This is a genomic window from Lysinibacillus fusiformis (genome assembly GCF_016925635.1).
GTDB classification, from domain to species: Bacteria; Bacillota; Bacilli; order Bacillales_A; family Planococcaceae; genus Lysinibacillus; species Lysinibacillus fusiformis_F.
The window spans coordinates 2018500-2133842 of record NZ_CP070490.1; the positions used below are offsets into that span (position 1 = coordinate 2018500).

80 protein-coding genes, 17 tRNA genes, 3 rRNA genes, 1 pseudogene and 4 riboswitches (2 of these 105 only partly in view) are annotated in these 115343 nt (G+C 36.6%); of the genes and pseudogenes, 78 read left to right on the forward strand and 23 right to left on the reverse strand.

Translation table 11 applies throughout. The features are described from left to right. Positions 1-408: the 5' portion of a CaiB/BaiF CoA transferase family protein gene (locus JTI58_RS09990; protein ID WP_205446460.1), read on the reverse strand. The gene continues 777 nt to the left of window position 1, outside the view; only the first 408 of its 1185 coding nucleotides appear in the window; the start codon lies at positions 406-408; its stop codon lies beyond the left edge, outside the window. 509 nt (positions 409-917) lie between these two features. On the opposite strand from JTI58_RS09990, the gene JTI58_RS09995 reads away from it, so the two are divergent. From JTI58_RS09995 to JTI58_RS10025, 7 genes are all read left to right on the forward strand, one after another. Beyond that, positions 918-2486: a sensor domain-containing diguanylate cyclase gene (locus JTI58_RS09995; protein WP_205446461.1), complete on the forward strand. Its 1569-nt coding sequence runs from the start codon at positions 918-920 to the stop codon at positions 2484-2486. A gap of 373 nt (positions 2487-2859) precedes the next feature. Further along, on the forward strand, positions 2860-3114 hold the full coding sequence (locus tag JTI58_RS10000) for a hypothetical protein (RefSeq protein WP_205446462.1): 255 nt from the start codon (positions 2860-2862) through the stop codon (positions 3112-3114). 174 nt (positions 3115-3288) lie between these two features. Beyond that, complete coding sequence (locus tag JTI58_RS10005) at positions 3289-7659, forward strand: S-layer homology domain-containing protein (protein WP_205446463.1); 4371 nt, start codon at positions 3289-3291, stop codon at positions 7657-7659. Between the two features lie 235 nt (positions 7660-7894). After that, on the forward strand, positions 7895-9820 hold the full coding sequence (locus JTI58_RS10010) for an AraC family transcriptional regulator (protein ID WP_205446464.1): 1926 nt from the start codon (positions 7895-7897) through the stop codon (positions 9818-9820). Between the two features lie 114 nt (positions 9821-9934). Continuing rightward, positions 9935-11881, forward strand: a complete 1947-nt coding sequence (locus tag JTI58_RS10015; RefSeq protein WP_205446465.1) for an AraC family transcriptional regulator — start codon at positions 9935-9937, stop codon at positions 11879-11881. Between the two features lie 322 nt (positions 11882-12203). Then, a complete protein-coding gene (locus tag JTI58_RS10020) occupies positions 12204-13769 on the forward strand; it encodes an AraC family transcriptional regulator (RefSeq protein WP_205446466.1) in 1566 nt (521 codons plus the stop codon). A gap of 120 nt (positions 13770-13889) precedes the next feature. Then, the gene (locus JTI58_RS10025; protein WP_205446467.1) at positions 13890-14867 is read left to right on the forward strand and encodes an ABC transporter substrate-binding protein; all 978 of its coding nucleotides are present in this window, start codon (positions 13890-13892) and stop codon (positions 14865-14867) included. A 47-nt stretch (positions 14868-14914) separates the two neighbouring features. Here the strand turns inward: JTI58_RS10025 and JTI58_RS10030 are convergent, their stop codons facing one another. The 5 genes from JTI58_RS10030 to JTI58_RS10050 all read right to left on the reverse strand — a co-directional run bounded on the left by JTI58_RS10030 (position 14915) and on the right by JTI58_RS10050 (position 20678). Further along, complete coding sequence (locus JTI58_RS10030) at positions 14915-15715, reverse strand: alpha/beta hydrolase (protein WP_205446468.1); 801 nt, start codon at positions 15713-15715, stop codon at positions 14915-14917. Further along, complete coding sequence (locus JTI58_RS10035) at positions 15712-16710, reverse strand: ABC transporter substrate-binding protein (protein ID WP_205446469.1); 999 nt, start codon at positions 16708-16710, stop codon at positions 15712-15714. The genes JTI58_RS10030 and JTI58_RS10035 overlap by 4 nt, the downstream gene beginning before the upstream one ends. Before the next feature lie 45 nt (positions 16711-16755). Next, a complete protein-coding gene (locus tag JTI58_RS10040; RefSeq protein WP_205446470.1) occupies positions 16756-17940 on the reverse strand; it encodes a helix-turn-helix domain-containing protein in 1185 nt (394 codons plus the stop codon). Positions 17941-17974: 34 nt separating this feature from the next. Then, positions 17975-19609, reverse strand: a complete 1635-nt coding sequence (locus JTI58_RS10045; protein WP_205446471.1) for a helix-turn-helix domain-containing protein — start codon at positions 19607-19609, stop codon at positions 17975-17977. A 97-nt stretch (positions 19610-19706) separates the two neighbouring features. Then, complete coding sequence (locus JTI58_RS10050) at positions 19707-20678, reverse strand: ABC transporter substrate-binding protein (RefSeq protein ID WP_205446472.1); 972 nt, start codon at positions 20676-20678, stop codon at positions 19707-19709. 220 nt (positions 20679-20898) lie between these two features. On the opposite strand from JTI58_RS10050, the gene JTI58_RS10055 reads away from it, so the two are divergent. Both JTI58_RS10055 and JTI58_RS10060 read left to right on the forward strand, forming a co-directional pair. Next, the gene (locus JTI58_RS10055) at positions 20899-22056 is read left to right on the forward strand and encodes an MFS transporter (RefSeq protein WP_205446473.1); all 1158 of its coding nucleotides are present in this window, start codon (positions 20899-20901) and stop codon (positions 22054-22056) included. 89 nt (positions 22057-22145) lie between these two features. Then, entirely contained in the window at positions 22146-23120 is a 975-nt protein-coding gene (locus JTI58_RS10060; protein WP_205446474.1) for a helix-turn-helix transcriptional regulator, read from the forward strand. Positions 23121-23722: 602 nt separating this feature from the next. Here the strand turns inward: JTI58_RS10060 and JTI58_RS10065 are convergent. Continuing rightward, a complete protein-coding gene (locus JTI58_RS10065) occupies positions 23723-24679 on the reverse strand; it encodes an ABC transporter substrate-binding protein (RefSeq protein ID WP_205446475.1) in 957 nt (318 codons plus the stop codon). 99 nt (positions 24680-24778) lie between these two features. Between JTI58_RS10065 and JTI58_RS10070 the strand changes: the two genes are divergently transcribed. The 4 genes from JTI58_RS10070 to JTI58_RS10085 all read left to right on the forward strand — a co-directional run bounded on the left by JTI58_RS10070 (position 24779) and on the right by JTI58_RS10085 (position 31767). Further along, positions 24779-26359, forward strand: a complete 1581-nt coding sequence (locus JTI58_RS10070; protein WP_205446476.1) for an AraC family transcriptional regulator — start codon at positions 24779-24781, stop codon at positions 26357-26359. A 101-nt stretch (positions 26360-26460) separates the two neighbouring features. Further along, positions 26461-27405, forward strand: coding sequence for an ABC transporter substrate-binding protein (locus JTI58_RS10075; protein WP_205446477.1), 945 nt, complete (start codon positions 26461-26463; stop codon positions 27403-27405). 154 nt (positions 27406-27559) lie between these two features. Further along, positions 27560-29470 (forward strand): AraC family transcriptional regulator, encoded by a 1911-nt coding sequence (locus JTI58_RS10080; protein WP_205446478.1) that lies wholly within the window; start codon positions 27560-27562, stop codon positions 29468-29470. Between the two features lie 374 nt (positions 29471-29844). After that, a complete protein-coding gene (locus JTI58_RS10085; RefSeq protein WP_205446479.1) occupies positions 29845-31767 on the forward strand; it encodes an ABC transporter substrate-binding protein in 1923 nt (640 codons plus the stop codon). Between the two features lie 258 nt (positions 31768-32025). On the opposite strand, the gene JTI58_RS10090 is transcribed toward JTI58_RS10085, so the two are convergent. Next, entirely contained in the window at positions 32026-33303 is a 1278-nt protein-coding gene (locus tag JTI58_RS10090) for a hypothetical protein (protein ID WP_205446480.1), read from the reverse strand. Between the two features lie 493 nt (positions 33304-33796). On the opposite strand from JTI58_RS10090, the gene JTI58_RS10095 reads away from it, so the two are divergent. Together JTI58_RS10095 and JTI58_RS10100 are read left to right on the forward strand one after the other, a co-directional pair. Then, entirely contained in the window at positions 33797-34552 is a 756-nt protein-coding gene (locus JTI58_RS10095; protein ID WP_205446481.1) for a hypothetical protein, read from the forward strand. A gap of 82 nt (positions 34553-34634) precedes the next feature. After that, complete coding sequence (locus tag JTI58_RS10100) at positions 34635-35903, forward strand: polysaccharide deacetylase family protein (RefSeq protein WP_205446482.1); 1269 nt, start codon at positions 34635-34637, stop codon at positions 35901-35903. Between the two features lie 545 nt (positions 35904-36448). On the opposite strand, the gene JTI58_RS10105 is transcribed toward JTI58_RS10100, so the two are convergent. Further along, complete coding sequence (locus JTI58_RS10105; protein WP_205446483.1) at positions 36449-39421, reverse strand: hybrid sensor histidine kinase/response regulator; 2973 nt, start codon at positions 39419-39421, stop codon at positions 36449-36451. Positions 39422-39631: 210 nt separating this feature from the next. Between JTI58_RS10105 and JTI58_RS10110 the strand changes: the two genes are divergently transcribed. Further along, positions 39632-40792: a response regulator gene (locus JTI58_RS10110; protein WP_205446484.1), complete on the forward strand. Its 1161-nt coding sequence runs from the start codon at positions 39632-39634 to the stop codon at positions 40790-40792. A gap of 168 nt (positions 40793-40960) precedes the next feature. On the opposite strand, the gene JTI58_RS10115 is transcribed toward JTI58_RS10110, so the two are convergent. Further along, a complete protein-coding gene (locus JTI58_RS10115) occupies positions 40961-42601 on the reverse strand; it encodes an S-layer protein (protein ID WP_205446485.1) in 1641 nt (546 codons plus the stop codon). Between the two features lie 253 nt (positions 42602-42854). Between JTI58_RS10115 and JTI58_RS10120 the strand changes: the two genes are divergently transcribed. From JTI58_RS10120 to thiC, 3 genes are all read left to right on the forward strand, one after another. Beyond that, positions 42855-44954 carry a methyl-accepting chemotaxis protein gene (locus JTI58_RS10120; protein ID WP_205446486.1) on the forward strand — a complete coding sequence of 700 codons (2100 nt, stop codon included), beginning with the start codon at positions 42855-42857 and terminating at the stop codon, positions 44952-44954. 112 nt (positions 44955-45066) lie between these two features. Then, positions 45067-45996: an AEC family transporter gene (locus JTI58_RS10125; RefSeq protein ID WP_205446487.1), complete on the forward strand. Its 930-nt coding sequence runs from the start codon at positions 45067-45069 to the stop codon at positions 45994-45996. A gap of 70 nt (positions 45997-46066) precedes the next feature. Then, a riboswitch (TPP riboswitch) is annotated at positions 46067-46181 on the forward strand. Between the two features lie 140 nt (positions 46182-46321). Further along, a complete protein-coding gene (gene thiC, locus JTI58_RS10130; RefSeq protein ID WP_205446488.1) occupies positions 46322-48100 on the forward strand; it encodes a phosphomethylpyrimidine synthase ThiC in 1779 nt (592 codons plus the stop codon). 121 nt (positions 48101-48221) lie between these two features. On the opposite strand, the gene JTI58_RS10135 is transcribed toward thiC, so the two are convergent. Together JTI58_RS10135 and JTI58_RS10140 are read right to left on the reverse strand one after the other, a co-directional pair. Further along, positions 48222-49727, reverse strand: a complete 1506-nt coding sequence (locus JTI58_RS10135) for a catalase (RefSeq protein WP_205446489.1) — start codon at positions 49725-49727, stop codon at positions 48222-48224. Between the two features lie 297 nt (positions 49728-50024). Further along, positions 50025-51479, reverse strand: a complete 1455-nt coding sequence (locus JTI58_RS10140) for a helix-turn-helix domain-containing protein (RefSeq protein WP_205446490.1) — start codon at positions 51477-51479, stop codon at positions 50025-50027. 284 nt (positions 51480-51763) lie between these two features. Between JTI58_RS10140 and hutH the strand changes: the two genes are divergently transcribed. From hutH to JTI58_RS10290, 30 genes are all read left to right on the forward strand, one after another. Beyond that, entirely contained in the window at positions 51764-53278 is a 1515-nt protein-coding gene (gene hutH / locus JTI58_RS10145) for a histidine ammonia-lyase (RefSeq protein WP_205446491.1), read from the forward strand. Positions 53279-53443: 165 nt separating this feature from the next. Further along, complete coding sequence (gene hutU, locus JTI58_RS10150) at positions 53444-55114, forward strand: urocanate hydratase (RefSeq protein WP_205446492.1); 1671 nt, start codon at positions 53444-53446, stop codon at positions 55112-55114. Next, complete coding sequence (gene hutI, locus JTI58_RS10155; protein WP_205446493.1) at positions 55111-56388, forward strand: imidazolonepropionase; 1278 nt, start codon at positions 55111-55113, stop codon at positions 56386-56388. Before hutU ends, hutI begins: the two co-directional genes overlap by 4 nt. Before the next feature lie 152 nt (positions 56389-56540). Continuing rightward, the gene (locus JTI58_RS10160; RefSeq protein ID WP_205446494.1) at positions 56541-57341 is read left to right on the forward strand and encodes an NUDIX domain-containing protein; all 801 of its coding nucleotides are present in this window, start codon (positions 56541-56543) and stop codon (positions 57339-57341) included. An 84-nt stretch (positions 57342-57425) separates the two neighbouring features. Continuing rightward, positions 57426-57980, forward strand: a complete 555-nt coding sequence (locus tag JTI58_RS10165; protein WP_205446495.1) for a cysteine hydrolase family protein — start codon at positions 57426-57428, stop codon at positions 57978-57980. Positions 57981-57999: 19 nt separating this feature from the next. Continuing rightward, positions 58000-59469 (forward strand): nicotinate phosphoribosyltransferase, encoded by a 1470-nt coding sequence (locus tag JTI58_RS10170; protein ID WP_205446496.1) that lies wholly within the window; start codon positions 58000-58002, stop codon positions 59467-59469. A gap of 25 nt (positions 59470-59494) precedes the next feature. After that, positions 59495-60109: a nicotinate-nucleotide adenylyltransferase gene (gene nadD / locus JTI58_RS10175; RefSeq protein ID WP_205446497.1), complete on the forward strand. Its 615-nt coding sequence runs from the start codon at positions 59495-59497 to the stop codon at positions 60107-60109. Between the two features lie 164 nt (positions 60110-60273). Next, positions 60274-62127 (forward strand): SLC13 family permease, encoded by a 1854-nt coding sequence (locus JTI58_RS10180; RefSeq protein ID WP_205446498.1) that lies wholly within the window; start codon positions 60274-60276, stop codon positions 62125-62127. A gap of 410 nt (positions 62128-62537) precedes the next feature. After that, positions 62538-64089: ribosomal RNA gene (locus JTI58_RS10185) — 16S ribosomal RNA — on the forward strand. A gap of 181 nt (positions 64090-64270) precedes the next feature. Further along, positions 64271-67198 (forward strand): 23S ribosomal RNA (locus JTI58_RS10190). Between the two features lie 65 nt (positions 67199-67263). Further along, positions 67264-67379, forward strand: a 5S ribosomal RNA gene (rrf, locus tag JTI58_RS10195). The 16S, 23S and 5S rRNA genes sit together here with 17 tRNA genes alongside, the layout of an rRNA operon. 11 nt (positions 67380-67390) lie before the next feature. After that, positions 67391-67466 (forward strand) — tRNA-Val (locus JTI58_RS10200). 4 nt (positions 67467-67470) lie between these two features. After that, positions 67471-67546, forward strand: a tRNA-Asp gene (locus JTI58_RS10205). A gap of 8 nt (positions 67547-67554) precedes the next feature. Continuing rightward, positions 67555-67630: transfer RNA gene (locus JTI58_RS10210), tRNA-Thr, on the forward strand. A 7-nt stretch (positions 67631-67637) separates the two neighbouring features. Further along, a tRNA-Tyr gene (locus tag JTI58_RS10215) sits at positions 67638-67721 on the forward strand. A gap of 4 nt (positions 67722-67725) precedes the next feature. Continuing rightward, positions 67726-67799: transfer RNA gene (locus JTI58_RS10220), tRNA-Trp, on the forward strand. Between the two features lie 43 nt (positions 67800-67842). Continuing rightward, a tRNA-His gene (locus tag JTI58_RS10225) sits at positions 67843-67918 on the forward strand. 9 nt (positions 67919-67927) lie between these two features. After that, a tRNA-Gln gene (locus JTI58_RS10230) sits at positions 67928-68002 on the forward strand. A 13-nt stretch (positions 68003-68015) separates the two neighbouring features. Next, positions 68016-68088: transfer RNA gene (locus tag JTI58_RS10235), tRNA-Lys, on the forward strand. A gap of 18 nt (positions 68089-68106) precedes the next feature. After that, positions 68107-68183, forward strand: a tRNA-Arg gene (locus JTI58_RS10240). A gap of 15 nt (positions 68184-68198) precedes the next feature. Next, positions 68199-68275: transfer RNA gene (locus JTI58_RS10245), tRNA-Pro, on the forward strand. A gap of 16 nt (positions 68276-68291) precedes the next feature. Next, positions 68292-68367 (forward strand) — tRNA-Ala (locus JTI58_RS10250). Between the two features lie 13 nt (positions 68368-68380). Continuing rightward, positions 68381-68473, forward strand: a tRNA-Ser gene (locus JTI58_RS10255). Between the two features lie 6 nt (positions 68474-68479). Further along, positions 68480-68555 (forward strand) — tRNA-Phe (locus tag JTI58_RS10260). Between the two features lie 5 nt (positions 68556-68560). Further along, a tRNA-Gly gene (locus tag JTI58_RS10265) sits at positions 68561-68634 on the forward strand. A 4-nt stretch (positions 68635-68638) separates the two neighbouring features. After that, a tRNA-Ile gene (locus tag JTI58_RS10270) sits at positions 68639-68712 on the forward strand. Positions 68713-68719: 7 nt separating this feature from the next. Next, positions 68720-68796, forward strand: a tRNA-Asn gene (locus JTI58_RS10275). A gap of 1 nt (position 68797) precedes the next feature. Continuing rightward, positions 68798-68869: transfer RNA gene (locus JTI58_RS10280), tRNA-Glu, on the forward strand. A 648-nt stretch (positions 68870-69517) separates the two neighbouring features. After that, positions 69518-70564, forward strand: coding sequence for a nitric oxide synthase oxygenase (locus JTI58_RS10285; protein WP_205446499.1), 1047 nt, complete (start codon positions 69518-69520; stop codon positions 70562-70564). 78 nt (positions 70565-70642) lie between these two features. Further along, entirely contained in the window at positions 70643-71173 is a 531-nt protein-coding gene (locus JTI58_RS10290; protein WP_205446500.1) for a hypothetical protein, read from the forward strand. A gap of 69 nt (positions 71174-71242) precedes the next feature. Here the strand turns inward: JTI58_RS10290 and JTI58_RS10295 are convergent, their stop codons facing one another. Then, positions 71243-72451, reverse strand: a complete 1209-nt coding sequence (locus tag JTI58_RS10295) for a CynX/NimT family MFS transporter (protein ID WP_205446501.1) — start codon at positions 72449-72451, stop codon at positions 71243-71245. A gap of 178 nt (positions 72452-72629) precedes the next feature. Beyond that, positions 72630-72806: riboswitch (Lysine riboswitch) on the forward strand. Positions 72807-72888: 82 nt separating this feature from the next. On the opposite strand from JTI58_RS10295, the gene JTI58_RS10300 reads away from it, so the two are divergent. From JTI58_RS10300 to JTI58_RS10320, 5 genes are all read left to right on the forward strand, one after another. Beyond that, positions 72889-74352 carry an amino acid permease gene (locus JTI58_RS10300; protein ID WP_205446502.1) on the forward strand — a complete coding sequence of 488 codons (1464 nt, stop codon included), beginning with the start codon at positions 72889-72891 and terminating at the stop codon, positions 74350-74352. Between the two features lie 154 nt (positions 74353-74506). Continuing rightward, positions 74507-75199, forward strand: a complete 693-nt coding sequence (locus tag JTI58_RS10305) for a response regulator transcription factor (protein WP_279381329.1) — start codon at positions 74507-74509, stop codon at positions 75197-75199. Positions 75200-75203: 4 nt separating this feature from the next. After that, the gene (locus JTI58_RS10310) at positions 75204-76139 is read left to right on the forward strand and encodes a sensor histidine kinase (RefSeq protein ID WP_205446504.1); all 936 of its coding nucleotides are present in this window, start codon (positions 75204-75206) and stop codon (positions 76137-76139) included. A 130-nt stretch (positions 76140-76269) separates the two neighbouring features. Then, positions 76270-77193 carry an ABC transporter ATP-binding protein gene (locus tag JTI58_RS10315; protein ID WP_205446505.1) on the forward strand — a complete coding sequence of 308 codons (924 nt, stop codon included), beginning with the start codon at positions 76270-76272 and terminating at the stop codon, positions 77191-77193. Beyond that, positions 77186-77875, forward strand: coding sequence for an ABC transporter permease (locus JTI58_RS10320; RefSeq protein ID WP_205446506.1), 690 nt, complete (start codon positions 77186-77188; stop codon positions 77873-77875). The genes JTI58_RS10315 and JTI58_RS10320 overlap by 8 nt, the downstream gene beginning before the upstream one ends. Positions 77876-77921: 46 nt before the next feature. Here the strand turns inward: JTI58_RS10320 and JTI58_RS10325 are convergent, their stop codons facing one another. Next, positions 77922-79187, reverse strand: a complete 1266-nt coding sequence (locus JTI58_RS10325; protein WP_205446507.1) for an Nramp family divalent metal transporter — start codon at positions 79185-79187, stop codon at positions 77922-77924. Between the two features lie 210 nt (positions 79188-79397). Between JTI58_RS10325 and JTI58_RS10330 the strand changes: the two genes are divergently transcribed. The 11 genes from JTI58_RS10330 (at position 79398) to JTI58_RS10380 (ending at position 92874) form a co-directional block, all read left to right on the forward strand. Then, positions 79398-80093 carry a response regulator transcription factor gene (locus JTI58_RS10330; RefSeq protein WP_205446508.1) on the forward strand — a complete coding sequence of 232 codons (696 nt, stop codon included), beginning with the start codon at positions 79398-79400 and terminating at the stop codon, positions 80091-80093. After that, positions 80083-81378, forward strand: coding sequence for a sensor histidine kinase (locus JTI58_RS10335; protein WP_205446509.1), 1296 nt, complete (start codon positions 80083-80085; stop codon positions 81376-81378). The genes JTI58_RS10330 and JTI58_RS10335 overlap by 11 nt, the downstream gene beginning before the upstream one ends. Beyond that, positions 81375-82046: a PepSY domain-containing protein gene (locus JTI58_RS10340; protein WP_205446510.1), complete on the forward strand. Its 672-nt coding sequence runs from the start codon at positions 81375-81377 to the stop codon at positions 82044-82046. The genes JTI58_RS10335 and JTI58_RS10340 overlap by 4 nt, the downstream gene beginning before the upstream one ends. A gap of 90 nt (positions 82047-82136) precedes the next feature. Next, positions 82137-82661 (forward strand): PepSY domain-containing protein, encoded by a 525-nt coding sequence (locus tag JTI58_RS10345; RefSeq protein ID WP_205446511.1) that lies wholly within the window; start codon positions 82137-82139, stop codon positions 82659-82661. A gap of 190 nt (positions 82662-82851) precedes the next feature. Next, positions 82852-83001, forward strand: a riboswitch (cyclic di-AMP (ydaO/yuaA leader). 118 nt (positions 83002-83119) lie between these two features. Continuing rightward, the gene (locus JTI58_RS10350) at positions 83120-84943 is read left to right on the forward strand and encodes an APC family permease (RefSeq protein WP_205446512.1); all 1824 of its coding nucleotides are present in this window, start codon (positions 83120-83122) and stop codon (positions 84941-84943) included. Between the two features lie 164 nt (positions 84944-85107). Beyond that, positions 85108-85209: riboswitch (purine riboswitch) on the forward strand. A 135-nt stretch (positions 85210-85344) separates the two neighbouring features. Next, positions 85345-85929: a xanthine phosphoribosyltransferase gene (locus JTI58_RS10355; protein ID WP_205446513.1), complete on the forward strand. Its 585-nt coding sequence runs from the start codon at positions 85345-85347 to the stop codon at positions 85927-85929. After that, positions 85929-87227 (forward strand): nucleobase:cation symporter-2 family protein, encoded by a 1299-nt coding sequence (locus JTI58_RS10360; protein ID WP_205446514.1) that lies wholly within the window; start codon positions 85929-85931, stop codon positions 87225-87227. Before JTI58_RS10355 ends, JTI58_RS10360 begins: the two co-directional genes overlap by 1 nt. 115 nt (positions 87228-87342) lie before the next feature. Then, positions 87343-88344, forward strand: coding sequence for a tyrosine-type recombinase/integrase (locus tag JTI58_RS10365; protein WP_205446515.1), 1002 nt, complete (start codon positions 87343-87345; stop codon positions 88342-88344). 1319 nt (positions 88345-89663) lie between these two features. After that, entirely contained in the window at positions 89664-90884 is a 1221-nt protein-coding gene (locus tag JTI58_RS10370; protein ID WP_205446516.1) for a hypothetical protein, read from the forward strand. A 220-nt stretch (positions 90885-91104) separates the two neighbouring features. After that, positions 91105-91716: a helix-turn-helix domain-containing protein gene (locus tag JTI58_RS10375; protein WP_197150316.1), complete on the forward strand. Its 612-nt coding sequence runs from the start codon at positions 91105-91107 to the stop codon at positions 91714-91716. A gap of 30 nt (positions 91717-91746) precedes the next feature. Continuing rightward, the gene (locus JTI58_RS10380; protein WP_205446517.1) at positions 91747-92874 is read left to right on the forward strand and encodes a helix-turn-helix domain-containing protein; all 1128 of its coding nucleotides are present in this window, start codon (positions 91747-91749) and stop codon (positions 92872-92874) included. A 192-nt stretch (positions 92875-93066) separates the two neighbouring features. Here the strand turns inward: JTI58_RS10380 and JTI58_RS10385 are convergent, their stop codons facing one another. After that, complete coding sequence (locus JTI58_RS10385; protein ID WP_205446518.1) at positions 93067-93945, reverse strand: hypothetical protein; 879 nt, start codon at positions 93943-93945, stop codon at positions 93067-93069. A 186-nt stretch (positions 93946-94131) separates the two neighbouring features. Between JTI58_RS10385 and JTI58_RS10390 the strand changes: the two genes are divergently transcribed. Next, complete coding sequence (locus JTI58_RS10390) at positions 94132-94389, forward strand: helix-turn-helix domain-containing protein (RefSeq protein WP_206700978.1); 258 nt, start codon at positions 94132-94134, stop codon at positions 94387-94389. Positions 94390-94515: 126 nt separating this feature from the next. On the opposite strand, the gene JTI58_RS10395 is transcribed toward JTI58_RS10390, so the two are convergent. Continuing rightward, positions 94516-95160 (reverse strand): Fic family protein, encoded by a 645-nt coding sequence (locus JTI58_RS10395; protein WP_205446519.1) that lies wholly within the window; start codon positions 95158-95160, stop codon positions 94516-94518. Positions 95161-95425: 265 nt separating this feature from the next. Between JTI58_RS10395 and JTI58_RS10400 the strand changes: the two genes are divergently transcribed. The 5 genes from JTI58_RS10400 to JTI58_RS10420 all read left to right on the forward strand — a co-directional run bounded on the left by JTI58_RS10400 (position 95426) and on the right by JTI58_RS10420 (position 102061). Beyond that, a complete protein-coding gene (locus JTI58_RS10400) occupies positions 95426-97219 on the forward strand; it encodes an NACHT domain-containing protein (RefSeq protein WP_205446520.1) in 1794 nt (597 codons plus the stop codon). A 153-nt stretch (positions 97220-97372) separates the two neighbouring features. Beyond that, a complete protein-coding gene (locus JTI58_RS10405; protein ID WP_205446521.1) occupies positions 97373-97942 on the forward strand; it encodes a recombinase family protein in 570 nt (189 codons plus the stop codon). A gap of 721 nt (positions 97943-98663) precedes the next feature. Next, positions 98664-98936 (forward strand): hypothetical protein, encoded by a 273-nt coding sequence (locus JTI58_RS10410; protein WP_205446522.1) that lies wholly within the window; start codon positions 98664-98666, stop codon positions 98934-98936. Next, entirely contained in the window at positions 98926-99942 is a 1017-nt protein-coding gene (locus tag JTI58_RS10415; RefSeq protein ID WP_205446523.1) for a reverse transcriptase family protein, read from the forward strand. The genes JTI58_RS10410 and JTI58_RS10415 overlap by 11 nt, the downstream gene beginning before the upstream one ends. A 619-nt stretch (positions 99943-100561) precedes the next feature. After that, positions 100562-102061, forward strand: a complete 1500-nt coding sequence (locus JTI58_RS10420) for an HNH endonuclease (protein ID WP_205446524.1) — start codon at positions 100562-100564, stop codon at positions 102059-102061. A gap of 397 nt (positions 102062-102458) precedes the next feature. Here the strand turns inward: JTI58_RS10420 and JTI58_RS10425 are convergent, their stop codons facing one another. Continuing rightward, a complete protein-coding gene (locus JTI58_RS10425; protein ID WP_205446525.1) occupies positions 102459-103754 on the reverse strand; it encodes an S-layer homology domain-containing protein in 1296 nt (431 codons plus the stop codon). A gap of 570 nt (positions 103755-104324) precedes the next feature. Here JTI58_RS10425 and JTI58_RS10430 point away from each other — a divergent pair. Next, positions 104325-104753, forward strand: a pseudogene (locus tag JTI58_RS10430) (solute carrier family 23 protein); the annotation flags it as partial. A gap of 204 nt (positions 104754-104957) precedes the next feature. Further along, complete coding sequence (locus tag JTI58_RS10435; RefSeq protein WP_205446526.1) at positions 104958-105344, forward strand: DUF5071 domain-containing protein; 387 nt, start codon at positions 104958-104960, stop codon at positions 105342-105344. Between the two features lie 22 nt (positions 105345-105366). On the opposite strand, the gene JTI58_RS10440 is transcribed toward JTI58_RS10435, so the two are convergent. Next, positions 105367-106278, reverse strand: a complete 912-nt coding sequence (locus JTI58_RS10440) for a hypothetical protein (protein ID WP_205446527.1) — start codon at positions 106276-106278, stop codon at positions 105367-105369. A 211-nt stretch (positions 106279-106489) separates the two neighbouring features. Between JTI58_RS10440 and JTI58_RS10445 the strand changes: the two genes are divergently transcribed. Further along, positions 106490-107011 (forward strand): DUF2179 domain-containing protein, encoded by a 522-nt coding sequence (locus JTI58_RS10445; RefSeq protein ID WP_004227692.1) that lies wholly within the window; start codon positions 106490-106492, stop codon positions 107009-107011. A gap of 50 nt (positions 107012-107061) precedes the next feature. On the opposite strand, the gene JTI58_RS10450 is transcribed toward JTI58_RS10445, so the two are convergent. After that, the gene (locus JTI58_RS10450; RefSeq protein ID WP_205446528.1) at positions 107062-108351 is read right to left on the reverse strand and encodes a DUF2252 domain-containing protein; all 1290 of its coding nucleotides are present in this window, start codon (positions 108349-108351) and stop codon (positions 107062-107064) included. Positions 108352-108532: 181 nt separating this feature from the next. On the opposite strand from JTI58_RS10450, the gene JTI58_RS10455 reads away from it, so the two are divergent. After that, complete coding sequence (locus JTI58_RS10455) at positions 108533-109102, forward strand: YitT family protein (RefSeq protein WP_205446529.1); 570 nt, start codon at positions 108533-108535, stop codon at positions 109100-109102. 34 nt (positions 109103-109136) lie between these two features. On the opposite strand, the gene JTI58_RS10460 is transcribed toward JTI58_RS10455, so the two are convergent. The 4 genes from JTI58_RS10460 to JTI58_RS10475 all read right to left on the reverse strand — a co-directional run bounded on the left by JTI58_RS10460 (position 109137) and on the right by JTI58_RS10475 (position 113051). Then, positions 109137-110033 (reverse strand): DMT family transporter, encoded by an 897-nt coding sequence (locus tag JTI58_RS10460; RefSeq protein ID WP_205446530.1) that lies wholly within the window; start codon positions 110031-110033, stop codon positions 109137-109139. 103 nt (positions 110034-110136) lie between these two features. Next, on the reverse strand, positions 110137-111297 hold the full coding sequence (locus JTI58_RS10465) for a PucR family transcriptional regulator (RefSeq protein ID WP_205446531.1): 1161 nt from the start codon (positions 111295-111297) through the stop codon (positions 110137-110139). A 160-nt stretch (positions 111298-111457) separates the two neighbouring features. Continuing rightward, positions 111458-112876 (reverse strand): amidase, encoded by a 1419-nt coding sequence (locus JTI58_RS10470; protein ID WP_205446532.1) that lies wholly within the window; start codon positions 112874-112876, stop codon positions 111458-111460. Further along, positions 112866-113051 (reverse strand): hypothetical protein, encoded by a 186-nt coding sequence (locus JTI58_RS10475; RefSeq protein ID WP_205446533.1) that lies wholly within the window; start codon positions 113049-113051, stop codon positions 112866-112868. The genes JTI58_RS10470 and JTI58_RS10475 overlap by 11 nt, the downstream gene beginning before the upstream one ends. Before the next feature lie 295 nt (positions 113052-113346). Here JTI58_RS10475 and JTI58_RS10480 point away from each other — a divergent pair, with 295 nt between their 5' ends. The 3 genes from JTI58_RS10480 to JTI58_RS10490 form a co-directional block, all read left to right on the forward strand. Continuing rightward, positions 113347-114228 carry an EAL domain-containing protein gene (locus JTI58_RS10480; protein ID WP_205446534.1) on the forward strand — a complete coding sequence of 294 codons (882 nt, stop codon included), beginning with the start codon at positions 113347-113349 and terminating at the stop codon, positions 114226-114228. Next, positions 114206-115156, forward strand: a complete 951-nt coding sequence (locus tag JTI58_RS10485; RefSeq protein ID WP_205446535.1) for a GGDEF domain-containing protein — start codon at positions 114206-114208, stop codon at positions 115154-115156. The genes JTI58_RS10480 and JTI58_RS10485 overlap by 23 nt, the downstream gene beginning before the upstream one ends. A 93-nt stretch (positions 115157-115249) precedes the next feature. Next, a protein-coding gene (locus JTI58_RS10490; RefSeq protein WP_205446536.1) for a hypothetical protein crosses the window boundary here: on the forward strand, positions 115250-115343 show its start. It continues 350 nt past the right edge of the window; only the first 94 of its 444 coding nucleotides appear in the window; it begins with the start codon at positions 115250-115252; the stop codon falls past the right edge of the window.

Sequence of the window (115343 nt, forward strand, 5' to 3'; positions counted from 1 at the left end):
AGGTCGATTACTATAAGGCCCTGTTTGTCCATAGCCAGTAATCGCACAATAAATAACCTTAGGATTTATTTCTTTAAGAGCTTCATAGCCAATGCCAAGTCGCTGCATCACTCCAGGTCGAAACCCCTCGATAATAACGTCATATTCCTGTACAAGTGATTTAACAATGTTGATAGCTTCTGGTGATTTTAAATTTAACGTAATTGATTTTTTTGATCGATTTAAATGTTGATGGATATATGCCTCATGATCATCATCATAGGGAGGCATAATTCGTGTTAAATCAACACGCTTTGAAGATTCAACATGGATGACATCTGCTCCTAAATCAGCAAATATCATTGTCGCCATTGGTCCTGGTAGTAATGCAGAAAAATCGAGAATTTTTAACCCCTTTAAAATGCCCAAATCTTCCAACCCCTTTTTGTGTAGGCTACACAACCATCTGTATGATGATGGCAGAGTAGCGCTTTTCTCATAATCCCCATTGTGTGAAAAGCGTATTTTATATACTGTATTATTACAGTTTATTATATTTTAATGAGTATTATAACAGATTGAATCTTAACTTGCCTACGCTAATTTTTATTATAAAATAAACGCTTCAACTTTTATATGTCAGAATAACAATAAAAGTAAAAAAATTTAGAATTTAGATTTTCTATCAAATTTCAGATAATTAGCGTCAGCTGTTGGAATATTTAATCTAAGTAACTAAAATGTTGGAATTTTGTTTACTAGATTCTATATGATATGACCTCTTTTATTGATACAATCCTAGAGGTGTGTCGGATTCTTCTTACACAATTATGAAATGATACTTTTACCTATAGGAGTCTTTGCTTATAATAAGCACTAATTGTTTAAAGAATTTTTCAAAATATACATATAAAAACAACGTAAATAGGAGGGAAGAAATGAAATCGCATCAGTTAAAATTAAAGCATCTTATAATGGGCGTAGCGATGGCCGCATTCTTTTTCACAAGCATTGGTAGTGTTTGGGGCGGCTATAGGATGAACGTTGATTCTATTAAGGAAAATACGCTAGAAACGAATAGAGTTTATGCTCAAAAATTGGCATCAACTGCTGATTCCTATCTACATGAAGCTTTTCAAATCTTAGGATATAGTGCGAATCAGGTCAACACAAAAATGGATGATGAACAAGCATTGAATCAGGAAACGGAGCGTTTGAGATTGCAAAATCAAATGTTCAATTCGGTGGTCATAACAAATGCAAAGGGACTTGTTTTGTCTGTCTCCCCACCATCTATAGAAATTAAAGGAGAGGTTTTAACATCAATTGGTGCTAAAGAGGCATTAGCCAAAAAGACACCACTCATCTCTAAACCCTATGAGGCGATGACAGGACGGCTCATCATTTTTATATCGCATCCTATTTTCTCAGAGTCCAATGAGTATCTGGGAATGATCGCAGGCACTATTTATTTAAAGGAACCTAATGCCTTTAAAACCTTATTGGGAGAGCATTATAGTAAGGATGGTTCTTACGTATATGTAGTTGATTCTGATGGACGAGTTATCTATCATCAAGATCCAAGCCGTATTAATGATGTTGTAACGAAAAATAAAGTCGTTCAAGCTGTTATATCTGGCAAGGATGGTGCCCAACTAGTTGAGAACACAAAAGGGGTAAAAATGCTTGCTGGCTATAGTGCAGTGGCAACGACAGGGTGGGGAGTTGTTGCGCAGAAACCATTAGACGTAGCATTAGCACCTTCATTTGATCGTGTACAGGAAGTCATTATAAAATCTGTACCCCTTATGGTTGTTTCGATTATTATCGTACTTTGGGCTGCAGCACGCATTGCTAATCCCTTACAGCAACTAGCATCTTTGACAGAGGAAAGTCTAGATAAGAAAAATGTAGAAGGATTAAAATCTGTTAGTGGATGGTACTTTGAAGCGTATTCTTTGAAGAATGCATTGGTTCGAAGTTTATCGTTTTTACATGGACAGGTCTCTTTTTTCAAGGATCAATCTACAGTTGATCCACTGACGGGTATTACGAACAGACGAACAATGGATTCAATGCTTGCTGAGTGGTTAACAAATAAGGTACCGCATGCCATTATTTTGCTAGATTTAGATCACTTCAAAAGTGTGAATGATACATATGGTCATGCAATTGGCGATAAAGTTTTACAATTTTTATCTAGACATATGGAATCTGTAGCCCGTAAAGGAGATATATGCTGCCGATACGGGGGCGAGGAATTTGTCATGCTTTTGCCGAATACGACAGCAGAGGAAGCCGTACGAGTGGCTGAACAACTACGAGGAATTTTGGCCGATACAGTCAGCCCATGTGGTAGACCAGTAACATTATCTGCAGGAATAGCGGTCTATCCTGCAATGGCAGATACAACGGAGGCGCTAATTGAAGCGGCTGATGATGCACTTTACCTTGCGAAACAAGAGGGACGCAACCAAGTAAAAGTGGCAGTCTCAAAAACGAATTAAAAAAATATAACAAAAGAGCTTACAACTCAAATTTTTGGGGTAATGATTAATGCAAACATCATTTGGGCAAGCTATGTGTAAGTCATCCGCCATATGACTTTTAAACCATGTTCAAATGATATGTAACTCGGGCCACATCTCTTGATCGACTTGACAAGACGTAAGGTTATCCCCCTTTCCCTTATGACACCCCAAGTACGACTGGATGTATGCCTATATATCGTCAAAAGCCAAGCGAGCATCGATGCTCCTTGGCTTTTTTTGTTGAGTGCTTTAGTGAAGTTCATTTGATATTTGGTGGGGAATACAAATAGGATGGAATCCTTATGAAATGCTTGGGAATAATTGGGTTGTCCTAATGAGGAGTGTGGGAGTGATCACAAAAGTGAGGAATCCGCTCAAAGAGAGTGAGGAGGTGATCACAAAAGTGAGGAATCTGCTCATAAGGAGTAAGAAAGTGATCACAAAAGAGTTGCCCCCGCTCATAAGGAGTAAAGAAGTGATCGAAAAAGAGTTGCCCCCGCTCACAAGGAGTCTGAAAGTGATCGAAAAAGAGCTGCCGCCGCTCATAAGAAGTCTGAAAGTAATCCTTAGAAATCAATCCTACCTGGTTACTAAGGGGAATTGAAACTATTTTTCGACAAAGAGGGTAGCATAGTCTGAAACTATTATACGTATCAAGAATTTTACCTGACTATTTTAGATTTATCTATGAAGGTTCACTAGTCTATGGTCGATATAAAGAGTATGAGGAATATGATATTTGAACGTATCAAAATACATAAGCGAAAGGAAGAGTGGAATGGATAAATCTAAAATCCAAAAAGTAAATAAAGCCTTGATTGCAACAGTATTTGCTTCAAGTGGAATTGCTGTTGTAGTACCTCCACCGAAAGCGGCAGCGGCTACTTCTCCCTTTACGGATATTAACCAATACACAGATCATTATAACGATATTCTAAAATTATATTCTCAAGGGGTAATTAAAGGGTTTGCCGATAATACATTTCGCCCGGATGTAAATGTAACACGAGGACAGGCTGCGAAAATGCTGGCAACTGTTTTAAACTTGGATACGAAAAATGTCCAAGATCCTTACTATAAAGATGTACCTAAGGGTAGCGAATATTATAAATATGTCGCTGCGTTGCAAAATGCGGGTATCATGTCAGGTTATTCAAACGGTACATTTATGCCAAATGAAGTCATTACTCGAGGTGAACTAGCCAAAATAGTAGTGGTCGGATTCCATCTAGAAGTATCTCAAAATTATAATAATGTTTTTAAGGATGTAAATAGCCAAACAAGCAATGCTATCTATATTCAAACAGTTATTGATTTAAATATTACAGAAGGTACAACACCTGTTACTTTCTCTCCATTTGCTCCAGTAACTCGTGGACAGTTTGCTTCATTTGTTGTCGGTTCACAAGAGAAGAAGGGCAATGAAACATCTTTCAAAATTACAGGTGTTGAAGACGATAAAGTTTATGTAAACGGTGAATCTTACACAATTCCAGAAAGCCTTTCTCATATTTTTAACGACTATAATGCACCTGTCTTAAAAGGCGCCTACATTGAGGGTGATCTTTCAGGGAAAGTAATTCGATCCATTTCAAAACTAACGCTCAATGCAAGTGGAACAAGTTCTCGTTCACTTGATTTCGATGGTAATTACGGATCTTTTGGTGCAACGATTGTTGTAAATGGTAATTATATTGAATTCTCTAATATGACATTGACAGGGGCAATGTTTGTCAATGAAACAGTTCGCCCACCTTTGCATATAGGGGCTGCAAACCGTCAACCATTAGCTCTTGGGCGTGTAGCAAGTAACAATATCTCATTTATCAATTGGTCGAATCCAGATAACAATAAAGGAGAAGATTCGTCAAATAACAATTCGAGCGATCTTCAAAATTGGACAAAACCAAATAATGATAATGACAAGCCATTCGTCAACTGGTCTAAAGAAAAAGAGGAAATGAAAAATGTTGAGAAGTACCTAGAATTCTATAACAGCAGTGTTTCTCGACTAGTAGTATCTCAAACAGGTACAAAAATTGAAACAAATACAAAACTACCACGTGTAGACATCATTGGAAATGTGCGAGAGTTTGAAATTCAAGGCAATATTGGTACGTTAAATTTAAATACTGAAACAAAGCTTACAATTTATGGTTCAGGAAATATTGATTGGATTAATTACAATAGCTACACAGATCTTCAGCTGTATATTGATGGGCGAATCGGCACATTATTCGTTGATAATTCATATGGCAAGATTGATATTGGAGATTATACGTATATTGATAAAGTTATTTTACCTAAGGACGTGTCACCAAATGATATCTTTGATGATTTCCTAGATGATAAAGATAATGTTGGGGAAATTACTGATCCAGATGGCAAACCAATCGATAAAGACGATAATGAGAACCAGAATCCTGATGATAAAACAAAACCTCTCATTAGTATTACGGAGCTCAAAATACTAAATGGTAGTGAGATACAAGCAGATTTCACATCAGATGAAGTCGGTACTTACTACTATATTGTGCGTGAAAAGGATGCAGAGGCACCAAATAAAAGTGAAATGGTCAACCGCCTCTCAAATAAGAACGTAGCACATGGAACTGCGGCAGCCATCAAAGGAACCAACTCAATCAAGGTTTCCAATTTAGGTGAGAAAAAAGAATACGTCATCTACATCATGGTTGTGGATGGCTCGAAAAATGCATCAGATATAGCTTCTCAAGAGTTCCAAATGAAAGATGCATCACCACCAGCAGTAAAATCCTTACAAGTTACGCCTTTACATGGTGGAACAAGAGCTGAATTCAAGTTTACTGCAAGTGAACCTGGAGACTATTACTATTATTTACGCCCAAAAACTACAGCGCCTGATCCAACAACAGCAGATATCGTTGCTAATCCAACTGGTAAAGGGAAAGCAAAGGCTGGTGCACTAGGCATAACAGAAATTCTAACAGGCTTACAGGCTGAAACAGGCTATCAGCTTTATGTAGTGATGAAAGATGAGTCTGGCAACTTTTCAGTAGACCCTGCTGTAGCAAAGGATTTTACAACGAAAGAGCTTGATAATATTCATCCGTATGTCGAAAATAAAATTTTAGAACGAAAAGGGCTTAATCAAGTATATGTTTACTTCAACGAAAGGTTAGATAAAGAAACCGCGCAGGATGTTAAAAACTATGAATTATCCGGTACAGGGATAATTAACGTTACAGGGCAAAAAGTAATTAGTCCCGAAGAGGCTATTTATGAAGAATATGGTTCTGGCAAATCAAGAGTATTATTAAAAGTTCCTTCATTAAGCGGGTTTATTAATCATGATACTTTAACTGTAACAGTATTACCTGGAGTTAAAGATTTGGCATTTAATGATTTTGAAAATATAAGTACGGTTCCTTCTGGAGCTATTCCGAATAATTATGCAGAATATATGCACTCAGATATAGATACTCCAAAATTAAAAATTGAAAAGGTAATGAAAAATGCTGAAAAAACTAAGATTGAAGTAGAATTTTCAACAGATAAAGCGGGAACTTTCTACTATATGATTATGCCTCAAAATACAGATATGGATGCTCTAAATATAGACTCCCGTGATTTTATAGATGAGTTCACATCAAAACCAAGTGGCAAATTTGACAATAGTAGTGGTGCGAAAATTTATTTATTCAAGGAAGGTGAAAAGATAGCCAATAGAGGCAACACTAAATTTGATATTGTATTATCAGATTTGGCAGTTGATCCATTTACAAGTTATTCTGTATATATGGTAGTAAAGGATCGTTCCGGAAATTTATCTATCATTGAAGATGCCCTAATTGCTGATGATAGTAAGCCTCCACTAATTGGAGATATTCAAGTAACACCAAAAGGGGAGAAACCGGGGAAACCAGGAGAAGAGACTGCTGATATCACACTTAACTCTGATGAAAAAGGTTTTATATATTATGCTGCATTACCAAAATATAAGAAAAATCCAGTTAGCGGTGTGCTTGAGCTGAATCCAGATATATATGATAATAGTGGCAATTTAAAACCATTACCTGGAACAACTGATTCATCTAAAGATAGTGCTACAAGGAAAGCTGCCTTCTTAAGTGCTGCAACAGGCTATAAGCGTGCGTCATTAGATGCGGGTAATAATAAACTTTCAATTGATGGATTAATACCACATGAAGAATATGTATTATACATTGGAGTTGAAGACACACCTGGGAACTTCACAGTGCAACAAAGGGTAGGTACTACGCAAGAATATGGTGATGTTATGATGAAACCATTCTATGCGGACGGGACAGCACCAAAGATTGATCCGATTATCAAGAAAATTACAGATAAAGAATTCGATATTATTCCTAGAAATGATTCATCTACATTAACTTATAAAGAAGATCAAACATTCGTTATTACATTTTCTGAGGCAATTTCTTTATCAAGTGATACTGACTTGATTCCTGTAAAGGAAAATACTACAGCTACTATTAAGAAGTTAAAAGATGAGTTAGAGAGCTCTAGTTCGATTGGTTCAGGTGCAATTGATAAAATAGAGTGGGAAAAAACTTTAAATACGGCAGAACCACGCAGGTTAATTATTACATTTAATAAGAAAATTTCATCAAACTTTATGATTGATATGAATGCGACGACTCTGAAAGATATTAAGGATTTAGGGAAGCTATCTTTTGTTTCTGATAAATCTGTTGCTAAGTACGAACACCCTGCAGACTTTGAAAATAATACAATTCTAAAAGCAGAGCTTATTGGACCAAGTGGTGCAACTTCATCCCATGATTTGAAAGTAAGTATTGAAATTAACACAGAATTAAACCGAAAACAAAAATACTATTATGTAGTTACAAACAGTAATACAAAAATATTAACAGCTAAAGATATTATTGATACAGTGGATCATAAACAACTAACTCCTGGGGTAGTTGCATCTGATAAAGATGATGTACCTGTCAATACAAATAATGGAACAACAGGAGCAGCACCTTCAATTCTCTTAAAAGTGAGTACAAGTGAATTTAGGGAAGGACAAAAAGTTTACCTATTAACTATTGATCAATATGGTAATATTGTTATGGCTGTAAGTAATGATTTAAAACCTTATGTAACGATCACAAAAGCACCATAAAATTATAAAAAACCAAGTGGTTTTCCCCACTTGGTTTTTTAAGCTTTACATAATTACCGTAATTTTATAAAAAGTATCCAAATGCTGTTAATCTAAATAGTATTGCCTCCTTTCTATCGAAAATAGTATTCCTCATAACTAAAGGCTACCATTCCTTTTTTATTTAATTGATAATAATTATCATTTATAATATAAATACATATAAACCACTCCACCCAAAAAGGAGGACAATTTCATGAACATAGAAGACCACCTTTTACTCTGGAATCACGCTTCTATCAAGGTATTAGATGTACGTCATAGAATACTCAGTATAGGGGAAACATTGCAGCCATATAAATTACCAGCAAGTGTTTTTCTCATAGTCACTCGGGGAGATGCGCAAGTGCATCTGGATCAAACCAATTATCTTGTGCATCAGTTTCAAATTATACATAGTGGTAAAGGGACAGTTTTAGAGATTAATCAAATAAATAATGAACTAGAGTGCTATTTTATCTTTTATAAAGGTTCTGTTTCTTATCCTGTTGGTCAAAGGATTCTTCAGTTGTTTGAAAACAGAAATACATTTCAAGCGCAGTATAGCTTGACACCTAGGTATCCGATAGCTATTTATGAAAAAGTGCAGCTTATGCATGAAAGCTGGCAACAATCACAGTGGCTGGAACGTTTGCAAGTTAAAACATTATTTTATCAGATTGTATTAAGTATATATCAGCAGTTAAGTAGCCAAGAGAGCTATGTAAAACAAACAGGATTGGTAAGTCAAATAAAGGCGTATGTGGAAGAACATTATGCAGATTCGATAAAGCTGGAGCCTCTTGCAGAACGTTTAAATTATAGTGTGTCACATATATCTGCCGTATTTAAGAGAGAGACAAACTATAGCCTAGTTGAATATGTTATGCAATTAAGAATGAAAAAGGCTGTAACGCTATTAAAATCAACAAATGTACCTTTAAAAGAGATTGCGGCAAGTGTTGGCTATACAGATGTTCATTATTTTAATCGCCTTTTTAAAAGACATCTAGGGATATCACCAGGGAAATATAGAAAACTGGTATTGGATCGAGGCATGCTAGAAGATGCTCCACAAAACATCATGGAATCCTCCATTGATGAAAAAACACTCCAACGATATATTGATAGTGATAATCATTATCGATACAAAGAAGGAGGAAAATTTCAGATGGCTCGAAAAAATAAGTCAAATTTTGCAGCTACACTATTGCTGTGTTTGACGCTATTATTAGGTGCTTGCGCAAGTGGTGCCAATACAAATTCAGGCTCACAATCTCAAGCACAAAGTGAAACAAGTGGAGCAACACAGGTGGAAACCATTACATACCAAGCTGCGAGTGGAGAAGTAGAGATTCCAAAAAATCCGAAACGTATTGTAGTTGTAGCAGACAGCTATGCAGGGTATTTATTGGCATTAGGTATTAAACCTATTGGCATGTCGGATTTTGCGTTAAGCCATCCTTATTTTGAGGGTAAAATAGATGGTATTGAAAGTATTGGTGACAACAAATCTGTTGAAAAAATCTTGGAATTGAAACCAGATTTAATTATTGCCTTCGATGGCATGGAAGGCTTTGAAAACTTTGAAAAGATTGCGCCAACCGTTGGCATTAAGTATGGCGACCTGAGTTATCGCGAACAATTAGTGGAGTTCGGTAAGATGCTTAATAGAGAAAAAGAAGCTGCTCAATGGATTAGCAATTGGGATGAGAAAATTGAAAAGTACAAGCCAATTGTTCAAGAAGTTGTTGGAGAACAGACGGTCTCTATCATGGGTGGTACTGATAAAGAGGTTTACATATATGGTGATCATTACTCTAGAGGTGGAGAAATCATGTATGGGGAATTCCAATTAAATGCGCCCGACTTAGTTCAAAAGGAGGCGCTTGATTCAAAAGAATGGGGCGTTTCATTTTCTATTGAACGATTGCCAGATTATGCAGGAGATTTTATTTTTGTAGAAGACACAACGCTTGAATTTCTGAAGGAAAGCACATTATGGAATGAGTTGCCTGCAGTGAATAATAACATGGTTACGATATTGGATAGTAATGCTTCCTACTTTAATGACCCTGTTTCATTAGAGAAGCAGCTTGATTTAGTAGTGGAAGCCTTTAGTAATATGCAAAAAAATAAATAATATGAATAAATCATAAGCCAAACTACCATCAATCGTAGTTTGGCTTTTATTTGAGAATCATTTTCAATTATAATGATAGTAGCAAGAAGGTAGATAGGAGGAGTTAGGTGCATTATGAATGTTGATGACCATATATACCTGTGGGATCATGCTGCTATCAAAGTGCTGGATGTTAGGCATCAAGTTTTGAGAATGGGTGAAACGTTACAGTCTTATAAAATGCCTTCCAATGGTTTTATTTTTGTGTCTCGTGGAAGGGCGCAGGTTCAGCTCAATCAAATTGAGTATATTATTCAGCAGTTTCAAGTCATACATGGTAGTAAAGGAACGATCTTAGATATTTTTCTAACAGAGGATGAGCTGGAGTATTATTTGATTTTTTATAAAGTGACCATGCCTATTCCTACGAGCCAAGAAATAGTGAAACTCATGGATAGGAGTAATCCATTTCTGTTGCAATATAGCTATATACCAAATTACCCGATTTTTATTTATCACAAAGTTAAATTGATGGAGCAGGAATGGAGGAAGGCTGGTGGAATAAATCGCTTTTATGTGAAATCATTATTCTACCAATTTGTTCATAATTTATTACAGCAGCTTCATAGCCAAGGGATAGATATGATTAAGCCAGACCTTGTGAGACAGGTAATGATGTATATACAAGAGAATTATGCACAGAATTTAACACTAGAATCTATTGCGACTCATTTGAATTATAGTGTTCCTCATCTATCTTCCATCTTTAAAAAGAAAACGGGTTATAGTGTAATTGACTATGTAATTCAAACGCGCCTCGATATAGCAGCTAATTTATTAGTAGAGACAGATGCTACATTGAAAGAAATTGCTGAAAATGTAGGCTATAGGGACCCTTATTATTTAAGTCGCCTTTTTAAAAAGTATAAGGGTGTATCGCCATTACGCTTTAGAAAACAAGAAAGAAAAGATGCTATACATCGTCCTCAAAATATCATTGAATCGTCCATTGTGTGGCGGCAAATATGGCGATATATTGATAGTGATAATCATTATCAGTATCAGTATAAAGGAGAGGAAGATATACATATGCCTAGAGGTTCAAGAACTTCATTCACTGCAATAGCGCTACTTTGTATAACATTACTATTGGGCGCGTGTGCGGGAGGGACTACCAGTTCAAACAATGAAGCAACAGGACAGAATCAGCCTGTTGCAGAAAGCCAGTCTGCCAACTCATCTGAGACAAGAGTTTATAAGGATAGTCAAGGAGCAGCGGTAGAAATTCCTACAAATCCAGAACGAATTGTACTTCAGGGCAATTCGATCGGTGATTTACTTGCATTAGGCATAGAGCCTGTTGGGGTAGATCGTCGTTTTATCGAGAGCGGTGTTTTAGAAGATAACGGGAAAGTAAGTTCAACAGATATCGGCTTTCCAACAAACTTAGAGAAGGTTCTGACATTAAAGCCAGATTTGATTATGCTGTCATATGTTATGGATAATGAGGTCGAAGAAGCTTCTAAAATTGCACCAACTATTGTTTTTGATGGTATGCAGCCATTAAAGGATCGTTTACCAATCATTGCTGATATTGTTGGTAAAAAGGAAGAAGGAGAACAGCTACTGAATAAATATAATGAAGATGTCGATGCAATGTGGGAGCAGCTTCGTGCAGATGGTAAGGTAGCTGAGGGTGAAACGGCAGTAGTATTCCAATTTTATTGGAACAAGGCTATGTATGTGATGAAAACAGGTGGGGTAGCAGATTTACTGTATCAACCAAAAGGATTTGCTATGGACGAAAAGGTACAAGCACTGCAACCAAATAGTGGCCCGTATATTGAAATCACTCCAGAAGTGCTGCATGAAACACTTATTGGTGATCACTTATTTGTTGTCCTTTCTGCGGATAAAGAGGCGCAACAAGCTTTTGAGGAACTGAAGCAAGAGCCGCTGTGGAGCTCCTTACCAGCTGTAAAAAACAATAAAGTGCATTTCATAGAGGATAAATGGAATTATGATGATATGACAACAAGTAACATGCTACTAGAGGAATTTCCAAATATGCTAACAAAATAAGTAGATAGGAAAGGCTAGGGGGAAAACCTTAGCCTTTTTTTATTTAATCATCATCAGTGAATGCAACTGCTATATCAATAAGTAACTTAACTTACAAGTCGCCTGGAATTATTCTACAGTGAACTAAAGAGGACTGTTATAAGCTTTCATTAGAAAAACTTCTTAGATTTTCAAAGCTGTTAGAGAAATAGCAGGCTTTTTTGAAGAACTAAAATAAGAATTAGATACCATTAACTATACTTACTTGACTTTTAATGAGAACAATTATCAATTATAATGATTTCTATGATGAATGTTTCAATTATATTGAGGTGGATGTAAAATGTACAGATTAATGGACACAGCAATAATCGAATGGCGGGAAAAGGTTAATACATATACACTTCATACAAAATTTCCAACATTACTAGCTTGTGATGTTTCTATCAAAATTTCTTTAGATGGAGAATGGTTACGTCTAGATAAAAATGAAATGATATATCTTAGTGCAGGGAAAATCGTAAGGCTAGAAAAAGCACATCACCAAGTTGTTCATTTAAATATTGTATCTTTTCAAATGTACAGTCTTACTGAAGAAAATGCGGATTTGTTACTTTATCGTGTCGATCATAAGCATTTGCCTGCCCATGGCTCAATTGCTAGTGTAGAAACATTGTCGTATCGTGCTGTTACTCTCCTTCAAGATCTTATAGGTGAACAGCACTTTCATAGCAGACAAAATTACTTGTTGGAGGAATTACTACATTTATTTATCCAAGCTTTAAAGCCATCTAAAGAGAAAGTAGATTTGATTATGCGAGAAGCGCTAGTGTATATCAATCGCCATTACGATCAAAATCTAAATCGTTCACAATTGGCAGCGCTTATGGGCTTTAATACAAGTTATTTTTCAAGATTGTTTCAACAACAAATAGGGCGTAGTTTCTCCAAGCATTTGATGAGAGTGAGAATAGATAAAGCTAAAATGTATCTACTTTCAACGGATGCCACATTGAACGAGATTGCAAGAAAAGTTGGCTATACAGATGGACTCTATCTAAGCCGAAAGTTTAAACAAATTGTTGGCGTATCGCCAAGTGAGTATCGGCACAGACCAAAGCCAAGACGTATTGTAGCATTACAATATAGTGGTGATTTACTTGCTTTAGGTATACAGCCAATTGCTGCTCCTTTTGCACCATGGGAAGTATCCCCGCTTATACATCGTGAACTAAGTGGTACGATTGATCTGGAGCAAGATGGACTTCATCAACTAGAGAAAATGGACATTGACCTAATCATTGTGCCTGAATATTTATATTATTGGCCAGGCAAGTTAGAAAAACTAGAGCAGCTTGCACCCGTTTTGGTTTTACCATGGAATCAATTAGATCGACTGGAAGAAGTTCAACTTATAGGGAAAATTCTTGGATGTGAGGCAGAGGCAACGATGTGGGTTGAACAATATCAAACCATTACACATACAGCGGCTACTAAGCTTGAATTCATTATACAACCTCATGAAACAGTAGGCTTATATGAAGTTTGGGAGGATCATACAATATGTATTTGGAATACCACTGCAAGAGCTACTTATAATTTATATATTGGTTTAAAGTTAACGCCTCATCCACGTATTCAGCAAGAGGTGCTAGAGGTAGATAGTCATCTTTTTATAGAAGAAGATATATTGTCTGAATACGCTGCTAACCATATGTTTGTTGTCCTCCCAGAAGACTATTATAACGATTTTCCAAAGATGCTATTAAAGCGTAAAGCTTGGCAACAGTTACTTGAAGACCCCACAAGAAAACTTTACCCAATTAAGCTCAATGAATTTTGGTGCAACGACGGGTTAACGCTAGAAAAACAACTTAGTATTATGCTAGAAAAACTATTTAATCATTAACCAATGTCACGTTTGTCCATATGTAAGTTGTCACATTTTGAAATAGACGATTGGCGAAGGGACCATTACGATAAGGATATCAATTGAGAAAGATTATCATTATTGATAGGAGCGGAAAAAATGGTCAAGGTTAAACAAAGAAGTTGGATAGGATTAATTATACTATTGTTGTTTTTGATTGTTTTAGGTGGTTGTGGGAATGCAGCAGAGAGCGAATCAACAAAACAGTCTGTGTCAAATAACCAGGCAACTGCAGATACAAAAATCATTAAAACTGTTGATGGAGATGTAGAAATACCTGCCAATCCACAACGAATTGTTACGCAAGGATATTTAGCAAACTTTTTAGTTTTCGATGTTAAACCAGTCGGTGCACCCTATTGGGAAATAGAAAGTCCTTATACTATGGAATTAAGTGAGGGAATTACAGACATTGGTCAAATTGATGGAGGCTCGGTTGAAAAAATTTTGTCACTTAAACCCGATTTAATCGTAACGGTTGGAGGGGATGAAAAATTAAATGAACAATACCGTAAGATTGCCCCAACACTAGTCATTCCGTATGGTACATATCATGAAGTTCATGAGGAAATGAGAGCTTTTGGTGAGATATTAGGAAAAGAGAAGGAAGCAGAGGAATGGCTACAAAAATTTGATGAAAAAGTAGTGAAAGCAAAAGATTCTATAAAAGGATTAATTAAAGAAGGAACTACTTTCTCTCTTATGGGTCCGTTTGGAAAAGAGTTTTATGTCTATGGTGATGGTGTGAATCGTGGTGGACAAGCAATTTATCAGCAGCTAGGTTTAACACCACCAGAAATAGTACGTAAGGATTTAATTGAGCCAAACATTAATGCACTTAGTATTTCACAGGAAAAGATTGCAGATTATGCAGGTGATTATATCTTTTTAGACATCTCAGGAGAAGCGGAATTTGATGAGAAAGACCCTGTATGGTCAACGATTGATGCTGTTAAAAATAATAGAGTATTCAACTTAAACCCAGAACGTTTCTGGCCTTATGATCCAATTGCTGTAGAATCACAGGTTGAGGAAATCGCTAGCATACTCAAGAATCGTTTAGAGAAAGAGAAGTAAATAGTATAAAAATGCCCAAGTGGAATGATTACCACTTGGGCTTTCTGCTAGGAATCTAAAAAACGGGGAAGGCGACTAAGCATACAAGGTAGGACGCTCACATGGTCCTCCTCATCAAACTTCACATAATTAGTATGAATGTTTTGGTTGCTTAAACGCTTCATTTGTTCCGCCGCTTGATCAGCTCCTTCGAGCATATCTGGCAGCTCGTTAGCACCGATTGTGAGTAGGAGATTAATAGTATGCTGACTTATCCAAGCTTCAGCAAATCGATCTATTTCTTTTAGTACGGCATTGTTAGCCCACCAAACAGAGGGACTTCCGACTACTACATGACTAAATAAATGGGGTCTTGCACATAAAGCATATAGTGTGAAAAGACCGCCTAAGGAATGACCAACAATCGCTTGTTTCTTTTTATTAATAGGCCATTCCTTTGCGACAGCGGGCATGAGCTCATCTTCAATAAAGTCTAGAAACTCATTGGCTTTGCCGTTTGGAGGCCAAGGCGTTCCATCTGGACGTGGTGGCAGATGTTCTTCACTAACAGGTAGTGTAAAATCGTGACAGCGTCGCTCCATATCAAAAGGTTCCTTTGAGGGATAGCCGATGCCAATAACAAGAATGGGATCATAGCCTTTTGGTTTACGTGTTTGTAATTTCACTGCCTCTGCAAGCGTTGGAAAAAGGGCATCCCCATCTAAGGCGTAAATAACAGTATAACCATCTGCTGGTGGTTCATCTGTTGGGGCTGCAATTAAAATGCGATAGTCTAGCTGTTGACGAGACGTCATGGCATATTCAAAGTAGTTTTCGGATGTATATGGTTTCTTAGTCATTATTGTCATGGCGCTAGAAACTCCAATACATCCTCTATCACTTTACCTTGTGCATGAATACCACCATTTAGCCAATAATCCTCGGATGTTTCAAATACTTGATTGTTTTTGAATGCCGACGTACTTTGCCAAATTTGACTGTTCTTCAACTCATTTAAAAATTCATCCCCAAGGTTACCATCATTAATTAAGAAAATATAATCTGCATCTAGTTCAGGTAGAATCTCTAATGATACCTCGAAGGCACCATTTTTCACGTAGCTGCTTTGTTCAAATCCTAATTCATGTGTTAAGACATACCCACTGAAATACTCATCCGTCATAAAAAACATACCCTTTGCATTAAAGCGAATTAACGCAACCTTTTTACCTTCTGTTATGGAAGTCAGCTTTGTTTTTGCTGCATCCAACTTTTCTTGATAACCCTGTAAAGCTTGCTCAGCTTTGTCTGTTTCATCAAGTAGTTGCCCTAAAACTTTAATAGAGCCTTGTAAATCACTTGCCGCATTATTGAAAACATAGGTTGGTGCGATTTTTGCGTATTTTTCATATGTGCCATTTTCCACATAAAATGAATTGTGCAAAATAATTAAGTCTGGTTTCTCTGCCATAATTGCTTCGGCTGATGGGGGACCACTTGCAAAGCTAATTTCAGGTACACCCTGTAGCTGATCTTGTAAATAGAGCTGTGGTTTAACACCGTTGGACCATTGCATAGTAGGCTTGATACCAAGAGCTAATAACGAATCCTCCATGACAGGTGCAAAAATTTTAGTAGGCTTAGCTGGTAGTGTTACCTCATTACCTACCTCATCTTTTAGTGTTAACGGATAAACACTTTGCTCCTTTGTACTTTCGGAGGTTGCCTGCGTTTCTACCTGTTCCTCTTTATTGCTTGATTGGGTATTGCAGGCCGTTAGTATGCCAATAGTTAGCAAAAACATCGCTAATAAATAGGCAGATTTTATAATTGTATGACATTGATTACGACAATTTTGTTTCATTGTTCATCAAAGTCTCCTTCCATTGATAATCATTCTCAAATAGAATTATAAATCACCGTCAGATACGTTACCATGGACGGGGACAGGAAAAGGATTTGGATTTTTTCCGGTTAGCATAAGCAACATTTCATCTAGCATTCGGTTTATAGCAATAGCTGAGTATTCAAACCAAGGATTCGAAGGTAAAACATAGACATGTCCATTTTTTACGGCATGGAGCTCTTTCCATCGATCAAGGTATTGTAAAGTAAGCCAATAATTTCGAGTTGGCGAATCTGGACAAATGATAAATAGCAAACGGTCAGGGTTTAAATTGACTAGCTGATCAAGTGTAATAAGCTCGTTATATGTTTGTTGTTGCGCATTGACAGGACGAAGCTGCAAATCTGTAAACAGTACATCCTGAATCCCTTTATTACAATATAAAAATAATTGATCACCGCATAAACGAAGAACGGCAAAAGTATCGTTTCCAGTAACTTGATTAATTTCTAACCTTGCCTGTAATACCTTTTGTTCATATGTTTGAATGAAATGCTCACCCACGCTTTGCTTTTTGACAGCTACAGCTATTTCTCTCAGTTGTGTTCGCCAATCCTTTGCTTGTATATAGACATTTTTGATGCCGATTGTTTGAAGCCAATCAAGCATGGAGAGGGAGGGTTCCTCTTGAAAAATATGAATGTCTGGCTTAGCAGAGGCTAATTTTTTGAAGTTGTCCTCTGATTCTGCATCAAATATATTAACATGCACTGGAATTTTCTCTTGGTAATGATTGTAATAATAAGGACTCCATTTAGCATTCAGCGGAGCTGCTACTGGTATGATACCAAGCGCTAATAAGTTTCCAGTAGCGGATACCGAAAAAGTAGAAATTCGCTGGCGAGCCATTTTACTATAAGCAGAAGGTGAAATCCCAACTTCCTTTTTAAATTTTCGACTAAAATAAAATTCGTCACTGTAACCAACTTTTCTAGCAATCTCACGAAGTAATAAATCGGTTTCACGCAGTAATTGCTTGGCATGTCCAATGCGTAGCGCCGTTAAATAATCTGTGGCACTTTGACCGAATGCCTTTTTAAAGGCCTCTCCAAAGTAGCTGGAACTCAGACCAGAAATGAGTGCTAGATGCTCAATTGTGAGAGGTTGATGATGGTTTTTAGCAATATAATCTCGAATATCCTTTAATGATATTTGAGTAGTCATATCTGTCATACTTTCCGTTTTCATATCTTAATGTCACCCCTTATTATAAGTGTGAGAATTACTTTGCAGTAACCAATAGATTTGGTAATGCACCGAGTAACTTCTCTCTTGTAAAGGCATCACCATAATTCCACTTTGTTGCATCCACTAAATAAGCATGGTTATTTTGTACAGCAGGGAGTCCTTTCCAAATAGCGCTATTAATCAATTCCATCGTAGCCATTTGCGATTCTGGTTTATTAGATAACAACATAAAGATGCGGTCTCCAGCATACTGAGGTAAGTGATCTATTGGTATTTCTCTATACCCCTCGCCTGCTTGAAGTAGTTTTTTGACTTGTGGGTGAGGCTGAAATCCATCTGGATGAAAAAGGGCAGGGGACAGACCTGTACAGCCCATAATATAAAGGCGTTTGCCATGATCAAAAGTCAAAACTGATGCCTTTTCACCAGGCTCTACAACTGTTTTTAGCTGCTGCCACATAGTTTTTTCTTGGATTTTAAAATGTTCTAGCCAATCTGCTGCACGCTGTTGTTGGTTAAGCCACTGCCCTAATAAAAGAACACGCTCTTCTAATGAATCCCAGGAATTGAGGGTAATCGTTGGTGCAATAGATGATAGCGCTTGATATTGCTGCTCGTCACTATTGGTAAAGATAATTAAATCAGGATTCAGCTTCGAAGATTTTTCAAGATTGATTGGAAAGGCAACATCTTGAATATAAGGAACATGGTTTTTATAGAAGGATTTACTAATAGAATTTTTGTCCCCACCTATTGGCTGCACATCAAAAATCAACATATCTCCAAACGTTTCTCCATGATAAATAATACGATGAGGTGAGCAAGGGATGGCTACCTCATGTCCAGTCCAATCTTTTACAACTGTTTTTTGTTTATATTGTCGTGCAAACTGTTTTGGAGGAATCCCAATTACCTGTCGGAAGCGGCGATTAAAGTAATATTCATCATCAAATCCGACTTGCTGCGCAATATCTTTTAATGGCTCATTTGTTTGTAGTAATAATTCCTTGGCATTTGTAAGACGTAGATCTGTAATATAATCTAGCGGTTTCTTCCCGGTTAAGGTTTGGAAGATCGTACTATATTGCCATTGAGCTATATGGGCGAGCTCCGCTAGCTTTTTCACTGTTAAAGGCTGTTGAAAATAGTTATGTATATAGTCGATAGTTTCTTCAACCGCCTTTGTCATTGTCAACTGGTAGTTCATATGAAGCTGATGTTCAAATAATAAATTTAATAGTTCATACAAGACTCCTTGTTGTTTAAGAAAATCCAATTTAGGATTTAAATTATACAGATCTTCGGTAAGACGAATTATTCGTGTATAAGGATAAATTGTATATTCCACTTCATCAGAGAAAATAGATCCTAGATGTAGAGAAGGGTGCTTATGTTTTAGCTGAAAGGCTGAAAAGGCAATTTTATAGAAACGGTAACCATGATTTATATCCGATAAATCAATCATAGAATGGGGCTGTACAAGAAAAATTTTTCCTTTCGTCACCAAATAGGGTATATCATCAATCGTTAACGTCCCACAGCCATCTGTAAAAAGTATCATCGTATGATGAGAAGTCGAGATAAACGGATAGCTCTGCGAAATACAGTCAATATCTTCTAAATGAAATAGTAAATCATTGTTAATAGAAGCTGATTTGTTGTCTTCCATCTGTTCACTTCCTTAGTAAATGAAAATGATTATCAATTAACTGTATTGTATAAAAAGTAAAGAGACATTTCAACAAAGATGAAATGTCTCTTGTTAGTTATTTTTTTAAAATAGTAGGTAATTGTGATAACAGCCATTCTCTTGTTGAGGCATCGCTATCACTTTTTTCAATATCAAATGTGTAGACATGACCGTTCTTCACTGCCGGTAGGTTCTTCCAAATTGGACTTTCCATCATTTCTTTTGTCGATTGTTTTGCTTCATCATCGACTGGTGTTAGGATGAAAATTCGATCACCAGCATATTCAGGAAGAAGTTCTGTGGAGATTTCAGCAAAGCCTGTTCCATCATCAAGTATTTTTTGTATTTTGTCACCAGGTTTAAGAACATTTGAATCGTATAAAACTTGAGAAAGTCCAGCACGTGCCATGACAAATAATCGATCTCCTGGATAATATGTTAAAACCGATGCCGTTTCATCTGGTTTAATGATGTCATCAGCTACAAGCGACTCCCACATTTTATCCGCTTTTTCTGTATAAGCATCCATCCATTGAGTTGCTTCTTCTTTTTTATTAAGTATATCGCCCAGCTCTGTTAAACGTTGGCTTAATGGCGCGAAAGTATCAAACACGATAGTTGGAGCGATCTTAGAAAGCTGTGAATATGTCTTATCATCTGAAGTACCAATAATGATAAGATCAGGCTTTAATGACAATGTTTTCTCAACATTAATAGGAAAACCAACGTCCTCCACATCTTTTACACGATCTTCCCAAGCATAATTTGTAATCCAAGAGAAGCCAGCACCAACTGTTTTGATATTTAATGCAAGTAAATCACCGTATCCTTCTCCATGATAAACCACTCTCTCAGGATTTACTGGAATTTCAACCTCATGACCTAAATAATCCTTATAAACACGAGTTGTTGATTCTGACGTTGTTGCCTCTTCTTTCTTCGTCTCTTCTTTCTTTGTCTCTTCATTGGTTGAACCACAAGCAGCCAGCATGATTCCAACCAGTAATAATAGGCTACAAATGAGCATATGTCGATTTAATTTTTTCATGTCTCTTCCTCCGTAAATGATAATCATTATCGATATAGGCTAGCATAAATTAGACTGTCGCCTAGGACAATGGACAAACTGAAAAGGGGTCATTAAGGTTTATCCAAAAATCTAACTGTCTCTTTAAAATAAAATCCGTTTTACCGTATCAGCATCCTTCCATTGGTGGAGAATGGATCTTTCATTGGATTAAGATTCGTGTAATGAAAGGGGTTTAAAGATGAAGAATTTTTGGATGTTTGTCATAACAGGTATGCTATTAATCGTTACAACTACGGGTTTTGGTCGTATGGCATATGGAATTATTTTGCCATTTATGCAGGAGGGATTGAGTTTTACAACCTTTCAATCTGGTTACTTAGGAACAATGTTGTTTTTAGGCTATTTACTAACAGTAGGGCTTTCCGGAGTACTTACAACACATATTGGTGCAAAAAATGTTCTGTTAGTAGGGGGAGCCTGTGTCATTTTAGGGTTAATGGGACTGGTGTTTGTCACAAATTTCTCGTGGGCTGCCATCACACTGTTCCTTACAGGGGCAGGGAGTGCACTTGTCTATACACCATTACTATCGATAGCCATTAACCTGTATCCTAAAAAACGAGGTACAGTCATGGGGTTGTTAATGAGTGGAGCCGGGATAGGGATGCTATTATCAGGTTTACTTGTACCCTTTATGCTGCAACGATTTCCTACGCTGGGATGGCGTGGAGCTTGGTTAGTTTTTGCGATTTTGACACTGATCGTCGTGTTACTAGCATCCTGGGCGATAAAGCAACCAAATTTTGTCGAAAAGGATACCGTACAGGAAAAAACAACAACATGGCGCAGTAAGCAGCTGTATATCATTGCAGGTATTTATTTTGCCGTTGGTTTAGTCTATCTTATTCCTAATCTATACCAAACAAGTTATATGAAAAGTCTTGGACTATCCAATGGGCTAGCAGGCTCCATTTATGCCATTGCTGGAATTGTGTCGATTGGAGGCGCTCCATTCTGGGGAATGTTAGCAGATAGAATGGGTGTTAAAAAAGCATTAACAACGGCATTACTACTATCGGTTGTCGGCGATTTATTGCCAATGATGTTTGAAAACATTGGAGGGTTTATACTATCCTCTATTATTTGGGGTTCTTCACTTGGTGGTGTTCTTGTCCTGATACAGATGAAAGCCAGTCAGCAAGTATCGCCCCAATATGTTGCATCGGCTATCGGGTTTATTTCAATTTTCTATGCAGTAGGTCAAATGATGGGGCCGGGATTAGCAGGCTGGTTAATTGAGCATGCTGGAGGATTTTCAGTTGCTTATGGCTTTGGAGCGACAGTTTTCTTTTTATGTATCTTGTTAGCATTTTCGTTGAATACAGAAGAAAGCTAATTTTCATAGCGGAAAGGATGTCTCTTTGCTATACTTTAGTTGATTATTGATAATTATTCTCAATAAAGTGCTGAAGGATGGTGAACGCTATGAGTGTGGATTTTCATCAAAATTTTGCTCAATTTTTTCATGCGCTTGAAATACTAGAACCGCAGGAAAAATCAACACAATATATGTCATTCCAATCAACTTTGAAGGAAGGGGCAATACATCGTTTTATACCTCGTACAGATTTAGAGGTAGTTGTATCGGATTATTCCTTTCATCAGGAACATCGAATGAATGTCTCCACAGCAAAGCCAATGGTGGAAATTAGCTATTGCTTGCAAGGGACGCGAGGTGTACATATTTCCAATTGTGAGTTTGAAGTAACAGCTGGGACATGTACAATGCAATTGATGGAGCAAGTAGAGGCAAACTTTATATTTAATAAAGATGAGTCTTATCAGATGGTTGGCATTGGTATCCCTGTAACAACTTTTAATCATTACATGGAAAAAATTAATGGGAATGATGGTACCTCTACCAAGTTTTCAACGGTTCTTGGTGGATCTCCTTTTCGTTTCTTTCAGGAGAATATTAATCCACTAGATATGCTTATGGTAAAACAATTGTTAGAAGCGCTAGCAGCTAATCGATTGACTAATTTGGAGCTAGAAAGTACGGCTTTACAGCTTTTAACAAGAACATGCCAAACCTTTTTTCCTCATTCAACAAACCCAATGGAATTCTCACGGGATGATAGAGCAAAACTAGTTCAAGCACGCATCATTATGGCAGAAAATATGCTGAATCCTCCATCGATAATGGAGCTTTCTCGTTTAGTTGGATTAAATGATTATAAATTGAAAAAGGGTTTTAAAGAAATGTATGGCACAACAGTATTTAGTTATTTGCGTGAAAAACGTTTGGAGAAGGCATGTTATTTATTACAAAGCGGGACAATGAATATTATGGAAGTAGCGAATGCTGTTGGGTATTCTAATTCGAGTCATTTTGCAGAGGTTTTTAAGGAGAAATATGGGCTGAATCCGCGAGACTTTGTCAGATACAGATCACAATAAAACCCTTCAGCTTTTGGACAAAGCTGAAGGGACATAGTGTTGAAAAACAAAACAATCCATAGAATTTTTGTGAAAAGTGAAAATGAATTTCCGTTGCAGGCTACTTGCTTTCCTGTGAGCGAGCGCTGAATCGCATCCTCCGCTCTGTTTAGAGTTTTGCCTGTCTCGCTATCCTACGGGAGTCAAGTAGCCTTCCACTTCAACCCACTAACTTTTTAGCAAAGGCGTTCACTACTCATTTTTTGAGGGGTGTCGTAACTCATCACTTCTCACATTGAAAATAAGAGCCTACCCTTTCTCTAATCATACACATAATGGGCTATTTGTTTGCTACGTTTAGTATGAAAGATAAGGAAAAGACACTTTTGCAGAAGGGTTGATTGGAGTGGAGCCAGCGTCACTCCTAGGGGATTGAGCGTCACAGAGGAGACCCTGGAGCGAACGTAAGTGAGTGAAGCGGCTCCTCGGACGCCCCCTGGAAAGGGCGCTGGCGGAACGGAAATCAACCCCTCACCTTGCAAAGTTTTTTTTTCTGCCGTTGACATCATCTTTTTTCAACAACATGACCCTTCAGCTTTTAGACAAAGCTGAAGGGACTTTTTTTACTTCACTATGCTATCCAATACATTTTGAATAATTTGGCGATTGGCAATAGCACCTGAATATAACCAACTCGAACTTGATTCGAATTCATAAACATGACCATTTTTAATGGCTGGTATATTAGCTAGAAGAGGATCGCTTAGCAATTCAGAGCTACCTGCACTATCACTGTTAATAACAAAAAGATAGTCAGCATCTATTTGAACGAATTTTTCTAAAGAAACCTGTGACCAATCACCAGCAGCAGATGCTGACACCTCTTTCACAAGGCTTGGAGTTTGTAACCCAAGATCCTCATAAAGCACAACACCACTAGAAGCTGTGTCACTTACCATGTAGATTGAATTTTTGATATTCCAGATCACAGTGGCTGAAAGATTTTCGACTTTGTTGTGAATTTCTTCTTTTGCCTCTTTAGCGAATTGATCATAATCTGCTAGGACTTCCTTTGCCTTATCTGTTTGACCAAAAATTTCGCCCATTTTTAATAGTTTATTGCGCCAATTATTATCCTCTGCTCCCATTACATAAGTAGGGGCAATTTTGCTATACTGCTCATATTTTTCACCTTCAGCAATTTCAGGAGAACCGATTACAATTAAATCTGGATTAAAGCTTGTAACAGCTTCATAGGGAAGGTCAAATTCAATTGTTGGAATATCTTTTAATGAATCCTGAAGATAGTCTTGGATAGATGTCCCACTCTTTACGGACCACTGTGCAACGGGCTTTAAACCTAATGCTACAAGGTGATCTTCTAGATAGGGAGCTATGATACGTTGGGGATTTTTAGGAATGGTCACTTCATGGGCTATTGAATCTGTTAAGAATCGATTGGAGCTTTCTTCCTTTGTTTTCTCTGTTGTGGAAGAAGATTGAGTTCCACATGCAGCCAAAAGGATGGAAATAATTAAAATGCCAGTTAAAAAGGCATTCTTTTTTATAAATTTTTTCAAAGCTATAAGCCTCCTATTTCAATTGATTTCTACCATTCTATTTCATTATAATGAAAATGATAATCAATATCAATTTGATGTTTAGGAGATAGAACTAAAATGTACAAAGACAATCAGTTACTGTCCCATCTTTTTTATCAACCTATACAAATAGTGAAATTAAATGAAATGTTAAGTGGCATAGGAACACAATCCACCCACCCATTTATGGTCATCGTATATGAGGGATATTTAGAGTTTACGCTTCAAGGTAGGCACGTTCAGCTTAGTCCAAATTCTGTTATGCTTTTAGATGATACTGACGATTTTCATCTACTTGAAACATGTGAAAGTAAAGGAATCGTCATTCAATATTGTGTATATGGCTGCAAAACGGATCGTTTATTACAAGATGCTATCTTAATTGAGCAATGCTCCTATCGGCTTATGAATTTAGCTAAAGAAGTAGAAAAAGAAGCGAACGCTGAGGGCAATAATCCGTTTCGTTTACAAAAATTATTCGGTGAATTGCTAGAAGTGCTGTACAGCCATTTACGTGATAATAAACAACAACAAGAAGGACTATGGATTGATAAAGTACTTCATTATATTAATCTATATTTCCGTGAAGAATTAACAAGAGAGCAGATGGCTGAAAAAGCACAAGTAAGTCCAGAGCATTTTTCTCGTACGTTCCATAAGCATACAGGCTATACGTATAGTGAATATTTAACGTTGCTAAGAATACGAGAATCACAGAAAAGGCTATTGTTTACAATGCCTAAATTAGATGAGCTTGCTCAGGAAGTTGGCTACAATGAGGGGACTTATTTAAGTAGGAAATTTAAAGAATTAGTGGGTTTATCACCAACAGCCTATTATCAGAAATCAAAGCGTGTCCTTGCACTCAATACCAATCATACAGCATGCTTACTAGCTCTTGGTATTACGCCAGTGTTGGGTGTATACTCCCCATTTCTAGAGAGTATCGAGCCTGTCTCTACTTCGCAAAAACTTAAAGGCTATGAGTATGGTATCTATGAGTATGGTATTGCTTCAAATTATCAGGAGATCACCGCAGCATGTCCAGATGTCATTATTAACTACAGTGGTGGTAATGAAAAACAATCATTACTGTCAGTAGCTCCTATATTCGAGCTACCATGTAGACAATTAAGCTGGCGAGAGCAATTTGGGTTGATTGCCAATATCGTTGATAGACAAGAAGTATGTAAGAGCTGGCTCCAGCAATATGATGAACAGATAGCTCAATGTAACGCTATTCTTGACCAACAAATTGGGGCAAGGGGTACTGCTATTGTTTGGGAAATAGGGAGTCATCAAGCGTATTGTTTAAATAGTAGTCATGGGAGAGGGAGTCATATACTGTACGAAGATTTGGGCTTTAGTCGACCAGATGCGATTGTCACACGAAATATTGAACAAACAGGTTACTTAACAGTAGATATTGAAGATATTGCTCACTATCCAGCTGATTATATATTCGTCACCGCTCTTCCTACAAAAGATTTTGGAAAAGAGCGTCTCTTAACGGTATTACATTCAGAAAAATGGCAGTCACTTACAGCAGTGCAAAAGAAACAGGTGTATTTTATGAATCAGTATGAAATATTTTATGGCTATGATCCATTATCTACAGCTACTCAATTGCAAAAATTAATGGAAGTATTAACATCATAAATATACAGGGGAACAAATCACTTTCATGCATAGACAGTTATTTAACATTCTTCTACAATTATTGAGAATGATTATCAACTGAAATGTATGGAGGGAAAAAATTGCTTAAACAAAATAGAAAATTCATAGTACCATTGTTTCTTCTATTACTGCTTCTGTTAACGGCTTGTGGTGAAAAGGAAAAGACCGTTAGTCCGACTGCAGAACAAGATACAAAAGAAGCAGAGACAAAAACGGTTCAGACGACAAATGGTGAGGTTGTTATTCCGACTAATCCAGAGCGTCTTGTAGCAGAGGAGTATATTGCTAGTTTACTCGTATTAGATGTGAAACCTGTGGGAGCTCCTGGGTTAGCTCTTGAAAACTATTATTTAAAGGATGCATTAAAGGATGTAGAAGAAATAGGCGATTATGGGAAACCATCCATTGAGAAGATTATAGCGCTCAAACCGGACTTGATAATTACTGGCAATGGGGAAAATTATGATGCTTTAAGTAAAATTGCTCCTACAGTTGTCATTCCTTATGGTGAATTGAAGGATGCACACGAAGAACTTACCTATTTTGGTGAGTTACTTGGCAAAGAGCAAGAAGCTAAGGATTGGCTGGCGCAATATGATCAAAAGATTGCCGATGCCAAAGCACAGGTAGATGCGATTATTCCAGAGGATGCAAGCTTCTCTATTATAGAGGATGCAGGCAAAACTTATTATGCATATGGTGATAATTTTGGACGTGGTGGACAACCAGTCTATCAGGCACTTGGTCGCAAACCACCTGCTAAAGTAGCAGATGAAATTATGGAAAAGCAGTGGGCTGAAATTTCCGAAGAGGTGCTGGCAGATTATGCAGGAGACTACATTATTTTGACTTCAGACGATCGTACAGTTGAAGATTTTAAGAAAGATCCAATATGGGGTAGCCTGCCTGCAGTAAAAAATGATCATCTTTATATTTGGCCTGAGGAGCGTTCATGGTATTATGACCCAACAGCCGTGTTGGCTCAGGTAGAGGAATTAACAAACTGGCTAACGAATAAAAAATAAGCTAAATAATTTGGGAAAAGAGGAAGCATCTTTAGTAATGAAGGTGCTTCTTTTTTGTTATTTCAATTAAAGATATTAATGAGAATGTTTATCATTTATAATGTTCACAAGGGACCCATTCTATGATTTGACTAGAAAGGTGTGAAAACAAATAGTGAATATAGATGATCATATCCTTCTATGGAAAGCAGCATCCATTCAAGTGTTGGATATTCGTTATACAAAGATGCAACGTGATGAACAGCTTAGCTCCTATCGTTTACCAGCTAGCGGTTTTTTGTACACAATAAAAGGAAAAGCTACTATATTGTTGGATAGTAAATCCTATAAGATAGAAAATTTTTATATAGCTCATGTCGGTAAAGGAAGTTGTCTACACATCAGTGCTGTAGAAGATATAGTAGAGTACTATTTAATTCTCTATAAAGCAACGCTTCCTCTTCCCCATAGAAAAGGTTTACTAGCATTATGGGAACGTGAAAAACCTTTTCAGCTTCAATATGTTTTTCAAGTTTCGAATGCACTCACATTACAACAAAAAGTTGAAACGATGTACCAGCAATGGCTCAAACAGGACAATCTAGAGCATTTTCATGTCAAGGCACTTTTTTATCAATGTGTTTATGAGCTTTTGCAGCAACTAAGCCAACAGCATGTCATTGTTCAACAGCCAGATCTTGTGGAGCAAATCCAAATTTATATAGAAGAATACTACAGTCAACCCATCACCCGGGAGTCGCTTGCCCAAATGTTAAATTATAGTGTGCCCTATATAGCTAAGCAATTTAAGCAGAAGACGGGTAGAAGTATCATTGATTATCTTATTCAGATAAGAATACAAAAAGCACAGCAGTTGTTAATACATACAACTTCGAGCTTGCAGGAGATTGCTTCGAGTGTTGGCTATGAAGATGTCTCTTATTTTATCCGTATCTTTAAAAAGTACAGTGGGCAAACCCCAATGCAATTTAAACAACAGCCAGATAAGCATAAATCGTATCGTCCTATGTATCGGCTTTCTTTGTCTAATGATAAAAAGTGGATACGACATTATATTGATAATGATAATTATTATCAATATAAAGCAAAAGGAGATTTATCGATGAATAAAAAAACAAAGTCCTCTATGATGGCGACTTTATTGCTATGCTTCACTTTATTGCTTAGCGCATGTTCTGGTACTGCCATTACTGCTTCTAATAATGTAGAAACAAAAGCACCAGCTAATGAGTCAACGGAAGTACAGTCGACAACAAAAATTGTATCCACTGTGAAGGGGGATGTCGAAATTCCTGTTGACCCAGAACGTATCGTAACCGATTATTACCCAGGTTTTTTATTAACTATGGGCATTAAACCAGTAGGAACACAGGAGCTTTATATGAAAAGCCCCTACCTGAAGGAGCATAATGAAGGAATTACTTATTTTGAAGAATCCCTTGAAGCAGTAGTTGATTTGAAGCCCGACCTTATCATTACTGGGGATGATAAGAAATACGAAGAATATGCCAAAATAGCGCCTACAGTCTTAATACCCTTTAATTTAGAAATGGATGCAACATTGGAGGAGTTTAGTAAAATTTTGGATAAAGAGGAAGAAGTGAAGGCTTGGTTAAATGACTATAATCAAAAGGTAGCAAAAGCGAGACAAACAGTTCAAGATATCATTGGTAAGGATCAAACCGTGACGATTTTTGCTGGTGGAGCAACAAAGAATATAACATTATACGGTAATGGTTATACAGGGCGATCATTTTATGATGGGCTTGGACTAACGCCACCCGCAAAAGTAGTAGAGGAAATTGATCCTGAAAAGCCGTGGCTGGAATTATCACCTGAATTACTGCCAGATTATGCAGGTGATTATATTTTTGTGGCTGTCGATAAAGCGACAGAAACATATGATTATAAAAACGAACCAGTTTGGAAAACGCTAGATGCTGTGCAAAATGATCAAATTTTTGAAATTGATGGCTGGAGTTTCTGGTTTTCAGATCCTATTTCAATCCTAGGACAGATTGAAGAAGTGACAGAAATGCTAGTACAGCATGCGAAAGAAAAATAAATGAATTCCCTTAAAATCACTCAAGTATTGGATTGCTTGAGTGATTTTCATGTTGTTGAAAAAAGGTCAATAGCAGAAAAAGATCTTTTGGCAAGGTGAGGGGCTGGCTCCTCTTCAATCAACCATTCTGAAAAGTGTATTTTCCTCTTTCATACTAACAGTAGTCAACAAAATATCTATTAGAGAAAGGTTAGGCTCTTATTTTCAATGAGGAGAATCATCAGTGACAACACCCCTCCATATAAAGTAGTGAACCCCTTCAATTGATTTGTGTTTTCTATGCTTCATGCAAGATTATTAGAAAATTATATTGAGAACGATTATCAATTATAATAAACTTGAATGAAGTGATAAATGGGAAGGAATGATGTAGGATGCTACCAAAGGAGGAGTTTCTTTTTCTCTGGAATCATGCAACGATTAAAGTGCTCGATATAAGATATGAGCTATTCAAACCTGAAGAAATCGGAAAATCATATAAATTGCCTGCTAATATGTTTCTTTATGCCACAGGTGGTGGTGCGGAAGTTCAAATTGATTTAATAAGCTATACACTAGAGGGTTTTCATCTTATTCACGGTGGAAAGGGCTCAACCCTACAAATAGAGGCTACAGACAAAGGCTTTGAATATTTTTTAATATTTTATCGAGCTTCCATTCCTTTAACCCCAAATAAAATGATAGCCAGAGCCATGCAAAGAAATAATCCTTTCAAATATCAATATAGTCTTGTTCCTAACTCACCTATTACAATGTTTGAAAAAGTATATTACATGTATATGAAGTGGGAAAATGCCAATAACCTCAGCAAATTTACTGTTAAATCGCTATTCTATCAGTTATTAAATGAAATTTTCATGCAGTTAGATCAGGACAGTGTCGACATTCAAAAACTGAATGTCTCTAGTCAAATTAAAGCCTATCTAGAACAAAATTATGCACAGCCATTGACCTTAGAATCGATTGCGAAGGCATTGCGCTATAGTCCATCTCATTTATCCATTCAATTCAAGCAACAAATAGGTTATAGCCCGATTGAGTATTTAATTCAGCTACGTATTGAAAAAGCTTCTATTTTGCTTGAGAAGACGAATGCTAGCCTACGCGATATCGCTATGGGTGTCGGCTATAGCGATGTCTATTATTTTAGTAGACTTTTCAAAAAGAGAGTAGGCGTTTCACCAACAAAATTCCGTCAAAAGAAACAAGTAAGTGATCTGGTAAAAGATAGTCCTTCAATGTCTGAAAGATACTCCATTGTCGATTGGAGCTTCCAAGATTATATTGAGAATGGTTATCAATATAATGAAAGGAAGTATGAACCAATGAATAAAAAAGGATTATCAGCTATTGCAACACTTTTCCTTTGTCTGACGCTTTTACTAAGTGCTTGCAGCAGCGGAACATCAAGCAATACAGGAGGCGGAGAAAAACAAGTCTCTACTACACAAGCAGCCAGCGAATCACAAACAAAAATGGTCTCTACTATGAAAGGAGACGTAGAAATACCCGTTAACCCTGAGCGAGTAGTGGTGATGTATTATACAGGTGATGTACTAGCTTTTGATGTGACACCAGTGGGCTCCTCTAAAATACAAGAGGGAGCAGCATTTGAGGAAGAATTAAAAACAGTTGAAAGTTTAGGTGAATGGTTTGAACCGAATGTTGAGGCAGTGATTCAATTAAAACCTGATGTCATCATTATTCCAAGTAAGGATGAGCTTTACGATCAAATGCAAAAAATTGCGCCTACTGTCATGATCGATTTCTCAACAACACTAGATGAACGTTTAACAAAAATTGGTGAGGTTCTAGGGAAAGAGAAAGAAGCAAAAGAGCTATTAGCTAATTTCTATAAAAAAGTAGAGGATAGTCAAGAGCAGTTAAAAGAGGCAGGTATTTCAGATAAAACGGTTAGTATTATGGAGGGCGGCAAAGGGAAAATGTCAGTTGTGACAAGCTATACCTTTGGACGTGGCTCCCAAGCTATTTATGAGTATTTAGGAATGAAAGCACCAGACATTATTCAAAAGAAAATTGATGATAAAAACAACACCGATGAAGCAATCGATGTTTCTTTAGAAGTATTAACAGATTATGCAGGTGATTATGTGTTCCGTTCATCCTATGACGGAATGGTAGATTTAACAGATCATCCAGTTTGGTCTAATATTCCTGCTATTAAAGAAGGAAGGCTTATTGAAATGGATTTTGGTTTTTGTTACTACAACGACATTTATTCATTGTCAAAACAGCTTGATTTCATTGTGGATCAACTAGTAGCTACGACAAAATAAATTAAATAAAAGTTATTGATTGCCCCATAAATGTTTGTTTATGCTTAACATTTATGGGGTATATTTATTTTCATTTAGGATAAGACAAAGTCGATTTTTTGACTTTGTCTATTATTTTTTTTAGGGTCACTCCAATAATATAGTTTATGGACAACTTACGGTCTGCTCTTTCGAACTAAATTGAGAGGAATGAGTAAAAAAAGATAGCACTAAAGAAACCAACATAAGTCTCATTGGTATTTCTTTAGTGCTTTTCATTTAATTGTTTATAATTTGGAATGTGTCAGATGTAGTTGTTTGGATAATATGGCGATTTCCGCTGATGATGAAATCGGCAGGTACTCGCTTACCCAAATCATTTGAGTGAACGATGGATGAATTAGCTGTTAAACCCTCAATGATGATTTCCATATTTGCATCAAAGGTTACTGGTTTTTTATTTAAGGTAGCCTGAAGTGTAATACGGTTTGCCTTTTTGGTTACTTGAATATCCATTACCCCTTCATCTTCATTGACTAGTGTATAAAGCGGCGGAATGATGATGGTCATTTTGTCTTTTGTTGTTAGAATAAAACGTTCCGTGTCAATTTCTGATGCGGCAACATTAATTTTAGCTTTATAAGTGTTTTTATTTTTTGTCATTGCTGTCGTTTTGCCCGGAATAGCCGCAGTATCTGATAATGTAGGTGTTTTAGGTATGCTGTCCTTTGTAGGAAGTGTATATTTCCCTTGTACAAAATCCACTAAAGTCCAAACGTTCGGCACAAGTTGCTGTTGGACAGGTGTTAAAGCTTCAAAAGATGTTTTGACTGCCTGTACATCCTGAGCTGTCGACGTTATTGGTGATAAAGCTGCAATAGCATTTTCCACTTCTTTAGCCGCTGCCTTATCCTTTACGACAAGCTGTTCAGCATCAAGTAACAGCTGTTCAATCCCCACAGGTAAAGAGACATTTGAAAACTTACGCAGTACATTAAGCTCTGCTCGGGCATCGGCTACATCTTTATGAAACGAGAGACGAGATGAATTAATTAATTGAATTTTATTGACTACTTTTTCAACAGATGTATTTGGTGCAATATTGGAAGTTAGTATTTTTTGCGCAGATGCACTTACAAAAGTTTTTTGTGCTGCATTCAAGGTATTATACCAATCTCTTGTTTCAATAACATTTTGATAATAGTTTGAGGATGTAGAATCCACAGAATACAATTTCTCTTCAATTTGTGTTGCAAGCTTACGATAAGCTATTCTTGTCTGCTGGTGTGCTGATAATGTGGAATAGTTCGTGACATACTGTTTTTCTGTTGCTGTTAAAGCATTATAAGCCTTCAGAGCTGCCTCTAAATTTGTCTGGAAGGTAGCGGTTGTATTGTTAATGTTGTTAATAAGTTGCACAACATTTGACACGTTAGCATTGTAGTTAGCAGTTATGTAGGCTGGTTTTGGTATCTCAGCAGCCGATACTGGCGCGCTGTATAGAAGTGAGGGAACTGCCACTAAAGACAGTAAGACAAGTCTTTTGTTAGATTTCATAATGTAAGAATCCTCCTGTGTTTAATGTTTTTGGTTAATCGAAGGGAATATATACAATATATGGTGTTAATTCAATCTTAACATAGACTAGAATCTTTTTTGTATTTATTAGACAAACTAGTGATGTTCATATTGCAAATTCTAAGCAAGTAGAAAATTAAAAACGTTGGAGAGACAAAGGAACATTGCATTGTATGTGAAGTATTTCCTTTCAAGGTTAACTTTTATATTTCTGTTCTTTTTAAAAAAGGGCTTCTTCAAGAAATTTGCATTTTTAGTACTATATTTTGATGACATAAGCAAATCTCCCTAATATATACCATGAAATAAGATTGTAGATGTTTTGTAGATGTCTGGTATAGATATTGTATATTTCTGATTGCTAAAATAATTTAAAATTGTCTATCGTTGTAGAGATTTTTGTTAATTTGTAAAAATAATATTGGAAAATAGTGTATTTGATATAAAGGCACCAAGAAAAAGGATTGATTAGATGAAATTTGTTGAACAACAGTTTGGGAAGGTGAATGATAGTATGCTTAGTAGATTTCAATTTCTAAAGAAAAAAGATCAGGCTGATACGAATGAAATTAACGCAATAACTGAGCAACAAGTTGATGAAGAAGAACAAAATAATGCTAATGAAGAGGAAAAGAATGAACCTGAGTCACAAAGCCTATTTCATATTCCTAGTAGTATTAAAAATAATAAAGCTGTGATGGATTTAATCGTTTCTACCGAGCAAATTGCTCATCAACATCAAATGTCTGAACATAGATATATTGAGCTACAAAACAGATATAAACATACCTCAGAACAATTATCTGAAAGAATCAAAGAAGTTAATAGATTAAATAAGATTATAGAAAGTAAAGAAAGCAGAATAGACACGCTTGAAAAGAAAATAACCGATAAAAATCTACAATTAGATCAGCATATGGAAGACTATAAAGAAATGCAATTTTCATTAACGAATGAAATTGAAGAATTAAAAAATATTATTAATGTAGAAAACAAGAAGTATCAATCCTTTAATGAACAATATGAGAAAGAAACTTTAGATTGGGTAAATAAATTGAAGAAAAAGGAAGATATAATCATAAAATTAGAATCTGAAAATGCGAATTATAAAGAACAAAATGAGCACATTCGTAAGGAAAACGAATATCTAATGAGCATGGCAAGTGATTTCACAAATAGAATGTCTGCTTCATTTTTAGATTATAAAAGAGACAAGAGGAATGAATAGCATACTGCTCTAAGTCATGCTGTTCTATAAGTAGCAAGATGACTCAATAGAAAAGGAGACCCAATAGCAGAGGAGACCCAATATGAGTAACTATAAGACTAATATAATTGAATTACATTCAATTAGAAGTGATTCCATACTTTTTTTGTTGAATGTAAAGACAATCTTAAATAAGAAAACCGTTTTCTTAGAATTAGAAATTGATAGTGAAACATATGATCAATTTAAGAAGCTTGTTATCTTTGATAATTATTCTCGCTATCGGCTTTCTTTGAGATCAAAGTGGGATCCTTTCCGAAACGAGTTTTTAAGTACAATTACTAAAAGTAACGGCTCTATTATTGAATCGTATGATTTTAAGTGTTCTGAACAATATGTTGAAATATTAAATCAGCTAAATACTATTCAAAGTGCAAAAAAACTTTCTATTGATCAGAAATATAAATTTATTACAATTTGTTCTGAAGTAGATAAAAAGCGTACCAAGCAAAAACGAGACTCTCAAAAGATCCCCAAAAAAAGGATTAAACATCTCATTCAAATGGTCATAGGTGTTGTTGTCATTCTAGTAACCTTTTTTATTGCATTTAACAACATCATGATTAACGTAAACATATTCCCAGAAACTACTGAAAATGAAAAGGTTGTTAAGATTAGCTCGGAAAAAAACATGAATTCTGTTGCAGCTAATACTAATAAGGGTGATGAGGTGAGTAAGACTGATGTTGTTTTGAATGAGGAACCTATTAAGAAGGTCAATGCAGAGGATTATTTTATAACCGAATCTGAAATGACATATAGTCTACCTGAGGGGTATGCAGCCATTACTTTTGATGATGGTCCATCTAAATATACGAAGGAAATTGTTGATATTTTAGTCGATCATGATATAAAGGCGACATTCTTTTTTATAGGCCAAAATGCAGTTAATTACCCTCAGTACGTAACATATGCAAAACAACAACAAATGTCTATAGGGAGTCATTCTTGGGAGCATAAAGAACTATCAGAAGTATCTTCAAGTGAGCAAATAACAGATTTAAATAAAACAAATGAAGTACTATCTTCTATAATAGGGGAGCCTGTGACATTACTTCGTCCTCCATACGGGGCCTTTAATGAACAGTTGAAACAAAATGCTCGTAATCAAAATATGAAAATGGTTATGTGGAATCGGGACCCTGAAGATTGGAGAGTAGAGGATTCAGAAGAAATTATCGAATATATACGAGAAAATGGCAAGTCAGGTTCGATCTATTTATTCCATGAAACAAGTAAAACTGTTGAAGTATTGCCCAAAATACTTGAATATCTCAAGCAACATGATATAAAGCTTGTAGTTTTACAATAGATTGCGAATAAATATACGGATTCACATGTTTACGCTTTATACAATAGTCATTTAAGTTGTTGCTAGGATCACAAAATATAAAAAAATTCCCACTGACAGCGTGGGAAAAAATATCAAATAGGTTAGAATGTTTCTCAGTTGTTAGAGGTGCAACGAAAGGTAATGTACGGAATCACTAGGTTTTGAAAAATACAAAAAATATTTTGTTGTAACAAGTACATACGAAACTCAACAAGTGCATGATGTGTTTGTAGTGTCAACTTAGTGGGGGTAATACATGACAATAGAACATTTACAGGCAAAGTGACAGATGTAGTAGCTAAATGATATAGATGTTCAGAACTTGTTCAGCATGTTGTAGTAAACTATTTTATGTAATCTTGTCAATGTCTTAAATCTTAAACAAACCAAGAAAGACTAGGCTTCTTTTGTGAGCCTAGTCTTTCTTGATTAGTGCAACAGATAAGATCCTGAGAGAGATGGATAAAGCGCTGAAAGTGACGGATTAACCTCCGGAACTGATGGATAGAACGACACACACTACACTAGATTTTTTTAGGGATGGAAAAGGAAATGGTTGTACCTTGATCAATAACACTGTCTATCGCTAATTCCACGCCAAATAATTGCTTCAGGCGTTGTTCCGTATTGATGAGACCAACGCTCGTTTTCTCTTTAGACGTCTTTGTTTCAAAACCAACACCATTATCGGTTATGGCTATTGTAAAGTTCTCCTTCTTCTCTTCGATGTAAATGGTCACAGTGCCACCTTCCTGACGTGGTAAAATGCCATGCTGAATAGCATTTTCGACAAGAGTTTGTATCGACAGTGGAGGAACAAACAACTTCATCTGATTAGGAATATCCCACTCAACTCGTATCCTGTCGCCAAAGCGAATTTGTTCAATTGCTATAAAGGCTCGGACCAGCTTTAATTCATAGTCGATTGGCACCGTTAAATCGACATTTTGGAAATCAAAGCTCATTTGTAGGTAATCACTGAAGGCAAGCAATAATTCCTCCATTTTTTCATTGTCTACACCCTGTAAGGAGATAATAGAGTTTAAGGTATTGAAGAAAAAATGAGGCTGAATTTGTGCTTGAAGCCATGCTGCTTCAATGCGAAGACGTTCCTCACTAGATTGCTTCATCTGTATCAGTGCCTGAACCCGTGATTTAAGCTCTATATATTCCATGGGCTTTTTGATGTAATCATTTGCCCCACTTAGAAAGGCTAGTTGAATATCTTCACTTTGCTGTCGAGCAGTTAAAAACAATAATGGTAGTTCTGATATAGAGAATTTTTCACGAATGTGCTTTGCCAAGTCATAGCCCGACATATGTGGCATCATAATATCAGAAATAATTAAATCAAAACTATTCTCTTGTAGTTTTTTCAGAGCCTCAGCGCCACTTAAAGCCGTTTCAATTTCAAAGGGTTCAGTTGAAAATGCATTAACGAGGACCTGCAAGTTTACAGCATCATCATCAACAATGAGTATTCGTGCATGGCTTGACACCAAGATATGCTTTTCAGTGGAAGTAGCAATGCTTTGTTCTATTTGCGTGAAACCATTCATCAATGAAGAATATTTTAATAACATTGTATCCTTCTCAACATTTAAATCTCTGTCCGCTACTGTCTGACTTTTTGCTACTGGTAAAGAGAAAGTAAAGATTGAGCCCTTTCCAACAGAAGAGGTTAACGATATTGTCCCACCATGCAAGGCTATAAGTTCTTGGCAAATGCTTAAACCCAATCCAAGTCCACCACCTATAGAAGTCATTGTTGAATCAACTTGCTCATAAGAATCAAATATTCTTTCTTGGATATCTTTTTCAATACCAATTCCTGTATCTGCAACTGAAATATATAGTTTTTTTCCGACTACTTCGGCATCAATCGTAATGGAACCTTGCTCAGTGAATTTAATGGCGTTATGAATTAAGTTCGCGAAGATTTGAATTAATCTTGTTTCGTCGGCTAAAACAAGTGGTGAGCTGATTGGTATGCGCACAACAAGCTCGATTGGTTTCCCTTTCAGCATAAAACGAAACATATTACTTACGCCACTTGCTAGGTTATAAGCATTCAAAGGTTTTGGTTGCAGTCGAAGGGTTTTTTCCTTTAATTTCACTAAATCCAATAAATCATCTAGTATGTGGGTCATATGATTACCGATTCTTACAAGTAGTCTTAAATCGCTTTGAGCTCCTTTATGTTCTTGCTTAGCTAAAATGGTTTGGGCAATAGTCATCATGCCATGTAAAGGGTTACGGAGTTCATGTGAGGTATTTGCGAGAAAATCATCTTTTGTATTTATTTCCTTTTGCAATTTCACAGAAATTTTTTCTGTTTGTAAGGTTGTTTGAAAATAACGTGTAAACCAAAATGCTGATAATGCAGTAATACCGATTAGTAAATCAAAAGGGTAATGACTATAAGGCAAGACTTTATTTTGCTGTAAAGAGAAAAATAATGAATTGGTTGCTACAGCTGTTCCTGTTAATAATAAAAATATTACGCCCTTTTGCCCTTTTATAACTATATTGAATGTGAAAATAGTTATAATGGTAGGAGAGACAATAAAAAGTATTGTAAAAATAATTTTGGTTTTAAAAATATATTCAATTGGAGCTATTACAATAAAAGATAAATAGGTAGCACATAGCAAAGGGACGATCGTCAATATTTTAGGTTTAGAGTATTCTTTCATTAATTCACGTAAAAATAAAACAAAAAACATCATATTATTAATGTAAGAAAAATAATATAGTTTATTTGCCCAAATCCAATTAATAGAAATATAGCTAAATAAAATCTTATTACTAGAAACAAGTATCGTCACACAAGTCGAAATAATAATCATGGAAAAGTAAAGAAGAGATTTATTTCGAATGCCTATAAACCAAAGTAAAATCGTAAATAATAGATAAAAGAAAAAGACTAAACAAACGGCCATTTGAGTTGAAATGGAAAAAAACTTTGACCGCTCCATTGAATGCAAATCGCCAAAAATAATTTCTCGTTGAAATCCACCTTGTACATAACGATTAGCTTGAACACCTTGTATAATAATTTCGCTTTTAGTAGTGTTGAGCGTAAAATAATAGGTTGAGGGTCTACCAATAGGGGCAATTTGAGTATTGTTCGTCGCTAGATTTCCAAGTCCTCCAATGAAATGACCGTTTATATAAAGCTCATAAGGTGCTAAGCCTTCAGGTATTGTAATGCCATACATCTGAGAAGATATATGTTCTTTTAAAATAGTTAGACGATAAGAACCATAATGAATTTCATCATTATTTTCAAAATACTGATCCCAAGATTCTGGCTGATTCGTATAAATTTTGTTTTGTTTAAATGATTTGGTATTTTCTGAAATGAGAAGGGTGTTAGGATAAAATTCCCATTCACTTTGTAGTTTAATACTAAAATTTTGGCTTGTATCAACATTTCTTAAATCAACAATCCCTTGAATAGCTGCGACTCCCGTTGAAGTGTTAGTAAAACTCATCCAAGTGAAGCGTGTAAGAGTTAGAAAACAAAAAAATAAACCTGCAATTAGAAAAATAGTAAAATTATTGGAAAATATTTTCTTTTTCATTATAAATAATAGATTTCGACAAATAGGCTTAATTCCCTTCAAAGGTAACGGTTTTTCTATCAATTATTTCAAAAAATAAACGATAATAAGTAGAGGATTAGTTTTTAAGGAGGAGCAAATATGAGAATCGTGCTAGTAGATGATGAACTTTTACCATTAAAGAGACTAAAAAACTTACTAGAAAATAGTAATGTCCCGGGAATTAAAATAGTGGGAGAATACACCGATTCTCTAAAAGTAATTGAAGAAATTCAGACGCTACAACCGAATGTTGTATTTTTAGATATAGTGATGCCCAATATTGATGGTTTAGCACTGGGTGAAAAAATACAAGAATTAATGCCTGACGTGGAATTTGTTTTTACAACAGGGTTTGATCAGTATGCAATAGATGCATTTAATTTACATGCTATTGACTATTTATTAAAACCTATACAAAAAATCCGGTTAGAAAAGACCTTAGAACGTCTTGAACAAATTAATAATAAACATAAAAATATCACAACTAAACATACAGTTATTAAGCTTTTTGGAGGGCTTAATGTTGTTGCTCCAAACGGTCATACACAGTACATGAAATGGCGGACATCTAAAGCTAAAGAACTATTTGCATACATGCTAGAGCATAGAAATGAAATGATTTATCGTGATACGATTCTAGAGTTATTTTGGCCAGAATCTGATATTGATAAAGCATCTAAACAACTTTATACAGCCATTTATACAATACGGAAAACATTGAAAAACTATGGGGTAGATGGCGTAAAAATTTCAAGTCCTTTGCTAAATTCGGGCTACAAACTAGTAGTTGAAAATATTGTGGTGGATGTAGAACAATGGCTATCTCGCTTAAAATTGTTACCTCCAATACAGCAGACAACAGTAGATGAACATGAACAGATATTCCAGATGTATACGGGTGATTATTTAGGAGATTGTGATTATTTATGGGCGGAAAGTGAAAGAGAACGCTTAAGGAGACTGTGGTTGCATCATGCTCAGCAACTAAGCGAGTTTTACATAAGAAATGAAAGTTACATTGCTGCCATAAAGGTGCAGGAAAAAGTGCAAGCACTATTCTCTGATGCAGAGGAGAACTATTTTACTTTAATGAAGCTTTACGATCTACTTAATAATACAGCCGCTGTTGAGGAGCAATACTGGCTATTAAAAAAGATGCTTCAAGAGCATTTGGCAGTGGAACCAAGTGAGGAGATTGAGGATTGGTATCGAAGCTGGAAACAGACAAATACCATGTCTCATGTAGATGCTTTTAACTAGTCAAAATTTTTAAGAGGCTGGGACAGAACTCGATTATATTGAAAAACAATAAAAATGGATATTAGCTTTTTCACTTTAAGAAGTTAAATATGCCTTCCTAAATCAAAAAAATGTTAGACCAATTATATCTTGGTCTAACATTTTTTCTTTTTGTCCCAGCCTCTTCTTTTAGTGTAATAAACCATCACGCTTAGCAGAGTTGTAATAGCTCATTGCGCCGTTTAAATTATTATAAGCATTTACGACTTCGAGTTGAGTTGCGTAATAATTGTTTACAATTGATTTCGCTTGTTCAATATAGTTATTTATATAGATCCACTCATTTTGTGAAGTCCATTTTGAATAATAAGGTACATCACTGCCATCGCCATTGTACGAAATTGAAACAAGGTCATTATAGGCTGAAGTGATAAGTGACTCTAAATAAGATTTATCGACATTATAGCCACCATTTGTGCCATACTTATAAGCATTTTTATAAGTTCGAATAGCATTGTTTAAATTATTGGTCGCGTTGGCAATATCAGTTTGAGTCGCATAATAATTATTGACAATTAACTGTGCAGAAGAAACAGCAGATTCGATTGCGTTTCTTTCTGTCTGTGTAGTCCAAGGGGAATTATATGGTACATTTGATCCGTCCCAAGAAACCGTAACATATTGAACAGAATTAATTAAAGATTGTAGTGAAGCTTTATCGCCATAACCATATTTTGTACCACTCTTCTGAGCAGCTTGGTAGACTGCTAGTGCATTTTTATACTGATTAATGGCATTTTTCACTTGTTCTTGTGAGGCATTTGAATTATTTGCTATGACTCTTGCACTTGCTACAGCAGAATCAAACACTGTGCGGTCTGCTTGTGTTGTCCATTTATCCGTATTTAAAATATCATAGCCGTTTACTGATACTTGTACATATGGTGGGGATGCGATTAGTGTATTGAGTTCTTTTTTATCAATTACAGGGAGCGTTACGGAGACACGACTATCGTCTACCTGTACATTGTTTACAAGATGTCCTGAATCTAAAGCTACTTTAGTACCGCCTTTTACAACGATTTGCTCAATTTTACCCTCACCATAAAGGTTGAAATCTTTCGCTACATTAATTGTAAGTTTTTCGATATTAGACATTGCTTCAAAAGATGCAACTTTACCTACTACATCTACTTTGGAAAGAGTTTGGTCAGAAGATACATTGACTTTCGTACGTTCCAAATTGATGTTAGATGATTTCATATCGATTAAAGTAACGTATAACCAACTTACTTTTTTCGTTACAATTGGTTTTAGTGTAATTGTTTCATCTACTGCTACTTCATCGAGTGTAACGGCTTTTTTTACTCTGTTTGTAATAATAAGCTGACCATCCACGCTAACATCCTGAATCTTTACATAGTCTGCATTTACCGTAAGATCTCCAGAGATTTGTGCGTTACCTCCATCAAAATAGACAGATTTTTTGCTTGTACCTGCTTTGTTTAATATTAATGCGGTAACATCGGTAATTTGACCATTTTTCACTACAATAGTAGCTCGAGCATTCGTTAATGCTGCTTTATTGGAAGTTTGAAATAGTGGCTTTAAGGCCTGTTGGATTCTGTAAGTACCGTTCGAAGTAATAACCGTATCATTAGTAATATTTTTAATCGTTACGGATTCTCCTGCTAATTTTACTGCTGCTACCTGTGTCTCATATAAATTTGATTGAATTTGAGATGATGCGGCACTCGCAGTAGACATTGGTAATACTAGTGTCGCTGTAATAGCCGTGGCCATTAATGTTGATAGCGCTTTATTTTTCATGTAAGTCACTCCAATCATTCTATTTAATAGTTAATATATCATATTCTTCTATAATTTAGAATTCGAAGAGAATGTTTTACTATGAATCTCAATTCAAATAAGTCATTAGTCCTTATTTAAGAAGAATAAATAATTAGTGTAGTATCGGTATTTTTCTCTATAATTCTGTAAATTTTCTACTTTATTCGCTAATTATTTTATTGTGATACAAACCTCCATCCATTATTATTAGTATAAAAGTGGGGTGTTAGTTATGAAAAAATCAAGAGGAATTGCCTTAAAACTTTCTTCCCTAATAATAGGATTATTTCTTATTTTATTTTTATCCTATACAGTAACAACAGGGATTATTATAAAAAAGCAAAGTGTTGAAGACGCAGAGCATGGAACATTGCAAACAGCTGAATCTTCTGCCGCTATTATGAGTGAACGCTTTAAGAAAGCCAATACGACATTACAAACAACAAAGCGTATCATAGAAAGCCTGGAGAAGAATAATACGTTGTCTACCAAAGGTGTCATAGACATAATGGAAAATAATTTAGCTAACAATAATGACATTCTTGGGGTAGGAGCAATCTTTGAGCAAGATTCTATTATTCTAGTACCAACTGAGGCAGCTTTAATAGATACTAAAAAGCGTTTTATGCCTTATTTAAGTAAAAACGGAAATGATATCACGACTGCTCTAATCGAAGGAATTGATGATAAGAGTGTTTCTGAATGGTATTGGGTACCAAAAGAAGAGAGACGTGCAGTTTTGACGGAGCCCTATGAGTATAATGTAAACGGACAAAGCGTTTTAATGACAACCATTTCGGTGCCATTAATCAATGCTTCTGGAACATTTTTCGGTGTATTGACAGCGGATGTATCGATAGATTTTTTAAATGATTTAACAAAATCGAATGCCCCAGAAGGCGGTTACGCAGCAATTATTACCAATAAAGGTGTGCTAACAGCTAACAGTTTTGGTGAAGAGCTAGTTGGGCGCAATATGCAAGAGGATCCTACTTGGACAAGTATTAGTAAGACAATGGAAAATGGTGAGCTAACAAGTATATACGTTGATTCTAATCAACTGAAGGAAAAAGCATATAATGTTTTTGCTCCAATGATTTTAGAGGATATTGACGAAACATGGACTGTTCAAGTCGTGCTAGCTGAATCAAAGATTCTAGAGACATATAATCATGTATTTGTATTTACGATTATTGCTTCTATTATTATGGTTGTTTTGATGACAGCAGCAAGTGTGTTATTCATCTATAAACAGTTAAAGCCACTTAAATTTTTACGTGCATCGATTGAAACTGCGGCTGAGGGAGATTTAACACAAAAGGTAGAAGAGAAATATATTAAGTCTGATGAAATAGGTGCAGTGGCGATTGCTTATAATAATATGCTAGATAAAACCAATAGTGCGATTCAATCCGTGCTTAATTCTACGATGTTATTGAACCAATCTTCTAATCAGGTACATGAGGCGTTTAATGAAGTAGTTGCTTCTAGTCAGGAGGTTTCTGTAGCTATCAATGAAATTGCACAAGGAGCTTCGAAGCAATCAGAGGATACAGAAGAAACAAATTATCGAATGATGGATTTATCTGATCAAATTGATGCCATTACGGCTCTTTCCAACGAAATGGATGAGCTATCTCATAAAACAGGTGTAACGACAGAAAAAGGATTGCATGAAGTTGAAAGCTTACGGGAGCGTAATATGGAGACAAATGAGATGAATGGGCGTATCCAGCAGCAAATGGAATCATTGGCCTCTAATATTGCGAATATTAATCAGATTATTGCTTCAATCCAGAGCGTTACCGAGCAGACTAATTTGCTAGCTTTAAACGCAAGTATTGAGGCCGCACGTGCTGGTGAACATGGTAAAGGATTTGCGGTAGTTGCAGAGGAAGTTAGAAAGCTGGCGGAACAATCTAAGAATGAAACAGAAATTATTAAGAGTACAGTAGAAAGCATTCTTGAAAATTCTCAGCAAACGGTTGCAGTCATTGCATCTAATGCAGATTTAATGCACGCTCAAAATGAGTCAGTACAAAGCACGCAACTAGCATTTAAAGATAGCAGTGACTTGTCAGGTTCAATTGCGAATTCTATTAGTGAATTAATGAATAAACTATCTAGTATGTTAGAGCATAAAAATCAGGCAATCATGTCCATCCAAAGTATTTCGGCTATTTCAGAGCAAACAGCAGCTTCTGCAGAACAAGTAAGTGCTTCTGCTATGGATCAACAAGCAGAATTACAAAAAGTAGCAGAGTCTATTCAAAGTATGAACGATATTTCAAATGAGCTACAAGAAGTTGTAAATCGATTTAAGCTTGCTTAAAAGGAAAGGCTGCCTTCAATATAGGGGCAGTCTTTCTTTTATTGTGAAAGTAAGAGAAATTGACCTAAAAAGAATTCAGCACTACTATTAACACTGGAAGGGGGACATTGATATGATGTATCTCGGAATGATTTTCTTTCAAATTGTTGTACCTATTTTAGTGTTACTTGTAATCGGCGCTATACTACAAAAGAAATTTCGCTTTAACTTAAAAGCAATGTCTCAGCTTATTACATACTGCTTTATGCCAGCAGCTGTTTTTGTGAATTTATATGAAACGCATGTAGAATTATCTGTTCTGGGAGAAGTCGGGTTATTTATTATGCTCTTTATCGGTAGTCAAATGATACTCAGTCATTTAATGGCGAAAGGGTTAGGTTTAGCCAAAACAGAGGCGGCTGTCTTTAAAAATAGTGTGGTGCTTATTAACTCTGGCAATTACGGTATTCCAGTGGCTCAAATGATTTTTGCCACGCAACCTATTGGCGTAGCAATTCAGGTCATGCTTGTAATCTTTCAAAATATGACAACTTATACATATGGTTTGTACAATTTGATTTCTTCTACGAAGTCGGGTATGACAATCATCAAAGATTTCTTTAAAATGCCCATTATTCATGCACTGATTATAGGCGTTGCTATGAACTATTTTGATATCGGTATACCGCAGTTTATCAAAATACCGGTAGAGCATGTGGCAGATGGATTTATTGCTGTGGCATTAATTACCTTGGGTGCGCAATTGTCACAACTTGAGATCAAATCAATGTTTAATAAAACGGTCTTTGTCAGCTGTTTTACACGATTAATTATTGGACCAGCTGTTGCATTAGTCATTATTTATGTATTGGGATTAGATGGAGTCGTCGCACAATCACTGTTTATAGCCAGTGCCTTTCCAACATCTCGTAATAGTTCTAGTCTAGCATTGGAATATGATGTAGAATCAGCAACAGCCGCGCAAGCTGTTTTATTTTCAACTATTGTGAGCTGTATAACCGTAACAATTGTGATTTATTTTGCAGAAGTATTATTTACCTAGTTAGCTGAAAGACAAAAAAATATAACTTCCATCTCTTAGTAATATCTGCTACACTAGCATCAAACTAAATAGTATTAACTAGGGGAGTCTGATGAGTCAGGCTGAGAGGGAAACGCTTAGAGGTTTCTTGACCCTTTGGACCTGATCTGGCTCATACCAGCGTGGGAAAGTTAAGAAGCTATTGCAGAGTATGCAATTAATAGACCTTTACATTCATGGCCGGATCCAAATAATTATTTTGGATTCGGCTTTTATTTATTTGATTGTTGGGGTGAGCTAGATTCGGTCCTTGTATCAAAATACATTTAAGGGAGAGAAGTAGCTCATGTCAGTAGTAAGTGAAAAGAATATTACGATTATGTCCAGCTTTGAAGGAAGCAAAAAAGTGTATGTGGAAGGATCACGCCCCGATATTTTAGTACCTATGCGTGAAATCGCATTAAGTCCCACAACTGGTAGCTTTGGGGATGAAGAAAATGCACCTATTCGAGTATATGATACGAGTGGTCCTTACACAGATCCAGCCTATCAAGCGGATATTACAAAAGGTTTACCAGTTTTACGACGCACATGGATAGAAGAACGAGGGGATGTTGAAGAATATGAGGGGCGTACGATTAAACCAGAGGATAATGGTTTTCGTCGTGCAGATGACCCGCGTAATCATGAAAATGTCTTTCCTGAATTAGCAAGAAAGCCTTTACGTGCTAAAAAAGGTAAAAATGTAACACAGCTTCATTATGCGCGAAATGGCATTATAACACCTGAAATGGAGTTCGTAGCCATCCGTGAAAATATGGACCCTGAATTTGTTCGTTCAGAAATTGCAGCAGGGCGAGCTATTATGCCTTCTAATATTAATCACCCTGAGGCAGAGCCAATGATTATTGGCCGTAATTTCCATGTGAAAATCAATGCAAACATTGGGAATTCGGCGGTATCTTCGTCCATTGCAGAAGAAGTTGAGAAAATGACGTGGGCAACTCGATGGGGTGCAGATAACATTATGGATCTTTCAACAGGTAAGCATATTCATACAACGAGAGAATGGATTATTCGAAATGCTGCAGTGCCAGTGGGAACTGTGCCAATTTATCAGGCTTTAGAGAAAGTGAATGGCATAGCAGAGGATTTAACATGGGAGGTATATCGTGATACCCTTATTGAACAAGCCGAGCAGGGTGTTGATTATTTCACCATTCATGCAGGTGTCCTTTTACGCTATGTACCGCTTACGGTAAATCGTGTAACAGGCATTGTATCTCGTGGGGGTTCTATAATGGCACAGTGGTGTTTATATCATCATCAAGAGAATTTCCTTTATACACACTTTGAGGAAATCTGTGAAATTATGAAAGCTTATGATGTTGCTTTTTCCTTAGGTGATGGTTTACGTCCAGGCTCAATTGCAGATGCCAATGACGAGGCACAATTTGCAGAGCTTGAAACACTAGGCGAACTAACGCAAATTGCTTGGAAGCATGATGTTCAGGTGATGGTTGAAGGGCCAGGTCATGTACCGATGCATCTCATTAAAGAAAATATGGATAAGCAATTAGAGGTTTGTAAGGAAGCGCCCTTCTATACATTAGGCCCACTAACAACAGATATTGCTCCGGGTTATGATCATATTACCTCAGCCATTGGTGCAGCGATGATTGGCTGGTTTGGTACAGCGATGCTTTGTTATGTGACACCGAAAGAGCATCTTGGCTTACCGAATCGTGAGGACGTTCGCGTGGGCGTTATTACTTATAAAATTGCTGCACATGCTGCTGATTTAGCAAAAGGGCATCCTGGTGCACAACAACGAGACGATGCACTGTCTAAAGCACGTTTTGAATTCCGTTGGCGTGATCAATTCAATCTGTCATTAGATCCAGAACGTGCAGTGGAATATCATGATGAGACACTGCCAGCAGAGGGAGCAAAAACAGCGCACTTTTGTTCTATGTGCGGTCCTAAATTCTGTAGTATGAGAATTTCACAGGATATCCGTAATTATGCTAAAGAAAAGGATTTAAATACTACTGAAGCGATCCATCAAGGTATGAAGGATAAGGCGGAGGAGTTTAAAAAAGCAGGTAGTCAAATTTACCAATAATGAAAGAAAAGGCTTATGTCAAATTATAGACATAGGCCTTTTCTTAATCAAAAAACTCCATGTGAATGATGGATTCACATGGAGTAAAAGTTGGATTTGGATATCAATAATAAGTGGAATATTAAACGTTTGTTGGTTGTTTTACATATGGGTTTGTAAGGTCCATACCTTCTAATGAAAGACCCATCGCTTTTGCAACACCTTCACCATATGCTGGGTCAGCTAAATAGCAGTGAAGGATGTGACGACGCTTGATGAATTCTTCAACAGAAGCCATATCATTCGCTGTATTTTCAAATAGGCGTTGTTGCTCTTCCGCAGTCAATAGACGGAATAGTTTACCTGGTTGTTCAAAGTAATTATTATCGTCTTCACGGAAGTCATGAATACCTGCATGACCATCAATGCGTAATTCAGGCTCTTTATGGTCTAAGTTATGCTCCCATTCACCATAGCTATTTGGTTCATAGCCTAATGTTGAACCAAGGTTGCCGTCAAAGCGCATTGCTCCATCTCGGTGGAAAGTACGGAATGGGCATTTTGGTGCGTTAACAGGAAGCATATAGTGGTTTACTCCTAAACGGTAGCGTTGTGCATCCGCATAGGCAAAGATACGACCTTGTAACATTTTATCTGGTGAGAAGCTAATACCAGGGATGATGTTAGATGGTGCAAATGCAGCTTGTTCCACTTCTGCAAAGTAGTTGTCCGGGTTTTTGTTTAACTCAAACTCACCTACAGGAATTAATGGGAAGTCTTTTTTATACCATACCTTTGTTAAATCAAATGGGTTGTATGGCAGCTCACGAGCTTGCTCCTCTGTCATTACCTGAATATACATTTTCCATTTAGGGAAATCGCCTTTTTCGATGGCTTCATATAAATCACGTTGTGAAGATTCACGGTCTTGGCCAATAATCTCATTCGCCTCGGCACCAGTTAAGTTTTTAATGCCTTGCTCTGTACGGAAGTGGAACTTAACCCAAACGCGCTCATTATCAGCATTGATAAAGCTATACGTATGAGATCCAAAACCGTGCATATTGCGGTAACCAGCTGGAATACCACGGTCAGACATAACAATTGTCACTTGATGAAGTGCTTCAGGTAATGAAGTCCAGAAATCCCAGTTAGAGTTGGCATTTTTCATATTTGTACGTGGGTCACGTTTTACCACGTGGTTTAAATCTGTAAAGTGTAATGGGTCACGGAAGAAGAATACAGGTGTATTATTCCCTACTAAATCCCAGTTCCCTTCTTCTGTATAGAATTTAAGGGCAAAGCCACGAATATCTCGCTCAGCATCTGCTGCGCCACGCTCACCAGCAACTGTAGAGAAACGTGCGAACATTTCTGTTTTCTTGCCAATCTCTGAGAAGATTTTCGCTTTTGTATATTGTGAAATATCATGCGTTACAGTAAAAGTACCAAATGCACCTGAGCCTTTTGCGTGCATACGACGTTCTGGAATTACTTCACGGTTGAAATTTGCTAATTTTTCAACTAACCATACATCTTGAAGTAAAAGAGGGCCGCGTGGACCTGCTGACATAGAGTCATGGTTACTTACTACTGGAGCACCACCTGCTGTTGTAAAACGACGGCTACGATCATTTGCATTTGTCATATTAGTTTACCTCCTGAAAAAAATGTGAGTCAAACTCTTCATCTATAACTATAACAAATATAAAATAGAATTGCTAGTACATTGTAATAATTATCGTTAAAGAATTTTTATATTTAAGTATAAACTATAAATATATGCGCTAGACATGCGGATTATACATAGTTTTTAACTTTAATTTATCTTTTCAAATCTCAATTTTAAAAACAATTGTAAGGCAAAGTTCAAGATAATGACTTCATCGAACAAATCTTTATTGAAAATAAAATCAACTAAATGAAAATTATTTTAATCAAACTTTTAATTTTTTCTATATCGGTTAGGTGTAATACCAATTTGTTGCTTAAATAATTTTATGAAATAATTTGGATCATCAAAACCGTTTAAATGAGCGATTTCACTAATTGCGAAATCTGTTTCTAGCAGCATTTTTGTGGCATGATGAATTCTTACTTGCTGTAAATAGCGCTGAAATGGCAAGCCTTGCTTCTTTGAAAAAATTGTACTTAAATAATTGGGGCTTATTCCGAGCTTATGAGCGACAAAGGGAAGAGACAATGCGCTATCTTTAAAGTGTTGATCAATTATTTCTAAAGCTAGTTCAACATAATCGGCTCGCTTCTCCATTCGAGCTTCCCTTGCTAATTCAATTAATGTCTGTGTAAAAGAAATAATCCCATTGAGAATCGTATAAAATATAGGATGCTCAATGATTAAGTGAAATAGCTGACGATAGTTTTGTTCGATAACTGCTTTCTCATGTAATTTATATTTCAGCATAAAGCGCCGAATTTGTGCTAAGACACTCGTCAGATGAATACGTAGGTCATCTTGCTCGTAATAGATGCCTTCATTAGAAAGTCGATATAAAAAAGTTTTAACGGCCTCTAAGTTCCCATCTTCCAAACTACTTATTAATAATTGTTGCTCTTCTGGTGTTAGTAAAGGATCAAAGGGCTGTGTTTCAAATTGTTTGCTCGCATAAAAAATATGGCCAAAGCCTTCATAAAAACTTTGATGTAGTGCACGCTTTGTTAATGTATACATATCTTTAATGGTTGTATGTGTTCCGTCATATATCCCGATATTTAAAGAACTATTACTAATCAATCGCCATTCCTTCATAAGTGTACGTACATCCTTCTCTACAATCTTTATATCATTTGTTTGAAAAAGACATACGATTCTATTAGATAGAGGATAGGTTTTCATATGAAAGTGAATGGGTGTTTGTTGAAGCCAATTGTAAAGCTTACTGAACGTTTCGATATGTTCGGGTTCAATCATTGTAAAATGTATCGTTGTTTCAATTGAGCTAGATTTATTATCTAAAAATAATTGATTATAGAAGGAATCGTTCGTAGTCTCCTGCTCATCTTCCGTAACTTGTGGTGTGCGAAGAGAAATGACTGTGAGTTTTTTCTTTAATAGCTCTAAATCAATAGGCTTCACAAAAAGATGAGCTACCTGTAAATCAATTGCCTTCAACGCATTTTTAAATAATGGCTCTGTTGTCATTGCTAAAATCGCACCGGAAAGTTTTTGTAAATCGCGATAAAGAGCTGCTAAACGATTATTAGGAAATAAATCGATATTTAGCAGTATGGCATCTGGCTCAAATTGCCGAATACTTTGAGGCACCTCTGAAATACTTGTACACATTTGAATGAAAACATCTCCGGGGAAATATGTATGTAAAAACCATTTTATACCTGCTAGGTCGGTAGGATCTCGATCAATTAATAACAGCTTCATACCATCAACCTTTCTTAAAATATTCTAGTTTCATATAAAAGTACGGTTATATTAATAAAAATAACATAGGAATCTGAAAAAAGTCTTGTTTTCTCTTTTAAAATTCTCTATATTCTGAAAAAGGTTGTTAGTACAATGTAAATAGAGTAATTGATCATCAGCAGAAACCAACTTTTATTATGAAAACGCTTAAAAGAAGTTTAATACTGATGTTTTAGATATTACGAAAAAATGAATGAAGAGAATTTATTTACATAGCCATATAGGGAATAGGGGGATGTCATGTGAAATCAATTATCGAGCTTGATGGCAATACATTAACAAGACAACAAATAGAGGAAATCGTTAAGGGGCAAGCAACAGTTGCTCTTTCTGCTGAGAGTTTAGAACGTATTCGTTTAAGTAGAGAGCGTATTGAAAAACGTTTAGCAGAAGGCCAAACCATTTATGGTGTGAATACAGGGTTTGGTAAACTCAGCAATATAAAAATTGAGGAAGACGATATTGAGCTATTGCAGCTAAATTTATTGCGATCAGATGCAACAGGTGTTGGTGAACCATTCCCAACAGATGTTGTACGTGCAATGATGGTGTTACGTGCCAATGCTTTAGCCAGAGGATTTTCTGGTATTCGTGAGGAAACTGTCCAACTATTATTGAATTTTATTAATAAAGGTGTTCATCCAATTGTTCCGTCACAAGGTTCAGTTGGAGCAAGTGGCGATTTAGCGCCTTTATCACATTTGGCATTAGTGTTAGTGGGAGAAGGTAAGGCAGAGTTTAACGGAGAAATTATGAGTGGTAGTGAGGCGCTAAAGCGAGCAGAGTTAACACCTGTTAGACTGCAAGCTAAAGAGGGGCTGGCACTAGTTAACGGTACACAAGCTATGACTGGTATAGGTGTATTAACGGTCAATGAAGCTGAACGAATTGGGCTTGCAGCGGATATGGCAGCTAGCTTGACATTGGAAGCTTTAAAGGGTATTACCTCAGCATTTGATCCAGCACTTTTAGCAGTAAGACCACATCCAGAATTAGAACTGGTGGGTGGGCGTATTCGTAAGTGGCTTGATGGCAGTAAACGTGTGACAAAGCAAGGTGAAATTCGCATGCAGGATGCTTATTCACTCCGTTGTATTCCACAAGTACATGGTGCTTCTTGGCAGTCATTTTTCTACGCACAGGACCGGGTTCAAACTGAAATGAATGCTACAACTGATAATCCGATTGTGTTAGAAAGTGGGGAGGTATTATCGGGTGGGCATTTCCATGGACAGCCAATAGCCTTAGCAATGGACTTTTTGAAAATAGGTGTATGTGAGTGGGCAAATATTTCAGAGCGCCGTACAGAACGGATGGTAAATCCTCAACTTAATGAAGGGCTACCACCGTTCCTAGCAACAAATCCTGGGATTGAATGTGGACTTATGATTGCTCAATATACAGCAGCTTCCATTGTCTCAGAAAATAAAGTTTTAGCGCATCCTTCTAGTGTAGATTCTATTCCTACATCAGGTAACCAAGAGGATCATGTAAGTATGGGAACAACTTCGGCACGTCAAGTACGTCAGATTGTTCACAACGCTGCACGCGTTATAGCAATCGAATTGATTTGTGCATCACAGGCTATCCATTTAGACAATGCAGAAGAGCAGTTATCGCCAGCTACAGGTAAATTCTTGAAGAAAGTGCGTGAATTCTGTCCACCATTATTAGCCGATCAACCAATTGGCGATGAAATTGAAGCATTGGCGAAATATTTACTATCAAGTAATGATTTAGGAAATGAGTATGTGTAAATTTGGTTGAATCCTGATATGAAATAGCAAAAGTTGAGGCATGGCTCGGTTTTCTTCCGAGTAGCCTCTGCTTAGAAATTATTTAAATATATAAGTCTGAATATTCAGTGTTTTTAGAGCTGTATTACTCACATTACTTTCAATAGGAAAAGGAGCGTGTTTTTAATGGTATTTAAGACAGACATTCGTGCACCACGTGGAAATGAGCTAACGTGTAAGGGATGGACACAGGAAGCAGCAATGCGTATGTTAATGAACAATCTTGACCCAGAGGTGGCAGAGAACCCAGATGAACTGATTGTTTACGGTGGTATTGGTAAGGCTGCTCGTAACTGGGAAAGCTATGAACAAATTATTGCTTCTTTAAAAGAATTAGAGAATGATGAGACACTATTAATCCAATCTGGAAAGCCAGTAGCTGTATTCCGTACACATGAGCATTCTCCTCGTGTGCTGATTGCCAATTCAAACCTTGTACCAGCATGGGCAAATTGGGATCACTTTTACGAATTAGAGGAAAGAAATTTAATGATGTATGGTCAAATGACTGCAGGTAGCTGGATTTATATTGGTGCTCAGGGCATTTTACAAGGAACTTATTTATCATTCGTAGAAGCAGGGAAAAAGGTATTTGGTACTGCGGATTTACGTGGTAAATTCATCCTTACAGGTGGCATGGGTGGTATGAGTGGTGCACAGCCATTAGCAGGGAAAATGGCTGGTGCTGTAATCTTAGTTGTTGAAGTGGATCGTGCTCGCATTGAGCGCAAAATTAAAGAAGGCTACTGTGATTATATTGTAGAAACTGTAGATGAAGCCATTGCCTTAGTCAATAAATTACGTGACCAAAAAGAGCCGGCATCCATTGGTCTTGTTGGGAACTGTGCGGACGTTAATCGTGAGCTGTTGAACCGAGGAATTATCCCAGATTTTGTGACAGACCAAACATCTGCACATGATCCGATTAATGGCTATATACCAAATGGTATGACCTTGGAAGAAGCGCTAAAACTTCGTAAAGAGGATGTAAAAACATATGAGCGTAAAGCAAAAGAAACAATGGCAGAGCATGTTCGTACAATGCTAGAGTTTCAAGAGGCGGGCGCAGAAGTATTTGATTATGGGAATAATATTCGCGCCTATGCCAAAGAAATGGGTGTGACAAATGCCTTTGATTTCCCAGGCTTTGTACCAGCCTATATTCGTCCGTTATTTTGTGAAGGAAAGGGCCCATTCCGTTGGGCGGCGCTTTCAGGAAACCCTGAAGATATTTATAAAACAGATGCACTGGCGAAAGAGATGTTTGCTGAAGATGAGGGTCTAGTCAATTGGATTTATATGGCACAAAAAATGGTGAAATGGCAAGGGTTACCTGCACGAATTTGCTGGCTAGGGTATGGTGATCGTCATCGTTTTGCATTAAAGGTAAATGAAATGGTTGCAAATGGTGAATTATCAGCACCGATTGTCTTTGGTCGTGATCACTTAGATTCAGGTTCTGTAGCATCACCAAATCGTGAAACAGAAGGAATGCTAGATGGTTCGGATGCGGTATCGGATTGGCCAATATTAAATGCTCTTGTTAATACTGCGAGTGGTGCAAGCTGGGTAAGCGTACACCATGGTGGTGGTGTAGGAATGGGTTATTCACAACATGCAGGTCAAGTATTAGTAGCAGATGGATCAGAGCTTGCTGCCGAAAAAATTGCCCGTGTATTAGTTTCGGACCCTGGAATGGGTGTTGCTCGTCATGCTGATGCAGGCTATGATATTGCCATTCATACTGCGAAAAACAAAGGTGTCCATATACCAATGTTAAAGGGTGATGTGAAGTGACCATTCTAATAAAAAATGCCAATGAAGTAATTACCTTAAAAAGTAATGCACAAGGGCCACGTACAAAAGAACAAATGCAGGAAATTGCAGTAATAGAAAATGGTAGTGTTCTTATTGAGGAAGAGCGGATTGTAGCAGTTGGAGCTTATGAACAATTAGAAGCCGACTTCCCAGAATTAATAAAGAAAGCAGAAACGATTGATGCTACTGGTAAGATTGTTATGCCTGGCTTAGTGGATTGTCATACACATTTAGTGCACGGTGGAACACGCGAGCAAGAGTTTAATATGAGACTAAATGGTTCTACCTATATGGAAATCATGAATGCAGGTGGCGGGATTCATGCTACAACAAAGCGTACACGAGAAACAAGCTTTGATGAATTATATGAAAAGACGATGCAGCATTTAGATGTATTTTTAAAGCATGGCATAACAACAGTTGAAGCAAAATCAGGCTATGGCTTGGACTGGGAAACGGAAAAGAAACAGCTAGAGGTCGCAAAAGAATTACAAGCTACACACAATATTGATGTCATTAGCACGTTTATGGGAGCCCATGCAGTTCCTCGTGATTATAAGGGGCGTGAGGATGAATTTGTGGATGTTGTGATCCATGATATGCTACCAAAAGTGGCAGAGTTAGAGTTGGCTGAATTTAATGATGTATTTTGTGAAAAAGGCGTCTTTACACCAGAACAATCTCAACGCATTTTAGAGGCTGGAAAAGCACTTGGCTTAACACCAAAAATACATGCGGATGAAATCGAGCCATATCAAGGCGCAGAGCTTGCTGCGGAAGTAGGAGCCATTTCGGCAGAGCATTTGTTAGTTGCTTCTGATGAGGGAATTCGAAAAATGGCTGAAGCGGGTACAATTGCTGTATTGCTGCCAGGGACTGCATTCTTTTTACGTGCACCTTTCGCAAGAGGGCGTCTAATGATTGACGAAGGAGTACCTGTAGCGATATCAACAGACTTTAACCCTGGATCGTCTCCAACAATGAGTCTACCCTTTATTATGAATCTAGCTTGCATGCATATGGGTATGACATTGGAGGAAGTATTAACGGCAACAACGATTAATGCGGCATATGCATTAAATCGAGGCGAGCAAATTGGTTCCCTTGAAGCACATAAAAAAGCTGACGTACTTATACTTGATGTTGAAAATTACAAGCAGCTGCAATACTTCTACGGCATGAACCATACACATACAGTAATCAAAAATGGGGAAGTTGTTGTACAAAACGGAATTCTACTGAAAGATCAATAATAATAATGGGCATAAATAAGGCAGAGATGCTTTATTTATGCTTTTTTTATAAATAAGTTGCAAATGTTTTGTTGAAAGATTATAATTTTTATAAATAGTAATTTATGAATTACAAATTACTAAAACCTTGTAATTATTAAAGGGGTTATACAATGACGAAATTCCGTACCGAAGAAGAAGTGCTTGCACATTACGATTCTTCAAAATATCAAACACCCGATGGATATACAGCAGATATTGCCATTTTTACAATTACCTCAGAGAAAACAGAGGAAAAGGCACCGCCAAACATGACGTTAAAGATTATGTTAATTAAACGTGCTACTAAGGATACAGCTGGAAATCCCAATATTGAAGGAGGGAAATGGGCACTCCCAGGAGGCTTTGTAGATGCCAATCAAAAAGAAACGGCCTATATTGCAGCAAAGAGAGAATTAAAAGAAGAAACAAATGTAGAAGGTTTACATGTTCAACATTTTGGTGTTTACGATGAAATCGATCGAGACCCACGCGGTTGGATGATTTCGAATGCGTTTTATGCCATTGTTCCTGAGGCATATATTGAGCAACGCAAAGCGAATGATGATGCAGATGATGTAGAACTGTTTGACATAGAAAGTGTATTTACACTTCCATTAGCTTTTGATCACCGAAAAATCATTTCTGATGCGTTGCATTTTATTAAAAGGGATATGATACAAACAACTGTTGCCAAAAACTTTTTACCACAAGCGTTTACTTTATCTGAATTACAGCGGGTGCTCCTGACCGTTGGAGAAGATCCCCGGATATCAAATGATTCAGTATTTTTTACAAAAGCACCTAAATTACCTTTTATCGAAAAAGTGTTGGATGAGGAAGGTAACCCAAAGAAAACGAAGCGAAATTCATTTAGGCCTTCACAACTTTATACATTCAATGATTTTGAAATCGTGGAGTCCATATATCATTAGGAAAGAGACATCTTTCCTGATTGCTTTAAATGAAGTAATTTGTAATTTTAGTATTACTAATTAATAAATTGGAGTGATAATACGATGATGAAAAAACGCGCATTAATTAATATTGATTATACAGTGGATTTTGTTGCGACAGATGGAGCTCTTACTTGTGGAGAGCCTGGGCAGCTGCTCGAACATGCAAATGTTGATTTAACAAAGGAATTTATCAAGAGTGGTGATTTTACAGTATTTGCAATTGATGTTCATGAACAAGGGGATGTATACCACCCAGAAACCAAGCTATTCCCACCACATAATATTCGAAATACAAAGGGGAGAGATTTGTATGGTGCATTAAAACCATTATATGAAGCAAATAAAGAGCAAGATCACGTCTATTACATTGATAAAACGCGTTATTCTGCTTTTGCAGGAACAGATTTAGAATTGAAATTACGTGAACGAGGAATTACTGAGCTTCACTTAATCGGCGTTTGTACAGATATCTGTGTTCTTCATACAGCAGTAGATGCTTATAATAAAGGGTTCGATATCGTCATTCATAAAAATGCTGTCGCCTCCTTTAATCAAACAGGACATGAGTGGGCATTGAATCATTTCGAGCATACACTAGGTGCTACTGTTATTTGACATGAATGGAGGGGAAAATATGAAATATGCGGATGATAGCTTCATGTTACACACAGATTTATATCAAATTAATATAGTGCAAACTTATTGGCAAGATGATGTTCATCAACGTCAAGCTGTTTTTGAGCTATATTTTAGAAAACTTCCATTTGGCAATGGTTATGCGGTATTTGCTGGCTTAAAAAAGGTTATTGATTTTATAAATAACTTTGGGTTCTCTCAAAGTGATATTCAATATTTACGAGAAGAGGGGCAGTATCCAGAGGATTTTCTTCAATACCTTCAAGAGCTTAAGTTTACAGGGAGCATTAAGGGGATGAGAGAAGGAGAACTTGTCTTTGCCAACGAGCCTATCCTACGAATAGAAGCCCCATTAGCAGAAGCCCAATTAATTGAAACGCCCTTGTTAAATATCGTGAACTACCAAACGCTGATTGCGACAAAGGCTTCACGTATCAAACAAGTGACAGGTGAGGATATTGTAATGGAATTTGGTACCAGACGCGCACACGAATTTGATGCTGCTATTTGGGGAACTCGTGCTGCTTATATAGGCGGACTCTCTTCAACAAGCAATGTAAGAGCAGGAAAATTATTCGGCATTCCTGTGTCAGGAACACATGCCCATGCGATGATTCAAACCTATCGAGATGAGTATACTGCGTTTAAAAAATACGCAGCAGCACATAAAGACTGTGTTTTCTTAGTAGATACTTATGACACACTACGTTCTGGCGTTCCTAATGCTATCCGTGTAGCGAAGGAGCTAGGAAATCAAATTAATTTTATTGGTATCCGTTTAGACAGTGGCGATTTAGCCTATCTTTCAAAACAGGCAAGAAAAATGCTAGATGCTGCAGGATTTACAGCAGCTAAAATTATGGCTTCGAATGATTTAGACGAATATACAATCATGCATTTAAAGTCGCAAGAGGCGCAAATTGATGCTTGGGGAATCGGAACTAAGCTGATTACAGCCTATGACCAAGCAGCTCTTGGTGGAGTATACAAATTAGTTTCCATAGAAAACGAAAGTGGAGAAATGGTAGATACCATTAAAATTTCAGCAAATCCTGAGAAAGTAACTACCCCAGGACGTAAACGTGTTTACCGTATTATTAATACAGAGAATGGTCATGCTGAAGGAGATTATATTGCATTAGATAGTGAAAACATACAGCAAGAAGAAAGATTGAGAATGTTCCACCCTATTCATACGTATATTAGTAAATTTGTTACGAATTTTACGGCAAAGGAGTTACATGAAAGCATCGTAGAAAACGGAAATCTTGTTTATGAGGAGCCAACTATTCAAGAAACACAAAAATATGTAAAGGAAAATTTACATTTACTGTGGTGTGAATACAAACGAACAATGAATCCTGAAGAATATCCAGTCGATTTAAGTCAAGCATGTTGGGACAATAAAATGGCAAGCATACAATCAATAAAAGAAAAGGTTTCACAAGGAATGAATTCGAAATTTTAAAAGTAGCTGGTAGGAGGTAGAGACGATGGCGAGAATAGGCATTTATGGTTCATCATTTGATCCTATTACCAATGTTCATCTTTGGACAGCAAGCACTGTCGCGCACCGTTGTAAGTTAGATAAAGTTATTTTTTTGCCTTGTTCAAATAAACGCAAAGATAAAACCATCAAAACAGCCGATACACATCGTTGGAATATGCTTCAGTTAGCCATTGCTAAAGACGATCGTTTTATAGCAGATTCCTATGAAATGGATCAAGAAGGCTGGAATATCTACACATATGACACCATGAAATACTTTAGAGAAAAGAACCCAGAAGATGAGGTCCATTTTATAATGGGTGCTGATTTACTAGTGGATATTGGTGCAGGGTTATGGAGAAAGGGCGACGCATTAGTAGCGGAAAATAAATTTATTGTAATGGCAAGACATGGCATCGATATGCTATCTACCATTAGTCGCTCCCCTATTTTAAGAAATAATGATGATGGAAGATTCCATCTTATAGATAAAGGGCTAGCGATGGAGATTAGCTCTACCTATATTCGTGAAGAATTTGCTATGGGGGGAGAACCAAGATACCTCTTGCCTACTGCTTGTTACAACTATATTAAAGAGCATCATCTTTATCTAAAATAATGAAAGAAAGTTTAAAAGTGTGGTTACGTGCCACACTTTTTTAATTTTGAAAAGATGGTGAATTTTATCATATGTGGCTCAGGGTAAGCTATAATAAAAATAGCAATGGAGTATAATTTTTTCGTCGTTAATAATTATTAATGATTAATGTTAGAAAGGAATTCATGAGTGTGCAGCTTACATTAACATTTCTTATTTTAGGAGCAACAATTTTCACATTTGTGACCAATAAAATACGAGCAGATCTTGTAGCCATTGTGTCACTTTTAGCTTTTGTCATTATGGATATTCTAACGCCAACAGAGGCATTAGCTGGCTTTTCAAACTCTGTAGTTTTAATGATTGCAGGGTTATTTGTCGTAGGTGCAGGAATTTTACGCACTGGCCTGGCAGGAATGGCAGGGCAACTTTTGCTTAAATGGTCGGGCAATAGTGAGCTGAAGCTATTTGTGCTACTACTTATTATTGTAGGATCTGTTGGTGCTTTTATGAGTAATACAGGTACTGTAGCATTAATGATGCCGATCGTTGTAAGTATAGCGATTAGTATGAAAGTTAGTCCTTCTAAATTTCTACTACCACTCTCCTATGTAGCAAGTCTTTCTGGTCTAATGACACTGATTGCATCACCAACCAATTTAATTGTCAGTCAGTTATTGGTTGATCGAGGCTATAACAAGCTTGGCTTTTTTGAAGTGACCCCTATTGGTATTGTGGGGATGATTGCAGGTATTACCTATTTAGTGCTTGTAAGGAATGTTCTATTACCAAAGGATCAAAACCGTACACAAACCAATGAAGGATATAAACTTTCACCAAAGAAAATTATTAAGCAATATGACTTAAATAATCGTCTATTTAAAATCTCTGTTCCTGATGAGTCACCTATTATTGAAACCTCTTTAGCAGAATTAAAACTGCCAGCTAAGTATATGCTCTGTATGATGAAAATTCATCGTAAATCACAAGAGGGTATTAATTTACTACCTATGACTTATCAAGAAATGGCAGGCCCAACTAGTGTCATTCATGCTAAGGACGAGCTATACGTTCAAGGAGAGGTAGAGGATATTCGTCGTTTTGTTGAGGATTATCATCTTGAGATGCAAGGGTTAGTAGAAGGGGAAGCCGATGAACTGGTATCGAAGCATCTTGGCATTGCGGAGGTATTGCTCACACCCAATTCGAGCTTTATCAATGAAACGGTTAGCTCTCTCGGATTCCGAGAAAAATATAATTTAAATATCATTGGCATTAATCGCAAGGGTGGATATAAGCTTCAGGATATGGTGTCTCACAAATTAAAATTTGGAGATGCAATATTAGTTCAGGGAGCATGGGATGAAATTCTTTTATTAGCAAGAGAAACTCAGGATGTCGTGGTTGTCGGGCAGCCGAAAGAACACGCAAGTGTAGCAGCAGCTACAGGCAAAGCTGGAATTGCAGGGATTATTATGTTGTTCATGATTATTTTGATGGCATTTGAAATTTTCCCTGCTGTAATTTCTGTAATGATAGGTGCCGTACTTATGATTTTAACAGGCTGCTTGAGAAACATGGAAGATGCCTACAGCAATATGAATTTTGAAAGTATTGTGCTAGTGGCTGCCATGTTGCCAATGGCGACAGCGTTAGAAAAAACAGGAGGCATGACCATTTTATCCGATGGTATTATTAATGCCTTAGGTGATTTCGGACCATACGGCGTGCTTATAGGCGTTTATATTTTGACAGCCATTTTTGGTCAATTTATTAGTAATACGGCAACTGCTGTATTGTTTGCACCGATTGCCATGAGTGCTGCCATTGCAATGGAGGTTAGTCCCACAACATTTATGATTGCAGTAGCAGTCGCAGCAAGTATGGCGTTTGCTACGCCAATTGCTTCCCCTACTAATGCATTGGTAATGACGGCAGGGGGCTACAAATTTATGGATTTTGTAAGAATAGGGGTACCATTACAAATTGTTATGTTTATTGTCATGATGATCGCCATCCCATTCTTTTTCCCATTTTAAAAACTCGGTTTCTCTACCGAGTTTTTTGTTTTATAAAAAGATCTATTATTTTTTTGTAGGAAATTATGATAAAATTATTTTTTAGTTAGCGGTATAACATTGAACTAGCTTATGGAGTAGATTTTTTTAATCATCCTTTTTGCAGTTATTAATATAGGAAGTTTTTCTTTGATAATAAAAAAGTTAAATTTTTTTCTTGAAAAGTGTTGACCTTTTTAAAATAAGGGTGTAGTATTATAAAAGTCGCCAGGGTGACACGCTAAAACAAAGCAAAACATGAACCTTGAAAACTGAACAAGCAAAACGTAATCAATAAAGTTTTAAGTAGCTAGCTTCGGCGAGTGAACGAAACAAAAATTTTGGACATCAAAATTGATGCCAGCAAAACAATTTGAGCTAATCAAATTTCTTTTATGGAGAGTTTGATCCTGGCTCAGGACGAACGCTGGCGGCGTGCCTAATACATGCAAGTCGAGCGAACAGAGAAGGAGCTTGCTCCTTCGACGTTAGCGGCGGACGGGTGAGTAACACGTGGGCAACCTACCCTATAGTTTGGGATAACTCCGGGAAACCGGGGCTAATACCGAATAATTTGTTTCACCTCATGGTGAAACACTGAAAGACGGTTTCGGCTGTCGCTATAGGATGGGCCCGCGGCGCATTAGCTAGTTGGTGAGGTAACGGCTCACCAAGGCGACGATGCGTAGCCGACCTGAGAGGGTGATCGGCCACACTGGGACTGAGACACGGCCCAGACTCCTACGGGAGGCAGCAGTAGGGAATCTTCCACAATGGGCGAAAGCCTGATGGAGCAACGCCGCGTGAGTGAAGAAGGATTTCGGTTCGTAAAACTCTGTTGTAAGGGAAGAACAAGTACAGTAGTAACTGGCTGTACCTTGACGGTACCTTATTAGAAAGCCACGGCTAACTACGTGCCAGCAGCCGCGGTAATACGTAGGTGGCAAGCGTTGTCCGGAATTATTGGGCGTAAAGCGCGCGCAGGTGGTTTCTTAAGTCTGATGTGAAAGCCCACGGCTCAACCGTGGAGGGTCATTGGAAACTGGGAGACTTGAGTGCAGAAGAGGATAGTGGAATTCCAAGTGTAGCGGTGAAATGCGTAGAGATTTGGAGGAACACCAGTGGCGAAGGCGACTATCTGGTCTGTAACTGACACTGAGGCGCGAAAGCGTGGGGAGCAAACAGGATTAGATACCCTGGTAGTCCACGCCGTAAACGATGAGTGCTAAGTGTTAGGGGGTTTCCGCCCCTTAGTGCTGCAGCTAACGCATTAAGCACTCCGCCTGGGGAGTACGGTCGCAAGACTGAAACTCAAAGGAATTGACGGGGGCCCGCACAAGCGGTGGAGCATGTGGTTTAATTCGAAGCAACGCGAAGAACCTTACCAGGTCTTGACATCCCGTTGACCACTGTAGAGATATGGTTTCCCCTTCGGGGGCAACGGTGACAGGTGGTGCATGGTTGTCGTCAGCTCGTGTCGTGAGATGTTGGGTTAAGTCCCGCAACGAGCGCAACCCTTGATCTTAGTTGCCATCATTTAGTTGGGCACTCTAAGGTGACTGCCGGTGACAAACCGGAGGAAGGTGGGGATGACGTCAAATCATCATGCCCCTTATGACCTGGGCTACACACGTGCTACAATGGACGATACAAACGGTTGCCAACTCGCGAGAGGGAGCTAATCCGATAAAGTCGTTCTCAGTTCGGATTGTAGGCTGCAACTCGCCTACATGAAGCCGGAATCGCTAGTAATCGCGGATCAGCATGCCGCGGTGAATACGTTCCCGGGCCTTGTACACACCGCCCGTCACACCACGAGAGTTTGTAACACCCGAAGTCGGTGAGGTAACCTTTTGGAGCCAGCCGCCGAAGGTGGGATAGATGATTGGGGTGAAGTCGTAACAAGGTAGCCGTATCGGAAGGTGCGGCTGGATCACCTCCTTTCTAAGGATTATTTCGGAATACAAACCTTGGGTTTGTAAGATTACGTTTTGCGTTCAGTTTTGAAGGTTCATTCTTCTGAATGAAACACTTCAAAACTTGTTCTTTGAAAACTGGATAAAACGACATTGAAATTGTAACAAACACATTTTTTTTTTAAGTTTTTTTATAGGCTTAATAACTTGGTTAAGTTATTAAGGGCGCACGGCGAATGCCTTGGCACTAGGAGCCGAAGAAGGACGGCACTAACACCGATATGCTTCGGGGAGCTGTAAGTGAGCTTTGATCCGGAGATTTCCGAATGGGGGAACCCACTACGTTTAATCGCGTAGTATCTTGACGTGAATACATAGCGTCTTGAAGGCAGACCCAGGGAACTGAAACATCTAAGTACCTGGAGGAAGAGAAAGAAAAATCGATTCCCTGAGTAGCGGCGAGCGAAACGGGAAGAGCCCAAACCAAGAGGCTTGCCTCTTGGGGTTGTAGGACACTCAATACGGAGTTACAAAAGAGCGAGTTAGATGAAGCGACTTGGAAAGGTCCGCCAGAGCAGGTAAAAGCCCTGTAGTCGAAAGTTCGTTCTCTCCTGAGTGGATCCTGAGTACGGCGGAACACGTGAAATTCCGTCGGAATCCGGGAGGACCATCTCCCAAGGCTAAATACTACCTAGTGACCGATAGTGAACCAGTACCGTGAGGGAAAGGTGAAAAGCACCCCGGAAGGGGAGTGAAAGAGATCCTGAAACCGTGTGCCTACAAGTAGTTAGAGCCCGTTAATGGGTGATAGCGTGCCTTTTGTAGAATGAACCGGCGAGTTACGATTACGTGCAAGGTTAAGCTTTAGAAGGCGGAGCCGCAGCGAAAGCGAGTCTGAATAGGGCGAAGTAGTACGTGGTCGTAGACCCGAAACCAGGTGATCTACCCATGTCCAGGGTGAAGGTGAGGTAACACTTACTGGAGGCCCGAACCCACGCACGTTGAAAAGTGCGGGGATGAGGTGTGGGTAGCGGAGAAATTCCAATCGAACTTGGAGATAGCTGGTTCTCTCCGAAATAGCTTTAGGGCTAGCCTCGTGATGAGAATACTGGAGGTAGAGCACTGTTTGGACTAGGGGGCCATCCCGGTTTACCGAATTCAGACAAACTCCGAATGCCAGATATTTATACACGGGAGTCAGACTGCGAGTGATAAGATCCGTAGTCAAAAGGGAAACAGCCCAGACCACCAGCTAAGGTCCCAAAGTAATCGTTAAGTGGAAAAGGATGTGGCGTTGCACAGACAACCAGGATGTTGGCTTAGAAGCAGCCATCATTTAAAGAGTGCGTAATAGCTCACTGGTCGAGTGACGCTGCGCCGAAAATGTATCGGGGCTAAACGATTCACCGAAGCTGTGGATTGACATCTACGATGTCAGTGGTAGGAGAGCGTTCTAAGTGCGTTGAAGTCAGACCGGAAGGACTGGTGGAGCGCTTAGAAGTGAGAATGCCGGTATGAGTAGCGAAAGACGGGTGAGAATCCCGTCCACCGTATGACTAAGGTTTCCTGAGGAAGGCTCGTCCGCTCAGGGTTAGTCGGGACCTAAGCCGAGGCCGATAGGCGTAGGCGATGGACAACAGGTTGATATTCCTGTACCACCTCCTCACCGTTTGAGAAATGGGGGGACGCAGTAGGATAGGGTAAGCGCGCTGTTGGATATGCGCGTCCAAGCAGTAAGGCGTGTGTGTAGGCAAATCCGCACACTGTAACGTTGAGCTGTGATGGCGAGTCCGTATGGACGAAGTTCCTGATTTCACACTGCCAAGAAAAGCCTCTATCGAGGTGAGAGGTGCCCGTACCGCAAACCGACACAGGTAGTCGAGGAGAGAATCCTAAGGTGTGCGAGAGAACTCTCGTTAAGGAACTCGGCAAAATGACCCCGTAACTTCGGGAGAAGGGGTGCTCTTGAGCGTGCAAGCGCATGAGAGCCGCAGTGAATAGGCCCAGGCGACTGTTTAGCAAAAACACAGGTCTCTGCAAAACCGTAAGGTGACGTATAGGGGCTGACGCCTGCCCGGTGCTGGAAGGTTAAGAGGAGTGGTTAGCGCAAGCGAAGCTGCGAATTGAAGCCCCAGTAAACGGCGGCCGTAACTATAACGGTCCTAAGGTAGCGAAATTCCTTGTCGGGTAAGTTCCGACCCGCACGAAAGGCGTAACGATCTGGGCACTGTCTCAACGAGAGACTCGGTGAAATTATAGTACCTGTGAAGATGCAGGTTACCCGCGACAGGACGGAAAGACCCCGTGGAGCTTTACTGTAGCCTGATATTGAATTTTGGTACAACTTGTACAGGATAGGTAGGAGCCAGAGATCTCGGAGCGCCAGCTTCGAAGGAGGCGTCGGTGGGATACTACCCTGGTTGTATTGAAATTCTAACCCATGCCCCTTAGCGGGGCAGGAGACAGTGTCAGGCGGACAGTTTGACTGGGGCGGTCGCCTCCTAAAAGGTAACGGAGGCGCCCAAAGGTTCCCTCAGAATGGTTGGAAATCATTCGTAGAGTGTAAAGGCACAAGGGAGCTTGACTGCGAGACCTACAAGTCGAGCAGGGTCGAAAGACGGGCTTAGTGATCCGGTGGTTCCGCATGGAAGGGCCATCGCTCAACGGATAAAAGCTACCCCGGGGATAACAGGCTTATCTCCCCCAAGAGTCCACATCGACGGGGAGGTTTGGCACCTCGATGTCGGCTCATCGCATCCTGGGGCTGTAGTCGGTCCCAAGGGTTGGGCTGTTCGCCCATTAAAGCGGTACGCGAGCTGGGTTCAGAACGTCGTGAGACAGTTCGGTCCCTATCCGTCGTGGGCGTAGGAAATTTGAGAGGAGCTGTCCTTAGTACGAGAGGACCGGGATGGACACACCGCTGGTGTACCAGTTGTCTTGCCAAAGGCATCGCTGGGTAGCTATGTGTGGACGGGATAAGTGCTGAAAGCATCTAAGCATGAAGCCCCCCTCAAGATGAGATTTCCCATTACGCAAGTAAGTAAGATCCCTCAAAGACGATGAGGTAGATAGGTTCGAGGTGGAAGTGTGGTGACACATGGAGCTGACGAATACTAATCGATCGAGGACTTAACCAAAACGTTTGAACCATTCAATGCACGTTTATCCAGTTTTGAAAGAATAAGTCTTTCAACTGAATAAGTGAAGTGATGATGGCAAAGAGGTCACACCCGTTCCCATACCGAACACGGAAGTTAAGCTCTTTAGCGCCGATGGTAGTTGGGGGTTTCCCCCTGTGAGAGTAGGACATCGCTTCGCTTATTTTTTGTGGAGGATTAGCTCAGCTGGGAGAGCATCTGCCTTACAAGCAGAGGGTCGGCGGTTCGAGCCCGTCATCCTCCACCATTATGGTCCCGTGGTGTAGCGGTTAACATGCCTGCCTGTCACGCAGGAGATCGCCGGTTCGATCCCGGTCGGGACCGCCATTATTATTGCCGGTGTAGCTCAGTTGGTAGAGCAACTGACTTGTAATCAGTAGGTCGTGGGTTCGACTCCTATCGCCGGCACCATTCCCTTGGAGGGGTAGCGAAGTGGCTAAACGCGGCGGACTGTAAATCCGCTCCTTAGGGTTCGGCGGTTCGAATCCGTCCCCCTCCACCATTTTAGGGGCATAGTTCAACGGTAGAATAGAGGTCTCCAAAACCTTTGGTGTGGGTTCGATTCCTACTGCCCCTGCCAGGTATTGAGGTACTCGTTCATATATAGCTATTATTTTATAGTGGCGATTGTGGCGAAGTGGTTAACGCATCGGATTGTGGTTCCGACATTCGTGGGTTCGATTCCCATCAGTCGCCCCATTTCAAAATTGGGGTATAGCCAAGCGGTAAGGCAACGGATTTTGATTCCGTCATGCCTAGGTTCGAATCCTAGTACCCCAGCCATTTTTTATTTTACGAGCCATTAGCTCAGTTGGTAGAGCATCTGACTTTTAATCAGAGGGTCGAAGGTTCGAGTCCTTCATGGCTCATCGTTTTTTAATTAATATGCGCCCGTAGCTCAATTGGATAGAGCGTCTGACTACGGATCAGAAGGTTATGGGTTCGACTCCTGTCGGGCGCGCCAATAAATTCACGTTTACGGAATGTAGCTCAGCTTGGTAGAGCACTTGGTTTGGGACCAAGGGGTCGTAGGTTCGAATCCTGTCATTCCGACCATCTTTCATGATAAAATGGGGCCTTAGCTCAGCTGGGAGAGCGCCTGCCTTGCACGCAGGAGGTCAGCGGTTCGATCCCGCTAGGCTCCACCATTTTAATATTTTTGGAGGTATACCCAAGTCTGGCTGAAGGGATCGGTCTTGAAAACCGACAGGCGGGTAACACCGCGCGGGGGTTCGAATCCCTCTACCTCCTCCATTTTCCGGGTCAGTAGCTCAGTTGGTAGAGCATTAGATTGAAGCTCTAAGTGTCGGCGGTTCGATTCCGTCCTGACCCACCATTATTGCGGGTGTAGTTTAATGGTAAAACCTCAGCCTTCCAAGCTGATGTCGTGAGTTCGATTCTCATCACCCGCTCCAAAATGGGCCTATAGCTCAGCTGGTTAGAGCGCACGCCTGATAAGCGTGAGGTCGATGGTTCGAGTCCATTTAGGCCCATCATTATTCCGAAGTAGCTCAGTTGGTAGTAGCACCTGACTGTTAATCAGGTTGTCGCAGGTTCGAGTCCTGCCTTCGGAGCCACGGCCCGTTGGTCAAGTGGTTAAGACACCGCCCTTTCACGGCGGTAACACGGGTTCGAATCCCGTACGGGTCATCAAGCATGTAGCACAGATGTGTGTTACATGCTTTTTTCTATTTCCTTTAAGTACATTCTCCTTTTTCATGTTGTTGAAAAAAGATCATGACAATAGCAGAAAAAGAGCTTTTGGCAAGGCGAGGGGTTGATTCCCGTTCCGTCAGCGTCCTTTCCAAGAGATGTCCGATGAGCCGTTTCCCTCACTGCGTTCACTCCAGTGTCTCATCTGTGACGCTGGCTCCACTCCAATCAACCATGTGCAATAGTGACAACACCCCTTCATAAAGGGTAGTGAAGACCTTCACTTTATTTGAAAATCTTTGCTAAAAAAGTAAACATTTTGTAGGTTGGAGTGGAGGGCTACTTGACTCCCGTGGGATAGCGAGACAGGCGAGCCCCTGCACGGAGCGGGAGCGGAGGAAGCGGCTCGGCGCTCGCCCACAGGAAAGCAAGTAGCCTGCAACGGAAACCATTTTCACCTTTCACAAAAATTCTATTGTTAGTTTTGTTTTTCAACACTATGTAGATTCTCTTTACGAAAGAGAATCTACAGATTAAATTTGAACAAACTATTTCATATATAAAATATGTATGTTTTTTCAAGTACTATTTTCATGGTGCTTGTCGTTTTGTTCCTCTAATATGAGGATAAGTGGAGGAATCGATATGAATATACAGGAGATACAGCAATTTTTAAGTTTATACCAGACAGAACAAAATAAATCAGAACTTTGGTTAAAGAATAGATTACAGGAAGTTGAAAATGCAGGTGAATATTACCCAACAACTGAGGAGCTAGTTTTTGGTGCAAGAGTGGCATGGCGTAATAGCAATAAATGTATCGGACGTCTATTTTGGCAGTCACTGCATGTGGTAGATGCACGTGATGTTTTAGATGAACAGGATATTTTTCAAAAATTACTAGAACATATTGATTATGCAACAAATTGTGGGAAGATCCGTCCAACTATAACAGTGTTTGCTTCAGATAGAGTAAGGATTTGGAATCATCAACTTATCCGTTATGCAGGCTATGAAACAGAAGCAGGCGTTATTGGAGATTCGCAATCCATTGAGTTTACAAAAGTATGTAAATCTCTGGGATGGAAAGGTAAAGGAACGGCTTTTGATGTGCTACCACTCATTATACAGGTGGATGATCGCGCTCCCAAAATGTATGTAATCCCTGAAGAATATATAGTAGAGGTCTCAATCCGCCATCCAGAGTCAGTGGATGTGGAGAAGTTAGGGATGAAATGGTATGCCGTACCCATAATTTCGAGTATGCGTTTTCAAATGGCGGGTATTGATTTTCAAGCTGCTCCATTTAATGGCTGGTATATGGGAACAGAAATCGGTGCACGCAATTTAGCAGATCATGAGCGCTATAACATGCTACCTGCTATTGCAGAAATTTTTAATCTTGATACAACCAAACAAGCGTCTCTTTGGCGTGATCGTGCATTAGTGGAACTTAATATTGCTGTTCTTCACTCATTTAAAGAAGATGGTGTGAGCATTGTTGATCACCATACAGCGGCTCAGCAATTTAAATTGTTTGAGGAAGCAGAAAAATCAGCAGAAAGAGAAGTTACAGGCAACTGGACATGGTTAATCCCGCCACTTTCGCCTGCAACGACTCATATATTCCATAAACCCTATGTAAATATATATCATACACCAAATTATTTTTATCAAAAGCCGTGCTATTAGCAGTAAAGGAGATGTTTACTTTCCTAATAATTTTGAAAATTAATTTCCAAATTACATGTTGAGGAGAGGGCGTTGATTATGTTAGACCAGCAAATCCCGAATATCCCATGGAGACAATTGACGACACCTTATGGTAGAGGAACAACCATCCCTCAGCTGATTGAACAGGAGCAATATCCACAGCTAGCTGAGTTAATTGAACATCAAGGTACACTATGGCAGGTGACACCCTGGGTTTTGCTGCTCCTTTTAAAAAAGCTAGCTAGTAAAAATACGGAGGATGTCTCCTTACAAGAATTACAGTTATATTTGGCTGTGGCACATGCTATTACAAAGGATTATCTAGACTCAGCCAATACTGTTGAAACCATGCAGGAGCTATTAGATACTAACTATTTATGGTCAGAAAATGAGGACAATGATGAGCAGGAGTGGGAGGAAGAAACGCCAAAGGGCTATGGGCAGCAAGCTTTTGTAGGCTATTATTATTTTAGTTATTTACTCCTACAAGAGGCTATTCCTATTTTTTCTGCTATGACAGTTCATAGTAATGAAGCAAAAGAATGTCTTGCAGAATTGCTAACATTACTACAGCAAGCTGACCATTAAACAATGCGTAAACGTATACACCATATAGAAATAAAGCAGATGGGGAACCTGAACCATCTGCTTTATTTATTAATGCACATATTCATCCTTGGAGGCTCTCATTGAGCAAAAGAAGAGTAATATTGCCACAACGACAAAGAGCCATCCCGCAATATTCCAGCCACCAAAGAAATCATGCAAGTAGCCAAAAAGAATAGGACCAATTGCGGCAAATAAATAACCCAAAGATTGTGCAAAGCCTGATAAATCAGCTGCCTCAAATGCAGTACGAGTGCGGAGAGTGAAGAACATCATTGCTAGGGCGAATGAAGAACCTCCTGCTAACCCTAGAAGGACCATCCACAGTACACCAAGACTAGTCCATTCCATGACAACACCAACAAAGCCTACTAAATAGAAGGATGTAAACATCAATACAAGGGGGCGTTGTGAAGTCATTTTACCTGCAATTATAGGCACAGCCAAAGCCATTGGTACTTGTGAGAATTGCATGATGGAAAACATCCAACCGGCCTTGTCAGGAGCTAGTCCTTGGGCAATATAGATCTCGGGAATCCAAGCTGCAGTCGTGTAGAATAATAAAGACTGTAACCCCATTGCGCCTGTGACAGCCCAAGTAACAGGTGATTTCCATAAAGGTGTACCTGTCTTTTTAGATGTAGTAACTGGTTCGGGTTTATTTGATTTTAATTGAGGTATCCAAATTAAGATTGTAACGAGAACGAGTACGAGTGCAATGGACAGCGCACCTTGCCAGCCTAACGATGAATTGGCTATAGGATAGCTAATACCAGCACCAAGACCAGCAGTTAAATTCATGGACATGGTGAAAAAGGCCATCAATAAACCGACATGGTATGGAAATTTTAATTTTAATAATCCTGGAATAAGTACATTTCCAAAAGAAATGGCTACGCCAATTAGCACAGTACCTAATAGAAGTAACTCTGTTGTACCGAGTGAACGTAGGACAATCCCAAAGGCCAATAGAAAAGTTGATAAAAATAATGTTAGCTCAAGCCCTAGTTTGCGTGCTACAACTGGTGCAAATGGAGATATAATAGCAAAAGCAAGCAATGGAATCGTTGTTAGAAAGCCTGCCAATACATTAGATATCCCAAGATCTTCACGGATAAAGGATATAATTGGGCCAACAACAGTTAGTGGCATTCGTAATGTAGAGGCTATAAAGATAACTCCGAAAACTAAAAGTAAGGTTGTTCCTTTCCAGCTAATTTTTTTACTAGGATAACTAGCGGAATGATCATTTGTAGTCAAAATAAAATCCCCCCTAATCATAACCATTCTAATTGAACTACTATAACACTTTATCACACTATTAAAAATAGTAGAAGATTCATAAAATACAGAACATTTTCCGTTATATTGAAATGTCTATGGTCTTATGTTAGTATAATAAACATCATAAATTTAATAATTATATGCCTCATGTTTGTATTGAGGTAGAGGTCGCGATATTTATAAGTATGCTAATTGAAATGACAAGCATTGATGAAATTAGCTGAAAGGAAATATTGCCGAAGTGTGAGGGGACTTGAAAACCTCATGCTGGGGCTGTCTCCGAAAGGAACAGAACTGTCACGTTTGCACAACGTGTTGAGCTATCATGTAGGAAAAACTGAGGATTAACGTAGCCATCACAGTGTATATGTGATGGCATTTTTTTGCCTCATAAATAGGAAGGAAGCTATATCGTGAGTGAAATAAAAGTAAATCAGCTTGGTCATAAAGCACCGAAGCTGAAAAAAGAATTAAAAAGCCGCCATATTACAATGATTTCTTTAGGCGGTACTATCGGTACGGGGCTATTTTTAGCCAGTGGTGGTGCTATTGCACAGGCAGGACCTGGAGGTGCATTGCTGGCCTATGCCTTAATCGGTATTATGGTGTATTTTTTAATGACGAGTTTAGGAGAAATGGCTGCGTATATGCCATCATCAGGTTCATTTAGTACCTACGCAACCAAATTTGTAGATCCTGCTTTAGGATTTGCATTAGGCTGGAACTATTGGTATAACTGGGCAATCACAATTGCTGCAGAAATCGCTGCCGTGTCATTAATTATGAAATATTGGTTCCCGGATAGCTCATCAGCACTTTGGACAGTATTATTTATTGTTGTAGTACTGACGTTTAATTTACTATCCGTGAAAAGTTATGGTGAAAGTGAATATTGGTTTGCCATGATTAAGGTAGTAACGGTCATCGTTTTTATTATCATTAGCTTACTAATGATTTTTGGTATTTTAGGTGGGCAGGCTCCTGTAGGTTTCACTAATTTCTTTATTAGTGATGGGCCATTCCATGGTGGCTTCCTTGCTACATTTGGTATTTTCCTAGCTGCTGGATTTTCATTTCAAGGGACAGAATTACTTGGAATTACAGCTGGTGAAACAGATGATCCTGGTAAAAATATTCCGAAGGCTGTTAAATCTGTATTTTGGCGTATTCTTTTGTTTTATATTTTAGCGATTGGTGCAATTGGGATGCTGATTCCATTCACAGATGAACGTTTATTATCAGAAGATATCGCAGTATCACCGTTTACACTAGTGTTTGACCGCCTAGGTATTGCCTTTGCTGCTTCATTAATGAATGCCATTATTTTAACGGCTATGCTGTCAGCAGGAAATTCAGGCCTATATGCATCTTCTCGTATGCTATGGCAATTAGCGGTGGATGGACATGCACCTAAATTTTTCGCAAAGCTAAGTCGTCGAGGTATTCCGATTTATGCACTGATGGCAACATTAGCTGTAGGCTGTTTAGCATTTTTAGCATCATTCTTTGGTGATGGAGTGGTTTATATCTGGCTATTAAATGCCTCTGGAATGTCAGGCTTTATTGCATGGCTGGGTATTGCATTTAGTCATTATCGTTTCCGCCGAGCGTTTGATGCACAGGGCTTAGATCCAAAGTTATTACCTTATAAAGCCAAATTATATCCGTTTGGACCATTATTTGCTTTTACCGTTTGTATGATCGTAGTCATTGGACAAAATTACACAGCCTTTACAGGTGATAAAATTGATTGGTATGGCATCCTTGTTTCGTATATTGGGATTCCACTATTTTTAGCACTATGGTTTGGCTATAAAATAAAGCACAAAACCAAAATGCTGCCACTTAAAGATTGTGATTTAAAAGTTGAAGATTAAATAATAGAGCTGTTCTGTAAACCAAAGAGTGATGGGTTTATAGGACAGCTCTTTTTCAACAATCATGAACAAAATCTCTCAAAATAAACATCATAAATATGGTAATGTAATATAGATATGGAAATTTAGAGTTGGCAGGGAGAGGTGCATGATAGTGCAAAAGCATATTTTACTCGTAGAAGATGATGAAGCCATTCGCGAAATGGTCGATAATTACTTAACAATGGAAGGTTTCTCTGTCACAACAGTGACCAATGGCGAAGAAGCATTACAAAGTTGTTTAGAAAATACCTTTGATTTAGTCATCCTAGATATTATGATTCCTAAACTAAATGGATTAGAAGTATTAAAGATTATTCGAGAGCAGGCAGCACTTCCTATCATTATTATGTCTGCAAAAGACAGCGATGTTGATAAAGCATTGGGCTTAGGATTAGGAGCAGATGATTATATTGCTAAACCCTTTTCTATGCTAGAATTTTCGGCACGTGTAAAGGCTGTTATCAGAAGAGCTACAAAATACTCTAGTCAGGATAACCAAAAGCAAGATGTCCTAGAAATTGATAATTTAAAGATAGATATTGTTAATTACTCAATAGCAAAGAACGGGCAAGAGGTAAAGCTGACATCAAAGGAATTTTCTATTTTAAAGTTGTTTGTGACAAATCGTCATCGGGTTTTTACCAAAGAGCAAATTTATCAGATGATATGGAAAGATGCTTACTACGGCGATGAAAATATTATAAATGTACATATAAGAAGACTACGAGAAAAAATAGAAGATGACCCGTCAAATCCTCTATATATTAAAACCCTATGGGGAATCGGCTATAAGTTTGAGGGTTAAGAATATGATGATATTTCTATTACTAATAGTGGTATTGCTAATCGGGATTATTATTTTTCAATGGAAAGTCAAAAAGGAACAAGATCGCACTATCCAATACACGCATAGAAAATTACAAGTAATTGTGAATGAACAGACTTATGAAAAGATTTTAGTAGCAACTACAAATTCAGAAATTCAACAGTTACTTATTACAATGAATACCGTACTAGATCAGCATCAAAAAATCCAAGCAACACATCAGAAAATGGAAAATTCCATGAAAAAGATGTTGGCAAACATTTCGCATGATCTTAAAACGCCTTTAACGGTTGTATTAGGCTATATTGAGATGCTTCAACTTCAGAGCTCGATTAGTGAGGAGGAACGCCAACGATTACTTACGGGTGTTCATGCTAAAACTTTAGAAGTATTAAAAATTATTCATACATTTTTTGATCTGGCGAAATTAGAGGCTGGAGATACAGATTATCCAATCACTAAAATCAATGTCAGTGAAATCTGTCGTAAAAATATATTATCTTTTTATGATCTGGTTACTTCAATGGGATTAGATATTAAGATTGATATCCCAGAGCGCCCTATGTATGCACTCGGTAATGAAGAAGCATTAGATAGAGCCTTAAACAATCTACTGTCTAATGCTATTGCATATGGAGCAGATGGCCATGTCCTTGGAATTACCGTAAGAAATGATGAAGCCAATATTGATATTGATGTGTGGGATTGTGGCAAGGGCATTGATGAATATCATATCGATAGCGTTTTTGAAAGGATGTATACACTAGAGGATTCTCGAAATAAATCCTTCCAAGGTAGTGGTTTGGGACTAACGATTACAAAGCGACTAGTAGAAATAATGAATGGCTCCATTCGGTTATCGAGTATTCCCTATGAAAAAACCATTTTTACCATTTCGTTAAAACGAATGATGTATTGAATCATTTATGCTTGTAGAGCTTTAATGCTTTGCAGGCTTTTTTACTTAAGAAATTTGTAAGAATGCAGTAATAAAATAGAGAGTTTCATTTTTTATAATGAACGTAGTCACAATTGAGGGAGAGAATTACATGACATACATTGTAAAAACAAACCAGCTTACGAAAGTCTACGATGGAAAAGAAGTTGTTTCTGCTGTCAATATGAACGTTAAGAAGGGAGAGATTTATGGATTTTTAGGTCCTAATGGTGCGGGTAAAACCACTGTTATGAAGATGCTAACTAATCTAACGAAACCTACAAGTGGGGATGTAGAGATTTTAGGGGAGATATTGACAGACCGATCCTATGAAATACTAAAAAGAATGGGATCAATTATTGAATATCCTATTTTCTATGAAAAATTAACAGCTAGTGAGACTCTGGAACTACATTGTGAATACATGGGTTATTATGATAAGAAAGAAATTGCGCATGTTCTTAATTTAGTAAAGTTATCGAATACAGAAAATAAGCAGGTTAAAGATTTTTCTCTGGGGATGAAACAGAGATTAGGCATTGCACGAGCTATTATTACAAAGCCAGAGTTACTTATATTAGACGAACCCATTAATGGATTGGACCCAGTAGGGATAAAGGAGTTAAGAGAGCTTTTCAAGATGCTTTGTAAGGAGTATGGCATAACCATTATTATTTCTAGTCATATCCTGGCTGAAATAGAACAATTGGTCGATACGATAGGTGTTATTAAGAATGGTAGGCTCATCACTGAGGTAGCAATGGATACAATCAATCGTGATCAGGTCAATTATACGGAAGTGATCGTAAGTGATGGGAAAAAGGCAGCGTTTATTATTGAAAGTGAATTGAAGATTACTAATTTCAAGCTGATGGATGATAACTCTATACGTATTTATGACTCGACAGTATCCCAGCAAACCCTATCTAGAGCATTAATTGAACATGGCGTTGAGATTGAGGAGATTAGTAAAAAAACAAGTTCATTAGAGGATTATTTCTTAAAGCTAATCAATGGAGGCGTTGTTCATGCTTAATTTAATGCGTTTAGAAATGAAAAAATTTCATTTAGGGTCCTATGTTAAAGGGGCCATTATTGCTAATTTTGTTATTCTTGGGTTTTTGTTTATGATTTTATTTATTTCTAAAGTAGAGGGAGATCCAGGGCTTGAAAATTATGAGGTTGCTTTAAGTGTCATTGATTCCTTTGTAAGAGCAGTTTTTATTATTTTTGCTTCTACGTTAATAGCTAAGTTAATCATCGGAGAATATAAATTTAAAACCATCACATTAGCCTTTATGTATCCTATAAGTAGAAAGAAATTAATGGTCGCAAAGCTTGCCATTGTCATGCTATTTACATTCACAATGATCATTATCTCCAATGCTCTTATTACAACAATTTTTTGTGTCATTAGCGATCGATATGAATTAATTCCTGATGTACTATCAAGTTCTTTAATTATCCAGCACATACCTTCTATATTGATGAATGCGATAGCTGCCTCAGGTATAGCTTTAATCCCATTGTATTTCGGGATGAGAAAATACTCCATACCGACAACGATCATTTCATCTATTATCATTGTATCTGTAACTTCGTCTAATTCAGGTAACTTTACTTTAAACGATATTATTATTATTCCAATTACTTTAGCAATCGTGGGTCTTGGTATTGCCTATTTAGCCATACGGAATGTTGAGAAGGTTGATGTTTAATCGAAAAAAGCCAGGTACTCAATTTTTAAGAGTACCTGGCTTTTTATTACGCAAATATTGTTTCCCACAGTAAATAGATATTCAATGCCACAACGATGACAACTACAAACCAACCTAAAATAGTTGTAATACGATGATTGACTAAACTGCCCATGATGTCTCGTTTGCTTGTAAACATGACAAGTGGGACCAGGGCAAATGCAATACCGAAAGATAACACAACCTGACTTAGAACGAGAGCATAGGTTGCGTTCACCCCTGATGCAATAATGACTAGCGGAGGCACCATAGTAATCGCTCTACGTAAATAAAGTGGTATTTTTCTTTGAATAAATCCTTGCATGACTACGTCGCCTGCTAAAGTTCCTACAGAGGAGCTAGCTAGCCCTGCAATGAGTAAACCTAAGCCAAAGGAAATAGCTGCCATTGGACCGAGCGCCTCTTTTAAGCCATTATAGGCTACATCTAAATCTTCTACTACCATGCCTTGTGTGTGGAATACTGCTGCGGCAATAATGAGCATGCTCATATTGATGGCACCAGCAATAATCATAGCGATGATAATATCGATAAATTCAAAACGGAAAATACGTTTTTTTTCAGCCTCATTACGACCAATAATACGACTTTGTGTTAACGAAGAATGTAGGTAAATAGCATGAGGCATAACGGTTGCACCTAAAATACCTGTTGCTAGTAATAGCGAATCTACACCTTCAAAGTGTGGCGTGAACATGCCAATGGCTACATCGCCCCATGCTGGCTGGGCTAAAAATGTTTGGAAGGCAAATGCTAATACAACAATTAAAACCATGCCTGAGATACCTGCCTCAAAGGCTCTAAATCCTCTTCTTTGCAGCTCTAAAATAGCGAATGAACCCACCGCTGTAATCAATGCTGCGGGAAGCATAGGAATATTGAAAAGTAAATAAAGCCCTAATGCTGCCCCGATAAATTCAGCGAGGTCAGTGGCAATGATGACCAATTCAGCCTGTATCCATAAAAAGATAGATGTTTTTTTAGAAAAATGCTCGCGTGCTACTTCAGGTAAATTCTTTCCTGTCGCAATGCCAAGCTTGGCAGACAGGGATTGAATTAACACGGCCATCAAATTAGAAAAGGCTATAACCCAAAGTAGCAAATAGCCGTATTGAGAACCTGCTGTAATGTTTGTAGCAAAATTACCAGGGTCGATATAGGCGACTGCTGCAATGAAAGCAGGTCCTAAAAATGGTAAAAATCGTCGCCAACCTTTTATATCTCCATCTAAAACCGCCTCTGCAGCCGGTTTTGTGACTCGTTTGTAAACCATATTGTTCCCTCGTTTCAAAAAGTATCATTAACGAAATAAAGTTTCCTATAGGAAAATAAGATATTAGTATTCTAACGCTAGGAATAAAAAAAGTGAAGTAGTTTGTTTTATCTTTCTTTATAAGTATGTGTCATTCTCATCATTTTCTAATTAGACTTTCACCACTTGTATCGTATACGATGAAAAGAAAAGGCGAAGGACGGATTCGACATGACGCATCGAATTTTAATTATTGAAGATGAAGAAAATATTGCCAGAGTGCTACAACTGGAGCTTCAATTTGAAGGGTATGAGGCAGAAATGGCCCATACAGGAGCAGAAGGCTTACTACAATACCGTGAGCAGCAATGGGATTTAATTTTACTTGATATCATGCTACCTGAGATGAGCGGTATTGATGTGCTAAAGCGGATTCGTGCAACAGAATCCCAGACGCCTGTTATCATGTTGACTGCCAAAAGCGAGGTAGAGGATAAGGTAAAGGGCTTGGATTTAGGAGCCAATGATTATGTGACAAAGCCTTTTGAAATTGAGGAGCTGCTGGCACGTATTCGCAATGCTTTACGATTTTCGCAGAAGGTCAGTCCAAAGCAAGTTGCCCTTACATTTGGCCATTTATCGATAAACGAGCAAACAAGGGAAGTTGTCTATTTTGATAAGGAAATTCAGCTGACACCCCGTGAATATGATTTGCTGTTCTATTTACTGAAACATCCCAAACAAGTACTGACAAGAGAGCAAATACTAGAGGCTGTGTGGGGCTATGATTATTATGGGGATACAAATGTTGTGGATGTTTATATACGTTATGTCCGTCAAAAGCTTGAAGCTGCCAATGCTACACCTCTTATTCAAACGGTTCGAGGTGTTGGGTATGTGCTAAAGGAACACAGTTATGAGACTTAAAACAAAAATTCATCTACTAACAACATTGCTAATGCTAGTTATAGTAGTGGCAACAAATAGTGGAATTTATTTGTTGTATGAGAAATTTGCCTACGATACGGAATATAATCAGCTCCAGACACGGGCAAATGATTTAGGCGCTACACTGAGTCAGTTAAATGCACAAACCAACCTACAGCAAGTATTAAGAGCATATATGCCAACAGATGGCGCTGTCTATATTTATGAAGGTGAGCGTTTGAAAACAAAGGTTCAGGCTACTCTTGAAATGCAAGAAGGTCCTTCTATTACCTACACAATGCCTGCTATTTGGATAGACGGAACGGTTGTGGACATAACATTACAGCAATCTATGGAAGAAGTAGAGCGGACATTAGATTTGTTAAAGGTCATATTGATTGTTGTATCGGTTATGGCTACAGTTCCGATTTTCCTAGCAAGCTTAGTACTTGGGCGTCTTATTTTATTACCGCTAGAACGTTTAAATGAGACCATGCGCAAAAGTGCATCTACTGGGAAATATGAAAAAATAGATATCGCAGAAAAAGGTGGAGACGAGTTAACAAATATTAATCGTACTTTCAATATGATGATGGAGAAGCTTGAGCAGCATTATCAAAAGCAACAAGAATTTGTGTCAAACGCCTCCCATGAGTTGAAAACACCTATAACTGTTATTGAAAGCTATGCAAAATTACTCCTAAGAAGAGGTTTTGATAATCGGGAGGTTGCTCAGGAATCCTTACAAGCCATTGCTAATGAATCATCTCGTATGCATGAAATGGTGCTGCAATTGCTAGAACTAGCTAAAAATAATGAGCATTTGGACGTTCATTTCGAGCAGCTAGAGCTTGCCCCGTTCTTAAATAAAGTAGCTTCACAAATGGAGCAGGCATATCATCGAACATTTAGAATGGATGCGACGATTCCAAGATTTATTTATAGTGATGAAAAAATATTGAAGCAACTACTCTTTATTTTGCTTGATAATGCGAGGAAATATAGTGAGGATGAAATACGTATTCTAGCCACAGAAACAACTAATCAAGTACGTATTACCATCCAAGATTTTGGTATGGGTATTCCTGCAGAGCATATTCCTCATTTGTTTGAGCGTTTTTATCGTGTAACAGAGGATCGTAATCGTAAGACAGGCGGTTCAGGGCTAGGGCTAGCAATAGCACATGAGCTGGCACAACAATTGGGTATAACGATAGATGTGAAAAGTAAGCTAGGGGAAGGCTCAAGCTTTACTTTATGTATACCGAAGGAGGGACAGCAATGAAAAAGTGGATGTTGATAATTGTTGTTATTATCCTTCTTTGTAGTGGAGTAATTTGGTTTATTCAAAATCGTTATTTTTACGTTCAACCTCTTAGTGAAGCGGAGGCTGTTCGCCATATTGAAACAATCTATAATGGTCATGTTACACAAGTGAAGAAACAAGGAAATACCTTTGAAATGCTATTTACGCGGGAGAATGTTAAATATGCGGCCATACTTGATGTTACGACACAGCAGGTAACTAATCTAATAATGAAAGAAGGCCAAAGTAAATTACTGTTAACAGAAAAGCAGATCAGACAAATGGTTAAAAAGGAATATGGTGATGTAGAAAGTGTTATGCTAACGGATTCCGTTTATACTGTGCGTGTTGAAAATGAGAAAATACAAAAGGATTTAACGCTTGATGGTTATACTGGTGATGTACTGGCAGAGAGAAAGGTTGAGACACAAGGACAATCTATCGAAGAGCCTATTATTACTGAACAGCAGGCCATTCAAATAGCTCTTAAGCAATTAAAGGGTGAAGTCGATTCAGTTGATTTTGAGGAAACCTCAGAGGGTGGTTACTATTTAGTTGAAATCGAAACACAGGAGGACGAAGCTACTTTTCAAATTCATGCTGTTTCAGGGAAGGTGTTGTCTGTTACATGGGATGACGATCAATAAATCATTCTCATGAAATTCTAATGTTCCTCTTATAGTTCTATCATCTTCACTTGGTAAGCTAAGTTTAGATAAAACAAAGGAGAGATGAACATGAAAAAAATGATTATGATTCCAGCACTAGTAATTACTCTTGGGGTGGGAGCAGCGATTGGCTCGACGACTTTATTATCAGGAAATGCCCAAGAAAAAAAGGTTTTATCAATGCAGAAAATTGAGAAGAAAGCTCTAGCAGTAGTTGATGGTACAGTGGCAAATATCGAATTTGACCAAAACCAGTTTAGCTCTATTTATGAAGTAGAGGTGCATACAGATACAGAAGAATATGATTTAAAGTTTGATGCTTTTAGTGGAAAATTACTCAAACAGAAAAAAGAACGTCTAGATGATGATGATTGGGATGATCAAATTCCAACTACCACCACGACAACAAAAATAATTACAAAAGAGCAGGCTATCAAGACAGCCCAAACGAAAGCAAAGGGCACAGTGACAAAAATTAAGCTCGATGATGGTGTATATGAAATTGAACTGAAAGACGGTCAATATGAATACGAAGTAGAAGTAGATGCAGTCTCTGGGAACATTATCGACTTTGAACAAGGCTATGATGACTAATTTAATGAACTGTCTTAAAGGTAGAACATACTTTTAAGGCAGTTTTTGTTGTATATACTGCGGGTATTCAAGAAATTTTATTTAAGAAGCGGTTATTTTAAGCCTATGCTTTTGCTCAAAAAAAAGAAAAATTTTCTTCTTTACTTTTTTAATCGGCAGGCGTAATATGACATCATTATAAAAGTTTCAAATTTCTAAATCGCTGAAGCAACTAGACGCGGGGGAACCAATTTTGACGGATGGCATAGCCATTCTTGGGGTGAATCTCTTCCATTTGGAGGAGTAGGGCTACTCAGGCCCGAATCCGACAGCTAACCTCGTAAGCGTTAAGAGCAGAAAAGTGGAGCTTGGCAGACGGATGAGCGTCTACAAGTCTTATTTAGTGATGACTTGTAGGCGTTTTTTGATGTTATTTAGAAAGGCGAAACACATTCTATGAAACTAGAAGGTGTTTATCAATGAAATCCTCATTCAAACGTTATGTAATCGGTAAACCATTAAGATCCGATGCGTTAGGGGAACAAAAGCTAAGTAAAACAAAGGCATTGGCCATATTATCGTCTGATGCGTTGTCATCAGTAGCCTATGGGCCAGAACAAATTTTAATTGTCCTGATGACGGTAGGTACAATGGCATTTTGGTATTCCTTACCTATTGCCGCTGGAGTGGTTGTTCTACTTGTGGCACTGATTTTATCCTATCGTCAGGTTATCTTCGCCTATCCACATGGGGGAGGCGCCTATGTCGTATCACGAGAGAATTTAGGCGTGAATGCAGGTCTTGTAGCTGGGGGCTCTTTGCTTGTTGATTATATTTTAACGGTAGCAGTAAGTGTGTCGGCAGGAACAGATGCCATTACATCGGCATTCCCAAGTCTTCACCCTTACAATGTACCCATTGCTATCATTTTTGTGATTTTCTTAACGATTTTAAACTTGCGAGGTGTAACGGAGTCAGCCTCTATCTTGGCGTATCCAGTCTATCTATTTGTAGGCGTTATGCTATTGTTAATTGGGATTGGACTTTACAATGTGGCAACTGGGCAGGTGCCAGCAGAGCTACATCCAAAGATTGGCACACCAGTGGCAGGGATTAGCCTATTTATTTTATTAAAGGCATTTGCCTCAGGAAGCTCAGCCTTAACAGGGGTAGAGGCCATTTCTAACGCAATTCCTAATTTTAGAAATCCTGCCCCTAATAATGCTGCTAAAACGCTTTTAGCAATGGGCGCCATTTTAGCCGTTTTATTCATCGGGATTGTTAGCCTATCTTACTTTTATGGGGTTGCACCAACAGCAGAAGCAACAGTAGTATCCCAGCTAGCAGAAGCTAGTATTGGTCGCAATTTCCTTTATTATATTGTACAGGGAACTACGGCAATGATATTAGTACTTGCAGCAAACACAGGATATTCAGCCTTCCCATTGCTTGCTGTGAATTTATCGAAGGATGGTTTTATCCCAAGAATCTTCCAAATTCGAGGGGATCGTCTTGGCTATTCAAATGGCATTTTAATGCTAGGTGTTGCAGCCATTGTTTTAATTATACTATTTGACGGGGCCACAGAGCATTTAATTCCGCTTTATGCAGTAGGGGTATTTATTCCCTTTACATTAGCGCAAACGGGAATGATGCGAAAATGGTGGCGCGAAAAACCAAAAGGTTGGGTAGCGAGATTTACAATCAATACAATAGGAGCAGCTATCTCTTTCATCGTGGCAATGATGTTTTTTGTGACAAAAATGCCTCAAGTTTGGCCTGTGTTTATCTTTTTACCAATTATAATTTTTGTATTCCATCGTATTAAGCACCATTATCAAGCCGTTGGAGAACAGTTAAGATTGAATCATGAGGAGCTGGCTACTATTGAGGGGAATGTTTTCATTGTGCCAGTAGCTGGTATAACGAAGGTGGTTGAAAATTCCCTACATTATGCTAAATCACTTAAGGTGGATAAAGTGATCGCCTTTTATGTAGCTTTCGATCAAGCAGATGCAAAAGCCTTTGAAGAGAAGTGGAACGCATGGCAACCTGATGTACGGTTAGTTACTTACTATTCACCATATCGCAGCATTACACAGCCATTGATTAAATTTATTGATAAAGTTGAACATCAATGTACGAAGACAGGTCATAAAGTAACGGTTGTTATCCCTCAATTTTTACCGAAAAAAGGCTGGCACCATATGCTACACAACCAATCGAGTCTTCTCATTCGTACGACACTGTTATTTCACAGAAATGTCGTCATTATGACAGTACCTTTTCATTTATCAAAATAATGCTAGCAAGCTAGAAAATAGTCTGTTATAATCAGTACGTTGATTGAAAACACGAACGTTTACAATTAAAAAGTTACAGAATACCATTAAATTCCGAAAAATCAAACTTTTTTTAGTGAGAGATAGTAGCTCTTACCGAATAAAGTGATAAATTGGTTATTCTGATAGTTTCATACAAATCCACTCATATAATAGCGAGAATAGGGCTCGCAAGTTTCTACCGATTTACCGTAAATGAATCGACTATGGGTAGCAATGCTTTTAGAGAGCTTCAATTTTAATGATGTTTTCTATTCATTTCGACGTTTTTACGCTGAATGCTTTGCTCCACTCGTAGCAGAATGGAATCAAAGTATTCAGCGTTTTTTTATAATTTTTTATGAAAGAAGGATATGAAAGAAATGAAGTTATTACAAGACAAAATTATACAAGAGGGTAAAGTATTATCTTCATCCGTATTAAAAGTTGATTCATTTTTAAACCATCAAATTGATCCGATGCTAATGAAGGAAATTGGTCACGAATTTGCAAATCGTTTCTCTGATCAAGTCATTACAAAGATTTTAACAATAGAATCTTCAGGTATCGCACCATCTGTCATGTTAGGCTTAGAAATTGGCGCGCCTGTCGTGTTCGCTCGTAAACGTAAATCATTAACGCTTTCAGATAACCTTTATTCATCAAAGGTACATTCATTCACAAAAAATGAAACAAATGAGATCTCTGTCTCACGTAATTTTTTAAGTGAAGATGACAATATTTTAATTGTAGATGATTTCTTAGCCAATGGTGAAGCTGTCAAAGGCTTACTTGATATTGCTGCACAAGCAGGTGCGAATGTTGTGGGAGTTGGAATTGTTATTGAAAAGGGCTTCCAAGATGGCGGAAAATTATTGCGTGAGCAAGGTGTTCGCGTTGAATCATTAGCAATTGTAGACTCTCTTGAAGATGGCAAAGTAACATTTGCTACGGAGGCTCGCGCGTAATGAATACCTTTAAATCGTCTGCGCTAGCGATTCAACATTTACTTGCAATGTATGCTGGAGCCATCCTAGTGCCACTGATTATCGGTGGGGCAATTGGCTTTGATTCAACACAAATGACGTATTTAGTAGCGATTGATATTATGATGTGTGGGATCGCTACACTTTTACAAGTTTATTCAGGTAAATTCATTGGTATCGGCTTACCGGTTGTACTTGGTTGTACATTCACAGCAGTAAGTCCAATTATTGCGATAGGTACAAACCCAGAGCAGGGTATTACGGACATTTATGGTTCCATTATTGCTTCTGGTGTAATTGTAATGATTATTGCAGGCTTCTTCGGTAAGCTTGTGAAATTCTTCCCACCAGTCGTAACAGGGTCAGTTGTTTCGATTATCGGTATTTCCTTATTACCAGTAGCATTAAACAATATGGCAGGTGGACAAGGTGCTGAGGATTTTGCCTCTGCCTCTAATGTAGCTTTAGCGTTTATTACTTTGGTTATCATTTTAATCGTTTATCGTTTTTCTACAGGCTTTGTTCGTGCCATTTCTATTCTGATTGGATTAGTAGCAGGAACAATTTTAGGTGCATTCATGGGGAAAGTTGACTTTAGCCCGGTTTCTGAAGCCGATGCACTTCATATGGTACAACCTTTCTACTTTGGAATGCCAACATTTGATGTAACGGCAATTATTACAATGACACTTGTAGCAATGGTATCCCTAGTAGAATCATCTGGTGTCTATTTTGCACTAAGCGATATTTGTAATAAAAAATTAGATTCAAAAGATTTAGCTCGCGGCTATCGTTCAGAAGGTCTTGCGTCAGTAATCGGTGGTATTTTCAATGCCTTCCCATACACAACATTCTCACAAAACGTGGGACTTACACGTATGTCAGGCGTAAAAGACCGTAAAGTCATTTACATCACAGGTGGATTACTAGTAGCACTTGGTTTCCTACCAAAAATCGCAGCATTAACAACGATTATTCCAACATCCGTACTAGGTGCGGCAATGTTAGCGATGTTCGGTATGGTGATTACACAAGGTATGGGTATGCTTGTACCAGTTATGAACGAGTCAGCAGAAAATGCGATGATTGCTGCTGTGGCAGTAAGTTTGGGTGTTGGTGTATCGGTTGTACCAGGAATTTTCGATGCACTGCCAGAAAGTATATCTCTTCTAACATCTAACGGTATCGTCTGTGGTTCGGTTACAGCGATTATCCTTAATATTTTATTCAACATGATTGGGCCGAAGCATAAAAAAGACCCGATGCATGGGGAAGTGTAAAAAGATAATTAAATAGATTTTTCAGAGAGTACCCCACATATTCTGCTGAAAAAAATGATGATATGTCGCCTATTTTTAACTAATAATTTAGTTGAAAGTAGGTGGCTTTTTTTGTATGCGTAAAAGAGTACACGTTAGAAGGGACGTTGAAGAAAAACCTTTATCGACATTCACGTTTAAGCAAGCATTTGATTATTTTTATTCAGCTAAAAAGGGTGAAGAGGTTAGAAAAGCAACTCTGACAACTTATGATGAACATTACCGATTTTTTATTCAATGGTTAGAGCACTCAGGATATGAAATCACCAAAGTAGATGAATTATCAGTGGTTATAGTGCGTGACTACATGCTATATATGCGTGAAGAACACTACAATTTCAAACAGAAGCGAGTAGGATTGTCCATTCAAACTGTTAATGCTCGTATTCGATTTTTAAAAACTTGGTATAGCTTCTTATGCAATGAGGAGTTACTTGAAAAAAACATTATGGAATCCATTAAGTTTTTGAAGGTTGATGAAAAGAAGGTTGATTTATTAACAGAGGATGAAATGAAACGACTATTTGAAGCTCCTAATAAAAAATTGTGGGCACAATGGAGAGATTTTGTATTATTTCATGTTTTATATGATACAGCTTTACGTATATCGGAGGCAATCAGTCTAGATTGTAATGATATAGATATTGTTCGTAGACAGATAGTATTACCTGCTAATAAAGCGAAAGATAGGCGTTATCGCATTATACCAATTACAAACCACACTTTAAAGCTATTAATTAAATTGATGGATGAGAATAAAGAAGTTTTCAATAACCATGAAGCTGTGTTTTTAAATTGGTTTGGTGAAAGGTTAGCGACAGACACATTTAGAAGGAATTTAGCAAGGTATCTGAAAAAGGCTGGAATCAATAAGAAATTTAGTTGTCATGATTTCAGGAGACAATCAATAACTGAAATGCTCAAAAATGGAGCATCAGTATTCGCAGTCCAATCTATAGCAGGGCATTCCCAAATTTCAACAACTCAAAAGTACGTATTTTTCGATGATGAGACAATTAGACTTCAACATGATTTATATAGCCCGTTAAACAGAATGGCTTATAAAAAAAGAAAATAGAAAGGAGCCTATCATTATGAAAATGTCTAACAAATATAACCTTGAAAATAACGAGCTGCGCTACTTAATGAATAATGTTCAAATCACAACACTTGGAAATGGAATCAATCCTATCGAGGTATCGAAGGAAGTTTAGGAAGTTTACGAGAAAGATGTGTTAAATCGCATTGTAGCAATTGAGGGAGCTATTACGAAGGTGAAACAATATATCGGCAAGTAAGGCATAAAAAAGAGCAGGTACTCGCAATACCTACTCTCACACGCATTTAGCCATACAGGAATACAACTAAATATGAGCGTTTAACATGCCTTCATTTTACTTCAAAAAAAGTGGAAATGCAAAGGTCTAGTTTCCTATTGTCTTTTTTAGGTAACGTGAGGTCATGTTGGCTCATTGGTGGAAACCTAGTAACACCAATTGCAACTAAACTTGACAGGTTAAGACGTTCCCATCGCACACAAACGTCTAGGATACCAATACATGCTTCCTTGTTGGCATGGTATCTGAATGGTGATGCCGACCAAAAAGGGCAGGAGTGGAAGGTCTGAGTGGCTACGGTCACGCAGGATACACAATACATTATCGTTGTTGCTGAGTTCCTCACAACCAGTAGGATAAGCATTTATGAGCACGTTACGAGAGCGTGTAGCAGAAGATAAGACGTTTCGAGGGCAGAACGTAGAAACTATGTGTATCGAGAGAAATCTCACATTAACAAGGGCATACATATACGGATACCTCAAATGACGGATTCATGTTGCGATGGCTGTCTGTTTATAGTTTCTGATTTCTTAGTTTCTATAATACAGGCAGTCATTCTGCACCAAGCCGTTTTCCTCAATTCTGGCTTCATGTTGCGGGATAGGCTAGATACATGTCAAGTTATGTTATGCCTTAGTGTAAAAATTTTTTAGAGTAAATCATCATTTGGAATTAGGTTATCGGAGCCGAAAAATTTGCATGATAAGAGGGTGGGAATTTTAGTAAGGAATGAGACAGTGTGATTTGGTAGTAACAAATCAATATCTAAATTTGGGCATTGGAGAAGAAACAATGATTCTTCTTGATTTCACTAACTCAGAAAACAAATGTATTAAGTGTAGTCAGTATCCACAGGGGGGTACTTTACAGTATTTTCGATTAGCAATTATTTTGTCATCGCGGGAACAGACCTAAGGATAAATTTACGTAAAAAATATTTTTACGATACGAAGGGAATATACGTAGCTTAATAGTTGATAGCTTTGTTCACAGCACTGACTAAATGTATTTGAATAAGAAAGTTAATTTACTATGTTATTTAAGGGAGTGATATGCATTGCCATTATGCAAAGTGTGTAAACAGGAAACAAAAATGTACTATAGCGATATGTGTGTTTCATGCAGAACTAAGGTTTATTTAGCTGAGTTTAAACGAGTTACAGCGCTAAAGGGAAAGTGTTTAACAAAAAAAGGATTTGATAAAGAAAGCTCCATAAGCAGCATTGCTATTATTAAATCAGTAAAAAGGGATTGGGGACAATTATTACATGAACATAATTTAATTGAAGAGCTGTATGAGTACGCAACAGATGAATATGAAAAGTTTGCTTATAAGAATAAAAAGGCTTCAAGTACACTTTTTACACGAGAACATCCTTATTTAGGGCAGTATGTATTTGCAAGCATTTTAGATATAAAAAAGATACGAAGAAAATTAGGCTTTATTAATGAGAATTATGCAGGGATGTATAATGAGTCATTATTAAAATGGAATTTTGAAAATGTCAAATCGATAATTGGTAGAATTCCAACAATCAGGGAATTTAATAAGGAATCTAAGATTTTAGCTTCCATTTACTGTGACTATTACGGCATAAATGGGCAGCAATGGGATAAAGTATTGCAGATAATGGTAAAGGACGAAAAAGAGCTAGGGAGCTTTTTAGCAAAACGTGATAATTTGTATAAAGAAAAATCAATTGAGGCATTAATGGCTGGTCGAATTTCTCCTATACCAGATGAAGATTTAGAGAGAGAATTTCGACGTGTTTTTGATATGTATATTGATAAGTATGGTACTCACCCAACAAAAAGAATATTTAATGAAGAGTCCATTTATAATGATAATACCTATAGAAAAAGATATTGTATGTCTTGGCGAAATATTGCAATCATTAAGTATGGATACGAACTTAAAGTGAGGAATGTAAACGAAAAAATCTTTTTGGAATCTGTAAAGCAAGTTTTAAAATCAGATTTCGAAAGCCAAAAAACGTTTAAATGGTTGTTAGGTATTAAAGGGGCGCATTTATTTTGTGACGGCTACTTTGAAAAATTTAATCTTATAGTTGAATTCGATGGAAAGCATCATCGTGTACCAGTCGCTAATTTTGGTGGAACTGAACGATTTTTAAAAGACCGAGAAAACGATAGATTGAAAGAACAGCTAGTTAAAAAGCATGATATAAATTTTCTACGTGTTTCTAGCAAAGAAAGATGGCGAGATATGGATTATTTGAAATTGAAGCTGGAACGAGTCTTAGACATGAAACTCTAGATTAGGTGCTTTTACATTGTAGTGTGTTTTAGAGAAGGCGTGGATGACATTAGATACTCATAACAAGGAAGCGGCTGCATATTTAGTCGCTTTTTTGATAGATAATTAACAGATATTAGTTTACTTTGACATAATAAGAGCATCTTAAAGAAATCAATATACTTTACTTAACATTAAGTTAAGTTTATAATAAAAACAAAAATATTTAGGAGATTAGATAATGCATAATAATCTAAAACTTATACGAAAAATTTATAAGGTATCTCAAAAAGAATTAGCTGATAGTCTACAAGTAAGTAAGGCGATGATAAGCATGTGGGAAAATAATCTAAAAGAAAAAATACCACAATCTAGGGTAATAGAAATTATAAATTTTTTTGATATTGATGATGAGGTACTTTTTTCTGAAGAAGTAGATGTTTTGAAGTTGGAAAAAAAGGCTATGCGAAATACATTAGATGATTTAATAGAGAGATATGTAAGTAATAGTGAATTAGAAAACTTAGAACAATTAAAAAAAGTTGAACAGTATCATTCTGGATTATCAAAGGAAATAGAGAATATGCTCAACACCCCTGACAAATTATTAAAAATAATGCGCCTAAGTCAGATACTTAATAATGATGAAATTGATAGTACCTTTAACTCTCAAATTAGACCATTTGCATTAAATTCAGTAATCGATAATTTTTTATCATTAATTGAAGAAAAGAAAACGATGAGAATTGATACACTGTTTCTGGTTTTAGAGTGTTTAACAATATTGGATGAGGGAAAGATAAAGCAATTAAGGGCTCTACTTTTAGAATTTGATAATAGAGAAGAAATTTAAGGTAAATTTAATACAATAAAATAAAGGGGTTTGATTAAAATACCAAAAAGGAACGAATTATACTTTACTGGGAGCGATTTAAGGAACAGAATTTTGTGTATAGGAGAACATGAACATAAAATTTATATGCCGAATGAAATTTTTAGTGAATTAATCAACGGGTTTACAAATGATAAAGGGGAACTTGTTCAGGGTTTCCTTGATGAGGATGGTAAAAAAATAAAAGAATTTACCTCATCTACCCATATTGCTTATGCATATTCATATGTGTATCTTGCGCATTACATGTATAGGTACTGTAAATATTATTATGACGGCGCAAAAGATATAGATGAAAAGATGATAAAACAAATTTTAGGTTTTCCAGCGAAATCTGATAGTTATACTTATATAACAAAAAAAGGCGGTTTATTAGAGAGAATGGGTTATATTAGAAAAGAAAGTGATAAGCCAATTAGACCTATACTTGAAGAAACAAGCCCAGAATTATCGGAATTTTTAATGGAAAGTAACTACTCTGAATTATTTGGTTATAATAGAAGAAATAGGAAGATTAATTTTCCTGTTAAAGCATTTCATAGAGAAGCATGGGCGGAAGAAGATAATTATTTTAATGGTACTTTTTTTAATGTATTAAATACACATAAAATAAATATTGAAATTTTTATTTACTGTATGACTGACCCAGAACTAGGCGTAAAGGGCTTTTATCTATATTGTTTTATGTTGTATAACAATGATAAATTTAATAATGGATTTAATTGTTCATTTGAGAAATTAGCTTCATTAACAGGTTTGTCAATTAAAACCATTAGAACTCAGCTAGAAAATTTAGAAAAACGTAATATGATTCTTAATGACCATAAGCCGTTTTGTATTAATAAAAAAGACTGGCAAATTACTAAACCAAATACATATAAAACACTAGCATTTGAACAATTTATTTCAAATAAATTAGAATATAATGAAATTCCGAAACAAAGAAAAATAAATGCTGAACGATATGCAAAAGAAATAGGATTTGTAAATCAAGAAGAAGTTGAAGAGCAAAGCTATAAAAAGAAAAGTATGAAAAAATCAAATAATTCTTTAAACAATTATAGTTATAATACATCTATATACGATAAAAATGGTGTCTCTATTCCATTACCATTTTAAAATTTTAAAAACCTCTTTATAGGACGCTTATTATAATACAGAATTAGTATACTTACCTACGTTAATATGTTATGTACGCAGTGTATATTTTTTTATTAAATAAGTGCCCCTTAAAGAGGTTTTTTAATTATTATAATTAAATTTAATATTTAAAATATACAATTGGTGCTAACCCGAGTAATTTGAAATATTTTATTCTTGAATGACGACTACAATTCCATTCTCAAAGTAAATATATCTATTTCCATAATAAACCCATTGTTCAGTTATACCGTACGCTGTAGTAGTTTTATTAATATTTTTTGGTTTACCCCACTTTGAATTATTTACTTCTTCCATTGTCATTCCGATTTTTGGGTTAGATTTGATGGTTGCTTTATAGTTGTTTTCACTTATAGCCAACGCTTTAGTTTTAACAGCCTCCTTTTTTAAATATTCCCAAGCATCTGTGCCAACAAGACCAACCCTTCTTTGAACAAAATCGTTTATTTCTTTAGCGAAAGTTCCATTATAAGTTGGACTAATTTCTATGAGGTAGTCGTAATATTGACTCAAATCGGCGAATGCCTTACTATTTTTGTATTTATTATAAAATATTCTTGCATAAATATAATTCCTAATTGTATCAATGTTTTCATCATCTATCTTGTTTACTATATCTAAAGCTTCATCATATTCTCTAATTGACAACAAACTTATAGATTCACGAAATTGATTTTTCTTTAGTTCTTGTTCATAATCTTCTTGTTTTTCAAGAACAATTTTATGTAGTTTTTCAATGTCATTTTTAAATTCACCATTGTAATTCTTTGCTTTAATCTTTTCTAAAAGCTTTAATGTACTAGTATAATCACCTTCACTATCCTCTGAGTTTATCTTGGCATTAATATAATTGCTTAGAATCATTACATCTTTGAAATCATCTGGAAGTTCATCAAGAGTTTGTTTAGCTTCTTGCCATCTATCTTGCTTTATCATTGTAACGGCACTTTGATAATCTTCCTCAGAATTACATCCTGCTAGAAGTAGAAAAAAAGTCATAATGAATAAGAGAGTTAGAAGTTTTTTCATAATAATATTTCCTCTTTTCTTGTTCTATATAGATAATTTAAGTATTTTATATTTGTATTATAGTCTACAATTTGATTTTATCATATTTTCAAAGAGTTTAAATTATTCCTTAGTTTATGTAGACTGTAGTACGTGGTTATTACTCTCTGTGGGGATTGTAATTGGTTTAAAAGGAGATTTTTTCTCTTGATTGAAATCGATAATATTACAATTGGCAAGGTACTAAAAGAGTTGAGGGTAGCTAAAAAGTTCTCACAAGAGGAGATATCTGCAAGAAGTAGTCTTGATAGAACATATATAAGTATGTTGGAACGAAATATAAAACAGCCAACAATTACAACAATATTTCTATTAGCAAGCGCATTAGAAATCAAGCCTTCGGAATTTGTAAAGAAGATTGAAGAGGAGTATGCAGGATACACAATTAAAAGAGACACTGTGTGAATGCTAAATAAAGTACTATTATAATTTTCTGAATTCTATAAGTAGGGAAATATGCATTATATTTACCAATAATAAAAGCAGCTATAATTTATTAGCTGCTTTTATGTTTATTCATAAAATGTAAAGCTATACATATAAGCATTTATTATAAATAAAATGGTAAATTTCATCACTTTCGTTGGTTTCATAGTAATGAGAAAGAAGGAGGTGGAATTCGGATATATGCTTTTCTGGAATGGTAATTAACCCTTTGCCATGCTCAATCAGTAGCTTGTTTGCACAAAATATACTAGTTCTTTTATTTCCATCCCAAAAAAGTTGATTTCTCATACCGTAAAGCATATACATAATTGCTTTGTGGGTTATTGTTGCATCTAATGATAAAATATTATTTATCTCTCTTTGCACTTCCTCTTTTACAGGGATAGATGGCTTAAAATTTACACCATTTATTCCAACATCCCCATACCTTAATTTTCCCCAATCAAGACTTTCATTAAAAGAAACGAGATTATTCATATTACAAGCGAAGTCTAGGCTCATCTCATCATCAAGATGATTAAGTAAGAAACTCCATGCATTACATAGGTTCAAAATAATTTGCAAGTCGTCTGAGCATAACTCTGCTATTGCTATTCCTTCTATTATTTTTTCTACTTGCGATGGAGTTACGACTACATTCTCAAGCCTTGCGCTGTTATAAATATTATGAATGAGATTTTTTTGAGCTAAAAAAGTCATTTTCTCTCGATTAAAATTAAATTTATCCATTGCCTCACCACCTTTGAGATTGCTTACCAATCAAATTATATCTCATTAAATATTCACTTCATTCCCTGACTAGGCTAACTTTTTTATGTAAATGAAATCGCAGTTTCATTTAGAAATGATTAGATTAATACTTAGGTAAAGTTCTTATTAAAAGTATTAAAAACTCTGATTTCATAGAAATTAAATATTATCGGAGTTTTATTTATATAAACGAAAATGATATAATTTACCTAATTTACATTAAATTTGGTATCGGGGGTATTTTATGCTGGGTGTCAATGAACGTGTCATAGCTGGAGTTATTACAGAACTAGTTAAGCAAACTGTAAATCCTATAAAGGATTATATATCAAAAAAATGGAGCAAATCAGAGTTTAAAAGTGAAATAGAATTAATTGATGCATATGAGAAATATTTAACTAAAAGCAAAGAAAAATACAGTAAAATTAAGACATTACTATATAAAAGAACACCAAAAAATATATATTCCTTTTATGAAGATTTGAATGTCAGATATGAAGATGAATTAATCGATACCAATAATATTGAAAGCTTAATTTCGATTGGAAATAGAATTATTATTACTGGTACGGGTGGTATAGGGAAATCTACAATGATGAAGCATTTTTTTCAAAATAGTATAGATATGCAGTATATTGTACCTATTTTAATTGAACTACGGAATTTAAATGATAAATTTAAGACGGGCGAAATCGATTTATTGAATTATATTTACGAAACCATGAGTAATTTAGATTTCAAAACTGATAAATTATATTTAGAATATAGTCTTGAAACAGGTAAAAATATAATTTTGTTTGATGGGCTTGATGAAGTAAAGGGTGACCTAATTAACGATGTAGTATTAGCTATAAAGGATTTTAGTGATAGATATAATAAATGTCCAATTATAATTACTTCTAGACCCTCAGATGTATTTATGGGATGGAATGATTATATCGAAGTTGAAGCTTGCCCTTTAAACAAACAACAAGCTCTTGCATTGATAAATAAGTTAGAATTTGAGGATGAAGTAAAAACAAAATTTTATATGGAATTAGACGAGAGGTTATATGATAACTATGAATCTTTTGCTTCGATTCCTTTGTTGCTTACTATTATGTTAATAACATATGATAATAGTGCTGATATGCCAAATGAATTGCATGAATTTTATGAGCAAGCATTTTCTGCTCTATTCCATACTCATGATGCCTCTAAAAGTGGTTATAAAAGAGATATTTCTACCAAATTGAGTTATGAAAGGTTTAAGTTATTATTTTCCCATTTTTGCTTCCAATCTTATTTGAATAGTGACTATATTTTTACTCAAAATAAACTTCTTGGATATATTAAGAAAAGTAAAGATAAGTTTGAAACTACAAGTCAATTTACAGAATTAGATGTTTTAGAGGATTTAATTTATTCTGTCTGTATGATTATGAAAGATGGTTTGGATTATGTATTTTCACACAGGTCATTTCAAGAATATTTTGCAGCTGTATATACAACTACTTTAACAGATGAGGTACAACAAAAGTTGTTTAATGAGATTATTTATGTGAGGGTTAGTTGTTTTGGGAATAGATATATTGAAATATTAGAACAAATTCAAAAAAATAGATTTATTAAGAATTGTATATATTCTAAGGCGAAGTTGATAAAGGAATTATTTGATAAAAAAGAAATATTTCCGTTGTTTGAATTGTTTTATAAACAGATAATATTTGAAAATGAATCTATTGCAATGGTTATTCAAGATAACGGAAATTTGTTTGTACTTGATAAAACTATAAATTATATGGACAGCATAAGAGGAAATTGGTCTACAGAAAAAATGAAAAATTTATTTTATAAGGTACAAGGAATTAAGCCTGCAAATGGTGGAAGAATTCGTTTAGATGTTAGGGAAATATTTGATATGGGATTATTAGATGAACTATTAGACGCTATAAATTTTTATCTAGATTTACAGACATTTAATAATTGGTTTATCCAATATGAGGAGGCTCTTCAGAAAGTTAATAACACTAATGAAGATTTTCTAAATAATTTATAAAAAACTTGTTTATAAAACCTTCGTTTATTAGACAAAATGAAGTTAGAGTATAAATTAACGTTTATGCTCTCTTTTTTTATTGATTTCGTCTATAAACTCGTCTATTATAAAAAGTGTATAAAACGTATGAGAAAATAGAAAGAGGTGTGCATATTGAGTAGAATTATTGGATATTGTCGTGTCAGTACTGAAGAACAGAATTTAGATATGCAGGAACAATCTATTAAGAAGTACGCAATAGACAAGGGGCTTGAACTTGTTTTGTATATTGAGAAGGTATCAAGTCGTAAGAGCGAACGTAGCGAATTGATAAATGCCATGAAGGCAGCTACAAAAGGTGATTTATTTGTAGTATATAAATTAGACCGACTTGCCCGAAGCACGAAAGAATTGTATGAGCTAACAGACCAACTTAAAGAAAAGTCAGTTGATTTTGTTTCGTTACATGACTCCTTTGACACTTCAACACCAACGGGAAAAGCTATGTTTGGCATGTTAGCTGTATTTGCGGAATTTGAGCGTGATATTATCCAGCAACGAACAAAAGCTGGATTAGAAGCTGCTCGTAAGCGTGGCAGAGTGGGAGGAAGACCAGCGATTGATGAGAAGGTAAAAAAGCATGTAATCGCATTGTATGAAGCGGGAGAAAGTGCTACAGATATTGCAAAGGAGTATGGAATTGGTAGGGCTACTGTTTATAAAATAATAAATGAACAAAAATAAAAGATTGAATTAGAACTTTAAAATAAAATAAAAATTTCATACAATTATCTCTATCTTATTTTTTTCTGATTTGAAGAGTTTGGTCAAGTTTTTTGTTGATTATAGTTAAGCCATAAATGTGAAAGTAAGGGAGGTAAATGCACTGAAATCAGCGACTATCAGTACATGATTCGCAAAAGCTGCTTGTAAACGTGGAAGAGTAGTTGACAAACTTTATATAAAGAATGATAGATTTTAAATCTATCAGTTGAAAGAGTGTTATAAAATTTTCATTTTTTGTAGAAGAGAATTTGTTATATAAATTAATATTATTACTAAAAATATTAGGTATGAAGTGATATTAAAATGGGTTTTTTACATACGAAATCTATAAAACAGATAGAAAATTATTACTGTATTTACTAATTGTAGATGATATAATTAGATAGAATAGTTGCCTATAATTCCTTGCAAAATTAATTTGTTGGTATCTACCAACGGGAAATGCAAACCCCTCTGCGACAACGTCATGGCAATATCGCCAATCGTATATCACACGTATGTCATTCGTATAATACGTTTACATATGCTTAATCGATGACTGAGCGCAAGGGGGAAATGGCTATATTAGCCAGTTATGAAGAGTAGAAATCTTTATTAGACGATTTCAACCTTTAAAAATCCTAGTAAGTATATGCAAGGGGGAGGCGAAAGCCTTAGTACTTATAGGAGGTAAAGTTAAATGAATTACATTAAACACAAAGCTATTCAGTTGAAATCTTGGGTATCAGTAAGTATACGAGCGGACGATGGGAAAATTAGCTTCGTCAAGACATTCTATTTCTTGATGGGGTGGTTTGGGGCACCTGCTTTTGTTGCATTTTTGCTCAAAGCAGTTGTTTTGATTCTTAAGGTTCTTAGCTTCGTTATTCCTTACGCTATCCACTTCATTGAAGGTCTAATTTCTGCTCTTTCTTATTCATTAAATAAGAGGGAGTTTTTTTATGCAATTTAATAATAGTAAGCTATTTGGGCTATCTAATAAAAAATTATTGGCAGATACTTTAAATGTAGAAAAAAAGAGTTTGAAAAATGTTGCAATTGAGTTTGTACCATATAAATTGCCTCCACAACTTTCAAATATTAATGGGAAGCAACGAGATTTATATAATCCTAATGAAGAACATAAAAAAGCTTTAAGAAAATTAGTTAAATTATTAATGCAAGTCGAGTTACCTTCATATGTATTTGGAGGGATTAAAGAAAAAAGTCATATACAAAATGCTTTTGTTCATAAACAAAATAAGTATTTAATGCTTATAGATATTCAGAACTTTTTTCCTTCTACTATGGATTCATATGTATATGATTTATTTAAAAGGAAATTTCAAATGGAAGAGGACTTAGCAAAAATATTAACTGATTTTGTTACAATTCAGTGTGAGAGAAAAGAAGGAAGATATCTTCCTCAAGGTTATCCAACAAGTCCTATATTAAGTTATTTAGCATATGTAGATATGTATAATGAATTAGAAGCTTTAGCAGTAGAAAACGGAATGAGTTTTAGTTGTTATTATGATGACTTAACATTTTCATCTAATAAGTTCATTAACAAATCTTTAAAACGGAAATGTTCTCAAATAATTGAAAAATATCAATTTAAAATACACCCAACAAAATCAAAATTGATAGTAAAAGAAGGGGTAGAAGTAACAGGTGTATTTTTAGATGATTTAGGAAACTTAAAAGCTCCTAAGAAGCTATTAAAAAAACTACAAAAATCCTATGACAAAGTTAAAGAAATGAATGAAAATCCGAGTGGGTTTACTAAAAAGAACTTTGTAGATGAGTTAAACAGACTACAAGGTTTGGTAGCAGCAGTTAGGAGTATAGAAAATAATAGAAAAGTTAATTTGTTTTTGAATGAATTAAAGTATATAAGGAGAAAATATAATGTGCCTTATAGAAAGAAAGATATAAAGAAATACTTTAAGACAGAGCATGCTTTATTAATACAATAAACTTATACTAGTTAAATATCTTAGGAATGGTTTTTTGTAATACTCCCTAGGGGATAATATAGTTGAAATGAGCTCTGCTTTAAAGTTTGCAACTACTTTTTGTTAGAAGTGGCATAATGTTATGTGAATCGTAAATAAGCAAACTACACGTGTAGAAACTGAAGTATTGGAGTTCCTGGACGGGGGTCCGACACTCTTATATAAGTTAATCCCTCAATTCTAAAAGATTCGAGGGATTTTTTTATGTAGTAATATCCAATTATCAATTCCAAAATCTCTACCACTATTTTGCATTAGACAATGTATGAATGAGAACTAGGTGATAGCTGCTCAATAATCATATTTACCATTGAATAAATAAAAAAAGTTCAAACGCACCAAGGAAATATATTGAGGAAAATAGCATAGTTGTTAATTTTGTAAAATGAATACTGAAGATGCAAAGAGCTTGGAGAAGGTATAATTACTTGTACATTATATTGTACCGTCAAATAAGGAATAATAGGTTGATTGAGGACCAGTATGTCCTAACTATCAATCAATGTTACATAGAGGAAAAGCAGTATTACTGTTGTGATATTTGATATATATAGGAGAAAGGATAAGGAGTGTAGTTAGTTTGAAAATAAAACAGTTTATCTTAAATGAATTGAAAAAAAAAGCTATAAATAATAAGGTCTCTTCAACAATTGGTACAATTGATTTTAGTGTACTTACAGACGAGCAAATTGAACGAGCTTTTTCATTGAATGAATTAGAGAATATTTTAATAGAAATAAATTCAATCACACAATTAAAGCATCGTAATGAAAAGAAGAATCCAGTTGCTAAAAATAAAGATTTCTCCAAAATAAAAAAAAAGCTAAATGAGAAGGAATTAAAGCGAGTGTTTAGAAAGCGAGTTTCAACTTTATTTGGAGTAAATCTAAATTCACTTTCTGATGATGAGATTCAAGAAATTTATTCGTTGAAACAACAAGTAAAATTTATAAATCAAAAAAATCTATTATTAGAAGATGTTCAAGAGTTGGCGGTATATGCAAATTCTCGTAGAATGCAAATAAAAAATTTTAATGAAGGATTAGACGAAAAAATAGAGCTTGATGATTTATATGAGGAAGAGCAGTATAAAAATAAAAAGTCTATTACTTCAGAAATTTTTTATAAAGCTGAGGAAAAGGGGATAAAGGATATTCTAAAGCCTGTGAGAATTGACTTTACTTTAGATGAAGAAGATGATTTAGTACATAATTTTGATTTAGATATGCTTAAGAGCATTCTTAAGGTAGTGAATGACATACCAAGTAAACAAACAGATTTTATTAACGCATTGGATTATGTTTATAAATATAAGGATGGAGATATAATCGAAGAAAATGAGGACGATGCTTGGCATAACGGTATTCCAAAATTTTTGGATAAATATATTAATCGACAAATGACTGTTGAAGATGCATATGTAAAGGTGACTGAATTAGTTAATCTTGAAAAACGGGATTCTCCTAGATACATGGACTTAATGGAATACCGTATTGATTTAGGAACCTATATATTTCGTGATAAAGAAATAGTAGAAGAGCGGAGTGGTGTTGAAGAATTTTCAGAATACGATTTTGCTGAGTTTGTTCGAAAAACAGTAGAAGCAATTATTTTACCACATATTGAAGTAATAGAAATAATTGAAAATAAGAAAGGGAAAATCAAATTTGTTGATGTCTGGCAACAAAACTTTTCAGAAGAATTAAAACAGGAAGTTCGTCGACGTGATGGTTATAAATGTGTAGTGTGTGATGAAGAAATGAATTTGCATGTACACCACAAAATTCCTCGAAAGTTAGGTGGACCCAATCATGCGGATAATCTTGTTACACTTTGTGCATCTTGTCACGGTGTTATTGAAACTGCTGATATAGAGAAGGCTTTTAGAAAATGTATGAATAACTTTATGCGTAAGAAAGTTAGTATGCAGCAACCTGATTTATCGAAGGATATTTACCAGCTGAAGCAAGAAGTGTTAGAGGAATTGAACACACTTTTTATGAAAATTAGTCTCCGAGACGAAGCGCTAGCTGGAGATATTGTACAAGTGTTAAAGAAGATTGAGTATATTTTTGATTAGTATCATATTTCAGTAACGTAGAATAGAGTAACAATAAGCGTGATAATAGAGTCACTATATATTTTGAAATAACCGTATTACTACACTAGACGACTTTAAGATGATTCAAGAAATCGTTGGTTGTAAACCGAAGTATATTCAGATGTGTATGTGGCGCTTGAAGCGTTCACAAGATTTTATGTAAGCAGAATGAATGTGAAATAAAAGAAGTTGAAGTAGTAGAAGTCATTCAAATTTAAAGGGACAGGTTTGTTTAAATTCTAAGTCTGTCCCATTTATATTTTTATGTTTGATTCATTTAAATAATTGAATGCTATTAAATATTATTTTTATTAGGTGAGGTTTTATCTTGAATAGCTCCATTCAATTATTATTATATGCGCTAACTTTGACTTAACTAGTATACCTCTTCAACTTCGTAGGTGAATTCTGTTAAACTTTTTGCATCAAATTTTATGTGAATCTCTTTTGGTCCCTTGTTTCCGTATAAATCAGTCCATAATACATCCTCTTCAGCAATTAGAGAGTATTCTACAGGTAACTCATTTTTTTCTATTCCAAACACGAAACTAAACATGTTTCCAATTGGAACAATACTAGACTTATCTTTTACTCCGTTACCTCTAATATTTCTTGCCATATTATCAGTTTTTATAAATTTAAAAGATAAATTTTGTAATGTATTAGGAATACTTATATCTTCATTAAAAAATATTCTTAAGTACATTGTCCCATATTGGTTTTCTTTAAACTCCATTTTTTCAATTTCTGGCTTTGCTGAATCTTTTTTAAAATTAATATTTTGATTATGAGATGAAAATGGTTTTTCTGAATCTAATATGTTTATTTGTAGTTCATGAGAACCAAGAAAACTTTGATTCAAATATACTTTATGAACAGTCATTGGTTCAAGTTCCATATGAGTTACATGATTAACAGTTTTTCCGTCAATTTTAATGCTATATTGAGAAAAGTTGGGTTCATTAAAATATATAAGTAAATAATCTTCACTAAATGTTTCGACATTTAAGATTTTTAGATTGGGATTACTTGGTTTTACTGTGATTTGAGTATTATTTTCATCAATCATTTCTGTAGTATTATTGATTTGCATAACTCGATTTAAAAATGCGCTAAATTCTGCTCTAGTTAATGAGTTTTTTGGTTTGAATGATTTATTTTCGTACCCCTTTGTAATGCCTAAAGAATATAAAATTGAAATATGCTTAGAATATTCATATGAAGACGGAACATCACTAAAAGGAGAGGTAATATTTGATGTTGATAAATTAAACCCATTTACTAATACTTGTGCCATTTCACCTCTTGTAATAGGGTCATTTGGTTTAAAATATTGTTTTTTTGTAAATAGGCCTAAATTTGTTGCTGTAGATATCTCTTTATAAGCTGGATGATTTTCAGAAACATCTTTGTAACCAGGATTGGTCACTTTAGATGTGGGAAACTCTAGTGCTCGTGCCATCATTATAGCAACTTGAGCATTTGTTACAGTCCCATTGGGTTTAAATGTGTTGTCTGAATAACCTTTAATAATCCCATTGCTCGATAGAAATTCTATATCTTGGTAATTTGTGTGAGTGGAAGGGACATCTTTAAAAGTCGAACCAAATGCAACTGGGGTGTTAAAAATTAATACTGTTAAAATTAAAACGGGTAACAATTTTTTTAGCATAGTATCCTCCGATGAAATATATTGTATAAAATATACCATAAAATAAATATTAATACAATTGAAGGGCGATAAAGTTGAATTGTGTAATTTGTATTTTCTGATGTATTTTTAGGCTAAAAACATGATAACAGTAGTATCCTTTTCTTGTAGGTACTCCTCAATGGCAAAGATTCATTAGAAACAAAAATCAATCGAATACAATAGTATTAGGAAATGATTGGTCAGGTATAAATGTATAATTGCAAATATATGAGCTCGTATTCCTTACGATATCCTAGAAAAATCTCAATTACGTTTCATCAAAGAAGTAAACGGCGTATAAAGTAAGCTCTATGATATTACTTCTAAGCTACCAGCAAAAATCGAGTGGGAATGTTATTGTTGAGAGCTATTTATAGCTCTCTTTTTTATCCTCTAAATTTTGGTCAAACACTTGCTGAGATATCAATATGTAGTGTATAGTCTTGAGTAAATAGATAGTTGAAAATAGGCGACTATCAAGTTTGTGGGATTAATTAACCCAATCAAGGTTAATTAATTAATGCTTTGAAATTATGAAACAATAATCGTTTCTCACAAAACGTGGGACTTACACGTATGTCAGGTGTTAAAGATCGTAAAGTCATTTACATCACAGGTGGATTATTAGTTGCACTTGGCTTCTTACCAAAAATCGCAGCGTTAACAACGATTATTCCAACATCCGTACTAGGTGCAGCGATGCTTGCGATGTTCGGAATGGTGATTACACAAGGTATGGGGATGCTTGTACCAGTTATGAACGAATCAGCAGAAAATGCCATGATTGCTGCTGTGGCAGTAAGTTTGGGTGTTGGTGTATCTGTTGTTCCTGGTATTTTTGATGCACTACCAGAAAGTGTTTCTCTTCTAACATCTAACGGTATCGTCTGTGGTTCAGTGACAGCGATTATCCTTAATATTTTATTCAAGATGATTGGGCCGAAGCATAAAAAAGACCCGATGCATGGGGAAGTGTAAAGAAAGATATTAAAAATCATCTAAGTGCTCCATTTTTAATTAAAACAATATTGTCACCTGCTTTTATCTATTGCTATAGATTTGAGGAGGTGGCATTTTTTTTGAACGGCTATTTGATGATGTATTTTAAAGTGGGATAATGGGCGTACTTACTTGCTTCAATAAAAAGATTGCCATGTATAATTAAATAAGGGAGAGATGCATATGGAAAACTTTGAAGAACTTTTGCCAAGACATAAAGCTGATAATGCGAGAGTAGAAATGATTAAGAAAATGGAGAGAGATAAAATAATACCTTTACTGCCTAGCCTCCTTGAATGGGTTCAAGATATGAATTGGCCAGTGGCCCCAAGTGTATTAGAGTTACTTTTAACTTTTCCAGAAGAAATTGTGCCACATGTGCAAGAAGTCTTATCTTCAGATGACGATAACTGGAAATGGTTTATTTTAAACTATTTAGTTATTGAATTACCAGTAGAGTCAAGAGTTCAGTTTAAAGATTATTTAACAAGAGTGGCTGAAAGACCTACACAGAATGAACTTGCAGAAGAAATGAATGAAATTGCAAAAGAAATTTTGGAGACAATCTAAAAAATAGTATGTAGAGAAATATTTAGTTTAGTTTGTTATTATTTTTGTCACGTATAATAATTTCATATGGAATTTCCTCGATGGATAGTTCTTCTCTTTTCAATTCTATTATCTTATCCACATAATCTATTAGCTGCTTTACCTTTTTATTGGATTGCCAAAACCCTTTTGGCTTTTCTAAGTCCGTTTTAATAATAATTTGTAAGGGTTCAGGATGAAATGAATAGGCGAATCCACTATATTCTTTGAATTCTTTTTTAGTTTCATCTCTTATTGCACTAAATACAGGTTGCCATTCTGGGTCTTTGATTTTACTTTTGCTTTTTTCTTTAATAAAAACCTTAAAGTTCATGCTGGTATTAGAATAAACTGAATTGGCGATAAGCTTTTCTATTTCATTCTTATTTATCAATTCCCCATTCGTTACCTCAATAATGATTCCCTTACTTGGGTCAATAGTTAATGAATAATTGGTTTTATCATAACCATTCGCTTTTAATAAATCTAAGGTTATTTTTAGTACTTCATTTAGCTTACCATCTTCCTCACTTAATTCATAACCATCCAATGCAATGTATTCCACTTTGAAGTTTTTGTAATCCGTCTCTTTTGCTATATTTAAGATGATATTTTCAATAATACTCTTATTCTTATCAATAAAATCCTTATCTTTGGCTTGAATAGTAAATACACGGTCATCAGGGGAAAAATCAAACCCTATTTGAACGAAACCATTTTTATTAAACTCCTGAGAAATTTTTCTTAATACCTCGTTAATCTTTTCATTTTCCTTTTTAGTTTCCACCATACTTTTAACTAAAGCCATTTCCAATTCTTCTTCACAATGAGCAGACCTTGATTTATCTAGATTTGTCGTTATGATAATGGCTGTAATTGTAGTGGCAGTAATAAAACCAATTAAGGTTTTTTTCATAATAGTCACCCCTCAAGTAGAATTGTATGTTTTTAACTATTGATTATGATATTAGTTGAAATTTATTTTTTTAAAATAACTATAGATAGTCATATGGAATGTTTAACATTAGATTAAAGGGGAATTTAAAAATAGAATTGTTGAAATAGCATGTAACTCTCTCTTTCAACATATACTTATATAAAACTACTCTCAGAAAGGTCTAGTACAAATGCAAAGTATCGTTTTAATTTTAATCCTACAATTAGTATATGTACCTTTTTTAACATTACGAACAATATTTTTGGTAAAGAATATCACATTCCTTGCAGCGATATTTGGTATGCTGGAGATGTTGGTGTATGTATTTGGCCTTTCACTCGTTTTCAGTGGGAAGCAAAGCATGTTATCTATGGTTGTCTATGCAGTTGGGTTTGGATTAGGTATATTTTTAGGAGCAAAAATAGAACGAAAGCTAGCGATAGGCTATGTTTATACAACCATTAATACGCAAAATAAGAATGAAGAGCTTGTGAAATTTCTTCGTAATGAAGGATTTGCCGTCACGATTTATATCGGAGAAGGGCGAGATAGTAACCGCTATAAATATGAAATCTTAACGAAGAGGAATCGTGAAGGGGAGCTCTTTCAAATAGTAGAGCAATTCGAGCCGAATGCGTTTATTATCTCGTATGAGCCTAAGTCATTCAAAGGCGGCTTTTTACTTGCTCGTATGAAGGCTAAGCAAAAATAATATTCACTATGAAAGGACCCTCGCTAAAAGCGAAGGTCCTTTTTTACATATTACATAAATTTTGTTTCAACCCAATTTTTAAATAAATCAAAGTCTGTATAGACGGTTTCTTTGTAGCTCATTGCTTGTAAAATTGTATGTTCTATAAATACATTCCGTTCTTTGCCAATCGCTTTTAAAATCTCCTCCTCGCTGTGATAGGTAAAAACATGAGAATAATCGATATCAGCTCGGGCATGTATTTTAGCAGCAATTTGTCCCATAAGTGATGTTGTTGTAAAGTAATCCTCTACATCCTTATAGTTTTTAGGCTTAATCTTCTTTTTATAGGGAGAACGTTCTCGAATATAAAATTCCTGTCCATTCATCGTGATAAAGGCTAAATGTGGGTCCTCTAAATGGTGCATGGCTTTTTGAGTTCCAACTACTCGTGCTCCCTGGTGCTCATAGTGATTCCAAAATAGATCCTGATAAGGGAGGAAGTAGGCAGGAATGGCTGTGCGTACCTCTTTCATTTCTAGCACTAAATCATCGACACCTGATGCACTCTTTTCGTCTTCTACTAAAATATAATAACGTTTTAAACCGATAGAAGCTGTTCCAGAGCCATACTTATAGGCTATGTCTCGAATTTTATATGTAGAAAGTGCGTTTGAAATGGCACTGTATTCCTCAGCAGTGACTGGTTGAATTTCTTCATTCCATAAGAAAGCACGTTCGCCATCTTCATTGAGATACGTAATATCCTGTAAAAGGTAAGATTGTTGGCGTTTCTCAAGCTTTTTCAATAACCTCTTTGCTGGTCCCTTTGTATTGTCTCTTGTAAAAATCAGTGTTAGAGGATCATCCAGTTTACGCTCAAATCGTTTTAGCTGATCAATATAACTGTTAAGAAAATGCTGAATAGCCGTTTCCTGGGTTGCCTTATGTAAGCCTTGTTCCTCTAAATAGAGCGCAATACTAACACTCATTCTAACAATATCGTATAAATAAGAGCCTACATAGCCCTCATCGAAATCATTGACATCAAAAACAATCGAACCTGCTTCATTTTGAAAAGCACCGAAGTTATCCATATGCATGTCACCTTGAATCCAAGTCGGTTTTCTATCAGGAGTATGGAAGATTGAGGCGGATTTTGTCATATCAAAATAAAATAGATAGGCACTTCCGCGGAAAAAGCGAAATGGGCTTTCAAGCATTTTACGGTATTTCTCCAAGCGCTGTACCTCTGTTAAACGCATTCGTTGAACATCAAACTCTTCAAAGATTGTTTCTAATTGTTCTTGTCTTAAAAAAGTTCTAGTATGTTTCACTTGCTCCAATAAAGCATGCTCCATATTATAATCCCCTTTGTTAATTTAAAATTTACCTGTATATACGGAAATAAATTGAATAAGTTTCGAAGAAATTTAGCAAATGTACTCGATAAAATTGGCTAATCATCTAAGGTTATTTCATAACATGTTCGATAACCTATTTTCATACTATAAGACATGCATAGACACGGAGGGGGGTTGTATGTATTTCTTTACAAAAAGTCTTGTCATTTTAATAGGAAGTATTTCATTGTCGTTAGGAATAAACTTATTTTTAACGCCATATGAAATTTTAGATGGGGGAGTAGTAGGGTTAGCGCTAATATTACACTATTTATATAAACTCAAAATTGGTTTAATGATTATTATCATTAGTATTCCGATTTTTATTATCGCTTGGTTTAAATATAAAACCTATTTTTATAATAGTATACACGGTTTAATAACGTCTTCCTTCATTATCGATTTGTTAAAGCCTGTCCGCAATCTTGTGCAAATTGACGCGCTTTATAGTGCCATTCTTGGAGGAATACTTGTAGGCTTTGGCATTGGTCTAATGCTGCGTTTTCAGACAAGCACAGGGGGGACAGACTTAATCGCGCAATTTATCTGTGATAAAACGGGTATCAATGTTGGGATCTTAATATTTTTTATTGATTCCATCGTAATTATTATAGGCGGCTTCCTCCTATCTACCTCGACCTTTCTATTATCCATTATTACAGTGCTAGTAGTGGGTATTACGACAAGCATTATTACTAGTCGAGTTTAATAAACGTAAAAAATAGTTCCAGTATAAACTGAAACTATTTGGGGGTCTGATTATCGAGTGCTTTCAGTAGCTTCTTTTTTGGATGTGCGGGTTTCACTTCGGCAATTAGTATAGCCAGTAAAATAAGTACTGCGCCTACGACCATACGGCTTGTTAGCAATTCATGCAAGAAGATAACGGATAGAGCCATGCCGAAAAAAGATTCAGTTGATAGTATGATTGCAGCCTTTGTGGCAGTTGTATATTGATTGGCCACATTCTGGAAAAGATAAGCTATTGTTGTAGAAAAAATCCCTAGATAAACAAGAGAATAGATTGCTTCTTTTTCAAGGGACGTAGGAATATCGCCTTGGCTAATGACAACTAGAACACCTATTAGGGATGCTGTGAGAAACTGAATAATGGTTAGAGCAATGGCATCTTCCTTTTGAACAAAAAGGTTTGTACAAAAGATATCAAAGGCAAAAGCAACCGCACAAGCTAATGATAGGGCATCACCTATATTCATTGTTAATGAGCCTTGTAATGATAAAAAGCCAATACCGACAATCGCTATTATTGACCCAATGATTTCGTAACCATCGATACGACGTTTATAAACGGCATACGCTATTAAAGGGACAATAATAACATTTACTGCGGTTAAAAAGGCATTTTTAGATGGTGTTGTATATTGAAGTCCAACTGTTTGAAGGGCAAACGCTATATACAAAATCGTACCTAATAAAGCTCCCTTCCAAACCACTGATTTCGAAGCCTTTCTTAAGCGGGAGCCAAATAAAACGGTTAATATAATTGAAGCTAATAAGAATCTACCAGCCATTACTTGATAAGCTGTTAAATATTCTAAGGCAATGGCTGTTACAACAAACCCACTACCCCACACGATTGCAGTCACTAATAGCATGCCATCAGCTATGTAAGTTTTCATGTTTTCTTCCTCCTAACTTCAATAGAATAGCATAAGAGGGAAGAAAAGAATTTGATTTTATTTCTAAATATTCAGGCGTTTTTTTGTACTTATTCCAAAGCGATTAGTCACTGTTCATTTTGCTATGTAATAAGTACAATTTAACGGCTGCAGCTAGGCGTTCATAAAAAACATAATCATTATCTATGGGTGCCACTAGCTGACGGATTTTAGCCATGCGATAGCGGATTGTATTTGGATGACAGAATTGTGCTACAGCAACTTCCTTAATATTTCCTTTATTAATGATATAGGTTATGGCGGTCTCCATTAAATCTGGATCAGCCTTATCATCAAGTAAAGGGGCTAAAAAGGAGGTAACATAGTCCATTGCGAATGTTGCATCTTTACGGTACAACTCGATTAATAAACAATCGGACGCGAGATTCTTATAATGACAGCTAGGTAGCATATCGATTCCAGCGAAAATATTGGCAAAAAAAGCTTCGCGTAATGCCATTGGGAATCCTGTCTGGGTATCATAGCAACTGCTATAACCGAACGTGAATGTATCAGTAGAAATGGCATATAATGTTAGCCATTCATGTAACACCTTTTCAAATTGGAACTGCTGAGATGGATTTGTCATGATGATAAAAAGGCTTTGTTTATAGGAACAAATCAGACCTGATTTTAATAGTGGCTCCAACGAATAAAAGGACTGCATCCAGCTTTGATGGATTGTATCACTTGCCCGTAAATTTGCTATAAATACATATCTCTCAAAGGGCTTATTGAGCTGTTGTAAAATGGATTTGATTTGCTCCTGTGTTACATCTTCCTCCATTAACCTTCGTAAAATCGTCTCTAAAAAGTAGGAATAATCCTGTGTCTTAGCATAGGCCATCGTTTCTAAAATGATTTTTTCAAAAAACTCATCTCCACCAAAGCGCAATATAGGGAAATTTTGCTGCTCCGCATACGACAAAACTTCTTCAGGTAATTCCTTAAAAATAACAGGCTTATAAGCTAAAGCACTCGCCCCAAGCTCAATTAGATTTTTAACAGCATTTAATAAATACTCAGGCTCTTGTTTTGCAAATAATAAACTACTTAACACAACACTGTTGGGTGTAAAGACAGTATCTCTGACATGGTGTATATCAGGTGAAAATTCAAAATCTAAAATCTCTACATTTTGAACAGCTTTATGTAAGCCGTTGTGACCAGCAACAACAGTGAAATCTTTTGTAATAGGTAGTTGTAAAAAATTCTCTACATTCATGAGTGCATCATTGCCTTTCCTGTAGTAAGCTTCTTGTTTCTATTATAAAATTACTTGTTCATAAAAAACCATTAGTAATAATGCCAATGGGTATCCACCACAAAAAATCTGCTCATTCAGCGGTATACCGTGAAGTGAGCAGATTTCCAGCACTTATCGTTTAGATATTAGCAAAAATATTTGGTTTTCTATTTCTCTGTGGATTTGTTTGCTCAACAGCATACCCTACATTTAAAATGCGTCCTTCTTTAAAGGCTGGACCAATAATTTGTAGACCTATTGGTAAGTTTCCTTTAAAGCCACAAGGAACCGAAAGGGCAGGTAAGCCTGTTAAGTTGCTAGGGCCTGTAAAGCGGATAATATTATCAATTAAATCTACTTTTTGACCGTTTAACTCTGCAAAATCATCCCCAATTGTACTAGCTACAACAGGTAGGGTAGGGGTAATGAGCACATCTACCACATTAAAAATCTCTGTAAACTCCTGCTTGATTTGACGACGTACCTGTTGAGCCTGCAAGTAATCGACGGCAGAAGGCAATTCGCCAAGCTCAAATAGTAGGCGAATATCGTCACCAAAATCTTGTGGTCTCTTTTGTAAATCTGAATGGTGTATAGCTGCTGCCTCTGAAAGGGACGTCACAAGCTCTGCCCATTCTGCATATTGTAGGGAAGGAATACGTACTACTTCCACTTTTGCTCCTTGGTCTACTAAGCTTTGAATACTTGCTCGAACAGCCTTTTCTACATCAGCATCAACATTTTTAAAGAAATATTCTTCATTGATACCAATCACTAAATCCTTGATATTGCCAGTAAGCTGCTGCACGTAGTTGTCTGTTGGAACATCAATGCAAGTAGGGTCTCGATGATCAAAACCAGCAATGACTTCAAGCAAGCCCGCTGCATCTTTGACTGTCTTAGTCATTGGGCCAATATGATCTAAGCTCCAAGCGAGTGGGTAACAGCCATATTTACTTACACGACCGTGTGTAGGTTTCAAACCAACAATGCCACAAGCAGAGGATGGAATTCGAATGGAGCCTGCTGTATCCGTACCTAGTGAAGCAACACTTGCGCCAGCCGCAACAGCCGCCCCTGAGCCTCCACTTGAACCTCCAGGAATTTTATCTAAATCCCATGGGTTGCGAACAGGGCCGTAATGAGGGTTATTATTGGTAATTCCCCAAGCATACTCATGCATGCTTAATTTTCCAGTGAAAATAACACCAGCGTCACGAAGTTTTTCAACCACTGTCGCATCATAATCAGAAACGAAGTCCTTATGAATTTTTGAGGACATCGTTGTTATTTTATCTTTAAAATACAAGTTGTCCTTTAAGGCCATAGGTATTCCATGATACATACCTTTATAATGACCTTGGAGAATCTCCTGTTCAACTTCTTTTGCCTTTGCTAATGCTTCTTCCCGATAGAAAGCCATATAGGAATTAATTTTAGGCTGACTTTCCTCAGCAAAATCTAAAATAGCTTTCGTTAATTCCACGGGAGATAGCGTCTTTGATGCAAGTAAAGGTGCCAATTCTTCAACAGATTTTAAATGTAAATCAGTTGTCAATGTGATCACCTCCAGGAATACTACGTACGGCGATATCTGCATCATCAATCGCAATACCTTCTAAATTGCTACGAAGTGACTGCATACCTTCCCAGCGTGTTAATAATAGTTCAAGGTGTTCAGGTTTCGGTGTAATTCCTTTGTTCTCCAATAATTGTTGAATAGACAAGCTCATTAACAGGATCCTCCCTTGAATAATTTTTATCTAAATAGGTTTCCCTATTAAGATCGATACAGTAAAAACGCAAAAAAATATAATAGGTAATATAAACCTATTATTACAATCATACACTAATAATAATTTATATCAAATAAATTATTTGTAATCGTTTTAATATTAAGAAATATTTACTAGACAAGTATTTTATTAAATCCTATTGCTGGAACTGGCTCTTTTTACATACGATTCACAGTCTGTTTACAATCAAAGCGTACAATGAACCATAATAACCAATTGAAGAGGTGCGAGAATGGAGTCTGCTGTGGGTCAAAGCATAAAAACGAGTAATATATTTTCTTTTATAAAATATTTATATGGGCAACACCAAAGCAATACGTTATTTATGAAACGTTTAAAAGCATTGAAACAAATTATTCAGCATAATGATTTACATACATACTTTCAACCGATTGTAGATTTACAATCAAAGCAAACAATGGGATTTGAAGCATTAAATCGACCAATACCTTCAACATTATTTAATAGTGTGGATCAGTTTTATGAGTTTGTAGGACAAACAGATTGCGTGTTTTTATTTGAATGTTTTTGTAGAAATCTTTCCTTACAACGTTTCAAGGAACGCTTACACAAAGATTTGGCGAATAAAAACTTTTTAGTATTTCTTAATATACATCCAAATGTTTTATTAGATAAAAAATACCACAGTGGAGAAACGCTACAATTACTAAAGGAGCTTGGTATTAAACCTCAGCAAGTCGTTTTTGAACTAACTGAACGGAGTGCTGTAATAGATTTTGTGGAGTTTGAACGTGTATTATCACATTATCGATCACAGGGCTATCGCATTGCAGTAGATGATGTAGGGTCAGGCTATAATAGTTTGAAGACGCTCATCTATTTAAAGCCAGAATTCATTAAACTAGACCGTTCATTGATTCAATTCATTGACCAAAATAGTGAGCAACAGCAGCTCGTCACATTGTTAATGAAATATGCTGAACAGGTCAATACTAAAATCATCGCTGAAGGGATTGAACGGCAGGAGGAGCTTGATTATTTGCATCGTATTGGCATTCATTATGCACAGGGTTATGCGATAGGAAAGCCCGCAAAAGAAATACATATGGGGAAAATAAGGGTGGGTGACCATGAAGATAGGGGAAGTCATTGAGAAAGTTCCGTGTATTGATGAATTTGTGAAAAATAAAGACGTAGATGTACTTTTTACGAGTAATCCATCATTGCGTAGCGTTGTTGTCGTGCGTGATGAAAAGCCAATTGGACATATTACACGCACACATTTCTATCAAAAAATTGGTACTCGGTATGGCTATCATTTATTAATGGGACGACAAAATCAGCTGATGATGAAGAAAAATCCTTTAATCGTTGATCGTAATACACCAATCACAGAGGTTAGTACATTAGCTATGGCTAGACCTCCTGAGGATTTATATGATGATGTCATCGTCACGAAAAACAATCTATATTATGGCATGGTTAGTATTCGAGAGTTATTGTTAAAGCTTGTTGATACACAGGTAGCCATTGCAAGCTTCCTGAATCCATTAAGTAGTCTTCCTGGCAATAAATTAATTGATGAAAAGTTAGAGGAAGCATTACAGCTATCACAATATAGTTTAATCTATTTTGATTTAGATCATTTTAAATCCTACAATGACACATATGGCTTTAATAAAGGGGATAAAATTTTACGGTATTTAACAGATATACTTAAAAGACATATATGCGGGGTGGAAGATTTTTTAGGACATATTGGTGGAGATGATTTTGTGGCCATTCTCCCGTATTACGAGGTAGAAAAGATATGTCAAAAGATCATAGATGACTTTGATGCCAACATACTTAGTTTTTATGAGTTAGAGGATTTAGCATATGTTCAGGTAGCTAATAGATCAGGAGAACTGGAACCTTTAACATGCACATCCTTATCCATTGCCGTAATTACGAATGAGTATCAGTATTTTGACTCTGTCGAACAATTGTCCAATGCAGTCACGCATGTGAAAAAGCAGTGTAAAAAAATCGCAGGCAGCTGTTACCTCATTAATAAACAACAAACCTACTTTGTCCATTAACATAGTGCTTAATGCTAGATTGTTGGAGCTAATATGTAAAATATATGAAAATTTAAATGAAATTGATATATTTTTTGTTTAAAGGGGAATTAGATGGATTCAAGAAGATTGCACATTTGGCAACCTGTCACTTGCTTAGAAAGAGCCCAAATCGTTAATGCTACATTAAATTATACAGATTTAGGAC

Excerpts from the sequence above, each read along its gene's own strand:
- nadD (WP_205446497.1), top strand. The coding sequence starts at position 59,495 with ATGGCGAGAATAGGCATTTATGGTTCATCATTTGATCCTATTACCAAT.
- thiC (WP_205446488.1), top strand. The coding sequence starts at position 46,322 with ATGTCAGTAGTAAGTGAAAAGAATATTACGATTATGTCCAGCTTTGAA.
- JTI58_RS10455 (WP_205446529.1), top strand. The coding sequence starts at position 108,533 with ATGTATTTCTTTACAAAAAGTCTTGTCATTTTAATAGGAAGTATTTCA.
- JTI58_RS10325 (WP_205446507.1), bottom strand. The coding sequence starts at position 79,187 with ATGGTTTACAAACGAGTCACAAAACCGGCTGCAGAGGCGGTTTTAGAT.
- JTI58_RS10140 (WP_205446490.1), bottom strand. The coding sequence starts at position 51,479 with ATGAAGCTGTTATTAATTGATCGAGATCCTACCGACCTAGCAGGTATA.
- JTI58_RS10485 (WP_205446535.1), top strand. The coding sequence starts at position 114,206 with ATGAAGATAGGGGAAGTCATTGAGAAAGTTCCGTGTATTGATGAATTT.
- JTI58_RS10360 (WP_205446514.1), top strand. The coding sequence starts at position 85,929 with ATGAATACCTTTAAATCGTCTGCGCTAGCGATTCAACATTTACTTGCA.
- JTI58_RS10340 (WP_205446510.1), top strand. The coding sequence starts at position 81,375 with ATGAAAAAGTGGATGTTGATAATTGTTGTTATTATCCTTCTTTGTAGT.
- JTI58_RS10095 (WP_205446481.1), top strand. The coding sequence starts at position 33,797 with ATGAAATTTGTTGAACAACAGTTTGGGAAGGTGAATGATAGTATGCTT.
- JTI58_RS10365 (WP_205446515.1), top strand. The coding sequence starts at position 87,343 with ATGCGTAAAAGAGTACACGTTAGAAGGGACGTTGAAGAAAAACCTTTA.
- JTI58_RS10170 (WP_205446496.1), top strand. The coding sequence starts at position 58,000 with ATGAAATATGCGGATGATAGCTTCATGTTACACACAGATTTATATCAA.
- JTI58_RS10465 (WP_205446531.1), bottom strand. The coding sequence starts at position 111,297 with ATGAATGTAGAGAATTTTTTACAACTACCTATTACAAAAGATTTCACT.
- JTI58_RS10285 (WP_205446499.1), top strand. The coding sequence starts at position 69,518 with ATGAATATACAGGAGATACAGCAATTTTTAAGTTTATACCAGACAGAA.
- JTI58_RS10070 (WP_205446476.1), top strand. The coding sequence starts at position 24,779 with ATGTACAAAGACAATCAGTTACTGTCCCATCTTTTTTATCAACCTATA.
- JTI58_RS10165 (WP_205446495.1), top strand. The coding sequence starts at position 57,426 with ATGATGAAAAAACGCGCATTAATTAATATTGATTATACAGTGGATTTT.
- JTI58_RS10315 (WP_205446505.1), top strand. The coding sequence starts at position 76,270 with ATGACATACATTGTAAAAACAAACCAGCTTACGAAAGTCTACGATGGA.
- JTI58_RS10090 (WP_205446480.1), bottom strand. The coding sequence starts at position 33,303 with ATGAAATCTAACAAAAGACTTGTCTTACTGTCTTTAGTGGCAGTTCCC.
- JTI58_RS10040 (WP_205446470.1), bottom strand. The coding sequence starts at position 17,940 with ATGAAAACGGAAAGTATGACAGATATGACTACTCAAATATCATTAAAG.
- JTI58_RS10355 (WP_205446513.1), top strand. The coding sequence starts at position 85,345 with ATGAAGTTATTACAAGACAAAATTATACAAGAGGGTAAAGTATTATCT.
- JTI58_RS10445 (WP_004227692.1), top strand. The coding sequence starts at position 106,490 with ATGCAAAGTATCGTTTTAATTTTAATCCTACAATTAGTATATGTACCT.
- JTI58_RS10435 (WP_205446526.1), top strand. The coding sequence starts at position 104,958 with ATGGAAAACTTTGAAGAACTTTTGCCAAGACATAAAGCTGATAATGCG.
- JTI58_RS10160 (WP_205446494.1), top strand. The coding sequence starts at position 56,541 with ATGACGAAATTCCGTACCGAAGAAGAAGTGCTTGCACATTACGATTCT.
- JTI58_RS10105 (WP_205446483.1), bottom strand. The coding sequence starts at position 39,421 with ATGAGTTTTACTAACACTTCAACGGGAGTCGCAGCTATTCAAGGGATT.
- hutU (WP_205446492.1), top strand. The coding sequence starts at position 53,444 with ATGGTATTTAAGACAGACATTCGTGCACCACGTGGAAATGAGCTAACG.
- JTI58_RS10375 (WP_197150316.1), top strand. The coding sequence starts at position 91,105 with ATGCATAATAATCTAAAACTTATACGAAAAATTTATAAGGTATCTCAA.
- JTI58_RS10345 (WP_205446511.1), top strand. The coding sequence starts at position 82,137 with ATGAAAAAAATGATTATGATTCCAGCACTAGTAATTACTCTTGGGGTG.
- JTI58_RS10395 (WP_205446519.1), bottom strand. The coding sequence starts at position 95,160 with ATGGATAAATTTAATTTTAATCGAGAGAAAATGACTTTTTTAGCTCAA.
- JTI58_RS10385 (WP_205446518.1), bottom strand. The coding sequence starts at position 93,945 with ATGAAAAAACTTCTAACTCTCTTATTCATTATGACTTTTTTTCTACTT.
- JTI58_RS10120 (WP_205446486.1), top strand. The coding sequence starts at position 42,855 with ATGAAAAAATCAAGAGGAATTGCCTTAAAACTTTCTTCCCTAATAATA.
- JTI58_RS10400 (WP_205446520.1), top strand. The coding sequence starts at position 95,426 with ATGCTGGGTGTCAATGAACGTGTCATAGCTGGAGTTATTACAGAACTA.
- JTI58_RS10415 (WP_205446523.1), top strand. The coding sequence starts at position 98,926 with ATGCAATTTAATAATAGTAAGCTATTTGGGCTATCTAATAAAAAATTA.
- JTI58_RS10425 (WP_205446525.1), bottom strand. The coding sequence starts at position 103,754 with ATGCTAAAAAAATTGTTACCCGTTTTAATTTTAACAGTATTAATTTTT.
- JTI58_RS10350 (WP_205446512.1), top strand. The coding sequence starts at position 83,120 with ATGAAATCCTCATTCAAACGTTATGTAATCGGTAAACCATTAAGATCC.
- JTI58_RS10180 (WP_205446498.1), top strand. The coding sequence starts at position 60,274 with ATGAGTGTGCAGCTTACATTAACATTTCTTATTTTAGGAGCAACAATT.
- JTI58_RS10135 (WP_205446489.1), bottom strand. The coding sequence starts at position 49,727 with ATGACAAATGCAAATGATCGTAGCCGTCGTTTTACAACAGCAGGTGGT.
- JTI58_RS10020 (WP_205446466.1), top strand. The coding sequence starts at position 12,204 with ATGTACAGATTAATGGACACAGCAATAATCGAATGGCGGGAAAAGGTT.
- JTI58_RS09995 (WP_205446461.1), top strand. The coding sequence starts at position 918 with ATGAAATCGCATCAGTTAAAATTAAAGCATCTTATAATGGGCGTAGCG.
- JTI58_RS10100 (WP_205446482.1), top strand. The coding sequence starts at position 34,635 with ATGAGTAACTATAAGACTAATATAATTGAATTACATTCAATTAGAAGT.
- JTI58_RS10055 (WP_205446473.1), top strand. The coding sequence starts at position 20,899 with ATGAAGAATTTTTGGATGTTTGTCATAACAGGTATGCTATTAATCGTT.
- JTI58_RS10025 (WP_205446467.1), top strand. The coding sequence starts at position 13,890 with ATGGTCAAGGTTAAACAAAGAAGTTGGATAGGATTAATTATACTATTG.
- JTI58_RS10110 (WP_205446484.1), top strand. The coding sequence starts at position 39,632 with ATGAGAATCGTGCTAGTAGATGATGAACTTTTACCATTAAAGAGACTA.
- JTI58_RS10310 (WP_205446504.1), top strand. The coding sequence starts at position 75,204 with ATGATGATATTTCTATTACTAATAGTGGTATTGCTAATCGGGATTATT.
- JTI58_RS10035 (WP_205446469.1), bottom strand. The coding sequence starts at position 16,710 with ATGAAACAAAATTGTCGTAATCAATGTCATACAATTATAAAATCTGCC.
- JTI58_RS10330 (WP_205446508.1), top strand. The coding sequence starts at position 79,398 with ATGACGCATCGAATTTTAATTATTGAAGATGAAGAAAATATTGCCAGA.
- JTI58_RS10030 (WP_205446468.1), bottom strand. The coding sequence starts at position 15,715 with ATGACAATAATGACTAAGAAACCATATACATCCGAAAACTACTTTGAA.
- JTI58_RS10460 (WP_205446530.1), bottom strand. The coding sequence starts at position 110,033 with ATGAAAACTTACATAGCTGATGGCATGCTATTAGTGACTGCAATCGTG.
- JTI58_RS10050 (WP_205446472.1), bottom strand. The coding sequence starts at position 20,678 with ATGAAAAAATTAAATCGACATATGCTCATTTGTAGCCTATTATTACTG.
- JTI58_RS10320 (WP_205446506.1), top strand. The coding sequence starts at position 77,186 with ATGCTTAATTTAATGCGTTTAGAAATGAAAAAATTTCATTTAGGGTCC.
- JTI58_RS10125 (WP_205446487.1), top strand. The coding sequence starts at position 45,067 with ATGATGTATCTCGGAATGATTTTCTTTCAAATTGTTGTACCTATTTTA.
- JTI58_RS10005 (WP_205446463.1), top strand. The coding sequence starts at position 3,289 with ATGGATAAATCTAAAATCCAAAAAGTAAATAAAGCCTTGATTGCAACA.
- JTI58_RS10475 (WP_205446533.1), bottom strand. The coding sequence starts at position 113,051 with ATGAGCTTGTCTATTCAACAATTATTGGAGAACAAAGGAATTACACCG.
- JTI58_RS10290 (WP_205446500.1), top strand. The coding sequence starts at position 70,643 with ATGTTAGACCAGCAAATCCCGAATATCCCATGGAGACAATTGACGACA.
- JTI58_RS10060 (WP_205446474.1), top strand. The coding sequence starts at position 22,146 with ATGAGTGTGGATTTTCATCAAAATTTTGCTCAATTTTTTCATGCGCTT.
- JTI58_RS10015 (WP_205446465.1), top strand. The coding sequence starts at position 9,935 with ATGAATGTTGATGACCATATATACCTGTGGGATCATGCTGCTATCAAA.
- JTI58_RS10115 (WP_205446485.1), bottom strand. The coding sequence starts at position 42,601 with ATGAAAAATAAAGCGCTATCAACATTAATGGCCACGGCTATTACAGCG.
- JTI58_RS10410 (WP_205446522.1), top strand. The coding sequence starts at position 98,664 with ATGAATTACATTAAACACAAAGCTATTCAGTTGAAATCTTGGGTATCA.
- JTI58_RS10045 (WP_205446471.1), bottom strand. The coding sequence starts at position 19,609 with ATGGAAGACAACAAATCAGCTTCTATTAACAATGATTTACTATTTCAT.
- JTI58_RS10480 (WP_205446534.1), top strand. The coding sequence starts at position 113,347 with ATGGAGTCTGCTGTGGGTCAAAGCATAAAAACGAGTAATATATTTTCT.
- JTI58_RS10440 (WP_205446527.1), bottom strand. The coding sequence starts at position 106,278 with ATGAAAAAAACCTTAATTGGTTTTATTACTGCCACTACAATTACAGCC.
- JTI58_RS10335 (WP_205446509.1), top strand. The coding sequence starts at position 80,083 with ATGAGACTTAAAACAAAAATTCATCTACTAACAACATTGCTAATGCTA.
- JTI58_RS10450 (WP_205446528.1), bottom strand. The coding sequence starts at position 108,351 with ATGGAGCATGCTTTATTGGAGCAAGTGAAACATACTAGAACTTTTTTA.
- JTI58_RS10010 (WP_205446464.1), top strand. The coding sequence starts at position 7,895 with ATGAACATAGAAGACCACCTTTTACTCTGGAATCACGCTTCTATCAAG.
- JTI58_RS10085 (WP_205446479.1), top strand. The coding sequence starts at position 29,845 with ATGCTACCAAAGGAGGAGTTTCTTTTTCTCTGGAATCATGCAACGATT.